Source organism: Rhodoplanes tepidamans (assembly GCF_030813915.1).
GTDB classification, from domain to species: domain Bacteria; phylum Pseudomonadota; class Alphaproteobacteria; order Rhizobiales; family Xanthobacteraceae; genus Rhodoplanes; species Rhodoplanes tepidamans.
In genome coordinates this window covers 55,960-169,817 of the sequence record NZ_JAUSUJ010000007.1, presented here as the reverse complement: position 1 = coordinate 169,817, position 113,858 = coordinate 55,960, and the positions used below count along the sequence as shown (strand labels likewise).

Genomic DNA, 113,858 nt, shown 5'->3' with positions numbered 1-113,858 from the left:
CGTGGTGCTCTTGATCACCGACGGGCTGGAGCGCGACACCGACGCGCGGCTCGCCTTCGAGATGGACCGGCTCCACCGGTCATGCCGGCGACTCGTCTGGCTCAACCCGCTGTTGCGGTTCGACGGCTTCGAGCCCAAGGCCCGCGGCGTCCGGGCGATGCTGCCGCATGTTGACGAATTCCGTCCGATCCACAATCTCGACAGCATGGCGGCCCTGGTGCGGGCCCTGTCGGAGCACGGGGATACCCGCCGGCCGGGCGACGCCCGGCGGCGCGTCCTCGCGGCCTGACCGCGACAACGCCTGATCGCGACAACGACGGAGCACGAGAATGCTGGCGCGCGACGAGGACATCCTGAAGGCCGCCGAGGACTGGCGGGCGGAAGGCAAGGGCGTGGCGATCGCCACCGTGGTGGAGACCTGGGGCTCGGCGCCGCGGCCGGTCGGCTCCAACCTGGTGATCGACGAGGAGGGGCGCTTCCTCGGCTCGGTGTCGGGCGGCTGCGTCGAGGGCGCCGTGGTGTCCGAGGCGCTCGACGTGATCGAGAGCGGCGCGCCGAAGATGCTGGAGTTCGGCGTCGCCGACGAGACCGCCTGGAAGGTCGGCCTCTCCTGCGGCGGCACCATCCGGGTGTTCGTCGAGAGGTTGGAGTAGGGACGGACGTCATGTCGCGACGCAGCGTCGCCCGGAGCGCAGCGCAGTGTTGCGCCAGGGCCCGCGGACAGGGCCGATCGGGACGTTAAGCTGGAAGCTCCGATTGTCTTCCGTCACCCTGAGGTGCCCGGCACCCGGGTCCGCGCTTCGCGCGGCCCGAGTGTAAACTCCACCGGGCCTCGAAGGGCGACGGCCCCGGGCCGTTCATCCTTCGAGGCTCGGGCCGTCGGCGCAAAGGCGCCGCCGACCCGAGCACCTCGGGATGACGGTCGAAGTCCTTTGGTGAGACCGCGCGCGAGAACACGAGCGCAGTCCGAGAGGTGGCCCGTGAAACTCGAGATCCTCAAGAGCCTGAATGCCGAGCGTGCGGCGCGTCGGGCCGTGGTGGTCGTCACCGACGTGGCGAGCGGGGTGCAGCGGCTGGTGCGGGCCGACGAGGCCGCCGCCGATCCGCTCGCCGATGTGCTGGATCAGCATCTGCGCAGCGGCAAGAGCGGCATGGCGGAGACGGCCGACGGCCGCGTCTTCCTCACCGTCCACGTGCCGCCGCCGCGGCTCGTCATCACGGGCGCCGTCCACATCAGCCAGGCGCTGGCGCCGATGGCGAAGCTCGTCGGCTACGACGTCACCATCGTGGATCCGCGCACCGCCTTCGCGAGCCCGGAGCGCTTCCCCGACGTGCCGCTGATCGCCGAGTGGCCCGACACGGCGCTGCCGCCCCTCGCGGTCGACCGCTACACGGCCTTCGTGGCGCTCACCCACGACCCCAAGATCGACGATCCGGCGCTCCTCCACGCGCTCGCCCGCGATTGCTTCTATGTCGGCGCGCTCGGCTCCAAGAAGACCCATGCGCGCCGGGTCGAGCGGCTGACCGTCGCCGGCCTCGACGCGGCGACCATCGCCCGAATCCACGCGCCGATCGGGCTGTCCATCGGGGCGGTGTCGCCGCCCGAGATCGCCGTGTCGATCCTGGCCGAGATCACGGCGCGCCTGCGGCTGCCGGCCGAGGCGCGCCGCGCGGCGGCGCCGGCGGCCGGGACGGCCGCGTCATGAAGTTCGGTCCGTGCCGGCCCGCCGCGGCGGCGGGCGCCGTCCTGGTGCACACCATCCGCCGGGACGGCCTCGTCCTCAAGAAGGGCACGCCGATCGGTGCGGCCGAGATCGCCGCCCTGGAGGCGGCCGGACTCGCCGAGGTGATCGTCGCCCGGGCCGAGCCCGGCGACGTCGGCGAGGACGTCGCGGCGGCCGAGATCGCGGCGGCGGCCGCCGGCCCCGGCATCCGGGTCGACAAGGCCTTCACGGGCCGCGCCAACCTGTTCGCCGACGCGGCCGGCGTCCTGGTGGTCGACCGCGCCGGCGTCGACCGGCTCAACGCGGTCGATCCCGACATCACCTTCGCGACCCTGCCGGCCTACGCGCCCGTGGTGGTCGGCACCATGGTGGCGACCGCCAAGATCATCCCGTTCGCGGTGGCGGGCGCGGCGCGCGACGCGGCGCTCGCCGCCGCCCCGGGGCTGGTGCGGGTCGCGCCCTACCGCATCCGCAAGGTCGCCGTGGTCTCCACGGTGCTGCCCGGGCTCGCCGACAAGGTGATCGAGAAGACCCTCAAGGTGACGGCCGAGCGGCTGGCGCCGGCCGGCGCGACGATCGTCGCCGAGCGCAAGGTGCCGCACGAGACGGCGGCGGTGACGCGCGCCGTCGAGAGCGTGCTGGCCGACGGGGCCGAGCTCGTCGTCGTGTTCGGCGCCTCGGCGATCGCCGACCGCCGCGACGTGATCCCGGCGGCCGTCGAGGAGGCGGGCGGCCGCATCGAGCGGTTCGGCATGCCGGTCGACCCCGGCAACCTGCTGATGATCGGAGAGGTCGGGGGCCGGGCCGTGCTGGGCGCGCCGGGCTGCGCCCGCAGCCCCAAGGAGAACGGTTTCGACTGGGTGCTGGCGCGCCTCCTGTGCGGTCTGCCGGTGACGAGCGGCGACGTCGCCGGCATGGGCGTCGGCGGCCTCCTGATGGAGATCGTCACCCGGCCGCAGCCGCGCGCGGAGACGTCCGAGCCGCGCGCCGCGCCGCGCGGGAAAAAGATCGCCGCCGTGGTGCTGGCGGCCGGGCGCTCCACCCGCATGGGCGGCCCCAACAAGCTGCTCGCCGAGATCGGCGGGCGGCCGCTGGTGCGCATCGCGGTCGAGGAGGTGCTGGGGTCGCAGGCCGGGCCGATCGTCGTCGTCACCGGCCATCAGCGCGACCGCGTGCGCGCCGCGCTCGCCAACCTGCCGGTCAGCTTCGTCCACAATCCCGACTACGCCGACGGCCTCTCCACCTCGGTGAAGGCCGGCATCGCGGCGCTGCCCGAGGACGTCGACGGCGCCGTCGTCTGCCTCGGCGACATGCCGCAGGTCGACCGCGGCCTGATCGACCGGCTGATCGCCGCCTTCGATCCCGAGACGGGCGCCCTGATCGTGATCCCGACCGTCGACGGCAAGCGCGGCAATCCGGTGGTGTGGTCGCGCCGCTTCTTTCCCGAGCTCGGCCGGCTCACCGGCGACGTCGGGGCCCGGAACCTGATCGCCGCGTATCAGGAAGCCGTCGCCGAGGTGCCGGCGGCGGCCGCCGCGGCGACCGACGTCGACACGGCCGAAGCGCTCGCGGCCGTGAAGGCCGAGATCGAGGGCGGGTGAGGGAGAGGAGCGCGGGACGCGGCGGCCGCGGCCGTCAGCGCGCGCACTCGATGGCGACGAAGTCCTCGCAGGCGGCGCCGCGGCAGCCGGAGGTCACCGGCACCGAGCCGGTGATCTCGTCGCGGTCGACCTTGCGGAACGAGACGGCCTGCTTGAAGTCGTGCTGGCGGCACAGCGCCGTCGCCATGGCGTTGCCGCAGCGGGCGCCGGTCGCGAGGCAATGGTCGATGCCGTAGGCGTCGGGATTGTTGGCGAGGATGAAGATCCGCTTCTCGGCCTGGGCGGCCGAAGGCCCGGCCAGAAGGCTCACCACGAACGCGATCGTGAACAGGGGCCGCATCGGCGTGCTCGATCCATCTGGAGGACGGCACCTCGCGCCGCGGACGCATGCCCACGGCGGAAGGCACCTCGCTAAAATGCCGTCGCAACCGTTAAGGCGGCGTTAACTCCCGGGGCGGCCGCGCGGCGCGGCTTTGCGCGGCCGCCGCCGGGCCGCGGCGGCGCCGCGCAGGAGCCACATTTTCACCTCGTGGAAACCATTGCTTCCTACCGTCGCCGAAATCCTGTGGGGGGAGGGCGACATGGCTCGTTTCTTGCGCGGCGCGGCGGCGATCGTGGCGCTCGTCCTGTCGGCCGGGGCCGTACAGGGCGCCGGTGCCATCGCGATCGGGGCCTGCGGCGCCTACGGCTACGCCTACGACCTGAGGACCCTCGCCGAGGCCGAGCGGGCCGCGCTGAAGCGCTGCCACGGCCGGAACTGCCGCGTGGTCGCGACCGTGCGGCGCGGCTGCACCGCCTTCGCGGTCGACGCCAAGGACCTGTGCGGCGCGCACGGCTACGCGGTCGGGAGCCGGCTCGCCGCGGCGCAGAACCGCGCCCTGCAGCAGTGCTACGCCCATGGCGGCAAGACCTGCGTCATCCGCGCCTTCGCCTGCGACGCGAGGAACTGATACCACCGGCCCATGACCTCGACCCTCTCCGTCACGCTGAGGTGCTCGGGAAAAGCCCCGGCCTCGAAGGGCGACGGCCGGGGCCGCATCCTTCGAGGCTCGCCTGCGGCGAGCATCTCAGGATGTCGGGTCGAGGTTCAGGGCCGTTGGGATGAGGGGAGGATCGCCGGACCGGACGAAACCGCCTCGTGAAGAACCTGCGCTACCGCGTGCGGACCTTACGAGAATTCCGACATGCGGCTCGTCGACCTGACGAAGGTGGTGAATGTCTCGCTGTCGCCCGGAGCGAACAGCTCAGGACCAGCACCGAGGTGGCCGCCGATGCGCTCTATGACAGCATCTTCGAGCAGCTCCAACGGCGGGAGAGGGATTCGACCGTTCGACGCCGATCTGTAGCCGGGCGGCCATCCGTCGGGGCCGGTCGATCGCGGCGCGTCGGCGGTGCCCCGGCACCGGGCCGCCAAGCCGGCCCCGGACTGGCTGCCGCCGGTGCCGCCGGCACCGCGGAACGGCAGCCCGCGCAGCGGGCACCGCAAGCTGACCTGACGGCGCATTGCAGGGACGGCGGCTCGCCCCCGGGCCGCCGCCTCACAGCGGCTGCAGCGGCAGCGCGGAATCGCGCAGGCGGGCGGCGTCGCGCAGCGGCGGCAGGCCGAACAGGCGCCGGTACTCGCGGCTGAACTGCGACGGGCTGTCGTAGCCGACCGCGTGGCCGGCACTCGCCGCGTCGGCCGCCTGCGACAGGATCAGCCGCCGCGCCTCCTGCAGGCGGAGCTGCTTCTGGTACTGCAGCGGGCTCATCGCCGTGACGGCCTTGAAGTGCTCGTGCAGGGTCGAGGGGCTCATGCGGGCCTCCTCGGCCAGCCGCTCGATGCGGAACGGCTCGCGGAAATTCCGCTTGATCCAGCCGATGGCGCGGTTGACCTGCTGCAGCCGGCTCTCGCCATGGGCGATCTGGCCGAGCGCCGAGGCCTGCTCGCCGCGCAGCAGCCGGTAGAGCAGCTCGCGCTCGACGAGCGGCGCCAGGATCGGGATCTCGGCCGGGGTCTCCAGGAGTTGCACCAGCCGCACCGCGGCGTCGATCAGCGCGGGCGTGACGGCCGAGACGGCGAGGGCGGGGGCGGGCGGCCCCGCGGCGCGCGCGGCGGCCGTCGCGGCGATCCCGGCGTCGAGCATCAGCCCGCCGAGCGCCGCCGGATCGAGATCGAGCCGGACGCACAGATAGGGCGCCTCCGGCGACGCCTCGGTCACCTGGCCGACGATCGGCACCTCCACCGAGACGGCGAGATAGCGGCCGGGCCCGTAGTGCAGCACGCGGTCGCCGACGATCACCTGCTTGCGGCCCTGCGCCACGATGCAGACGGCCGGCGCGTGCAGGGCGTGCAGCGGCTCGGTCGGCCGCGACGAGCGGATCAGCACCAGGCGCGGCACTGCGGTCGGATGGATGCCGTCCCCGTCGGAGTATCGGTCAATCAGGCCGGCGAGGGACCCGGTCGCGGCGGCGAGGGGGGCGGGTGCCTGCATTCCTATGTCCAGCGGTAATCGAGGGGTCGTGCATGGACAGCCTATGCCGAACCGCGCCGGCTGCCCATCGTCCCGGCCGACGGTCCGGAGGATCGTGCAAGAACCGGGGAGTCCCGGTCTACCGCCGCGGAGACCGTTTCCGGCACCGTCGCGTCACCGGCGGCCGACGGGGCCGCCCCGGCGAAGGAGACGGACCATGGCGAACGACGGCACCCACGGCATCGCGGGCAAGGTGGTGGCTCTGACCGGCGCGAGCAGCGGCATCGGCGAGGCGACGGCGCGCGAGCTGTCGGCCCGCGGGGCGAAGCTGGTGCTCGGCGCCCGGCGCACCGACCGGCTGGAGCGGCTGGTCGCCGAGATCGGCGCGGCCGGCGGGCAGGCGCGCTGCCGCGCCCTCGACGTCACCGACCGGGCCGACACGGCGGCCTTCGCGCGCTTCGCCGAGGCGGCGTTCGGGCCGATCGACGTGTGGATCAACAATGCCGGCGTGATGCCGCTGTCGCGCCTCGCGGCCCTGAAGGTCGACGAGTGGGACCGCATGATCGACGTCAACATCCGCGGCGTGCTCAACGGCATCGCGGCGGTGCTGCCGGGCATGACGGCGCGCGGCGCGGGGCAGATCGTCAACGTCGCCTCGATCGGCGCGCACGCGGTGTCGCCGACCGCCGCCGTCTACTGCGCCACCAAATACGCCGTGTGGGCGATCTCGGACGGCCTGCGCCAGGAGCACACCGACCTGCGCGTCACCGTGATCTCGCCCGGCGTGGTCACCTCGGAGCTCGCCGACACCATCACGGACGCCGAGGCGGCCGGCGTCATGAAGGACTTTCGCAAGGTGGCGATCGGCCCCGACGCGGTCGCCCGGTCCATCGCCTTCGCGATCTCGCAGCCGGCCGACGTCGACGTCAGCGAGATCGTCGTGCGGCCGACCGCGAGCCCGTACTGAGCGAGGGCGCGAACCGCTCACCACCAGCGGTGCGGCCAGGCGTAGCGCCGCACAGCGAGGTGCCAGCCCCAGGCGAACAGGGCGAGCAGCACGGCGCCGGCCCCGACCGGCGCCACGAGATATGTCCAGGACAGGTTGTTGCCGACCACCAGCAGCGGGTCGATGCCGGCCGGCGGGTGGAACGTGCGGGTGAGCTGCATGGCGACGATCGACAGGCCGACCGCCACGGCCGCCGCCCACGGGCCCGGCCCGACCGCGGTCAGCACCAGGAGCCCGACCAGGGTCGAGACGAGGTGGCCGCCGACCAGGGCGCGCGGCTGCGCCGGCTCGGCCTCGGGCGAGCCCATCACCAGCACGATGGAGGTCGCGAACGGCACCGCGAACAGCGGGAACGAGCCGAAGGCGGCGAACACCTCCATCAGGGCGATCGCCACCCCACCGCCGGCGGCGCCGGCCAGCATGGCGAGAACGGTGCGTCTGTCGGTCATCGGCGCGGGGGTGTCGGTTCGGGTGCGGGCTCGGTCCGGGGCGGTCTTCGGTCTGGCCACTCGAGCGGCTCACTTGGAGCGGTTTCCGATGGCGGTGAATCGGTCCCACCTCGCGTTCGTTCCCGCGACGGCGGGGGACCCGGGGGCGGTTCGACGTGTGGCCCCTGGAGTCCCGCTCGCGCGGGCATGAGCGGAGAGTGGATCGAGTTCAACGGAACGGGTCTAGCACGAAGCGTGCCGGCCGCGCAGGCGCCGGGCCGGCAGGGCCCGGCATGCACGTTCCGCAGGCCTTTCGGCCGCCTCTCGCGGCTCTTGACGGGGCGCCCCGGCTCGACCATGGTGCCGCCCCATGAACGGCCATCACGCCCAGATCGGCATTTGCCGGGGGATTATTCGCTAGCGGCTCCCGCTGGCTACGGCCGTCTTGTCCTCTTTCCAGACAAACAGACGCCGGGCCAGCGCGGGCCCGCGACGTGATTCGGCCGCATGGATTTCGCGGGCGGGACGGCCGGGGGCCGACCGCCGGCCCGGCAGAGGACAGGTCATGGAACTGAGGCTGTACGACACGCTCACGCGCGAGAAGCGGACCTTTGCGCCGCTCGATCCGGCGCGGGTGCGCATGTATGTGTGCGGTCCGACCGTCTACGACTTCGCCCATATCGGCAACGCCCGGCCCGTCATCGTCTTCGACGTGCTGTTCCGGCTGCTGCGCCACGTCTACGGCGCCGATCATGTCACCTATGTCCGCAACATCACCGACGTGGACGACAAGATCAACGCGCGGGCGGCGGAGCGCGGCATCACCATCCGCGAGCTGACCGAGACGACCTATGCCGAATTCAAGGCCGACGTGACGGCGCTGGGCTGCCTGCCGCCGACCGTCGAGCCGCGGGCGACCGAGCACGTCGCCGAGATGCGGGCCATCATCGAGAGGCTGGTCGCCTCCGGCCACGCCTATGTGGCCGAGGACCACGTGCTGTTCTCGGTGCCGTCGATGCCGGGCTACGGGGCGCTGTCCAAGCGCCCGCTCGACGAGATGATCGCCGGCGCCCGCGTCGACGTCGCACCCTACAAGCGCGACGCCATGGACTTCGTGCTGTGGAAGCCGTCGAAGCCCGGCGAGCCGGGCTGGCCGTCGCCCGCCGGCATCGCGGTCGAGGGCCGGCCGGGCTGGCACATCGAGTGCTCGGCGATGAGCTGGAAGCATCTCGGCGAGACCTTCGACATCCACGGCGGCGGCATCGACCTCGTGTTCCCGCACCACGAGAACGAGATCGCCCAGTCGTGCTGCGCCTTCGGCACGAGCGTGATGGCGAGCACCTGGATGCACAACGGCTTCCTGCAGGTGGAAGGCGAGAAGATGTCGAAGTCGCTCGGCAACTTCGTCACCATCCGCGAGGTGCTGAAGGACTGGCCGGGCGACGTGGCGCGGCTCGCGATGCTGTCGACGCATTATCGCCAGCCGATCAACTGGACCCTGAAGGGGCTCGAGGAGGCCCACAAGGCGCTCGGCTCGTTCTTCGACGCGGCCTCGGCCGATGCCGAGCCGCGGCCGGCGCCGGCCGTGCTGGAGGCGCTCGCCGACGACCTCAACACCCCGATGGCGCTCGCCGCCATGCACGGGCTGAAGAACGCCGCCGGCCGCAAGGCGCTGGCCGGCACGCTCGCCTTCTTCGGCTTCCGCCCCGAGGCGCTCGCCGCCTGGGAGGCCGCGCATGCGCCGGCGCCGCCGATTCCGGCGGACGAGATCGACGCCAAGGTGGCGGCCCGCATCGCCGCCCGCAAGGAGAAGAACTGGGCCGAATCCGACCGCATCCGCGACGAGCTCCAGGCCCTGGGCATCGTGCTGAAGGACTCCAAGGACGGCACGACGTGGAGCGTGACGCGATGAGCCCCAATGGCGAGCCGCACGCACCGAAACCCTCTCCCCTCGTGGGAGAGGGTGGGTCCGCGCGAAGCGCGGAACCAGGTGAGGGGGCTCTCCTCTTGCTCGGAACTCGTGGCACGCCCCCTCACCCGCCCGAGCTTCGCTCGGGCACCCTCTCCCGCGAGGGGAGAGGGTCGCGCCCTGCTCGCCGCGGACGCTCGCATCGGACAAGGACGTGCCATTCGGGAGCTCTCGCATGACCGACGCCGGGGATCGCGACATGACGGAGGGCGAGCGCCGGCTGTGGCGGGTGCTGCGCACGAAGAAGTTCGGCAGCGCCAGGTTCCGCCGCGGCGTGACGATCGGGCCGTACCGGGTGGCGTTCGCGTGCGACGCCGTGCCCGTGGTGGTCGAGGTCGACGACACGCCGGGCGGCCGCGATCCCGAGCGCGACCAGTGGTTCTTCTGCCACGGCTACCGGGTGCTGCTGTTCCGCCCGGAGGACGTCGCGGCGAGCCTGGACGGCCTGCTGTCGATCGTCGAGACCGAGGTGGCGGCGGCACCGCGCCGGCCCGCGCGCGTCGCCGGCGCGTCGGCGGCCGCCGGCCGGGAGGAGGGCGCGTGATGGCGACCGCCCATCCGGAGCTCGGGCTGCGGCCGGTGCTGCCGGCCGACACGCCGGTGCTCGCCGAGATCTTCCGGGCCAGCATCGAGGAGCTCGCCGCCGACGACTACAGCGAGGCCCAGCTGGCGGCCTGGATGCAGGCCGCCGAGGACGAGGCGGCGTTCGGCGCGCGCATCGCCGAGGCGCTGGCGCTGGTCGTCACCCTCAACGGCACGCCGGTCGGGTTCGTGACGCTCGCCGGCGGCGACACCATCGATCTCCTCTACGTGCATCCGGGCGTCGCCGGCATGGGCGCCGGCGGCATGCTGATCGACGCCGTGGAGAAGCTCGCCGGCGCGCGCGGCGCCGCGAAGCTCGTGGTCGACGCCAGCGACAACGCCCGCGGCTTCTTCGAGAAGCGCGGCTATGTCGCTCAGCGCCGCAACACCGTGCTGCGCGGCGACGAGTGGCTCGCCAACACCACCCTGGAAAAGGCGCTCGCCGGAAAGGCCCCGACGTGAAACGCCCCGACACCCCGTTCCCGCGCCACTGGCTCTATTACATCCTGATCAAGATTCTGGTGCTCGCCGGCGGCGTCGCCTTCGTTCTCAAGTACCTGAACTACTGGTGACCATCGATTGCGGCGTCGTGCGCCCGCGCGACGTCCGGGGGAAGCGCTTTCCGACCTCTCCGCGCGACCGGGGAGGCGACAGGACACGACCATGACGGAACGCCTCTATCTGTTCGATACCACCCTGCGCGACGGCGCGCAGACCAACGGCGTCGACTTCACGCTCGCCGACAAGCTCGTCATCGCCCGCATGCTGGCCGAGCTCGGGATCGACTACATCGAGGGCGGCTATCCGGGCGCCAACCCGACCGACACCGAGCTGTTCGGCGAGGATCGCGGCATCGCGGCGACCTTCACGGCGTTCGGCATGACGCGGCGGCCGGGCCGCTCGGCCTCCAACGACCCCGGCCTCGCGATGCTGCTCGACGCCCATGCCGACGCGATCTGCTTCGTCGCCAAGTCGTGGGACTATCACGTCCGGGTCGCGCTGGAGACGACGCTCGAGGAGAACCTCGCCTCGATCCGCGACAGCGTGCAGGCCGCCCGGGCGCGCGGCCGCGAGGTGCTGGTCGACTGCGAGCATTTCTTCGACGGCTACAAGGCCAATCCCGACTACGCGCTCGCCTGCGCCGAGACGGCCTACAGGGAGGGCGCCCGCTGGGTGGTGCTGTGCGACACCAACGGCGGCACGCTGCCCAACGAGATCGAGCGCATTGTCGCTGAAGTGACGAAGCGGGTGCCGGGGGACCGGCTGGGCATCCACGCCCACAACGACACGGAGCACGGCGTCGCCAACTCGCTGGCCGCGGTGCGGGCCGGGGTGCGCCAGATCCAGGGCACGCTCAACGGGCTCGGCGAGCGCTGCGGCAACGCCAACCTGATGTCGCTGATCCCGACCCTCAGGCTCAAGCGCGAGTTCGCCGACAGGTTCGACGTCGGCGTCTCCGACGCGGCACTGGCGAGCCTCACGCGGGTGTCGCGGAAGCTCGACGAGATGCTCAACCGCTCGCCCGACCGGCACGCGCCCTATGTCGGGCCGAGCGCCTTCGTGACCAAGGCCGGCATCCACGCCTCGGCGATCCTCAAGGATCCGGCGACCTACGAGCACGTCCGTCCCGAGACGGTGGGCAACCGGCGCGACGTGCTGGTCTCCGACCAGGGCGGCCGCTCCAACGTGCTGGCCGAGCTCGCCCGCGTCGGGCTGACGGTCGACAAGGACGATCCGCGCATCGGCGGCCTGCTCGACGTGGTGAAGGAGCGCGAGGCGATCGGCTACGCCTACGAGTCGGCGCCGGCCTCGTTCGAACTGCTGGCGCGCCGCATGCTCGGCACCGTCCCGGACTATGTCGAGGTGATCAAGTTCGACGTGAACGTCGAGCACCGCATCAACGCGCTCGGCCAGCGGGTCACGGCGACCGTCGCGGTCGTCAAGGTGAAGGTCGGCGACGACGAGCCGCTGATCTCGGCGGCCGAGGGCATCGGCCCGGTGCACGCCCTCGACCTCGCGCTGCGCAAGGATCTCGGCCGCTACCAGGACTACATCCGCAGCCTGAGCCTGACCGACTACCGGGTGCGCATCCTCAACGGCGGCACCGAGGCCGTCACCCGCGTGCTGATCGAGAGCACCGATGCCGACACCGGCGACACCTGGACCACGGTCGGCGTCTCGCCCAACATCATCGACGCCTCGTTCCAGGCCCTGATGGACTCGATCGTCTACAAGCTGATCCGCTCCGGCGCGACGGCGTGAGGGGGATGTCATTCCGGGGCGCGGGCGGAGCCCGCGAACCCGGAATCCAGCCCCGATCTCTGCATGCGCGGCTGGATTCCGGGTTCGGCGTTGCGCGCCGCCCCGGAATGACGGGTGTCTCTCCGCTGCTCCTCCTTAAAACCCGTGTAAACCTGCAATAGATCGAAAAGCATCCTTCCACCCTCGACAGTGGAGGGGCGACGACAATACTTGCGGACATCGTCTCGACGAGGAGGTGTCCGTGCTCGATCGCCTGTCACCCGAGGTCCGCGAGGAGGCCGGCCGGTGCAATGCCCGCGCCGCCGGCGCTGCAATGGCGGCGGGCGCCGCGCCCGCCGGGGAGTGCCGGTGATGCGGTCGCCCGAGACCTGGGGGGCGGCGCGGGACGACGCCGAGCTCGACCGCTTCGCCGCGCTCGACGGGCCCGAGCAGCTGGTGGTGTGGGGCTGCCGCACCTGGGTGGTCGCCATGCGGGAGGGCCGCTGCCCGGTCGCGGTGCTGCGGCCGACCTTCCTGCGCGCCGGCGTCGAGGACGCCACGCTGTCGCTCGACGCGCTGCTGCGGGTCACGGCCCGGATGGCGGTGCGCCGCTTCGAGGTGCGCTGCCGGCGCTGCCCGCAGCTCTCCGCCGACGAGCTGCGCCTGGTCGCCGCGGCGGCGGCCGCCCAGCAGGGCGACCTTCCGGCGACCCGGGCCCGGCTCGGCGCCTGGCTCGATGCCGAGGGCGTCGGCTTCGCGCTGCCGCCGATCCGCGGCCTCGCGACCCTGTTCTTCCGCGCCGGCCTGGTGCTGCCGCAGCGCGACGCGGTCGACGCGGTGCTCGCCATGGCGGCGCATGCCGGCGCGGCGCAGTCCTGCACGCTGCACTGAGGCGGGCGAGGGGAGACCGGCATGAGCTGCGAGCCCGAGACGGCGATCCCGCCCGCTGACGGTCTCGGCGAGCCGATCCGCTTCGACTTCGCCCGCGGCGGCGGCGAGTGCCGCGACTGCCGCGCCGTGTGCGGCGACGCCGGCGAGCATCTCGCCCTGGCGCTGGTGCGCTACATCTGCGCCGGCTACATGACGGCGAGCGCCGACTGCTGGGAGGCCGCCTGCGCGCATGCGGACGACGCCTTCGGCCCGGTCGACGGCCCGTCCTTCGTCGGCCGCGCCGGCGCCCTGGTGCGGGCCCTGCGGGCCGAGCGGCGCGGCGGCTTCGCCTTCTTCCCGGCGTCGTGCGCGCGGGTCTCGGGCGACGAGGCCGATCTGCTCGGGCTGGTGCAGGCGGCCCGCGCCGGCGACGTCGCCGGGCTGCACCGGGCGGCCGTGCGGGTCGGCGGCGACGCCGCCGGGCGCCGCCTTCTCACCGCGGCGCGGGCGCTCGCCGTGCTGCTGAACCGCCATGCGCTGCTGCGGGCGGCCGCGCCCGAGCCCGGCCTGGCGGGCCATGCGGGCGTGCCGAACTGATCAGCCCGGGACGTCGCCGCGGCGCCCGTTGCGGCGGCCGCGCGAGCGGGCGGCGGTCGCCGCCCGGGCCGCCCGCGGCCGGTCGTCCCCCGCCGACTCGTCCGCCGCGGGATCGTCCGGTGCCGGGGCCTGCGCCGGCGGCGCGTCCGCGGCGGCCTGAACCGTGCCGAAGATGACGCCGCCGTTCCCGCCGTTCCCGCCGTTGCCGCCGTTCGGGCCGGCCGCGCGCGACCGCTCGGCGGGCGGCTGCAGGCTCTCCACCGGCAGCACCCGGTCGGCCGGAAGCCGCATCGTCACGGTGGTGCCCTTGCCGGGGGTGCTGACGATGTCGAGGGCGCCGCCGAGCGCCTTCATCAGGGCGATGCTGACCGGCAGGCCGAGGCCGCTGCCCTCGCGCTCGCCGCCGCGCACGAAGCCCGACGTCACCGGCTCGGTGCCGATCCGGGCGATGGTCTGCGGCGGGATGCCGATGCCCTGGTCGGCGACCTCCACCATCACCCCGCCGTCCGGGCGCGGCCGCACCGTGACGCGGATCTTGCCGCCGCGGTGGGAGAACTTGATGGCGTTGGAGAGCAGGTTGAGCAGCACCTGGCGGACCCGCAGCTCGTCCGCCCGCAGGCACACGGCGCTGGCCTCGAAGTCGAACACCACCATGACGCCGGCCTTGGCCGCCATCGGCCCGACGAAGCTGACCGCCCCGGAGACCAGCTTGACCAGGTCCATCGGCGCGTCGTGCAGCCGCAGCACGCCGGCCTCGACCTTGGCGATGTCGAAGACGTCGTTGATCAGCCCGAGCAGGTGCACGCCGGAGACGTGGATGTCCTTCACGTAGGAGAGATAGCGCTCGTGCGGCAGCGGGCCGTGGATCTCCGACAGGATCGCGTCCGAGAAGCCCACGATGGCGTTGAGCGGCGTGCGCAGCTCGTGGCTCATGCGGGTGAGGAAGTCGGTCTTGGCGCGGTTCGACTGCTCGGCCGCCTTCTTGGCGCGGGCGAGCGACTCGCGCGTCTCGAAGAGCTCGGTGATCTCGCGCAGCGTCGCCGCGCGGTAGAGGTCGCCGGCCAGCGTGAACTCGTTCAGGACCACGTCGAAATGCCGGACCGTGCCGCGGCGGGACAGGGCGATCTCGAAGCGCTGCGGCTGCTCCGCCCGGCCGGCGCCGAGCAGATGGGCGACCAGCGGCTCGGCATTGGCGTCGCCGGTGACGAACAGGCCGCCGGCCGGCCGGCCCAGGATGGCGGCCTCGCTCACCTCCAGCATGGCGGAGGCGGCCGGGTTGCAGACATGCACCAGGCCGCGCTCGTCGGCGATCACGATCCCGTCCGCCGAGGTCTCGATCAGGATGCGGGCGCGTCGGCCCTGCTCGTCGGCGACCCGCTGGGCGGTGCGCAGCTCGGTGACGTCGGACAGCGTCAGGATGGCGCCGCGGATGCGGCGGTCGATCCGGTGCGGCGAGACCTGCATCAGGCAGAGCCGGTCCTGGATCTGCAGCTCCTCGGCGTGCGGCGTGCCCGACTTGAGCACCGTCTCGATGGCGGAGCGGATCGACGGCACGCCGATCGCGGTGGCGACGTCGAGCAGATGCTGGCGGCCGAGATCGGCCGTGATCCGCAGGATGCGGGCCGCGCGCTCGTTGCTGCGCACCACGTGGAGGGTCGAGTCGATCAGCACGATCCCCTCGGCCGAGTTGGCCATGATGCCTTCCAGCTCGCCGTTCGCCTCGGCGAGGTCGCCGGTCTTCACCGACAGCTCGTCGTTGACCGTGGTGAGCTCCTCGTTGGTCGCCTGCAGCTCCTCGTTGGCGGTCTCGAGCTCCTCGTTGGAGGCCTGCAGCTCCTCGTTCGACGCCTGCAGCTCCTCGTTGGTCGACTGCAGCTCCTCGTTGGAGGTCTCCAGCTCCTCGACGACGGTCTGCAGGTTCTCCTTGGTCGCCTTCAGCTCCTGCTCGAGCGCGGCGATCTGCTGCACGGTGGCGTCGTCGACGCGCTCGGGGGCGAAGCGCGGGCCGTGCTGCGGCAGCGGCTCGCGCTCCTCGAAGCATACGAGATACAGGCGCTCGTCGTGGTGCTGGCGGTCGACCGGGTGGACCGCCATGCGGACGCTGCGGCCGCCCTCCTTGCCGGTGTGGAACTGGCCGTGATGCGAGGCGTGGTCGCGCTGGCAGCGATGCATCAGCACGCGCAGCTCGCCACGCAACGACGGCTCGATGATGCTCATCAGGTTGACGTCGACCTTGCCGCTGGCGCTGCCGATCCGCACGAAGCGGCTGACGTCGCCGAAGAAGTGCAGCGGCTCGCCGTCGTGCGAGACCAGGATGCCGGGCGGGCCGTAGCGATCGACCAGCAGGTCGCGGCCGATGCGGCCGAAGTCCTGGTCCGGCGGCTCGGCCGGCCGCCGCGCCGCGTGGGCGAGGTCCGGCATCGGCAGCGCGCCCTCGACCCGCGGCACGTAGTAGGGGCGGATCGGCACGTCGCGGCGGCGGAACAGCTTGTGGCGGGCGTCGACCGTCGTGTAGATGCCCTTGCAGGTGCCGAGCGACTCCGACTTGCCGAGGAACAGGAATCCGCCCGGCCGCAGGGCGTAGTGGAACATCTTGAAGATGTGCTCCTGCAGGGCCGGCTTGAAGTAGATCAGCATGTTGCGGCAGCTGATCAGGTCGATGTTCTTGAACGGCGGATCCTGCACGACGTCGTGGCGCGAGAACACGACGAGGTCGCGCACCGTCTTGTCGATCCGGAACAGCCGCCCGCTGTTGGAGAAGTGGTTGTGCAGCATGGCGGCGCCGAGATTGACGACGCTGCTCTCGGCGTACTCGCCGCGGCGGGCGTGGCTGGTGGCGAGGCCGTCGATGTCGGTGCCGAAGATCTGCACGCGCAGCGAGCCGAGGCGGGCCGGCGACTTCGACGCCAGCAGCAGCGCGATCGAGTAGGCCTCCTCGCCGGTGGCGCAGCCCGGCACCCAGACGCGCAGCGTGTCGCCGGGCCGCTTGTCCTTGACGATCTTGTCGAGGATCTTGCCGAGCGCCGCGAATGACTCCTTGTCGCGGAAGAACGACGTCACCGAGATGAGGAAGTTCTTGGCGAGGGTGTCGAGCTCGTCGCGGTGGTGGTCGATGTAGCCGACATAGTCCTTGAGGGCGCCGATCTGCAGCGCCGACATGCGCCGCGCGATCTGCCGGCGCAGCGTCGCCTCCTTGTACTTGCCGAAGTCGATGCCGGTGTGGTGGCGGATGTAGCGGATGATGGTCTGGAAGGTGCCGCCGCCGTCGCTCTTCTCGGCGAGCCCGAGATTGAGGTCGTGGCCCTGGGCGATCACGGCGAGCTTGCCGGCGATCTCCTTGGGCGGCAGCACCAGGTCGGCGCCGCCGATCGTGATGGCGGCGCGCGGCATGCTCTCGTACTTGGCGGAGCCCGGCTCCTGGGCGAACGTGATGCCGCCGTGCGCCTTGACGGCGCGCAGCCCGTTGGCGCCGTCGGAGCCGGTGCCCGACAGCACGATGGCGATCGCCCGCGGACCGAGGCCGGCCGCCAGGCTGGTGAAGAAGTGGTCGATCGACGGCTTCGGTCCGACCGCCTCGAGCGGGGCGCGCAGCACCAGCTTGCCGGCCCGGTAGAACACGTCGCTGTTGGGCGGCGCGATGTAGATGGTGTTCGGCTTCACCGTGACGCCGTTGTTGATCCCGAGCACCGGGATCCTGGTCTCGCGGCCGAGCAGCTCGACCATCATGCTGCGGTGCTGCGGCGAGAGATGCTGGGCGACGACGAAGCAGAGATTGGAGGAGTTCGGCAGCGCGGCGACGAACGGCCGCAGCGCCTCGAGCCCGCCGGCCGAGGCGCCGATGCCGACCACGTAGAGGCCGGTCTTGGTGTCGGCCCGGCCGACGCCGTCGGGATCGCGGCCCGAGGCGTCACGGTCCGCGCGGTCGGGCGACGCGGCCTCGTCCGCGTCCTCCGCGGAGAGGGCGCCGGGCGTGAGCTCGTGCGCGGAGTCGTCGTGGGAGGAGTCGTCGGGCGCCCGGTCGCCGGCGGCGCGGCGGCGCCGGGATCCGGGGCGGGTGGAGCTGTCGCGGGGCGACTTTCCGGCCGGCCGTGCACGTCGAACCATCGCACCCTCTCGCCACGCGGGCCTCGACCAGGGGACGCAGGACAGGTACGCACACGCTGGGATTAGTGCGCTTACAAGAACGAACTTTGATCGGGCAGAAAAATACCTTCTGCTAATTTTGGTGTCTTACGTAGGTCCCCGTATCTTAGGTAGCAATGCGTAGGATCGACGCAGGAAATCCTGTGCGATTGCTTCCCCGGCCACGGCTTTACTAGGCCCGCACAGTCTTTGTGGAGCATCCGGGTGATACAACCGGGAGGATGCTTTGGGTGAAGGCGAGTGTTCTTCGTCGACAGCGCGCCCGCCCCAAGACCCCGGCGCCGGGCCGGCGTGTCACGGAGACGGGAACCGGACGGGCGATTCGACGGACGATTCGCACACGCGGCCCGGCCCGCGGCGCGATCGGAGCGGGTTCGGCGCTGACGAATCGTCGCCGCTGCGCTGCCTCGGGGGAGGTCTCGTGTGCCGGGCGCGGCGCGACGCGCCGCGAACCGGGACCCGGGGGCGACCAGGTGCGGTGGCTGCCGGCGCCCCGAACCGCCGCGACGACCAGCTCACATCCGGGCGACGGTGGCGGGATCGCCGGCCTTCTCGGACTCGCTGACCGGCGCGACCGCGGCCACTAGGGTGGGCAGGACGTCGTCGATGCGGGCGCAGACCCGGTAGTTCATCAGCGCGCCGTTGTGGATGAAGCCGGCGGCCCGCATCTTCTCCAGCACGGCGATCAGCGGCTGCCAGAAGCCGCCGATGTCGGCGAGCAGGATCGGCTTCTTGTGGCGGCCGAGCTGCGCCCAGGTGAGCTGCTCGACCAGCTCCTCCAGCGTGCCGATGCCGCCCGGCAGCGCCACGAAGGCATCGGCGTGGTCGAACATGATCTGCTTGCGCTCGTGCATGTCGCGGGTGACGATCAGCTCGGTGGCGCGGTCGAACATGTTCTCCTTGGTGCGCAGGAACTCGGGGATCACCCCGACCACCTCGCCGCCGTGGTCGATCACGGCGGTGGCGACGGCGCCCATCAGGCCGTTCGAGCCGCCGCCGTAGACGAGGCCGATGCGGTGCTCGGCCATCAGCCGGCCGAGCCGGCGCGCGGCCGCGAGCCAGGCCGGGTCGGCCCCCGCGCTCGAGCCGCAGTAGACACAGATCTTTCGGATTTTGCTCATCCTTTTCATCTGGTCTCGGCGGCTGCTCGCGTCAAGCCCGGCGCCCTGTCCGGCCCCGTGCCGGCGCGTGTCGGGTGGGCATCGGATGGCTGCGAGGAGAGCGGCTGCACACCGGTGCGGGAGGGCCTATATGGGGGAGGGCGGACCTGTCCCGCCGTCCTGCCGGTCCGGCCGCGGCGTCGCCGCGCCTCCCGGTCCATCCGCCGACCCGTAGCCGACCTCCGTACCCGGCCGCGCCGTCGCCCCTGCCGGCGATCCCGCAGGGGCCTTCGCCGCCGACCCGAATCGAGACCGCATGCGACGATCCGCGCCCGACTCCCGTGACCAGCCCGCCGACGGCGGGCGGCTGCTCGCCACCCTGGTCGCGCTGTGGCCCTATATCTGGCCGTCCGACCGGGCCGACCTGAAGGCGCGCGTCGTCTGGGCGCTGGTGCTGCTGCTCGGCGCCAAGCTCGCCACCGTCCTGATGCCGTTCACGTTCAAGTGGGCGACCGACGCGCTGACCGAGACCGGCGCCCCGGCCGGCACGGCGACGACGCTCGCCTGGGTGGCGGCGGCGCCGATCGCCCTCACCATCGCCTATGGCGGCAGCCGCATCCTGATGGCGCTGCTCACCCAGGCCCGCGACGGCCTGTTCGCCAAGGTCGCCATGCACGCGGTGCGGCGGCTGGCGATCCTCACCTTCGAGCACATGCACAAGCTGTCGCTGCGCTTCCATCTCGAGCGCAAGACCGGCGGCCTGACCCGGGTGCTGGAGCGCGGCCGCAACGGCATCGAGATCATCGTCCGGATGGTGCTGCTGCAACTCGTCCCGACGATCGTCGAGTTCGCCCTGATCGTCGCGGTGCTGTTCTGGCAGTTCGACTGGCGCTACGTCGCCACCGTCGTGGTCACGGTGGCGCTGTACATGGCCTACACCTATGTCGCGACCGAGTGGCGGATCGGCATTCGCCGCAAGATGAACGACAGCGATACCGACGCCAACACCAAGGCGATCGACTCGCTGCTCAACTACGAGACCGTGAAGTACTTCTCGGCCGAGGAGCGCGAGGCCAGGCGCTACGACCGCTCGATGGCCCGCTACGAGGAGGCGAGCGTCAAGGCCTACACGTCGCTCGCGGTGCTCAATGCCGGGCAGGCGGCGATCTTCTCGATCGGGCTGACCGTGGTGATGGCGATGTGCGTGATCGGGGTGCGCAACGGCACCCACACGATCGGCGACTTCGTCATGATCAACGCGATGATGATCCAGCTCTACCAGCCGCTCAACTTCATGGGCATGGTGTACCGCGAGATCAAGCAGGCGATCATCGACATCGAATCGATGTTCCACATCCTGGAGCGCGAGACCGAGATCGCCGACGCCCCGGGGGCGGCGCCGCTCGCGGTGGCGGCCGGCACCATCCGGTTCGAGGACGTGCGCTTCGCCTACGACCCCGACCGGCCGATCCTGCAGGGCCTCTCCTTCGAGGTGCCGGCCGGCAAGACGGTGGCGATCGTCGGCCCCTCGGGGGCCGGCAAGTCGACCGTCTCGCGGCTCTTGTACCGATTCTACGACGTCACCGGCGGCCGCATCACCATCGACGGGCAGGATCTGCGGGCCGTGACCCAGCGGTCGCTGCGCGAAAGCATCGGCATGGTCCCGCAGGACACGGTGCTGTTCAACGACACCATTCGCTACAACATCCGCTACGGCCGCTGGGAGGCGACCGACGCCGAGGTGGAGGAGGCGGCCCGCCTCGCCCGCATCGACGGCTTCATCCGGATGGCGCCCAAGGGCTACGACACCGAGGTCGGCGAGCGCGGCCTCAAGCTGTCGGGCGGCGAGAAGCAGCGCGTCGCCATCGCCCGGACGATCCTCAAGGGCCCGCCGATCCTGCTGCTCGACGAGGCGACCTCGGCGCTCGACAGCCACACCGAGAAGGAGATCCAGGACGCGCTCCAGCAGGTGTCGAGGAACCGCACGACCCTGGTGATCGCGCATCGGCTGTCGACCATCGTGGCGGCCGACGAGATCATCGTGCTCGACAAGGGCCGCATCGTCGAGCGCGGCACCCACGCGGCGCTGCTGGCCGAGGGCGGCCTCTACGCCTCGATGTGGAACCGCCAGCGCGAGGCCGAGGAGGCGCGCGAGAAGCTCGCCCAGGCCGGCGAGACCGAGGAGGGGGCGCCGGAGGCGCCCAACCGCAACCCGCCCGGCACCGGCGCCGGCGACGACGACGCGCCCGACCGCCCCGACGGCGCGCCGCGCCCGGCCGACCGGGCCGAGGAGGCGGCCTGATCCCGTGACGATGGTTGTGCGCGACCGTCGATGCAGCCGCGCGGCCGCCGCGACGATGTGATACGAACGCCCGACTCAAGCGGACGGCGGCCACTCCTCGGCGCGTCGTTCCGGAAGCCGACCGCCGGTCGGCTGTCCGGAATCCATAATCCCGGTCGGTGAGTATGGATTCCGGGCCCGCGGACCTGCGGTCCGCGTCCCGGAATGACGGACGGAGAGGCAGGGCGCCGATCATTTTCGAGAGCACCCATGTCCATCGTCGATTCGATCCGCTCCCAGCTCGTGCCCATCAATTCCGAGGGCTATCCGTTCGTCGGCGCCTTCGCGCTGGTCAGCCTGGTCCTGTTCTGGCTGTGGTCGCCGCTCGGCTGGCTCGGCGTGGTGGCGACGCTGTGGTGCGCCTACTTCTTCCGCGACCCGCCGCGGGTCACGCCGCTGCGCGAGGGCATCCTGGTGTCGCCGGCGGACGGCCGCGTCGCCCGCGTCACCCCGGCGGTGCCGCCGGCCGAGCTCGGGCTCGGCAGCCAGCCGCTGCCGCGCGTGTCGATCTTCATGAACGTGTTCAACGTGCACGTGAACCGCAGCCCGACCGCCGGCCGCATCGAGCGCATCGCCTACACGCCCGGCCTGTTCCTCAATGCCGAGCTCGACAAGGCGAGCGAGAACAACGAGCGCAACGGCTTCGTCATCGCCACGCCGGCCGGCGTGAAGATCGGCATGGTGCAGATCGCCGGGCTCGTCGCCCGCCGCATCGTCACCTTCGTGCGCGAGGGCGCCAGCGTCGGGGCGGGCGAGCGGGTCGGCATGATCCGGTTCGGATCGCGGGTCGACGTCTACCTGCCCGAGGGGACCCGGCCGCTGGTCGCCGAAGGCCAGACCATGCTGGCGGGCGAGACCGTCATCGCCGACCTCAAGACGGCCGATCCGGGCCGCACCTTCCGGGTCGGGTAGGGCGCCGCGCCGCCGCTGGCGGCGGCGATCCGCCCCGCCGGCCGGCCCGCGGCGGGCCCGGCGATAGCCCGGCGAGAACGGACGGAGTCCGTCGCGGAACGATTCGGCATCGCATCCTGGAATGTCTCTAAACTGGTTCCGGATTCCCGAGTCTGCCCCGGATGCGGTATCAAGGTATGTATTGCCAAGCCGTCCGCCATGACTCAGAACAGAATCGTGAGGCATCGGGGCGACTGCAGTCAGACAATAATCAAGAAGCCGTTTCGTGACGTCGCCGGGGGGCCGGACCGCACGAACGGCCCGTGATCGAGACCAGCCAAAGATCAGCTCGGATTTCGGGCGCATCCATGCGCCCGGGCGGCAGGCATCTGCTGTCCGATCGCAGCGTATTTGCGTATTCCATTGCGAGGCAGCCGCACCGGCACTTCGTCGGATCATGTCCTGTTCGCGAACGGATCGCGTTCGCGGGACGTGCTCCAGGGAGCTGCGTCGACGATCGGCGCAGCGGCGGACGATCTTGCGAGGCGGGGCGATGACGCGATTCAAGTTCGACCACGACAGCCCGGTGGAGGCTCAGGCCCGCCGGCTGATCGAGATCTTCGGGGCACGCGCCTACGGGGTGGCGCGGCGGATGCAGCGGCGCAACTTCCGCAAGCCGGAGCGGGCCCGCTACTGGGCGGCGGTGGCGCGGGCCGTCCGCCACGCCCGCAGCGCCGCGGCCGCGCCGGCCGCCGCGCTGCACGGCCCGGCCTCGCCGGACAACGCGGGGTGACAGGGCTCGGGGTGGAGGACAGAGAGGCGACGGCGTCGGGACGCCGCCGCCGCGGCGGGGGCGGATCTGGGACGGGGACGCCGCCGGCGCGGCGGGTGGAAGCGACCATTCACCGCGCCGTCCTGTTCCGCGACGCGCGGCATGGCGGAACCGCCCGGGCGGATCTATAGTTCGACCGCCATGTCCCTGTTCCCTCCGTTCGATCCCGACCGAGACCGTCGCGAGCCGCGCTTCCGCGGCTTCCGGCCCATCCCGGTCCGCACCCTCGTGCCCAACGTGGTCACGCTGCTGTCGCTCTGCGCCGGCCTGACCGCCATCCGCCTCGCGGCCGAGGGGCGCTTCGAGCTCGCCCTCGGAGCCATCGTGTTCGCCGCCGTCCTCGACGGCGTCGACGGTCGTCTCGCCCGCATGCTGAAAGGCACCTCGCGCTTCGGCGCCGAGCTCGACAGCCTCGCGGACTTCGTCAACTTCGGCGTCGGGCCGGCGCTGATCCTGTGGTTCTGGGGCCTGCACGACCTCAAGAACGTCGGCTGGATCGTCGCCATCGTGTTCGCGATCTGCGGCGGGCTGCGCCTCGCGCGGTTCAACGTCATGATCGACGACCCGAACCGCCCGGCCTGGGCCGGCAACTTCTTCACCGGCATCCCGGCGCCGGCCGGCGCCATCGTGGTGCTGCTGCCGATCTACCTGCAGTTCCTCGGCGTCTCCAAGGCGCTCATCCCGATCCCGCTGGTGCTGCTCTACACCCTGACCATCGGCCTGCTGATGATCTCCAAGCTGCCGGTGTGGTCGGGCAAGAAGCTCGGCACCCGGGTGGCGCCCGAGATGGTGCTGCCGGCCTTCCTGATGGCCGTGCTCTTCTTCGCGCTGCTGATCAGCTATCCGTGGGAGGTCCTCACCCTCGGCACGCTGATCTATCTCGGCTGCCTGCCGCTCGGCTGGAAGTCCTACCGCCGCCAGGCGCAGGCCGATGCCGAGCGGGCCGCGGCCGCGACGGGCGCCGGCACCGCCACGGGCCCGGCGACGGGGCCGTCGGCCGCCGCCCAGCCGGCCCCGCCGGCCTCCCCGGCGCCGCCGGCGGCGGACGCCAAGCGCGACGACCGGCCGAACCGGCTGAACTGAGGCGCCGCACCGCACCACCGACGCAAGGCCCGCGCCGCCCGCGCGGGCCTTTTCCGTCGCGCCGCAGGGTGGGCCGGGCGCGTCACCGTCCGGGCGGGCGCAGCCGCATCTCCATCCGCACCAGCTCGGCGAGATTGCGGGCGCCCATGCGTTCCATCACCCAGGCGCGGTGGATCTCGACGGTGCGCGGGCTGATGCCGAGCCGGGCCGCGATCTCCTTGTTGGACAGGCCGGCGGTGGCGAGTGCGAGCACCTCGTGCTGGCGCTCGCTCAGCGACTCGAAGCGCGCCTGGAGGTCGGCGAGCAGCACCGCGTCCTGCTGGCGGGCGCGGGCCTGCGTCACCGCGGCGCCGATCGTCTCGAACAGGCGGTTCTCGTCGAACGGCTTCTCGATGAAGTCGAAGGCGCCGAGCTTGATCGCCGCCACCGCCATGTCGACGTCGCCGTGACCGGTGATCAGGATCACGGGCGGCGCCGCCGGCGCGTCGGCGTAGTGGCGCACGAGGTCGAGGCCGGACATGCCGGGCATCCGCACGTCGGCGACGATGCAGTCGAAGGGCGGAGCGCGGCCGCCGCTCGCCACCAGCGCGTCGGCCGACTCGAAGCGGGAGATCGCCAGCCCGCGCCGCTCGAGATAGAGGGCGAGGGCATCGAGCACCGCGGCATCGTCCTCGACGAGAGCGACCTCGAGAATCTCAGTCATCGGACACCTTGGCGACGGGGATCGTGAAACGGACCACGGCCCCGCGTGTCGGCTGGTCGACGGTGAGCCGGCCGCGGTGGGCCTCGACGATGGAGCGGCAGAGCGACAGGCCGAAGCCCAGCCCGTCGGCCTTGCTGGACCCGAAGGTGGAGCCCTCCGGCCCCGGGAAGTCGGGCGGAAAGCCGGGGCCCGAGTCGGCCACCGCGATCGCCACCATGTCGCCCTCCGCTGCGGCGGAGACGACGATGCTGCCGTGCGACGCGCCGGTGCCGTCGATCGCCTCGACGGCGTTGCGGATCAGGTTCAGCAGCACCTGCTCGATCTGCAGGATGTCGACCAGCACGGGCGGCAGGTCTTCGGCGAGCCGCGCCGTCACCGTGATGCCGTGGCGGTCGAGCTCGGGATGCATCAGCTCGAGCGTCTCGCGCACGATGCGGGCGACCGGCACGGGCGCGCGGCCGGACTGGTCGAGCCGGATCAGGGCGCGCAGCCGGCGCACCACGTCGGCGGCGCGCTGCACCTGCGCGGCGGCCTTGTCGGCCGTCTCGCTGACGGCGAGATGGTGCGGGTCGTCGCGCAGCGTCTCGGCGACGAGGCGCGTGTAGGTGCCGGCGGCGGTCAGCGGCTGGTTGATCTCGTGGGCGATCGCGGTGGCGAGCTCGCCCATGCTGCCGAGGCGGGCGAGGCGGGCGAGCGAGTCCTGGTGCAGGCGGAGCTGCAGGGCTGTGCGGCGGTTCTGCGTCACCAGCGCGCCGGCGATCAGGCCGGTCATCGCCAGCACCAGCATCAGTGCCTGCAGCCCGGTGACGTCGACCTCGTCGCCCGGCAGCAGGTGGACGCCGGCGATCAGGCCGAGCTGGGTCAGCAGCACGCCGACCGTGACGGCCTCGAGCCCGCCGCGCACCGCCATCCAGATGATCGGCAGGAACAGGACGTAGAACAGCTGCGAGTGGTGCCGCTCGGCGAACACGAAGACCAGGGCGAGGGCGACGAGCGTCGCGGCGACCTGCACGGCGGTCTCGACCGACAGCCGCACGGTGCGGCCGCGGGTCAGCAGGATCAGGCCGAACGGCGCCACGATGGCGATGCCGATCATGTCGCCCACCCAGTACTGCACGGCGGCCGCCGGCAGGTCGGCGAGCGGCAGCAGCCCGGCGTCGACCGTGAGACCCACATAGGCGACCGAGACGACGGCGGCGCTGGCGCCGGCGACGACCAGCAGCAGCACGAGGTCCCGCATCGTGCCGAGGGTCGGGTTGAAGCGCAGCTTCGGCTGCAGGAGACCGATCAGGCCGACCGCGTAGCCGCCGCCGATCACGGCGGCCGTCCTGAACTCGGTCGTCCAGGGCAGGGGCAGGTGCCGCACCAGCAGGTCGGCGAGGATCGGCGCGACGAACAGGAGCGGGATCATGCGCTGCCCGAACAGCAGCACCAGCACGAAGCTGAGCCCGGTCGGCGGATTCCACGGGGTGATGCCGAACGGCGCGAAGGGATGCAGGAAGCTCACCCAGTCGAGCAGCACGTAGCCGGCCAGATACGCCAGCCCCAGGACGGGCCACGGCAGCGAGAGCACCTTGGAGAGCGACATCGGGGTCGGGCGGCGCACGGGTGTGTCGAGCACGGTCGTCATCACGGTCCTACCGCCGTTTCACGCGAAGCGCCGCTAAGGGTGGATACCTAGGGATGTGCCCCTGAGCATAGCACCCTAGGCCACCGTCACGAATTGCCGGGAGGACCCTGGCACCGCATGTCTGGCACGACGGAACATCAATCAGCGGGCCGGACCATGACGCACGAGACCGCAGGCCGAGACGGCGACATCGTGATCCTCTGTGCCGACGAGGGAACGCGCGACACCCTCGCCTTCTGGTTCGGCGGCGCCGGCTGCCGGACCTTCGTCGCCCGCGACGGCCATCAGGCGAACCGGGCGCTGCGCGACGGCCGCTGCCGCCTGCTCGTCACCGACCGGGTGCTGCCGCCGTGGCCCGGGCTCGACACCTTCCTGTCGCTGCGCTCCCGCGATCCCGCGCTCGGCATCGCCGTGATCGAGAGCGGCAGCATCGAGGACCGCATTCTCGCCCGGGTGACCGGCGCGACGGTGCTGCTGCCGCGGCCGCTCACCCGCACCGCGGTGCTGGCGGCGCTGGCCGGGGGGGCGCGGCCGCAGCAGGAGGCGCCGGCCGAGGCGCGGTCCCACGAGCCGCTGTCCTGGTCGGGCCGGCTGGCCCATCGCCTGCGCACCGACAGCTGAGCATCGCGATGGACGGGGTCGCCCCCAGCACGGTCGAGCTGGTCGCGTCCGGCCTGTTCGCGCTCGCGCTGCTGCACACCTTCTCGAGCAGCCGGTTCGAACGCCTCGCCCACGGCAAGTCGGCGCATGCCGGCCTGTGGCACCTGCTCGGCGAGGTCGAGGTCGTGTTCGGCTTCTGGGCCATGGTGCTCCTCGTCTTCATGGCGGTATGGACGACGCCGCACGAGGCGCTGACCTATCTCGAGAGCCGGGTGTTCACCGAGCCGGCCTTCATCTTCGTCATCATGGTGATCGCGGCGAGCCGCCCGGTGCTCGACCTCTCCGGCGCGCTGCTGCTGTGGATCGCCCACAAGCTGCCGCTGCCTCACACCGCCGCCTACTATCTCGCCGTGATGGTGTTCGGGCCGCTGCTCGGCTCCTTCATCACCGAGCCGGCCGCCATGACGCTCTCCGCCATGCTGCTGCGCCAGCGCTACTTCGGCTCACACACCAGCGAGGCGTTCCGCTACGGCACGCTCGGCGTCCTCTTCGTCAACGTCTCGATCGGCGGGACGCTGACCCCGTTCGCGGCCCCGCCCGTGCTGATGGTCGCGGAGCGGTGGGGTTGGGACCTCCCCTTCATGCTCCAGACCTTCGGGTGGAAGGCGGTGATCGCCGTCGTCTGCAACGCGGTCGGGGCCGCGATCTGGTTCCGGGCCGATCTGCGGAGCATGCCGTTCGAGGAGACGGCGCTCGCCAAGCTCGAGGTGCCGCGCACCGTCGTCGCCGTGCACATGGCCTTCCTGCTCGGCGTCATCGTCACGGCGCATCATCCGATCGTCTTCCTCGCGCTGTTCCTGTTCTTCCTCGGCTACACCGAGGCGTATCGCCGGCATCAGAGCCGGCTGATCCTGCGCGAGGGGCTGCTGGTCGGCTTCTTCCTGGCCGGTCTCGTCGTGCTCGGCGGGATGCAGCGCTGGTGGCTGGAGCCGGTGCTCGCGGCCCTCGATTCGACGGCGCTCTACTACGGGGCGACCGTGCTGACCGCCTTCACGGACAACGCCGCGCTCACCTATCTGGGCTCGCTGGTCGACGGTCTCGATGCCGAATCGAAATACGCCCTGGTCGCCGGCGCCGTCACGGGCGGCGGCCTCACCGTGATCGCCAACGCGCCGAACCCGGCCGGCTACTCGCTGCTCAAGGGCAGCTTCCCGGAGGGCGGCATCGGCCCGCTGCGGCTCGCCACGGCGGCGGCGGTGCCGACCCTGGTGGCGATCTCGGCGTTCCGCCTGCTGCCGTGAGGCGGGCGGTCCCGGCCTTGCGGGCCGGGCGGGATGCCGCCACGATCGTGGTCCAGGGTTGCGCTCCCGGGCCGCCGTCGCGGCCCCGCATCCCGAACGGACCCCCATGGCGCTGACCCTCTACCACATCGCTCCGTCCCGCTCGTCGATCGTCCGCTGGATGCTGGAGGAGATCGGCGCGCCGTACGCGCTGCACGTGCTGTCGATGGACAAGGGCGAGAACCGCGCCCCCGACTACCTGGCCGTCAACCCGATGGGCAAGGTGCCGGCGCTCGATCACGACGGCGTGGTGATCACCGAGGTGTCGGCGATCTGCTGCTACCTGGCCGACGCGTTCCCGCAGGCGGGGCTCGCCCCGGCGATCGGCGATCCGCGCCGCGGCCCGTACCTCAAATGGCTGTTCTTCGGGCCGAGCTGCATCGAGCCCGCCATCATCGACCGGGCCTTCGGACGCGCCAAGGAACCGCCGCGCGGCACGCTCGGCTACGGCGAGTTCGACACCGTGATGGACGTCGTCGCCGCGGCGGTGACGCCGGGACCGTATCTGCTCGGCGACGCCTTCACGGCGGCCGACGTGGTGGTCGGCTCGCAGCTGCGCTGGGGCATGATGTTCGGCCTGATTCCGCAGCGGCCGGAGTTCCTGCCCTATGTGGAACGGCTGAACGCCCGGCCGGCCCTGCAGCGCGCCACCGCGCTCGACGCCGCCCTGAAGGACAAGGCCGGTTGAGGCCCGGTCGCCGAGCCGCGCGCCGCCGCGCCGCGAGATCCCGATGGACGCCCTGACGCCGCCCCCGTCTCCGAGCATCCCGCTGGTCGACCTGCGCGCCGGCGGGCCGCCCGCCCATGTGCGGCTCGATCCCGCCCGCGCCCGGGCGCTGCGCGACGACTGCGTCGCCTTCTTTCCGCGCGGCGTCGGGCTCGTGATTCCGGCCTGCGACGGGCTCACCCGGCGCTGGCTGGGCCGTTCCGCCTCGCCCTATGTGGACGAGATCGCCGCCATGGCCGAGACGCTCGGCATCTCCGGCGTGTGGGTGCTCAACGGCTCGTACCAGTGGGCCTGCACGGCGATCGCCCGGGAGGAGGGCGGGGCGCCGTGGCTCGCCCGCACGCTCGACTGGCCGTTCCCGGGGCTCGGGCGGCGGGTCACGGTGGCGCGGCTCGCCGGGCCGGCGGGCGCGTTCTTCAGCGTGACCTGGCCGGGCTTCGCCGGGGTGCTGACCGGGATGGCGCCGGGCCGCTTCGCCGCCTGCATCAACCAGGCGCCGATGCGCCGCCGCACCCTGCATCCGTGGCTGCGCCTGTGGGACATGACGGCGAACGCGGCGGCGGCCTGGCCGGTCCGCCACATGCCGCCCGACCATCTCCTGCGGCACGCCTTCGAGACCTGCGGCGACTTCGTCGCGGCGCGCGACCTGCTGGCGGACACGCCGGTGTCGCGGCCGGTGATCTACACGCTGGCCGGCACGGCGCCGGGCGCGCGCTGCGTGATCGAGCGCACCGAGGAGGGGGCCGTCGTTCGCGGCGACGACACCACGGCCGGCAACGACTGGTGGCCGCCGCGGCCCGCCTGGGAGGCGCGCATGCCGGCCCACGAGATGCTGTCGCGCTCCTTCGACGACGCGGCGGCGATGAGCAAGGTGCGCCAGGAGCAGATCGCCGCCTTCGACGGCGACGTGTCGCGCAGCTTCGACTGGGTGCTGCCGCCGATCCTCAATCCCTACACCCGCATCAGCGTCGCCATGTCGCCGGCGGCCGGCCTGCTGCGCGTGCTCGGCTGGGAGGCCGACGGCCCCGGCCTGCCGCGCCCGGTGACGGCGGTACGGGAGGTGACGGCCGACGCGGCGTGAGGGGGGCCCCTTTCTGCTCGTGGGAGAGGGACGGGCACGTGCCCGACGCCGGCGCGATCTCACGCCACCGCCTGCAAGATGTCCTCCATGCGCTCGAACACCAGGTCGGGCGCCCGCGCGCGGAGAGCGGCGACGTCGGCATAGCCCCAGGCGACGGCGGCGCAGGCGAGGCCGACCGCGCGGGCGGCCTCGATGTCGCGCACCTCGTCGCCGATCGCGATCGCCGCCGCGGGCGGGACGCCGGCGCGCTTCAGCACGGCGCGGAACTTCCTCGGCTTGCCGAACAGCGACGCGCCGCAGGCGAAGTGTGCGACCCGCGCGGCGGTGGCCGGCCCGAGCGAGCGGCGCACATTGGCCTCGCTGTCGGACGACACCACCGCGAGCGTGTGGCCGCGCGCGTTCAGCGCCGCCAGCGTCGCGTCGACGCCCGGGAACAGCGGGATGGCGTCGAGGTCCCGCGTCTTCAGCGCCCGCATGTGGCGGACGATCAGCGGCAGCTTCCAGCGCGGCACGGCGAGGCGGTCGAGGATCTCGCCGGCCGTCGCGTTGCGCATCGCGTCGATCTCGTCGGCGCCGGTGCGCCGGAAGCCGTAGCGGTCGGCGACGCCGTTCAGCACCGAGAGAAACCACGGAAAGCTGTCGACCAGCGTGCCGTCCATGTCGAAGATGATCAGCTCGTAGCGCACCCGGCCCGCCGTTCTCCGCCCCGGTCCTGTAGAGACAGTCTAAAACATCGGGTTTGCATGCGAATAGTCGAGCCGTTACGGTCCGGCCCGTCGGTCCGTCCATGATCCGCCCGGGAAATTCGATGGAGAAGCGCCCCGCCGTCGCGCGGCTTCTGGAGGCGTTCGCGTCGGAGCGCGCGCGCCTGGAGGCGCTCGTCGACCGCCGGTTGCGCAGCGCCGCGACCACGGCCGACGTGATGCAGGAGAGCTGGCTCAAGCTCGCCGGGCTCGCCGGCGACGTGAGCGTCGACAATCCCGGCGCCTTCGTGCGCAGCGTGGCACGCAACGCCGCCACCGACCACCTGCGCAAGGAGCGGCGCCGCTCCGTCATCGACGAGGAGGTGCGCGATCTCCTCTGGGACGGCGCCGACGCGCATTCGCCGGAGCGCATCATGATCGGGCGCCAGGCGCTCGCCGCCTTCGCCGAGGCGCTCGCCGGCCTGCCGCCGCAGAGCCGCCGGATCTTCCTGATGAACCGCTTCGAAGGGAAGTCGCACCGGGAGATCGCGCGCGAGCTCGGCATCTCGGAGCCGGCCGTCTACTACCACGTCCGGCGTGTGCTGGAGCACCTCGCCGTCCTGCGCGAGCATCTGCCCGATTGATCGCCGGGGGAATCGAAGTAGAAGCGCAGGGGGCGAGCGGCCCCGGATCCACCCCCAGTGCGATCGCATGCACGAGCGCGACAGACACGCTGCGGACGATCGCGTCGCCAGGGAGGCGCGCGACTGGGTCGTGCGGCTGGCCTCCGGGACGGTGTCGGACGCCGAGCTCGCCGCCTTCCGGGCCTGGCACGACGCCGCGCCGGCGCACGGCCGCGCCTTTGCGCGCGAGCGCAGCTTCTGGCAGCAGCTCGCCGCCCTCGATGCCCGGCCCGGCGCTCTCGCCGGGACGGAGCGGGGATCCGCCCGGCCGCGCAGCCGGCGCGCCGTGCTGGCCGGGGCGGGCGCGCTCGCGGCGGGCGGCGCCGGCCTGATCGTCGCCCCGAGGCTCGCCCGCCTGTGGCGGGCCGATGTCTCGACCGGCTTCGGCGAGCAGCGGCGGGTGTCGCTGCCCGACGGCACGGCGGCGCTCCTCAACACCGACAGCGCGCTGGCGCTCGGCTTCCGGCCGGGCGTCCGCCGGGTCGCGCTCCTGCAGGGCGAGGCGCTGTTCGAGGTGACGCCCGACGCGGTGCCGTTCCGGGTGGCGGCGCTGGGCGGCGAGGTCGAGGCGCTGGGCACCGGCTTCGCGGTGCGGGCCGTCGCCGGCGAGGCCGCCGTCACGGTGACGGACGGGCGGGTGCGCGTGTCCGCCGGTGGTGGCCCGGATGGCGCCGTCGAGGTGCGCCCGCGCGAGCAGGCCCGCTATCGCGACGCCGGCGGGCCGGTGCGGGTCGCCGCGGTCGATCTCGACGAGGTGCTGTCCTGGCGGGCCGGGCGGATCGTGTTCGAGGGCCGACCGTTCGGCGAGGCGCTGGCCGAGCTCGCCCGCTACGTGCCCGAGACGGTCGTGCTGGCCGACCGCCGCGCCGCCGCCGAGCCGGTGAGCGCGGTGTTCTCGGTCGGTCAGGCGGTCGCCGCCATCGCGGCCCTGGCCGCCACCCAGAACCTGACCATGCGCCGCATCCCGGGCCTGGCGATCCTGATCAGCTAGGAGATGCCTCGTGTCCCGGGCGCGGCGCACGCGCCGCGAACCGGGATCCTGGGGCGATGGGACGAGGCGCTTGCCATGCCGCGCCGCCGCCCCTGGGCCCCGGCTCTGCGGCACATCGCGCCTGCGGCCCGATGCGCCTTGTCCGGGGCACGCAGCCGACATCCGGGACTGCGTCCGAGCCGGGTCGGGCGGTTGCGACGCAATTCCTGGATCTCTTCCAATCTCTGAATCGCTCCGATGTTCGGCCGCGCCGTTTAGGCGCCGCGCCGTCTCGCGCGTCTTCGCCATGAAGGGCCCCGGACCGGTCTCCGGCGTCCTTCGCGTGCCAGGGACGGAGAGACGATGTCGCGGGATCGGGTGTCGGACGGAGCGTGGGGCGGGGCAGTGGGGCGGTCGCGGCGCTCGACAGCGTGGCTGGTGACGACCGCGCTCGGCGCCGGGGTGCTGGCCGGGCTGGTCGGGCCGGTGCCGGCCCGCGCCCAGGGCGTCGCCGTGGAGGCGAGGCCGTTCAGCATCGCCTCGCAGCCGCTCGCCGCGGCGCTGCGGCAGTTCGCCGAGCAGTCCGGCATGCAGCTCGCCTATCGCACCAGCGACCTCCAGGGCCTGTCGTCGCCCGGCTTCCGCGGGACCGCCTCGCGCGGCACGGCGCTCGCCGCGCTGCTCGCCGGCACCGGCGTGTCCTACACGGTGACCGGCACCGACACGGTGACGATCCGCCGGCCCGGCATGGACGGCAACGCCCAGGCCTCCGAAGAGGACGGCATCCCGCTCGATCCGATCCAGGTGTCGGGCACGATCGGCTCGCGCGCCGACAAGCCGTGGGACACGGCCGGCGCCGTCAACTACATCTCGGGCGAGGACCTCCAACGCTTCCCGGGCACCTCGGCCGGCGACATGTTCCGCGGCGTCCCCGGCGTGATCTCGGCCTCCAGCCGCAACGGCGCCTTCGTGGATCCCAACATCCGCGGACTGCAGGGCATGAACCGCGTCGCGACCACGATCGACGGATCCGAGCAGTCGACCTCGACCTGGCGCGGCTATTCGGGCGTCATCAGCCGCACCTACGTGGATCCGGACCTGATCAGCAACGTGCTGATCACCAAGGGGCCCGGCGGCGAGGCCGGTGGCGGCGGCGCGATCGGCGGCGTGATCTCGATGGAGACCCTGCAGGCGGACGACATCCTCAAGCCCGGCGACAAGCAGGGCGTCCGGGTGAAGACCACCATCGGCACCAACGCCGTCACGCCCGTGGAGGGGCTGAGCACGGCGCGCACCGACGAGCCGTCGATCTTCGCGCTGAAGAACGGCTCGGCCAGCGTCGCGGCGGCGAGCCGCGACGAGACCCACGAGCTGGTCGCGGCGGTGGCGAAGCGCAAGACCGGCAACTACTTCGCCGGCAGCGACGGAGACACCACGTATCTCGGCTATGCCGGCTACATGAACCTGAACGTCGTCGAGAAGCCGCTGTCCGCCGTGAAGCACGGCCAGGAGGTCTTCAACACCTCGCAGGACGTCACCTCGCTGCTCCTGAAGGACACGCTGCGGTTCGGCGACGGTCACGAGCTGAAGCTCGGCTACATGCGCTACGACAACATCTTCGGCGAGGTGACGCCGACGATCCTCGGCACTGGGACCAGCATCGGCCGGCAGGTGCCGCTCAGCCAGGTGACGATCGACACGCTGACGGCGCGCTATTCCTACCGGCCCTACGAGCACGGGCCGATCGACTTCAAGCTGAACTCCTGGATCTCCAACACGGACGAGACCTCGGTCTACAATCTCTACACCGACACGTTCTTCCGCCACACCCGCACCAAGAACTACGGGCTGGAGGCGAGCAACACGACGCGGCTCGATCTCGCCGGCACGCCGGTCACGCTGCGCTACGGCGGCTCGACCTCGCTCGAGGACGCCTCGCCGAGCCGGCGCGAGACCGATTCCGGCCTCATCTACCCGGTCGACGGCACGCGGCTGCTGTCGAACCTGTTCGTCGACGGCAAGTGGGAGCCGGTGCCGTGGCTCGCGCTCCAGTCCGGGCTGCGGTACCTGTACTACAAGGTCGATCCGCGCGGCGAGATGCTCTACAGCTACGCGGCGTCGTACCCGCTCTACACGGGCTACGAGGGCACCGGCGCGAGCCCGAGCGTCGGCGTCACGGTGACGCCGATCGACGGCTGGCAGGTATGGGCGACCTACAAGACCGGCATCAGGCCGCCGAGCCTCCGCGAATCCACCTATTCGAACTCCGCCCTGATCTTCAATCCGGCGCTGCAGCCCGAGAAGGCCCGCAACGTCGAGATCGGCACCAACCTGATGCGGAACGACCTGGTCCTGCCGGGCGACAAGGCGCGCCTGAAGGTCGCCTGGTTCGACAACGTCACCGACGGCTACATCGGCCGCCAGTCGAGCCCGAGCTTCCAGCTCAGCATGTTCAACTACGACAAGGTGGAGATGCGCGGCGTCGAGGTGTCGGGCAGCTACGACGCCCGCCGCGCCTTCGTGCAGTTCGGCGTCAACTGGTACACGGACGTGATCTTCTGCCCGACGCCCGGCACCTGCTCCGACTGGGTGATGCAGAGCGACTACCTGGCCAATCAGATCCCGCCCAAGCTGACCGCCACGGCGACGGTCGGGGCGCGCTTCTTCGACGAGCGCCTCACCATCGGCGGCCGCGTCAGCCATGTCGGGGCGCGTGCCGGCCTCGTCTATCCCGACTACTACGCGGCGCTGGGCATCATGACCAAGATGTGGAACCCCTACATGCTGGTCGACGCCTTCGTGCAGTGGAAGATCGACGACAACCTGACGCTCGACATCACCGGCGACAACCTGCTCGACCGCTACTATGTCGACGCGCTCGGCTCGACCGAGCTGCCGGCGCCGGGCCGCACCATCAAGGCGACCCTGACGGGCAAGTTCGGCACCGCCGAGCCGCTCGCCCTGCAGGGGCCGTTCTGGCCGTTCGGCCGGCGCGACCCGCACCGGACCGGCGCCGAGCGCGACTGGTCCGGCCTCTATGTCGGCGGCTTCGCCGGCTACGGCTTCGGCCAGATCAACGGCGAGACGACCACGGCCAAGGGCGTCGCCGGCGGCATCCCGGCCAGCGAGTCGGCCAACCAGAGCCCGCACGGCATGCTGTGGGGCGGGCAGATCGGGTACAACTACCAGCTCCCGAGCCGGCTGGTGCTCGGGCTCGAAGGCGACCTCGCCTTCACCCAGATGACCGACTACGAGGACGTCCGCTCGACCGAGGCGGCCACCCTGGTCCAGCGAAAGCACCTGAACTCCAGGATCGACTACGAGTTCGACTGGCTGTCGACGGTGCGGGGCCGTGTCGGCTGGTCGTTCGGCGACCTGATGATCTACGGCACCGGCGGGCTCGCGCTGATGAAGGAGACCGAGCGGCGCGCCCAGTATCGTTCCACGTCGGCGACCGCGACCCCCGGCTCGACCGAATACTGGTTCACCGAGAAGGCCGCGGAGGTGCGCACCGGCTGGACGGTCGGCGCCGGCGCCGAGTACGCGATCGGCGGCGGCTGGTCGATCAAGGGCGAGTATCTCTACGCCAATTTCGGCGACGAGGAGTTCGTCTTTCCGGATGCGCGCGCCGGCGTCGGCGCGACCTACTCGTACTATGCGACGGTCAACGGAAGGCGCACGCGCGTCACCGTCATCGGCAACCAGACCATCGCGGACGGCCGCACCGCCACCAACACGGCCGACCTCCACGCCCTCAAGCTCGGCGTGAACTACCGGTTCTGAGCGAGGACGGCGAGCAGGCTGTCTCCACCTCTCCCCGCACGCGGGGAGAGATGGACCGAGGCCGGGCCGGGGAGGTGAAGTGCGCCGCCCCGCGCCTACTGCTCCAGGCTCTTGAGGAACTCGCCGGGGGTCTGGCCGAACTGGCGCTTGTAGGCGGCGATGAAGGCGGAGAGCGAATCGTAGCCGCAGTCGAACGCCGTGCGGGTGACGTTGCGGCTCTCCTCCAGCGTCTCGATCGACATCATCAGCTTGAGCCGCACCCGCCAGTCGCGGAACGAGATGCCGGTCTCGCGCAGGAAGACGCGGGCCAGGGTGCGCTCCGACATGCCGATCGCGCGGGCGATGTCGCCGACGGCGCGGTGGTCGTCGGGCCGGCGCAGCAGCTCGGCGCAGGTGTCGAGCAGGGCCGGGGTGGTCGGCATCGGCAGCGAGAAGCCGGCCTCCGGCAGCCGCACCAGCTGGTCGAGGAAGACCTGGGCGAGCCGTCCGTCCGGACCGGCCTCGTCGTACTCGACCGGCAGCGCCGCGACGACCCGGATCAGCTCGCGCATGAACGGCGTCACCTCCAGCACCCGGCAGGCCGGTCCGGCGAAGTCCACGCGTTCGGGCTCGATGAAGAAATTGCGCCGTTCGGTGCGCACCGAGGTGATGACCTCGTGCTCGACGCCGGGCGGGATCCACACGGCCCACTGGGGCGGGGTGAGGAACGTGCCCTGCAGGGTGCGCACCATCAGCACACCCTTGATCGCATAGGTGAGCTGCCCCCACGGATGCGCATGCCATGGCTTGCGCGCCCCGGAGGGCAACGACTTGACCCGGGCGTAGACGGGGCGGGGCAGGCCCTCCACGGAGAACACCTCTATCCGGACGAATACGACGTGGCGGATCGTCGATACCGATTGGCGGGTCGCGGTTAGCTTCGCCTATCGCGCCGGGACTAACGTTGCAAGTGCGGGGCGTCGACGACCGGTCCGTCTCCCGCCTGCCAGAGGAACAAGCAAATGTCACGCAAGTTCAAGGCATTGGTGGTCGGCGACGCGATGATCCGCGGCGCCGCCTTCGAAGCCTCCGCACAGCAGATTCTCGGGCCGCGGCTGAGCGGCCTCGAGGCCGGCGAGTGGGAGAGCGACGCCGGCAAGCTGCAGGCGCGCCGTCTCGCGGTGGAGAAGCAGGGGCCGGAGATCGAGATCGTCGATCCGGTGATCGAAACGAACGGCCGCGACGCCGAGCTCCTGGCGGGCCTGTTCGTGCCGGTCTCCTCCAAGGTGATGGACGCGATGCCGAAGCTGCGCATCGCCGGGGTGGCGCGGGCGGGCGTCGAGAACGTCAACGTCAAGGCGGCGACCGAGCGCGGCATCCTCGTCTTCAACGTGATGGGCCGCAACGCCGAGGCGGTGTCCGACTTCGCGGTCGGCCTGATGCTGGCCGAATGCCGCAACATCGCCCGCTCGCATGCCGGTATCAAGAACGGCGAGTGGCGCAAGAAATTCGTGAATTCCGAATGGACGCCGGAGCTGAAGGGCAAGACCGTCGGCCTGGTCGGCTTCGGCTTCATCGGCAGCCTGGTCGCGCAGAAGCTGTCGGGCTTCGGCGTCAAGCTTCTGGTGCACGACACCTGGATCGATCCGGCCGTCATCACGGCGGCGGGCGGCACGCCGGTCGACAAGGAGACCCTGTTCCGCGAGAGCGACTTCGTCTCCCTCCACGCCCGGCTGCTGCCCGGCGGCGCCAAGCTGGTCGGCCCGGCCGAGTTCGCGATGATGAAGCCGACCGCCTACCTGATCAACACGGCCCGCGCCGGCCTGGTCGACGAGGCCGCGCTGGTCGCGGCGCTGAAGAGCAACCGGATCGCCGGTGCCGGTCTCGACGTCCACTCCTCCGAGCCGATCCTGCCGGGCAGCCCGATCCTCGACCTCGACAACGTGACGTTGACGAGCCACATCGCCGGCACCACGCGGGAGGCGCTGACCCGCTCGCCGGACCTCCTGTTCACCGACATCGCCAAGCTGTTCACCGGCGGCGCCCCGAACGGGATCGCCAATCCCGAGGTGCTGCAGGATCCGCGCTTCACCGCGTGGCTCGCGGAGGTGAAGTCATGATGGTCTCGTTCTCCGAGATGCTGACCGCGGCGCGCCGCCAGCACTACGCGGTCGGCTCCTTCAACGTCTACAACTACGAGACGATCCGCGGCGTCGTCGAGTCCGGCCGCGAGACCGGCACCCCCGTCATCGTCGCCTTCGGGGCCGGCTATCTGCCCAACATGGAGGTGGCCGAGGTCGCCGGCCTGGTTCGCACCATGGGGGCGGCGTCGCCGACCCCGGTGGCGCTGCATCTCGACCACTGCAAGTCCTTCGAGGTGATCGAGACGGCCGTGAAATGCGGCTTCTCCTCGGTGATGTACGACGGCTCGGCGCTGCCCTTCGAGGAGAACATGAAGAACACGGCCCGGGTGGTGGCGCTCGCGCACGCCGCCGGGGTCGGGGTCGAGGCCGAGCTCGGGGCGCTCGCCCGCGGCGAGCACTCCAACGAGGAGGACGCGAGCGAGATCTACACGTCCCCGGCCGAGGCGAGGATCTTCGTCGCCGAGACCAAGGTCGATGCGCTCGCCGTGTCGATCGGCACCGTCCACGGCATGTACAAGGGCGAGCCCAAGGTCGACGTCGGCGTCCTGAAGACGATCGCCGCCGCGGTCGACATCCCGCTGGTGCTGCACGGCGGGTCCGGCACGCCGGAACCGATCATCCGCGCCTGCATCGCCGAGGGAATCGCCAAGATCAACGTCAACACCGAGATCTCGGTCAACGCCGTGGAGAAGATCAGGGCGCTGCTCGCGACCGGCAGGAGCTGGCACCTCTCCGAGATCAGCCGGGAGGAGGTCGGGTTCGTCAAGGAGGTCGTCAAGAAGTACATCGCGCTGTTCCGCCCCGTCTGAGGCGGCGTCCGCCCTCCCAGGGCGGAGCGCATGCCGCCGCGGGACGGCCGATCTCCGTCCCGCCGCGACGACCGCCCCGAGAGGCGGCGTGAAGGCCGCGGCCCCGCGGCCCCGAAGAAGAATGCGGCGAGGCCGCGGGCGAAACGCGGCGGCGCCGGACGGAGGTTTTCGCTCGGGTTCCCCATCATGGAGAACATCCTCGTCGTCGACGTGGGTACGTCCAGCCTCAAGGCGATGCTCTACACGCGGGCCGGACATCTGCTGCATTCCGCCGCGAGCCCCTACGACTCCGAGTTCGGCCGCAAGCCGAACTACGTCGAGCAGGATCCGCAGACCTGGAAGCAGGCGCTGCTCGACACGCTCAAGAGCGCCGGAGACCATCTCGCCACCAAGGGATTCGACGTCGCGGCCATCGCCGTCACGTCGCAGCGCGCCTCGGTGATCCCGGTGGACCGGGACGGCGTGCCGCTGCACAAGGCGCTGATGTGGCAGGACAAGCGGTCGATCCCGCAATGCGAGCGGCTGCTCGGCGAGCTGCCGCTCGAGGAGATGTACAAGCGCACCGGCCTGCTGGTGAATCCCTACTTCTCGGTGCCGAAGATGATGTGGCTGAAGGAGCACCGGCCGCACATCTACGAGCCGGCCCACAAGCTGATCGGCGTGCAGGACTACGTCGTCCATCTGCTCTGCGGCCGCTTCGTGACCGACTCGTCGCAGGCTTGCCGGACCATGCTGATGAACATCGGCACGTTCCAGTGGGACGAGGAGATGCTGGGCGTCTCCGGCATCGACCGCGCGCTGCTGCCGGATCTGGTGCCGCCCGGCACCGCGGTCGGCACGCTCACCCGCGCGATGGCGGAGCACTCGGGCCTGAAGGAGGGCATCCCGGTGATCCTCGGCGGCGGCGACCAGCAATGCGCCGCCCTGTCGCTCGACGTGCTGCGGCCGGGGGCCGCCGAGGCCAACACCGGGACCGGCTCCTTCGTCATCGCCTATTCGGACGAGCCGCGCTTCCATCCCGAGTGCCGCACCCTGTGCAGCGCCGCGGCGGTTCCGGGCAAGTGGATCGTCGAGGCCGGCATCTTCACCACCGGGCTGATCCACCGCTGGTTCAAGGAGCAGTTCTATCCCGAGGGCAAGGACGCCTACGCGCTGATGAACGCCGAGGCGCAGTCGTCGCCGCCCGGCGCCAAGGGCGTCCTGCTGATCCCGCATTTCGAGGGCAGCGCGGCGCCGTACTGGAATCCGCTCGCCCGCGGCCTGTTCTTCAACCTCACCATGGCGACGACGCGGGCCGACATGGCGCGCGCCGTGGTCGAGGGCATCGCCTTCGAGATCGCCAAGAACCTGCAGCTCCTGGAAGGGCTCGGGGTGCCGATCGACTCGGTGCGGGTCGCCGGCGGGCTCACCACGCTCGACCTGTTCAACCAGGTCCAGGCCGACGCCTTCGCCAAGCCGGTGCTGCGCTACGACAACAACGAGGCCTCCTCGCTCGGCGCGCTGATGAGCGCCGCCGTGACGCTCGGCCTCTATCAGGATCACCAGGAGGCCTTCCGGACGATCCTGGACACCGACCCCCGCCGCTACGAGCCGGAGGACGCGGCGACGCGCCGCTACCGGCGCATCCTCGAACGAAAGGACGCGCTCTACGAGGCGCTCAACGCAAACGGCATCTACGACACGTTCAACCAGGTTCTCGAATAACGGCAAACCGGCGGGCGACGGCGTCCCGCGCGGGAGCCGCGCCGCCGTGTGGGGGATAACGCGATGAGCAGTGGATTCGCACTGTCGGTCCTCGGCGTATCGGTCGTTCTCATCATCGTGATGTGCGTCCGATTCAAGATCAGCGCCTTCCTGGCCCTGATGTTCGCCTGCTTCTTCATCGGCCTGTCGACCGGCATGCCGCTGACCAAGATCGGCACCTCGATCGAGTCCGGGATGGGCGGCACGCTCGGCTTCCTGGCGCCGATCCTCGCCTTCGGGGCCGTCATCGGCAAGCTGATGGAGATCTCGGGCGGCGCCGAGCGGCTCGCCCGCACGCTGATCAACATCCTGGGCAAGTCGAAGGCCCACTGGGCCATGCTGATCGTCGGCTATGTCTGCGGCATCCCGGTGTTCTTCCAGGTCGGCGTGGTGCTGCTGATCGCCCTGATGTTCAGCGTCGTGAAGGAATCGAAGCTGCCGGTCCTGCAGGTCGGCCTGTCGATGGTCGCCGCGCTCCTCACCGTGCACTGCATCGTGCCGCCGCATCCGGCCGCCATGGCGATCGCCCTGCAGCTGAAGGCCGATGTCGGCAAGGTGATCTTCTACGGCCTGCTGGTCGGGTTCCCGGCCGCCGCGCTCGCCGGCCCCATCTTCGGCAAGTACATCTCGCGCGTCTACAAGGTGGAGCCGACCGGCGCCTTCGCCGGCACGATGCCGCGCGACGACAAGGATCTGCCGCCGTTCGGCATCACGCTGTTCACCATCCTGTTCCCGCTGCTCCTGATGATCAACAAGACGTTCTTCGACCTGCTGGCCCCGAAGGACGCCGTCTACATGCCGTTCGTCGCCTTCATCGGCAACCCGATCGTCGCCCTGTTCATCTCGTCGATCCTCACCTACGCGGTGCTCGGGCTCGGGCGCGGCTTCACGCTCGAGGACCTCGGCAAGCAGACCGAGGCGAGCTTCGGCCCGATGGCGTCGATCATCCTGGTCATCGGCGCGGCCGGGTCGTTCAACAAGATCATCATGGACTGCGGCATGGGCGACGTGCTCAAGCAGGTCCTGACCGCCATCCACATCAGCCCGCTGATCATGGCCTGGCTGATCGCCATCCTGATGCGCTTCGCCATCGGCAGCGCGACGGTCGCGATGATGACCGGCGTCGGCTTCATCATGCCGGTGCTGGCGAACTATCCGGGGCTCGACCCGGCCCTCGTCGCCGTCGCGGTCGGCGCCGGTGCCATCGGGGCCTCGCACGTCACCGACTCGGGCTTCTGGTTCGTCAAGGAGTGCCTGGGCATCCCGATGAAGGCCATGTACGCGACCTTCACGTTGTCCACCACCATCGCGGCGGTGGTCGGCCTGATCGGGGTGCTGATCCTGGCCCAGTTCGTCTGATCCGCCCCTGATCCGGATCGGACGTCGCGCGAGCGGCCGGAGCCACGGGGCTCCGGCCGTTTCGCGTTCCTCGGAGCGAATTCAGCGGTGTAGAATCGATCCGTCACCCTGAGGCGCTCGCCCCTTTCGGGGCGAGCCTCGGAGGGCGACGGCCCGGGCCGTCCATCCTTCGAGGCCCGGCGGAGTTCACACTCGGGCCGCGCGAAGCGCGGACCCGGGTGCCGGGCACCTCAGGATGACGGGAAAGAGGCGAGTGGGGCAGAAGCCGCCCTGACCGTCGACGTCACTTCGCCTTCAGGAACTCCTCGACCTTCAGCAGCACGAACTCGTTGTCGTCCGCCTTGTTGGGCTCGCGGCTCGACGAGAAGGGCAGGTTGTTGTCGTTGCCGACGACGATGTGGGTGGCGTCGACCCGGTCGACGTTCTCGATGGTGAAGAACGGGAAGGTGAGGACGCCGTTCTCCAGCGGCTTCCGCGCCTTCTTGTCCGGATCCTGGATCTTCATCAGGTCGATCCAGCCGATCTTGCGCACCGGCTTGCCGACATTGGCGTCGGAGAGCTCGATCTTGTAGATGCGCTTGAACTTGGGAAGGTCCGGGAAGCAGTCGGTGCCGCGCTGGCCGGTCGGGCAGGCCTTCGCCGCGACGCCCTCGCCGTCGTCACGCTCGATGACGAGGCCGGCGGTGGGGTCGATCATGTTGAAGTCGCCGATCGCGTTGCCGTTCTGCTCGAACGGATAGTACCAGAAGCGCCCGGTGAACTTCTCCGCCGCGACGTCGAACTCGAGGATGCGGGCGGCCTGCTTGCCGTCGAGGTTCTCCCACTCCTTCTTGCCGGCGTCCCACAGGGGGCCTTCCAGCAGGCCGTAGATGAACTTGCCGTCCGTCGACGCGGCGAAGCCCTCGTAGCCCTTGGAGCGGCGGGCGTTGAAGCTCGCGGTCTGGCTCGGCGCGGCCGGGGAGGCGACGGCCGGGTTGTCGGGCGAGCGCACCGGCTTGCCGTCCGCCATGGTCTCGTAGACGGCGAGGATCCTGCCGGTCTTGTCGGCCTTCAGGACGTAGGGGCCGAACTCGTCGCCGATCCAGATGACGTCGCCGATCGGCTGGAAGCCCTCGGTGTCGAAGTCGGCGCCGGTGAGATAGCGCTTCTCGGTGCCCTCGTGGACGATGCGGAACGGCACCTTCTTGTCGGGGTCGTGCAGGAAGATCGTCTCCAGCCGCTCGAACGTGCCGGCCGCCCAGTCGATCCTGTAGCGATTGAGAAACAGCATGGCGTCCGGCGAGTTGGCCTTGGAGCCGAAGCCGTTGTCGGTGAGCACCAGGAAGGTGCCGTCCGGCATCACCTTGACGCCGGACTGGCCCTGGATCGGCTGGCCCTTGAAGGGCAGCGCGAGGCCGGTCGGGCGCTCCTTCGACTTGCCCATCACGGTGCCGGGCGCCTCGACGCGCGTGCCGGTGGTGAACTTGCCCGAGAGCTTCAGGTCGGCCGGAGCGTCGGCCGGCGCATCGACGAAGGTGGCGGCCGGGAACACGGCGTGGCCGGCCAGCACGGCCGGATATTCCTGCTGCGCGAAGGCCGGCGCGGCGAGGACGAGGACCAGCGCGGCGGCGGCGAGGGGGAGGGTGCGGGTCATGGAGACTCCTCGGTGGATGTCTCCCGGGGTTGTCGGATCCCGCTGCTACGTCGCCTTGACGTGGGGATGACGGTTCGGTGACGCGACGTCGCGACGCTGGTCCGGCGCGGCGACGGCGGCGTCCGCCCTCACAGCCCGCCGGTCGCCTCGAGGATCGCGCCGGTGACGCAGGAGGCCTCGTCGGAGAGCAGCCACAGCACCGGGCCGGCGATCTCCTCGGGCTCGCCGATGCGGCCCATCGGCACCCGCGCCACCACGCGGGCGGGCCGACCGGGCTCGCCCGCCTTGGCGTACGTACTCGTTCGCCGCGCCGAGCTCCGCCGCGATCGACGAGATGTTGACCACGGGACGAGGAGCCTGGCGGCACCGGACCGGGCCGGAAAAGCGACGACGCGTGATGCGCCGCATCAGCGATGCTGATGCGGCGGTCCCTCTCCCGCGAGGGGAGAGGGCAGGAGCCGAGCGGGCCGGCAACCGGTCAGAACGGGTAGTGCCGCGGCTCCGTCGCCACCGTGATCCAGCGCAGCTCGGTGAACTCGGCGACGGCGGCGCGGCCGCCGAAGCGGCCGTAGCCGGAGGCCTTGACGCCGCCGAACGGCATCTGCGCCTCGTCGTGCACGGTCGGGCCGTTGATGTGGCAGATGCCGGACTCGATCCGCCGCGCCACCGCCATGGCGCGCGGGATGTCGCGGCCGAACACCGCGGCCGAGAGGCCGTATTCGGTGTCGTTCGCCACCCGCACCGCCTCGTCGACGCTGCCGACCCGCACCACCGCCACCACGGGCCCGAAGGACTCCTCGCCGTAGAGCCGCATCGCCGGGGTGACGCGGTCCAGCACCGTGGCGTTCATGATGGTGCCGTCGATATTGCCGCCGGCGAGCAGCACGGCGCCCTTCGACACCGCGTCCTGCACGAGGCCGCCGACCCGCTCGGCCGCCTCGCGGCTCACCAGCGAGCCGAGCACGACGTGGCCGGTGCGCGGATCGCCGGCCGGCAGCGACGCCGCCTTCTCGGCGAGCTTCTTCACGAAGGCGTCGGCGACCGCGTCCATCACCACGATGCGCTCGGTCGCCATGCAGATCTGGCCCTGGTTGGCGAACGCCCCGAAGGCGGCGCCGGCGACCGCCGCGTCGAGATCGGCGTCGTCGAGGACGATGCAGGGCGCCTTGCCGCCGAGCTCCAGCAGCACCGGCTTGAGGTGCCGGGCGGCGATCTCGGCGACGATGCGGCCGACCCGGGTCGAGCCCGTGAAGTTGACGCGCCGCACGGCCGGATGCTCGATCAGCGCCTCGACCACGGCCGGCGCGTCCTCGGGCGCGTTGGTGACGACGCCGAGCACGCCGGGCGGCAGGCCGGCGTCGTGCAGCGCCTCGCCGATCAGCCGGTGGGTCGCCGGGCAGATCTCCGAGGCCTTGAGCACCACGGTGTTGCCGCAGGCGAGCGGCATCGCGAGCGCCCGCACGCCGAGGATGACGGGGGCGTTCCACGGCGCGATGCCGAGCACCACGCCGACCGGCTGGCGGTGCCCGAAGGCGACGAGGCCAGGCACGTCGGACGGGATCACCTCGCCGGCGATCTGGGTGGTCATCGCGGCGGCCTCGCGCAGCATGCCGGCGGCGAGGTGGACGTTGAACTGCGCCCACGGGGCGGCGGCGCCGATCTCGGCCGTCATCGCCTCGACGAAGTCGGCGGCGCGGGCCTCAAGCCTGTCGGCGGCGCGGTTGAGGATCGCCCGGCGGGCGCCCGGCCCCATCTCCGACCACGCCGGGAAGGCGGCCGCGGCGGCGTCGGCGGCGGCCCGCGCGTCGGCTACGGTGGCGGCGGCGGCACGGCTCGCCACCTCGCCGGTGATCGGGTTCAGGCGTTCGAAGGTGCGGCCGGCGGTGGCGGGCGTGTCCTTGTCGTTGATCATCATGGTCACGTCGAGCATCGGAGACCTCGTGGGCTGGGGGTGATCCTGGGGGCGATCCGAACCCTCGGGCGAGGGCGTAGCAGGGCTCGGCAGTCCGAGATAGGCCCGGCGCACGGCCGGATCGTCGCGGAGCGCGGCGGCCGTGCCGGCGAGCGTCACGCGGCCGGTCTCGACCACGTAGCCGCGATCGGCGATGGCGAGGCTCGCGGTGGCGTTCTGCTCGACCAGCAGGATGCCGATGCCGCCGGCCTTGATGCGGGCGAGCGCCGCGAACAGCTCGCGGCAGACGCGCGGCGACAGGCCGAGGGACGGCTCGTCGAGCAGCAGGATTTTCGGGGCCGACATCAGGGCGCGGCCGATCGCCAGCATCTGCTGCTCGCCGCCCGACATGGTGCGGGCGGTCTGGCCGAGCCGTTCCGCGAGCCGCGGGAAGAGGGCCAGGATGCGGTCGAGGTTCTGCGCCTCGGCCTGGCGGGCACGGGCCGGATAGGCGCCGAGCTGCAGGTTCTCCCGCACCGTCAGCTCGCCGAACAGGCCGCGGCCCTCGGGAACGAGCGCGATGCCGGCCTCGACGATCGCGTGCGCCGGCAGGCCGATGAGCGCGGTGCCGTCGAGCGCGATGGCGGCACCGGGGTGAGGCGCCAGGAGACCGCCGATGGTCTTCAGCAGCGTCGACTTGCCGGCGCCGTTGGCGCCGAGCACGACGACGATCTCGGCCGCGTCGGCCGTCAGGCCGACGCCGTCGAGCGCGCGGTGGCGGCCGTAGGAGACGGAGAGGTGCTCAATCGTCAGCATCGCCGCCTCCGAGATAGGCCCGCACCACCTCCGGGGCGGCCAGCACCTCGGCCGTGCCGCCGTCGGCGATCGTCCTGCCGGTGTTCATCACCACGCAGCGGTCGCAGAGCGAGCGGATGGCGTCCATCACGTGCTCGACCATCACGATGGTGAGGCCGTCGCGCTTCAGCGAGGCGATCAGCGCGATGCCCTCCTGCAGCTCGGTCGGATTGAGGCCGGCGAGCCATTCGTCGAGCAACAGCAGCTTCGGATCGAGCGCCAGCGCCCGGGCGAGCTCGAGCCGCTTGCTGTCGATGTAGGTGAGGCGGCCGGCCGGCTCCTCGTCGCGGCCGGCGAGACCGACCCGCGCCAGCAGGGTGGCGGCCCGATGGCGCGCCTTCTCGCCCCACGACGGATGCCGGCGGAAGGCGATCGCCGCCATCACGTTGTCGGCGCAGGTGAGCTCGTCCAGCACCCGCACGAGCTGGAAGGTGCGGGCGATGCCGCGATGGACGATGCGGTCGGAGCGCAGCCCGGTGATCTCCGCCCCGTCGAAGCGGATCGCGCCGCCGCGCGGCGGGATCAGGCCGGAGATCAGGTTCAGGGCTGTGGTCTTGCCGGAGCCGTTCGGCCCGATCAGCCCGACGATGCTGCCGCGGGCGACCTGGAAGCTCACCCCGTCCACGGCCCGCACGCCGCCGAAGGACTTGCTCAGATCGACGATCTCCAGAAGGGGCTCGCCGCTCACGTCGAGGCAGGTTTCACGTCTCCCCGCGCGCGGGGAGAGGTCGGATCGCACGCTGGAGGCATGCGATCCGGGTGAGGGGGCGTCTGCGTATCCACGAGACGCCCCCTCACCCGTCTCGCCGCTCCGCGGCGAGCCACCCTCTCCCCGCACGCGGTGAGAGGGAGGACCGGCGCGGTGCTCGATAGAATTTGCGCGCCCCAACAGCCCCGCCACGCCGCGCGGCAGGCCGTAGACCACCACGACGAAGACGAGCCCGAGCAGGATGGAGAAGTGGTTGGGAAAGTTGGCGCCGATCACGTCGAACAGCAGCACCAGCGGCACGGCGCCGAGCAGCGGGCCGTAGAGGACGCCGGCGCCGCCGAGCAGCGCCATCACGACGACCTGGAACGAGACCAGCGGGTTGAACGCGATGGCGGGGTCGATATAGGTCCAGCGCGGCGCCATCACGGCGCCCGTCACGGTGATGAACACCGAGGAGACGGCGAACAGCGCGAGCTTCGCGCGCGTCGTGTCGATGCCGCAGTGGCGCGCCACCGTCTCGTCCTCGCCGATCACCTGCAAGGCGAGCCCGAGGCGCGAGCGGCGGACGAGCCAGCCGACCACGAACACGGCGACGGCGAGGCCGAACAGCTGCCAGAAGATCGCGGTCTGGCCGATGTCGAGGAACACGTAGCGGCCGACCGAGCGGCCGACATTGACCTCGTACCAGGTGACCAGCTGGCGGATCAGCTCGGCGAGCCCGAAGCTGAACACGACGAAGTAGATGCCGGAGAGCCGCAGGGTCGAGAGCCCGACCACCAGCGCCACCACGAGGCCGATCAGGGCGGCGACGAGCAGCACCACGGGCCAGGGCAGGACCTCGCCGAGGACCGCGACCGTGTAGGCGCCGATGCCGAAGAAGGCGACGGTGGCGAGCGACACGTAGCCGGTCGGCCCGGAGAACAGCGCCCAGGCGGTGGCGAGCACGATGTAGCTCAGCACCGCGACGGCGAGCGCGACGTGGTAGTCGGAGCCGAGCAGCGGCACCAGCGCCAGCGCGGCGAGGGTGCCGGAGACCAGCGCGGCCGGCCCGTATCGCAGGATCGCGCTCATCGGGCCGGCCTGCCGAACAGGCCGGTCGGCCGGACCAGCAGAACGCCCAGGAACAGGGCGTAGTTCGCCGCCAGCGTCAGGCCGGGATCGACGAGGCGCGCCACCGCGGTCTCGATCAGGCCGAGCAGCAGGCCGGCGGCGAGCGCGCCGAGCAGGTTGCCGACCCCGCCCATGATCACGACGATCAGCGCCTTCATGGTGAAGAGCACGCCCATGGCGGCGTTGAAGGTGAGGAACATCGAGACCAGCACGCCGCCGGCCGCGCACAGCGCGCCGCCGGCCGCGAAGGCGAGCCCGGCGATGGTCTGCACGTCGATGGCGACGAGGCGGGCGGCGTCCGGATTCACGGCGACGGCCCGGATCGCCGTGCCGGTGCGGGTCCGGGTGAGCAGCCAATAGAGGCCGACCGCCAGAACGGCGGCGAAGCCGAGCGCCACCAGCCGGTTCACGGCGACGGTGGTGCCGAGGATCGAGACCGGCGCGGACAGATAGGCGTAGCCGTAGTACTGGCCGCCGAAGATCACGAAGCCGATCCCCTGCAGCACGAACAGCAGCCCGAAGGTGGCGAGGATCGAATCGGTCTCCAGCGCGGCGCGGGTTCTCGCGCGCCGCACCAGCGGCACCAGCATCACCCGGTAGATCGCCCAGTTGGCCGCGAAGGCGAGCGGCAGCACCAGGAGGAGGCCGAGAAGCGGCACGACTGCGGCGCCGGTGAACAGCACATAGGCCGTGAACGCGGCCGCGACCATCACCTCGCCATAGGCGAGATTCAGGATGCGGGCGACGCCGTACTGCAGCGTCAGCCCCATCGCGGTCAGCGCATACATGCCGCCGAGGATCAGGCCCGACAGGAGGATGTCGACGAGGAGCACGGAACGGTCTTCCGCTTGTTTGCACGAAACTTCACCGTCATCCCGAGGTGCTCGCGCAGCGAGCCTCGAAGGATGCGGCCCCGGAGTCTCCGGCCGTCGCCCTTCCAGGGCCGCGCCCATGGCGCGGCCACCTCAGGGTGACGGAGCAGAGGTCGCGGTGCGCGGGCGCGCGTCGTGTCTACGGCCCCCAGGAGGGCTTGGGCACGATGGCGGCGCGGGCGCCGTCCTTCTTGCTCGGGGCGATGCCGTAGAACTCGCCGTTCTGCCACTGGCCGACGGCCCAGACGTCCTTGAGGAGGCCGCCCTCGAGCTTCACCGTGCCGATGATGGTGTCGAAGGTGCCGCTCTGCAGCTCCTTCACCACCGCGGCGCGGTCGACGCCGACCCGCTCGATCGCCTGCTGCAGGGCCTGAAGGCTGGCGAAGGTGATCGGGTTGGCCCAGCGGTCCGGCTCGCGGCCGACGCCGGCCTTGTGGCGCTCCAGATAGTCCTTCAGCCGCGGCGACTCGGCGTTCCAGCCGCCGATCCCCATCACGCCCTCGGCATTGCCGCCGAAGCGCTGCTTGAACAGCGGGAACGCGGTGCCGACCCCGGTGAAGAACACCTTGGGATTGAAGCTCAGCACCTTGGCGGCGTCGGTGACGGCCAGCGTGTCGGGCGGATAGCTGAACGACACGAACACGTCCGGGCTCGTCGCCATCGCGTCCTTCAGCATCGGCTGCATGTCCTGGGTGCCGGCCGGATAGGACTTGTCGTAGGCGAGCTTGAACCCGGCCTTGCCGAACGCGTCGCGCGCCGCGGTGGAGAGCTCGATGCCGAACTGGTCGGAGACCGCGATCATCGCCACGGTCGGGCCGATCTTGCCCTGGTCGCGCAGCGTCTTCAGCACCGCCACCATCTCGACCGAGATGTCGGAGGGCAGGCCGAGCCAGAACGAGGCGTTGGGCCAGCGCTTGGCCAGCTCGGGCGCCCGGTTGGTGTTGGTCGTCACCGCGAGATGCGGATAGCCGAGCCGGTTGAGGATCGGGCCGACCGCGAGATTGAGCCCGGTGCTCCATGGCGGCAGGATGAAGTCGACCTTGTCCTGGCTGGCGAGCCGCTCGATCGCCTTGATGGCCTCCTCGGAGTTCGAGCGGTCGTCGTACTCGACCACCTCGATCGGTACGCGCCTGTCGCCGATCTTGAGGCCGCCGGCGGCGTTCACCTCCTTCACCCAGAGCTGGTAGACCGGCAGGGTCGTGATGCTGGCGCCGCCCGTGAACGGGCCGGTCTTGGAGATCGCGTACCCGATGCGGACCTTGTCGGGCACGGCCTTGTCGGATGCGGCTTGCGCAGAGGCGGTGCTCGTCAACGCGAAGGCACCGAGCGCGGCGAGGACCGCCGCAGACACGCGTCGCATGGTCTCCTCCCTTCGTGGCGGCCCGACTGACGCGGGCCTGTGGCGGGCAGCGGCCGGGGGACCGCCGAACGCATCGCAGTGACGAGAAGGGAGACATCCAGGCGGCTTTCGCGCCGCTCGCCGGGCCGGCCGGCGCGCCGGCCGAAGGCCGGCACCGGCGGTCGCCGGCTTGGCGCCCCGACAGGGCGCGCCGCTGCGGCGCGAGCCGGCCGCGCGCCTGCGGCCGGTCGCCTCCCTGGATGTCCCATTCCCGCCCGGCGCTGCTTGTTTTCGGGGGTGCAACGTCCGGTACCGGGGAGTTGACCCGAATGCCGGGGCGAGTGGAATATCGTTTTCCGGGCCTTTATTGACGAATTGCCGTGGCCGTGGCCGTCTTTTGAGCGAAATTGGCGCATGCTGAAAGCGAAAGGGGTGGAGCAGGACCTCTCCGGCGTGCTCGGCACGTCGCTGCTGGCGGGCTCGCTCGCCGGGCAGAAGGTCCAACTCCAGGCCATCCGGCCGGCCCTGACCGGGCGCGAATGGACGCTCGGCCGCGGCGAGGCCGGCCGGCTCAACCATGCCGTCCTGGTCGCGGCCGGGCAGGGGCATCTGGTCGGTCCCGAGCCGCGCCTCGACTTCTCCGGGCCGGCGCTGGTGTGGGTGCCGCCGCGCAGCGCCGCGCGGCTGCATCTCGAGGCCGGGGCGGGCGGCTGGCTGCTCGCCATCGCCGACGACCTGATCGCCAGCACGATCAGCGGCAATTCCGAATCGATCGTCCTGGCGGCGATCGCGGCGCGGCTGCTCGCCGTGCCGGTCGGCTCGCCCGCGGCGCTCGACGACCTCGCCCATTCGTTCGCGGCGATCGAGCGCGAGCTCGCGGCGGCGGCGCGCGGCTCGTGGACGGCCGTGACGGCCCATGTGGCGCTGGTGATGGTGGGGCTGTGGCGGGCCTCGGGGATCGAGGCGGTGGCGGGCCGCTCGGGCGGGCCGGCGTCGTCGATCCTGCAGCGCTTCCGGCACCTGGTCGAGCTGCATTTCCGCGAGCACTGGCGCATCCCGCGCTACGCCGCGGCGCTCGCCGTGTCACCCGACCGGCTGCACGCCATCTGCCTGCGCGAGCTCGCCCGCTCGCCGCTCACCCTGGTGCACGAGCGGCTGGTGCGCGAGGCGATGCTGCTGCTGGAGCGCTCGATGCTGACGGTCGAGCAGATCTCCGCCCATCTCGGCTTCAAGGATCCGGCCCACTTCAACCGGTTCTTCAAGGCCAATGCCGGCCTGCCGCCGGGCGCCTTCCGGCACGAGGCGGCGCGCTCGGCCGCCCACCGCAGCCTCGCCCGGACGCACCACTCCTACGCCGACTGGCCGTGAGCCCGGCCCTGGGCGCCGGACTGCGGCGCCCAGCCCGCCGGCCGGCCTCAGCCGACGCGGTTGAGCAGGCGGAGCCGATGGACCAGCACCCGCATGATGGTCAGCGCGAAGAACGGAGTCTCCGCGACCAGGAACAGGAACTGCTTCTCCGACACCGGGATCAGCGTCACGTCGGTGACGGCGAGCGCGGTCGCGCTGCGCGGGGACCGGTCGATCAGGGCCATCTCGCCGAACACCTCGTTGTCGCCGAGCTCGGCGATCAGGTGGTCGTCGGACCGGATGGCGACCGTCCCGCTCTTGATCAGGAACATCTCGGCCGCCGGCTCGCCCTCGCGGAAGATCACCTCGCCGGCCCTCAGGGTGCGCTCCGGCACCTCGGGACGCGCCAGGACGCTGAAGTTGAAGCCGCCGGGGGGCATCGCGAATCCCTTTCTTTCGTAATCGGTTGACGGAAGCTCGGTGGCTCTCGTGACAGTGGTGTGACAGTCCGGCCGGCGGTCCACAGGCCGGCGGACCGGCCCGGAACACGGGTCGGCACGGCGCGTTGGTTCCCGACCCCGCCCCGGACGTTCACGTCCGACAGCCCGGATTCTCGAATGACCCTTCCGCAAGGGCTCGCCTTCGCCATCGTCGGCACCATGATGGTGCTGTTCGTGTGGGGGCGGCTCCGCTACGACCTCGTCGCCGCGCTCGCCCTGATCGCCGCCGTGGTGGCCGGCATCGTGCCGCCCGAGAAGGCCTTCACCGGATTCGGCGACGACGTGGTGATCATCGTCGCCTCGGCGCTCCTGGTCTCCGCCGCGGTCGCCAAGTCGGGCGTCATGGAGGAGGTGGTGCGGCCGCTCGGACCGTGGCTGACCACCCCGCGCCGCCAGGTGTTCGCCCTGGTGCTGGCCGTCATCGTGCTGTCGACCTTCATCAAGAACGTCGGCGCCCTGGCGATCCTGATGCCGGTCGCCTTCCAGCTCGCCAAGCGGACCGGCACGCCGCCGTCCTGGCTGCTGATGCCGCTCGCCTCGGGCTCGCTGATCGGCGGGCTGATCACCCTGGTCGGCACCTCGCCCAACGTGATCGTGGCGCGGCTGCGCGCCGACATCGTCGGCGAGCCGTTCGGCATGTTCGACTACGCGCCGGTGGGGATCGCGGTCGCGGCGGTCGGCCTCGTCTACCTCGCCTTCGCGTACCGGCTGCTGCCGAAGGACCGCCACGGCGGCGCCTCGATGGACGCCGCCATCAACATCGAGAACTACGTGGTCGAGGCGGAGGTGCCCAAGGACTCGCCGCTGGTCGGCAAGCGCGTCACCGAGGTCGGCGAGCTCGACGAGGGAGTGAGCAAGGTCACCACCGTGGTGCGCGACGAGGTCCGGCGCCAGCGGGCGCATGCCGGCCTGCGGATGAAGGAGGGCGACATCCTGCTCATCGAGGGCGAGCCGGACTCGCTCGAACGCGCCGTGGTGCGGGCCGGCCTGCAGCTCGCCGGGCAGCGCGACGGCGAGGAGCCGGCCGTCGAGGGCGACGTCGACGAGGTCGGGACCGTCGAGGCGGTCGTCACGGCGCGCTCGGCCCTGATCGCCGAGACGCACGAGAGCGCCTTCCTGTGCGACCGCTTCGGCCTCAACCTCATCGCCATCAGCCGCTCGGGCGAGCGCGTCACCCAGCGGCTGCGCACGGTGCGGTTCCGCCCCGGCGACGTGGTGGTGCTGCAGGGGCGGCTGGAGCGGCTGCCCGACGCGCTCAAGGAACTCGGCCTGCTGCCGCTCGCCGAGCGCGACCTCGAGCTCGGCCGCGGCCGCCGGCGCTGGATCCCGGTCGCCGTGCTGGCTGCGACCGTCACGGTGATCGTGACCGGACTGCTGCCCGTCGCGGTGGCCTTCTTCGCCGCCGCCGTGGCGCTGGTGCTGACCAAGACGCTGGCGCTGCGCGAGGTCTACGAGGCGATCGACTGGCCGATCGTCGTGCTGCTCGGCGCGCTGATCCCGGTCAGCGAGGCGGTGCAGACGACCGGCGGCACCGACCTGATCGCCGGCTGGCTGTCGGTCGCGACCGACGTGCTGCCGGCGATCGGCGCGCTCGCCCTGATCCTGGTCGTCGCCATGGTGGTGACGCCGTTCCTCAACAACGCCGCCACCGTGCTGGTGATGGCGCCGATCGCGGCGAGCCTCGCGGGGCGGCTGGGGCTCAGCCCCGATCCGTTCCTGATGGCGGTCGCGGTCGGCGCCGCCTGCGACTTCCTCACCCCGTTCGGCCACCAGTCCAACACGCTGGTGATGGGCCCGGGCGGCTACCGCTTCGGCGACTACGCCCGCCTCGGCCTGCCGCTGTCGCTCCTGGTGATCGCCGTCGCCGTCCCGGCGATCGCGTTCGTCTGGCCGATGGCGAAGTGAGGTCGCGGCCGATCAGATCGCCGGCCCGGCGCCGCGTGGAAGCCGCTCCGACGCAGGACCAGCGGCGCGGCCGCCGAACGTGACGACTCTCAAAAAGCCGTGACTCGCTGGAAACTCACCTCCGAGTTGCGTTAGGTTGTCCAGCCCTGACGGTGATGCGACCGGAGGCGGGGTCCGGCGGCGGGCCGACGGCGCGTCTCTCGCGACGAGAGCGCGTGCCCGCGTGATTAGTTCCGCGATGACGAAGCACGACGGCGCGTCGGAAGGCGCGTCGGCCGAAACACGCGTGTCTGTTCCAACCCGAGAACGGTGGGGCCATGGCTGTCGCTGTTCGTGATCCCGGAAGCGAGTACGTCCTCAACCATTGTACCAAGCACCTCAGCCGGAGCGGGCCTCCCCCGGAACCGGGCGACGAGGCTGCCGCGACCGCGTTTCGTGCCCGCATCGCCGAAGCCTGGCGGTTTCCGATCGTCGGTTTCGTCCGCGAGGTCCGTCCGGACGACGCGCCGCCCGTCAATCTCGTGACCTTCGTCTACAAGACGACGCCGGGCGACGGGCGGCCGGTCGCCGTGCTCGGCACCTTCGGCACGCTCTACGAGCCGATCCCGCTGACGCCCGTGCTCTTCGAAGGCGAGGACACCGGCTATCGCGCCGTGTCGGTCGAGGTGCCGGTGGCCGAGCTGCACCTCTACAAGTATCTCGTCGACGGCAGGTTCGTGCTCGACCCGATCAACCCGCAGCGCAAGCGCCTCGCCAACGGCCGCACGTGGTCGCGCTTCTTCACCGACGGCTTCCTGCAGCCGATCATCCTGGAGCCGTGGGAGCTGCGCATCCTCTACCGGCTGATCGACCAGATCCTGCCGTTCCGCAGCGGCGACGCCGAGAACTTCCTCCGGCGCTACTATTTCGGCCTCAACCGCGATCAGCGCAAGGCCGAGATGCCGAAGGCGTTCCGGCTCGACGAGTCGGTCGGCGAGGTGAACGCCATCGACAAGCTCCTGGCGCGCGACGAGGCGCACCGGCTCGCCGACTATCGCATCTGCCTGAAGCAGATCGATCGCGCGCTGAGGCAGCAGAACCCGTTCGTCGAGCCCTACGAGATGCCGGCCGAGGATTTCATCGAGCTCTACGACAAGATGGCGAACGGCGTGACCATCGCGGGCTGGGACTACGGCGCCTACGCCGACCCGAAGTTCTTCCTCTATCTGCTGCGGCGTCACGCGGTCACCACGGCCTTCGCGCACCCGCGCTATGCCGGCAATGTCGGCGCCGCCGGCTGGGCCTATCTCGAGTTCCGCTACGCCGACCGGAACAAGAAGACGCTCTTCGACTGGCGCGCCGCGCTGGAGAAGCCGCTCGGCACCAGCCCGTACTACAGCTGACATCGTTCCGAACGCCGTCGTCGCGGAGGGAGGGCTCGCCATGAGGGACAGCTTCGACGTGGTCGTGATCGGCAGCGGCGCGGGTGGCGCCCCGATCGCCAACCGGCTGGTGCGGCAGGGCAAGTCGGTGCTGGTGTTCGACAAGGGCCCGCTGCTGCGGCCGGACTACGAGGTTCCGGGCCGGCGCAGCGACTATCGCCGCGACGAGCTCTTCTCCTCCGGCGCCGAGAAGATCCTGCGCGTCCCCGGCCTCGCGAATGCCGGCGTGTCCTACTACAGCAGCCATGTCGAGCCGGACATCAACGACGAGCCGCACGTCTATCGCGGACCCGACAATCGGGACTACGGGACGATCGAGGGCTACACGGCCCAGGTGGTCGGCGGCGGAACCCAGCTCTACGGCGGCGTCTCGCTGCGCTTCACGCCGACCGACCTGCGCCTGAAGAGCTTCAACGAGCAGCGCCGCTCCCCCCTCAAGGACGATCCGGCCGGCGACGTGAAGCGGGAGGCGCGCGACTGGCCGTACGACTACGCGACGCTCGAGCCGTACTACGCCATGGCCGAGGAGCTGGTCGGCATCTGCGGCACCAACGACAACCAGCAGAAGCCGTTCACCAGCGGCAACCGCTACCAGCCGCCGCTCCAGCCCAATCCGATCAGCGCCTACGCGAACGACGGGATGGCCGAGCTGGGGCGCCGGCTCGGGTCGAACATCGAGCCGTACCGCACGCCGCTCGCCGTCATCACCCGCGACCACGCGCCGAGCGGACGCAAGATCCCGCGCGACGCCGCCGGCAATCCCGACCCCGAGTCCGCCAAGACCAGCTACGTGAACCGCTACGGCGATCCGCTCGGGCTGAAATCGAACACCTGGGTGTCGCTGCTCGGCCCGGTGGCGCGGGAGGCGGGCTTCGAGATCCGACCGAACTGCGTGGTCACGCATCTGTCCAGCCAGAACGGCCGGGTGACGCAGGTTCACTACCTGGACCCGGGCGGCATCGCGCGCACCGTCAGCGGCCGGATCGTGGTGGTGGCGTGCTCGGCGATCGAATCGGTGCGGCTGCTCAAGCTCTCGGCCGCCCAGGACGACGACTTCGACCGCCGCATCAACCAGAACCCGCTGCTCGGGCGCTACTTCCTCACCCATTGCTTCGGCGGCGCGCGGGCCCTGATGCCCGGCCGGTTCGACAAGTCGAAGGCGCTCGACGCCGACTGGGCGACCGACTGCTGCGCCACCGACGAGTTCCTCGAGGCGAACAATCTCTGGGCCGGCGCCGCGATCTACAACAACACCTCGGACCAGGCGCTGCCACTGTCGCTGTTCCGCACCCACGGCAGCCAGGATCTCGACACCTTGTGGAACGGCTTCATGTCCGACGTCGGCATGCGGGCCGACGGGTTCATCAAGTTCCTCGACGACGAGTTCGGCCGCGGCCTGTCGATCAGCTTCATGGCCAACCAGGTGCCGCAGTTCGACAATAGGATCGAGCTGCATCCGACCGTCAAGGACAAGTGGGGCCGCCCGGTCGCCTATGTGATCAAGACCTGGCATCCGCACGACCGCTACCTGATGGACACGATGGCGCGGCAGTGCGGCAACGTGCTGCGCTACGGCGGCGATCCGGTCGGTCGCAACTACCCGATCCAGGGGCAGGGAGCCATCTACATGGCGGAGAACGCGCTCGCCCGCATGGCGAACCACATCCTCGGCGGCGCCCGCTTCGGCACCGACCCGAAGGACAGCGTGCTCGACCCGCAGAACCGCGCCTGGGAGTTCGACAACCTCTACGTCACCGACGGGGCGTTCATGCCGACCTCCGGCGGTGCCAACCCGACGCTGACGATCCAGGCCAACGCGTTCCGCGTGGCCGACCACCTGCTGACGCGAGTGTGACCATGGATCCGCGCTTTTCAGCCATCGAGAAGGACGAGGTCATCCGGGCCGGCGCCGAGATCGTCAAGGAGCGTCGGGATTCGGAAGGGATGGCGCGGCTCGAGGCGGCGGCCGCGACCAATCCGAACTTCGACGCGCCCTGGAACACGATCTTCAAGGTCGTCTTTTTCCCGGACCGCATCTATCACGCCCAGTACCTCAACGCGACGCGCAGCCCGCGCTACCAGTACAACGTGCTCGAGGTGCGCGGCCGCGCCGACCTGATCGTCCTCAAGGCCGAGGTCTATCTGGACGGCAAGTATCTGTGCAACGCGCTGCGCATCGAGTACCGGGCCGGGCGGCTCGCCGAGCAGGTGCGCGAGCGCGGCCGCTTCCTCGGCGACGAGGTCCTGGCCTGGATCGAGCTGACCCACAGCGATCCGGCGGTCGGGCCCGCGCTCAAGCGCTACGTGAAGCTGTTCTACGACACCTATGTCGACGCCTACCAGGTCGAGATCTGGGAGACGTTGGAGCCGCCGCGGTCGGCCACCCATTCGTTCAAGGTGCTGGACCAGATGGGGCTGCACAAGCCGATCACGACGATTCCCGGGTTCCGGCACGCGCTGAAGGATCTCTACGGCATCGTCGACGTCCGGCTCTCGTTCCGCGAGGCCGACCTCGACCGGCCGTTCAACTATCGGATCAAGGCGGACAACGCCGGCTGGGACAACGACTACGTCCGTTCGCACCAGGAGCCCAACCGGCCGGAGCCCAACTCGCCGCAGAACACCATTGGCGACGGCCTCTATCTGGTGAACTTCCAGCGCGGCTTCGTGCTCGACGCCGAGGCGATCACGCCGGTGTACTACCAGAACGCGATCACGGAGCCGAGCAGCAGCGACTACTTCACCGGGCCGCCGCCGGAGCCGGGCAGGTTCGACGGCGACAAGAACGTCATGGGCATGCGCTGGATCGTCCAGCGCGAGCTCGGCGGCACGATCGTCTACTTCCACCAGGTCGTCGTGCCGCCCGGGGCGGTCGAGGGTACCCACCAGCACATCGGCTCGGAGGAGCTCTACTACTTCATCGAAGGCGAGGGCATCGCCTATTTGGGTGACGGCGACGACCCGGCCGTCGACGCGAAATACCCGCTGGTCGACCCGACGCCGGACATCTACGGGCTCGGGCCGAAGCCGTGCCGGGAGATCCCGGTGCGCCCCGGCATCACGATCTTCACCAAGAGCGGCGGCATCCACGGCGTGCGCAACCCGAAGGGCAATGCGGGGCCGCTGAAGTTCGTCGCCTTCGGCTATCACACCTCCTGAAGAGGCGGATCCACGATGTCGGAGATCGTCACCACCGACCACGTCGTCCGCATCCCGCCCGGCGAGACCCCGGACTACAACAGCGACAATCCGCTGGTCCGGCTGATCGGCTACGCGGAGGCCCAGCACCTCGCCGCGGCACGGCACTACTACCTGACCGACGACCTGCAGGCGCTGGTGCCGTTCAGCGAGCTGACGCTCGCCGGGCCGCAGGGCGCCGACGCCGACATCCTCGACCCGACCCGGCAGGACAGCAAGAACGACTTCCAGAAGCAGAACGTCCGCGACTTCCTGGTCACCGACACCTACATCCTGCGCGGCTGGGTGACCACCAGCGCCTGGCGGGACCTCGAGAACGTCGACCCGCAGCCGGCCCGCATCGTGCCGTTCATCAAGCTCTCCTACCGGGCCGGCCCGGATTCGAAGCTCGCCGAGCTGATGGGCGGGCTGCCCGGAAAGACCATCCGGCTGTTCCTCAAGGTCAACGGGCGGGACGCGGGCGGGCTGATCACGGTGCCTTACGTCGAGGCGACCGACCGCTACGAGATCGAGCTGTGGGGCGACCCCGGGGCGGATCTCCGCCGGGTCTTCGCCGACAACGAGGACGAGAGCGGGCTGCGGGCGCTCGACAGCGGCGAGCTGGTCACCCGGCCGGACATCGTCCGCGGCGAGAAGAGCGCGTTCGATCGCGAGGGCAAGGACGACGTCGACATGCGCAGCGTCGCGCCGGACTGCGCGATGCACCCGATCCTGCCGCTGCGGCTCGAGCTGGCGTGGGTCGACGAGACCGGCCGGGTCTGGGATTCGCAGGACGGGCGGAACTACCATTACGAGTTCGCCATGCCGGTGCGCGGCTGGGACGCCTATCTCAAGGCGGGGATCAGCCCGAGCCCGCACGGCGGCGTCGGGTTCCTGCACTACCGCAACCTGATGTCGAACTACTTCGCGTTCGCCGGCTCGGGCGAGCTCGGCCGCACCATCGAGCCGTGGCAGTTCGACGCCTACGGCCGCAAGGCGGCGGGCGAGCGCACCGAGGGCTTCCTCGCGGTCGACTACATCGACCTCCACATCCTCAAGAACAATTGCGGCATCGGGATCCACCGGCACCGCGACAACCAGGAGATCTTCTTCCTGCTGCGCGGCCAGGCCGTGATGATGGTCGGCGACTGGACCAAGATGCCGACCCGCGAACGCTGCTTCGAGCTCCGCACCCTCAAGGCCGGGCACTTCGCGCTGCTCAAGCCGGGGCAGCTCCACGCGCTGATGAACGCGACCGACGTCGACATCTTCCTGATGATGTTCGGCGGCTACGACTGACGCCTGCTGCGAAGGGGCCATCGGATGACGGCGAGCCAGAGGGGGATCGGCCCGACGACGCGGATGGGGGCCAATGTGTTCCCGGGCGGAAGCACGTTCCGGACCTGGGCGCCGCGCGCGACGGCGGTCCACGTCTCCGGACCGTTCAACGGCTGGAGCAGGGCCGACGAGGCGACCCGGCTGGTCAAGGACGGGCAGGGGTTCTGGACCGGCTTCCTGCCGGGCGTGACCGACGGCACCGAGTACAAGTTCTACGTCGTCGGGCCGACCGGCCGCGAGGGGTTCAAGCGCGATCCGCACGCCCGCGAGCTGAGCGCGCCGAGCTGGAACTGCGTCGTCTGCGATCCCGCCCGCTATCCCTGGCACGACTTGGCCTTCCGGGCGCCGCCGTTCGAGGATCTGATCATCTACCAGTTCCACGTCGGCACGTTCAGTGCGCTCGACGCGGCCGGACGCGACATCCGGCCGGGCCGGGTGGCGAAGTTCCTCGACGTGCTGGACCGGGTCGAGTACCTGGCCGATCTCGGGGTGACCGCGGTCCAGCCGCTGCCGATCGTCGAGTATCCGACCCGGTTCAGCCTCGGCTACAACGGCGTCGACTATTTCTCGCCGGAGTTCGACTACGGCGTGTCGGATGCCGATCTCGGCCGCTATCTGGCGCGCGCCAACGCGCTGCTCGCGGCGCGCGGCCATCCGCCGGTGGCGATGCAGGACGTCACCGGGGCGGCCAACCAGCTGCGGCTCCTCGTCGACATCCTCCACGTCTACGGCATGGCCGTGATCCTCGACGTGGTCTACAACCACGCCGGCGGCGACTTCGGCGACGAGAGCCTCTACTTCTTCGACCGGCTCGATCCCGGCAACCAGAACGACAGCCTCTATTTCACCGACCGCGAATGGGCCGGCGGCCTGGGCTTCGCCTACTGGAACGACGGCGTCCGCCAGTTCCTGATCGACAACGCGCTGTCCTACCTGTCGGAATACCATGTCGACGGCTTCCGCTACGACGAGGTCAGCGTCATCGACAATTTCGGCGGCTGGCGGTTCTGCCAGGATCTCACCGGCACGGTGCGGTTCGTGAAGCCGTCGGCCGTGCAGATCGCCGAGTTCTGGAAGGACGGCAAGGACTGGGCGGTGCGCCCGAGCGCCTTCGGCGGCGCCGGATTCGACCTCGTCTGGCACGACGGCATGCGCGAGGCGGTGCGCGGCGCGGTCGGCCAGGCGGCGGGCGGACGCGACGCCTTCGTCGATCTCGACCGGGTGGCCGGCGCGCTGCGGCCGCCGCCGGGCTTCGACGGCGCGTGGCGCGCCGTGCAGATGCTGGAGAACCACGACGGCCTGCTGATCGATCACGCGCCGCACGACCAGCGGCCGCGGGTCGCCAAGATCGCCCACTGGGACGATCCGCGCTCCTGGTATGCGCGCAGCCGCGCCCGCGTCGCCACCGGCCTGCTGCTGACCGGGCCGGGCGTGCCGATGCTGTTCATGGGGCAGGAGTTCCTCGAGGACAAGATGTGGAGCGACTCGCCGGACCGCAGCGACCTGCGCATCTGGTGGGAGGGGCTCGCGACCGACAGGGCGATGAGCGATCACCTGCGCTTCACCCGCGAGCTGATCGCGCTGCGGCGGCGCCTCGCGGCGCTGCGGCGCGGCGCCATGAACGTGTTCCACGTCCACAACGGCAACCGGGTGATCGCCTTCCACCGCTGGATCGAGGGCTTCGGCGACGATCTCGTCGTGGTGGCGAGCTTCGCCGAGACGACGCACTCCGGCTACCGGCTCGGCTTCCCGCGCGGCGGCCTCTGGCGCGAGGTGTTCAACAGCGACGTCTACGACAACTGGGTCAATCCGATCGTCGCCGGCAACGGCAGCGGCGTGGTCGCCGGCGGTCCGCCGATGCACGGCCTGCCGGCCTCCGCCGAGATCGTCATCCCGGCCAACGGGCTCGTCTGCTTCCAGCCCGGGTGACGGTCCGGATCGTCGCCGGTCCCGGGCGCCGGTGCCCTCACGGCCTGGGCAGGAAGGTCGCCCCTTCCGCCGCCAGGAACGCGCGCAGCGCCTGGGCGGCCGGCATCAGGCGGCGGGACGCGAGCCGCACCACGAACCAGGCGCGCTCGAGCGGCAGGCCGTCGACGTCGAGCACCTTCAGGCGGCCGTCGGCGATCTCCGCCGCGATGGTGTGGGCCGAGATGAAGGCGAGGCCCAGGCCCGCCATCACGGCCTGCTTGATGGTCTCGTTGGAGCCGATCTCCATGCCGATGGTCGGCGCCAGGCCGGCCTTGGCGAAGAAGCTCTCCATCAGGGTGCGGGTGCCCGAGCCCGGCTCGCGCACCAGGAAGGTCTCCTCGGCCAACGCCTGCGGGGCGAGGCGGCGCTTCTTCGCGAGGGGGTGATCGGGCGGGGCGACGACGACGTGCGGGTGCGGGCCGATGCGGTCGCTCTCGATCTCCACCCCCTCGGGCGGGCGGCCCATCACGCAGACGTCGAACAGCCCGGCCTCGAACTGGGCGACGATGTCGCGACGGTTGCCGACGACGAGCTGCAGCTCGACCTTCGGGTGCTTGCGGGCGAAGGCCGCCAGCATGCGGGGCGCGAAATACTTGGCGGTGGAGACCACGCCGACCGTCACCCGGCCGGCATCGAGCGACTTCAGCGAGGCCAGTGCCTCGCGGCACTCGGCGATCGCCGCCTCGACCTTGCGGGCGGCGAGCAGCAGCTCCCGGCCGGCCGCCGTGGGCGTCAGCCCGCGGCCGTCGCGGTCGAACAGCGGCAGGCCGATCTCGTCCTCCAGCTGGCGCATCTGCATGGTCACGGCGGGCGGCGTGACGTGGTTGGCCTCGGCGGCGGCCGCGAAGCTGCCGAGCCGGGCGGCGCTGTCGATCAGGCGGAGCTGCTTCAGGGTGAGGTTGCGCATGGGACGGCCGGGGTCCGGAATGGGTTAAGGCGATCTGAAGTGGAGCTTCAGAACATTAAAATTTACTGATGCATTCGGAAATTGCAATGTCGGCGTCGAGGACAGCCGAGGAGCCCTTTTCGATGACCAGCGTCACTTCGCTCGCCCCGCCCGCCACCGGCAACGCGCCGGCCGGTGCCGCACCGCAAGGCGCCATCACGGACGCCAAGAAGCGCTACGCCGCCGGCGTGCTGAAATACGCGCAGATGGGCTACTGGGACGGCGACTACGAGCCCAAGGAGACCGATCTCCTGGCGGTGTTCCGTATCACCCCGCAGGAGGGCGTCGATCCGGTCGAGGCGGCCGCCGCGGTGGCGGGCGAGAGCTCGACGGCGACCTGGACCGTGGTGTGGACCGACCGGCTGACCGCCTGCGACAGCTACCGCGGCAAGGCCTACAAGGTCGAGCCGGTGCCGGGCCAGCCGGGGCAGTACTTCGTCTACATCGCCTACGACCTGATCCTGTTCGAGGAAGGCTCGATCGCCAACCTCACCGCGTCGATCATCGGCAACGTGTTCTCGTTCAAGCCGCTCAAGGCGGCGCGCCTCGAGGACATGCGGCTGCCGGTCGCCTATGTGAAGACCTTCAAGGGCCCGCCGACCGGCATCGTGGTCGAGCGCGAGCGGCTCAACTCGTTCGGCCGTCCGCTGCTCGGCGCCACCATCAAGCCGAAGCTCGGCCTCTCCGGCAAGAACTACGGCCGTGTCGTCTACGAGGCGCTGCGCGGCGGCCTCGACTTCACCAAGGACGACGAGAACATCAACTCGCAGCCCTTCATGCACTGGCGCGACCGCTTCCTCTACTGCATGGAGGGCGTCAACCAGGCGATGGCGCGCACCGGCGAGGTGAAGGGCCACTATCTCAACATCACGGCCGGCACCATGGAGGAGATGTACCGGCGCGCCGCGTTCGCCAAGGAGCTCGGATCCGTGATCGTGATGGTGGATCTCATCATCGGCTGGACCGCGATCCAGTCGATCTCCGAGTGGGCCCGGGCCAACGACATGATCCTGCACATGCACCGCGCCGGTCACGGCACCTACACGCGGCAGAAGAGCCACGGCATCTCGTTCCGGGTGATCGCCAAGTGGCTGCGGCTGGCCGGCGTCGACCACCTGCATGCCGGCACCGCGGTCGGCAAGCTCGAGGGCGACCCGATGACGGTCCAGGGCTACTACAACGTCTGCCGCGAGCGTCACAACGCGGTGGACCTGCCGCGTGGCCTGTTCTTCGAGCAGGACTGGGCCGACATCCGCCGCGTCATGCCGGTCGCCTCCGGCGGCATCCATGCCGGGCAGATGCACCAGCTGCTGAATCTCTTCGGCGACGACGTGGTGCTGCAGTTCGGCGGCGGCACCATCGGCCACCCGATGGGCATCGAGGCCGGCGCGATCGCCAACCGGGTCGCGCTGGAGGCCATGGTGCTGGCCCGCAACGAGGGCCGCGACATCCTCTCGGAGGGCCCGGAGATCCTGCAGGCGGCGGCGAAGTGGTGCAAGCCGCTGGAGGCGGCGCTGCACACCTGGGGCTCGGTGACGTTCGACTACACCTCGACCGACACCTCGGACTTCGTCCCCACCGCCTCGGTGGCGTGATTCAGCAGCCTCGGTCATTCCGGGGCGCCGCGCAGCGGCGAACCCGGAATCCAGCGGCAGTCTCGGAGTGTTTGGTTGGATTCCGGGTTCGCGCCAGGGGCGCGCCCCGGAATGACGGAAACAGAATTCGCCGCCGCGCGGCAAGGAGCACAGCAATGCGTATCACCCAGGGGGCCTTCTCGTTCCTCCCCGACCTCACCGACGAGCAGATCGCCGCGCAGATCGAGTACGCGCTCGCGCATGGCTGGGCGGTGAGCCTCGAATTCACCGACGACCCGCATCCGCGCCACACCTACTGGGACATGTGGGGCATCCCGATGTTCGACCTGAAGGACGCCGCCGGCGTCATGGGCGAGCTGAAGGCCTGCCGGGCCGCGCATCCGGACAGCTACATCCGCCTCTCCGCCTTCGACTCGACCCGCGGCTGGGAGACGGTGCGGCTCGCCTTCATGGTGCACCGGCCCAAGGAGGAGGTGGCCTATCGCCTCCAGCGCACCGAGGGGCCGGGCCGGGTGCAGCATTATTCGGTGGTGCGGGCCTAGCCTCGCTGGTCATTCCGGGGCGTCGCGCAGCGACGAACCCGGAATCCAGAGCCGGGCTCGGAATTGGTGGCTGGATTCCGGGTTCGCGCCTTCGGCGCGCCCCGGAATGACGGGTGGCAGCGGAGACGGTCATGACCATCGGCACGATCGGAACGGGGCAGGCGGTGCCGGTCGCGGGCGCGGCGGGCGACAACCCGGCGGACGCCCGGGTCGACCTCAAGGCGCTCTACCACGAGACCCAGATCGACGCCGTGCTCGCCGAGCTCGACGCCGCGCTGATCGGCCTGAAGCCGGTGAAGCGGCGCATCCGCGAGATCGCCGCCTATCTGCTGGTCGACAAGGCGCGCCGCACGCTCGGGCTCACCGCGACGCCGCCGACCCTGCACATGGCGTTCACGGGCAATCCCGGCACCGGCAAGACCACGGTGGCGCTGCGCATGGCCAGCATCCTTCACCGCCTGGGCTATGTGCGAAAAGGCCACCTCGTCTCGGTGACACGCGACGATCTCGTCGGTCAGTATATCGGCCACACGGCGCCGAAGACCAAGGAAGTGCTCAAGCGCGCCATGGGCGGCGTCCTGTTCATCGACGAGGCCTACTATCTCTACCGGCCCGAGAACGAGAAGGACTACGGCCAGGAGGCGATCGAGATCCTGCTCCAGGTGATGGAGAACCAGCGCGAGGACCTCGTCGTGATCCTGGCCGGCTACGGCGACCGCATGGAGACCTTCTTCTCGGCGAATCCCGGGTTTCGCTCGCGCATCGCGCACCACATCGACTTTCCCGATTACGAGGACGCCGAGCTGGTGGCCATCACGGAGACGCTCGCGGCCGCCGAGGGCTACCGGTTCGACGACGGGGCGCGGGCCGCGCTGGTCGACTACGTCACGGCGCGGCGGCGGAGGCCGTCCTTCGCGAACGCACGATCCATGCGCAACGCCTTCGACCGGGCGCGGCTGCGCCAGGCGATGCGGCTGTTCGAGGCCGACGGACCGGTCGACCAGGACGCGCTGCGCACCATCACGGCGGCGGAAATCCGCGCCAGCCGGGTTTTTTCGGACTGACAGCTGGTGCCGGCGGCGCGACAGTGCACGCCGGAGCGGGACGGGGAACGATCATGGCGGACACACTCGACGATTATCTGGCACGCTGGGCCGGCGCGGACGAGACCCGGAGCGCCGTGCGAAAAACCCTGGTGGCGATCGCCGGGGCGACCGCGGCGATCTCGGCCATCGTCGCCGACGGGCCGCTCGCCGGGGCGCTGTCGGCCACCCTCGGCAAGGGGGCGGACGGCTACGACGAGCAGAAGGAGCTCGACGTCCGCGCCGACGCCCTGCTGTTCGAGGCCCTGAAGGCGGCGCCGGTCGCCGCCTACGCCTCCGAGGAGGCCGAGCTGCCGGTCTCCGTGACGGCGGGGGCGCCGCTGCTGGTCGCCATCGACCCGCTCGACGGCTCCTCCAACATCGACACCGACGTGACCATCGGCACCATCTTCTCGGTGCTGCCGGCGCCGGCGGGCGTCGACCCGGTGTCGGAGGCAGCGTTCTTCCAGACGGGGCGCTCCCAGCTCGCCGCCGGCTACACGGTCTACGGGCCGCACACGGCGCTGGTGCTCAGCGTCGGCGAGGGCACGGTGCACTTCGTGCTCGACCGCAAGCTCGGCGTCTACCGCCTGGTGGCGGAGCGGGTCACCATCCCGGCCGCGGCGAAGGAGTTCGCCATCAACATGTCGAACCACCGGCACTGGGACGACCGGCTGCGCCTCTACATCGACGATCTGCTGCAGGGCAAGGACGGGCCGCGCGAGGTCGACTACAACATGCGCTGGATCGCCTCGATGGTGGCGGAGGCGCACCGCATCATCATCCGGGGCGGCATCTATCTGTATCCGGCCGACACGCGGGCCGGCTACACGCAGGGGCGGCTGCGCCTCGTCTACGAGGCCTTTCCCATTGCGCTCCTGATGGAGCAGGCGGGTGCCGCGGCGACCGACGGGCGCACGCCGATCCTGGATCTGGTGCCGGAGAAGCTGCACCAGCGCGTGCCCCTGATCTTCGGCTCGCGCGAGAAGGTCGACCGCGTGTCGAACTATCTCACCGGCCCCGGCGAGATCGCCGAGCGCTCGCCGCTGTTCGGCAAGCGGGGGCTGCTGACGGCGTGAGAGCAGCGGCGTCGAGGATTTGAATTGAGCCATTTCCCGGTCATTCCGGGGCGCCGCGGAGCGGCGAACCCGGAATCCAGCCAAGAATGCAGTCGTTGCCGCTGGATTCCGGGTTCGCACCCGCGGTGCGCCCCGGAATGACGGCAGACAGAAGTCCGGGTTCAGGAAAATGTCCGTCAAGCATCCGATCATCTCGGTCACCGGCTCCTCCGGAGCGGGGACCACCACGGTCAAGCACACCTTCGACCAGATCTTCCGCCGCGAGGGCATCACGGCGGTGTCGATCGAGGGCGACGCCTTCCATCGCTACGACCGCGCCACCATGAAGGCCGAGATCGCCCGGCGCGCCGCCGAGGGCGACCAGACCTTCAGCCACTTCAACATCGAAGCCAACGAGCTCGAGGAGCTGGAGCGCGTGTTCCGCGAGTATGGCCTGACCGGCAAGGGGCGCACCCGCCACTACGTGCACAGCGCCGAGGAGGCCGAGCGCTTCGGCGCGCCGCCCGGCACCTTCACGGACTGGGCGCCGTTCGAGGACAAGTCGGACCTCCTGTTCTACGAGGGCCTGCACGGCGCGGTGGCGACCGACACCATCAACGTCGCCCAGTATGCCGACCTCAAGATCGGCGTCGTGCCGGTGATCAACCTCGAATGGATCCAGAAGATCCACCGCGACCGCGCGGCGCGCGGCTACTCGACCGAGGCCGTCACCGACACGATCCTGCGCCGCATGCACGCCTATGTGCACGTGATCTGCCCGCAGTTCACCGAGACCGACATCAACTTCCAGCGGGTGCCCACCGTCGACACCTCGAACCCGCTGGTGGCGCGCTGGATCCCGACGCCGGACGAGTCGATGGTGGTGATCCGCTTCAAGAACCCGCGCGGCATCGACTTCGCCTATCTGCGCACCATGATCGACGGCAGCTTCATGAGCCGGGCCAACTCCATCGTGATCCCGGGCGGCAAGCTCGACCTCGCCATGCAGCTGATCCTGACGCCGATGATCCTCAAGCTCGTCGAGCGCAAGCGCCGCGCGCTGGCGTGAGATTCAGCGCGGTCATTCCGGGGCGCGCCGAAGGCGCGAACCCGGAATCCAGCGAACTATTCCGAAAGTGCGGTTGGATTCCGGGTTCGGCGCTGCGCGCCGCCCCGGAATGACCGCCAGAACGATACCGGGGAGACACCACCATGAGCATGCCGGCGACGATCGAGCGGCAGGACGGCGAGGGGCAGGACACGCAGCAGGGGCTCGCCTGGCCCGTGACGGCGGCGCTGCGGGCGCTCGCCATGGACGCGGTCGAGCAGGCGAAATCCGGTCATCCGGGCGCGCCGATGGGCATGGCCGAGATCGCCGCCGTGCTGTGGCGCGGTGTGATGCGGCACGACCCCGCCGACCCGCGCTGGCCCGACCGCGACCGCTTCGTGCTGTCCAACGGCCACGCCTCGATGCTGCTCTACGGGCTGCTGCACCTCACCGGCTACGACCTGCCGATCGACGAGATCAGGCGCTTCCGCCAGCTCCATTCCAAGACGCCGGGCCATCCCGAATACGGCCTGACGCCGGGCGTCGAGACCACCACCGGGCCGCTGGGGCAGGGGCTCACCAACGCGGTCGGCATGGCGCTGGCCGAGAAGACGCTCGCGGCGCAGTTCAACCGGCCGGGCCACGCCATCGTCGATCACCGCACCTTCGTGTTCCTCGGCGACGGCTGCCTGATGGAGGGCATCAGCCACGAGGCGGCCTCGCTCGCCGGCCGGCTCGGGCTGGGCAAGCTGATCGCCGTGTGGGACGACAACGGCATCTCGATCGACGGCAAGGTGACCGAGTGGTTCGCCGACGACACGCCGGCGCGGTTCCGTGCCTATGGCTGGCAGGTGATCGAGGGCGTCGACGGGCACGACCCGGAGGCGATCGCCCGCGCCTTCGCCGAGGCGCTCGCCGACCAGACGAAGCCGACGCTGATCTGCGCCCGCACCACCATCGGCCGCGGCGCGCCGACCAAGCAGGGCCATCAGGACACCCACGGCGCGCCCCTCGGCGCCGAGGAGATCGCCCGCACCCGCGCCGCGATGGGCTGGACGCATCCGCCCTTCCATGTGCCGGCCGAGGTCTATGCCGAATGGGACGGCCGCGCCCGCGGCGCCGCGCTGTCCGCCGCGTGGCGGGCGCGCTTCTCAGCCTATGCGGCCGCCCATCCCGATCTCGCCGCCGAGTTCGAGCGGCGCCTCGCCGGTGACCTGCCGGCGGGCTTCGCCGAGGCCGCGGCCGCGGCGCTCGCCGCCGAGACCGCGTCCGGTGCGGTCGCGACCCGCAAGGCCGGGCAGATCGCGCTGACCGAATTCGCCAAGGCGCTGCCCGAGCTCCTGGGCGGCTCGGCCGACCTCTCGCACTCCAACCTCACCTTCCATCCGAAGAGCGTGCCGGTGACGCGCGATCCGGCCGGCAACCAGATCCTGTTCGGCGTGCGCGAGTTCGGCATGTCGGCGATCGCCAACGGCATCGCGCTGCACGGCGGCTTCATCCCCTATGTCGCGACCTTCCTGGTGTTCTCCGACTACGCCCGCAACGCGGTGCGGATGTCGGCCCTGATGGGGCTGCGGGTGATCTACGTCTTCACCCACGACTCCATCTCGGTCGGCGAGGACGGGCCGACCCACCAGCCGATCGAGCATGTCGAGAGCCTGCGGCTGATCCCCGGCCTCGACGTCTGGCGCCCCGCCGATGCCGCGGAGACGGCGGTGGCGTGGCAGGCGGCGCTGGAGCGGCGCGACGGGCCCTCGGCCCTGATCCTCACCCGCCAGGCGCTGCCGCCGCAGCCGGCCGACCATCTCGACACGCTGGGCCGAACCGGCGCCCGCGTGCTGGTCGAGGCGCCGCACGCCGCCGCGACCCTGGTCGCCACCGGCTCCGAGGTGCGGCTCGCCATGGACGCGGCGAAGCGGCTGGCCGACGACGGCATCGCGGTGCGGGTGGTGTCGATGCCGTGCGTCGAGCGCGTCGAGGCACTGTCGGACGCGGTGCGCGCCGCCCTGGTGCCGCCGGACCGGCCGGTCGTGGTGGTCGAGGCGGGGGCGACGCGCGGCTGGCGCGGCCTCGCCGGCCGGCGTGGCGCGGTGATCGGGCTCGACCGCTTCGGCGAATCCGGCCCCGAGCGCGATCTGCTGACCCATTTCGGCTTCACGGCCGAGGCGGTCGCCGGCACCGTGCGGGCCGTGCTGGCCGGGTGAGGAGCATCGTCGTCCCGCACGGGCGGAACGGCGCCGCGTCCGGCGCCCCGTGCGCCGCGACAGCGGAACACGGGGCCCGACGAGCGAGGATCGGCGGGCGTCACCCGCAGGCGCGCCGCGCGTCAGCGCACGTAGCGGGACAGTCCGGTCAGCCGCTCCATGACCACCATCAGCACGATGGTGGTGACGATCAGCACGCCCGACGCGGCCGCCGCCCGCACGTCCAGCAGGTTCTCGATCAGGTCCCACAGGCGGATCGGCAGCACCTCCGAATGGGCGTCGGCGAGGAAGAGCGAGATGGCGACGTTGTCGAACGACGCCATGAAGGCGATGAAGGCGCCGGCGCCGATGCCGCCCCGGGCGAGCGGAAAGGTGACGTGAGCGAAGGTGAACAGCGCGCCGGCTCCCAGGCTGGACGAGCACTCGGCGAGCACGCGGTCGATCTGGGCCAGGCTCGCGAGGGTGGTGCGCAGGATGAAGGGACAGCAGATCACCGTATGGCCGATGATCAGGGTGGTCATCGACAGGCGCATGTCCAGCAGGCTGAAGGTGAGGAGCAGGCCGAGCGCCAGCGCCAGCCCGGGCAGCAGCAGCGGCGACATCAGCATGGTGTCGGCCACCCGCGCCCAGCGCGATGCGCTCGCGTCGATGGCGATGGCGGCCGATGTCGCGAGGACGGTCGCGGCCGCGGTCGCGACGGCGGCGACCTGCAGGCTGACCAGCGCCGCGTCGACGATCTCGGGAGAGGCGAGGACCAGGGCGCGGTACCACTGGGTGGAGAAGCCGGGCGGCGGGAAGCGCAGCGTCGCCGCCGATGTGAAGGAGGTGACGAGGACGATCACGGTCGGCAGGGCGAGCAGCACCATCGCCGCGCCGCCGAGCGTCGACAGGACCGCCGCATAGCTCCACGCGTCGAGACGCCGCCACAGCCGGGCCCGGCGCGAGGGCGTCCTTGCGGGCTCAGACATGAAGGTGCCTCGTCGCCAGACGGCCGGCCATGTTCAGCAGCGCCACGACGGCCAGCACCGAGATCAGGAGCATCAGCGAGATGGTCGCGGCGAACGGCCAGTTCTGGCCCTGCATGCCCTGCTGGTAGATGTACATCGGCATGAAAAGCAGGCGCCCGCCGCCGACGATGGACTGGGTGACGAGCGCCCCGCAGGCGGCAGCGAAGACCAGCAGCACGCCGGCGATCACGCCGGGCAGGCTGAGCGGCACGACGACGAGGAGCAGGGTCCGCCAGCGGCCCGCACCGAGCGCCGCCGAGGCTTCCGTCAGGCGCGGATCGATCGCCGACAAGGCGGAGATGATCGGCAGCGTCATCAGCGGCAGCTCGATCTGGGCCAGGGTCAGGATCAGCATGGGCTCGGTGTAGAGCAGGGCAACCGGCCCGCCGACGAGGCCGAGCCCCGTCAGGGTCTCGTTCACGAGCCCCTGGCGGCCGAGGATCACGACCCAGGCGAAGGTGCGAACCACGGCGCTGGTCAGCAGCGGCAGCACGATCAGCAGGATCAGCAGCCGCTGCAGCCGCGGCGACGCGGAGACGAACAGCAGCGCCAGGGGATAGCCGAGCACGAGCGCCACGGCCGCGGTCGCCAGGCCGAGCATCAGCGTGCGCCCCAGCACGGGCAGGCTCAGGCCGTCGGTGAGGAACCGGTGGACATGCACCAGCGTCAAGCCGTCCGGGCCGCTGATGCCGACGGCCACGAGCACGAGGACGGGCAGGGCGACGAACACCAGGAAGAAGGCCAGCAGCGGCAAGGCGAGCCACGGCCTGCCGAGCCGTACGCGAAGCCTCCGGCGCGGCGTCGCGGCCGCCGCTGCGGCGGCCGGTGCGGCGACGGCCGCGGATCCGGAGGGGCCGGGCATCGCCATGCGCTCGGCCGGCGTCAGGTCCGGACCTCCTTGTTGAAGCGCTCGATCAGCGCGCTGCGTTGCGGATTGAGGGCCTTCCAGTCGACCAGGGTCAGGGCGGCGAGATCCTGGTCGTTCCTGGCCACCTTCTGCAGCTCGGAGCCGAAGGCGACCGTCCTGTTGGTCGGAGCCAAGAAGTTCGGCGCGGCGGCCATCTGGCCCTGGACGGCACCGGACAGGGCGGCGTCGATATAGGCGTAGCAGAGATCGAGATTCGCGCTGCCGGCGATGGCGTGCAGCGAGTTTCGTACCAGCACCCAGCCGGAGTCCGGCCGCGCGATGGCGATCTCCACGCCCCGCTGCGCCAAGGGCAGGACGGCGTTGAGATAGTTGAAGCCGATGTCGATCTGGCCCTGCTGGAACAGCGTCGCCAGCGCCCCCGGATTGGGGGCCACGGCGCCGAGATTCGGCAGCAGCGTCTTCAGCGCCGCGAAGCCCGGATCCATGTTGCTCTCGCTGCCGCCGTGCAGCTTCGCGATCTCCACCATCCAGGCGGCCCCGAGGCTGCTGCCGAGCCCGGTGATTCCGACCCGGCCCTTGTATTGGGGCTTCCACAGGTCGAGCCAGGAGGTGGGCGGCGTCTTGATCGCGGTCGGATTGTAGACGATGCCCATGATCTGGGCGGAGATGAAGGCGCCGCGGCCGTTGGGGTCGATGAACCGCTCGGGCAGGTCGGCGAGGTTCTTCACCTTGTCCTTCGGCAAGGGTGCGAAGATCCCGAGATCCAGTGCCGCCAGATACGGGCCCTCGTCCATCAGCACGACGTTGAAGGGCGGGTTCGCCCGGGACGCCGCGATCTTGGCGACCGCGTCGAGCGCGAGGACCGGCTGCAGCGCGACGCTCGCGCCGGTGGCCCTGGTGAAGGCCGGCAGCAGGATCTGGCGCTGGGCCACCTCCCAGGTCCCTGGATAGGTCGTGGCGACGAGGCTGCCGGCGGCCTCGGCCCGGCCCGGGATGCCGGACAGCAGGCCGGGCGCGATCGCCGCGGCGGCACCGGAGGCGAGAAGCTGGCGGCGTGAGACGGTGGCGGACATGGCAGGGGCTCCGATGGCGTCGGTCGGTGGCGTCAGTCGATGTAGACAGGGCAGTGGGTCGGGTCGGCGATCTGCAGGTGGACCTGGGCGCCGGGTGTGGCGCCGGGCGCGGCGCCCCGCATGTGCAGGAGCTTGAGCGGGGTTCCGTCCGCCAGCGCCAGGTCGTAGGCGATGGTGGGGCCGAGCGGCATGACCGCGCGCACGACCGCGGCGAACGCGCTCGCCTCGCCGGACGTCGCGAGACGCAGGTTCTCCGGCCGGATCGCCACCAGCACCCGCCCGGGGCGGCCGCACGGCCTGGCCTGGGGCAGCACCAGCACCGGGCCGGCATCGGTGGCGATCCGCGCCTCGCCCCGGCTGTTCAGGAGCCGGCCGGGCAGCAGGTTGGTGTGGCCGACGAAGCTGCTGACGAAGCGGGTGGCCGGGCGGTCGTAGATCTCCTGCGGGGTGCCGAACTGCTCCAGGCGGCCGGCATCGAACACCGCGATCCTGTCGGCGAGGGCGAGCGCCTCCTCCTGGTCGTGCGTCACCATGATGGTGGTCAGGCCGGCGTCGCGGTGGATGCGCTCGAGCTCGATCTGCATGTCGAGGCGCAGGTTCTTGTCGAGCGCGCCGAACGGCTCGTCGAGCAGCAGGATCGACGGGTCGACCGCCAGCGCGCGGGCCAGCGCGACGCGCTGCTGCTGGCCGCCGGAGAGCTGGCGCGGATAACGGTCGGCGAAGGCCGACATGCGCACGAAGCCGAGCATTTCCCGCACCCGCGCGTCGCGCCGGGCGCGGGGCCATCCGCGGGCGCGCAGCCCGTAGTCGACATTGCGCGCCACGGTCATGTGCGGGAACAGCGCATAGTTCTGGAACACGATGCCGACGCCGCGCTCGGCCGGCCCCAGCCCGCCCACCGCAGCGCCGGACATGCGCACCTCGCCGGAGCTCGGCGTGATGAACCCGGCGACGATCCGCAGCAGGGTGGTCTTGCCGCAGCCCGACGGCCCCAGGAAGGCGATGAACTCGCCGGGCGCGATGGCGAGCGACACGTCGTCGATCACGGTCGCCGGTCCGAACCGATGCGAGACGGACGTCAGCTCCACGGACGCGCTGCGGGCCCGGACCGGAGACGGCGAGGGGAGGGCGGCATCGGCGAGCATGGACGGGTGCCCCGAAGCGTGAATGCATCAGCTGCGACAAGCGTCTCAAATATTGTAGACAATTAAAAGATTATATTGTCGCCACCGTGATGGCATTCTGGGCGGCCGGAGGAGGCCGGGCCGGTCCTCGCCGCCTCAGTCGCGGCGGCGCGCCCCGGGCCTGGCCTTGGGGACGATGCCCAGATCCTGGAAGATGGCCGCGATGTCGGCGTCGCTCTCGCCGCGGCCGTCGAGCTTGAGTCGCGCCTGCATGTCGGCGAGATGGCGATCCATCGCCGCGATCGCCCCGGCCTTGTCGCGCGCCAGGATCCGCTCGGCGATGCCAGGATGCGCCTCCGGGCAGCGGTCCTCCGATCCCGGCATCTCGTATTGGGCGATGATCAGCGACGTGCGCAGCGTCAGCTCTTCCATGAACTTGACCAGCACGGGATTGCCGCTCAGCCGCGCGATCTCGACATGGAAGCTGGCGCTGAGGTCCAGCCCGTCCCAGCGGTCGTTGTGCGAATGCGACTTCTCCAGCGCCACCAGCCGCGACAGGTCCCGCGCCATGTCCGGGGTGAAGTGGTCCAGCGCCGCCGAGATCGCCGCCCGCTCCAGGATCTTCCGGGTGTCGAAGACGGCGCGGGCCTCCTCGGGGGAGCATTGCGAGACGAAGGCGCCGCGGTTCGGGATCAGCGTGACCAGGTCGCGCGAGCCGAGATGCGACAGGACCTGCCGGACGTGCGTCCGGTTGGTGCCGAAGGCCGACGCCAGCTCGATCTCCCCGAGCTTCATTCCGGGCCGCAGGCGCTTGAGGCTGATCGCCTTGAGGATGCCCTGGACCACCGGGTCCTGGTCCAGTGTCGTCCGCCCGCCGGCCGACATCGCCTTCGATTTCCGCATCGCGTTCCGCACGTTGTTGTGGGGTCGAGTGTGACAGCCGGGCGGCTTTCCCGCAACCGTCTGCCCAACATATATGCAACAAAAATGGAATAGTATTGTCGACAATAATGGCGGCATGATCTAGCAACCGGACAGGTGCTTTCGGAGAACGGCATGCGGCAGCGTGATCTGGTCGGCTATGGCGGTCGTCCGCCCGCGATGGTCTGGCCGAACGGCGCCAGGGTCGCGGTCTCCCTGGTGGTCAATTTCGAGGAGGGGGCCGAACTGGCCGTCGGCGACGGCGACGAGGTCAGCGAGCGCATCGGCGAGGTGGTGAGCGTCGTGGCGCCGGGGCGCCGCGATCTCGGCCAGGAGGAGATGTTCGCCTACGGCACGCGGGTCGGCCTCTGGCGGTTCCTCGACGCCTTCGACCGGCACGACCGGCGGGCGACGTTCTACATGTGCGGCCGCGCCGTCGAGCGCCTGCCGGACCTCGCGGCCGAGATCGTGGCGCGGGGACACGAGCCGGCCTGCCACGGCTGGCTGTGGCGCCCGCACGCCGACTTCGCCGATCGTGCCGCGGAGCGCGCGTCGCTGGTCCGCTGCATCGACGTCATCCGCGCGGCCACGGGCGAGCGCCCGCTCGGCTTCTGCTGCCGCGGCAGCCAGAGCGTCCATACGCGGGAGCTCCTGGCGGAGCTCGGCTTCGCCTACGACTCGAACGGCTTCGACGACGACCTGCCGTACATGGCGCCGGCCGGCGCCGGCCGGATTCTCGTGGTGCCCTACGGGTTCGACTGCAACGACATGAAGTTCTTCCATCCCAACGGCTTCGTCGAGCCCGACCAGTTCGTGCGCTATGCCGGCGCCGCCCTGTCGACCTTGCTGGACGAGGCGGAGCGGGGCCGCAGCAGTCTCCTCAACATCGGCCTTCACCTGCGGATATGCGGCCGTCCCGCCCGGTTTGCCGCCGTCGAAGGCATTCTCGGCCTGCTCGCGCGCCTCGGCGACCGCGTGTGGGTCGCCCGGCGCATCGACCTGGCCCGCCACTGGATGGCCGCCACCGGACCGGACACGCCGCAGCCCGCACTCGCCGGCGCGGCGGAGCGGCGGCCGTGACGATCCCGGCCGGCCGGGCGATCGGCATCATCCTGCCGTCCTCGAACCGGGTGGTCGAGCGGGCGGCCAGGCATCTGATCGGCGCGCGGCCCGGGGTGGACGCGTGCTTCGCCCGGGTGCCCTATTTCGGCGACGGGCAGGGGCAGCCGGAGACCGGCTACGATGCCGCCTCCTTTCTCGCCGCGGCCGAGCTTCTCGCCCACGCCCGGGTGGGGGTGATCTGCTGGAACGCCACGCGCGGCTCCGCGATCGGCTTCGACGCCGACAGGGAGCTGTGCGCCCTGGTGGAGAGTCGGGTCGGCATTCCGATGGTGACCACGGCGCTCGCGGCGCTCGACGAGTTCGACCGTCGCGGCATCCGGCGGATCGCCCTGGTGACGCACGGCATCCCCGCGAAGGGGCAGGTCTACAAGCTCCGCTTCGCCGAACGGGGCGTGAGCACCTCCAGCGAGCTGCATCTCGGATTCACCGACAATTTCGCGGCCGCCGGCGCGTCGCCCGAGCCGATCGTCGCGTTTGCACGGGCCGTCGCGGCGCGGCGCGACGCGGACGCCGTGCTCGTCTGGAGCACGAACATTCCGGGCTACGGCTTCGCCGATGCGCTGGAGCGCGAGCTCTCGCTGCCGGTGATCGACTCGGCCGTTCTCGGGCTGCGGGCCGCCCTGCGCATCACGTGAGGCCGGCGGCGCCGGCCGGTGAGCGCCGCGTCTTCGCCGGGGGGGCGATCCCGGGCCCGCCCGGGATCGGCGTCGCAGGAGGTCGGGCGCCGGTCAGGCAGCCGTCGCCGGGCGGGTCTTCGACCGCGCCCAGTAGTCCGGGTCGGCCTTCGACCGCGCCAGCGCCTCGGCGGTCTCGAAGCCGGGCGCCATCGAGCCGTCCTGACCGGCCATCACCTGGTGGTGCTCGATGTTCAGGGTCCGCAGCCAGCGCTGCTGGCCCATGGTGATGGCGACGAAATAGCCGATCTCGACCAGCTCGGGCTCGGAGAAGTGGGCGTGCAGCCGGGCCCAGAAGGCGTCGTCGGTCGGCAGGTCCCAGGTGATCGCCTCGGCGTAGGAGAGGGCGGCCTTCTGCCTCTCGTCGTAGCGCGACGAGGTCTCGAAGTTGATCAGGTCGCGGTAGTCGTCCTCGACCAGCCCGGCCCTGGCCGACTTGATCGAACGCTGGTTGCCGCAGAACTCGCACAGCACCGCGCGCGAGACGTAGACGCGGCACAGCTCCTTGATCGAGTGGTCGGCGACGCCCTGGTGGAACACGGTGCGCCAGGTGTCGGCGAACGACCAGAACACCGCCGGCACGTGCGCCCGCACGGCCTGGCTTTCCGGGCGCGGCGTGCCCTCGCGGGCGCAGCGCTCGAGCTCCTGGATCATCGCCGGATCCGTGATGCTGGCAGGCTCCACGTAGCTGATGCGGGGGGCCATCGGCGTTTCCTCTCGATGCTGGTTTGTGTCAGCAAACGTTTGCAAAACCCATCTCCGCAGATCTCGCAGGTCTTGTCAATCGTGCGCGGCCGCGAGTTCTGGCCGCTTGCTGCAATCGTTTGCCAATGCGATACCGTCCGCCGGAGGGTCCGATGGCCGCGAAGAGACCGACCGTCACGATCAAGGAGGTCGCCGAGGCGGCCGGCGTGCACTTCTCCACGGTGTCGCGGGCGCTCAGCCCGGCGACCCGGGCGCGCGTCAATCCGGCGATCGTGGCGCGCGTCGAGGAGACGGCGCGGCGGCTCGGCTACCGCGCCAACACGGCGGCGTCGAGCCTGCGCACGCGCCGCTCCCACATGGTCGGCCTGGTGGTGCCGGACCTCGCCAGCCTGCTGTTCCCGGCGATCCTCAACGGCATCGAGCACACCCTGCAGGAGCAGGGCTACCTCACCATCGTGGCCGACACGGCCAACGATCCGGAGCGGCATCGCCGCATCCTCTCCGCCATGGTCGAGCGGCAGGTCGACGGCCTGATCCTCGCCTCGGCGATGCTGCACGACGCCGTGCTCGACGAGTGGCTCGACGGGCCCGCGCCGATCGTGCTGATCAACCGCACCGACGACAGCGGCCGGGCGCCCGCCGTGCTGAGCGACGACCTGCGCGGCATCGGCCTCGCGATGGAGCACCTCGCCGGGCTCGGCCACGTCCGCATCGGCCATGTCGCCGGCCCGCAGACGCTGTCCACCGGGGCGACGCGGCGCCGCGGCTTCGCGGCCGCCGGCGCGGCGCTCGGGCGCCGGGCCCTGCCGGTCGCCGAGGCGGCGTCGTTCTCGCGCGAGGCCGGGCGGCTGGCCTGCGCGGCGCTGCTCGACGCGCATCCGGCGACGACCGCCGTCGTCGCCGCCAACGATCTCCTGGCGCTCGGCTGCTACGACGCCCTGACGGCGCGTGGCCTCGCCTGCCCGGGCGACGTGTCGGTCACCGGCTACAACGACCTGCCGCTGATGGACCTCGTCGATCCGCCGCTCACCACGGTGCGGTTCCGCCATCGCGACATGGGGGCGGAGGCGGCGCGCCTGCTGCTCGCCCGCATGGCCGGGCAGGAGACGGCCGGCGACGTGCTGCTGCGGCCCGAGCTGGTGCTGCGCGGCTCGACGGCGCCGCCGTCCGCCGCCGTCGGGCGCGGCGGCGCCGGACCGGCGGCCGGAGGTCGACGCTCACCGCCGCGCGCGCGGCGCTGAGCGCCGGCCCCATGGCCCCATGGCCCCATGGCCCTCCGGGCGCCGCGGGGACCCGGGGGCGCGCCCCGGGAACGACCGGCGGCCCGCCACGCCCGCGTCACCAACTCTTGCCATGCAGGGCCGCCGGGCCGAGGCTCGGCGGGTCCTATCCTTGCGACAACCGGAGAGCCCCGCATGGAGCGTCGCCAGACGGCCTTTCTGTTCGATCTCGACGGCACGCTGGTCGACAGCGTCTACCAGCACGTGCTCGCCTGGCACGAGGCGCTGGAGGCCGAGGGCATCAGCCTCTCGGTGTGGCGCATCCACCGCAAGATCGGCATGAGCGGCGGCCTGTTCACCAACATGCTGCTGCGCGAGACGGGTGCGCTGGCGCTCGATCCCGAACGGGCGGAGCGGCTGCAGAAGCGGCACGCCGAGAGCTACGGCCGCCGCTCGAAGGAGATCCGGCCGCTGCCCGGCGCGAAGGAGCTGCTCGCCTATCTGACCGAGGCCGGCATCCCGTGGACGATCGCCACCTCGGGCCGGATGGCGACGGCGCGGCCGACCCTCGACACGCTCGGCGTCGATCCCGACACCGTGCCGGTGGTCACCCGCGACCTGGTGAAATACGCCAAGCCGGACCCCGACCTGTTCCTCGCCGCCGCGGGGCGGCTCGGCGTCGCCATCGAGGACTCCTACGTGGTCGGCGACAGCGTGTGGGACATGCTGGCGGCGCGCCGCGCCCGCGCGCTCGGCGTCGGCGTCCTGTCCGGCGGCTACGGCGAGGCCGAGCTGGAGCGCGCCGGCGCCTACCGGGTCTACGAGGACCCGCTGGCGCTCCTCAACCACATCGACGAGGTCGGCGGCCGCCGCTAGGGGACGCAGCGGCGGCCGCCGGGGGCGCGGACGGCGTGGGACGCCCGCGTCCAGGCAGGTCCGGCCGGGAGCGCGCTGCGCGGCCCGGCGCCGGATCTCGGCTTCTCTACGGGGCGGACGGCGGGATCCTTCGCGGCGGCGCGGGCGCGAGCCGGGCTCAGCCGGCGGCCGGCGCCGCCTGTGGGGTCGGCTCCGGCTCCGGCGCCAGCGCCTGCCAGTAGCGGTCGGGCAGGTGGTCGCCGAGCGCCGGCGGCAGCAGCCGCGAGGCCTGGCCCTTCAGGTCGGACCGGATCAGCGGGTCGAGCGACAGCGACAGCATGCGCCGCACGCCCTCGCGCAGCGCGCTCTGCAGGCCGGGGACGAACAGCGGATCGTCGCACGGCGGCGGCTTCAGCAGGCGCGCGTCGAACCGCGTGTGGCGGGCGCAGGCGAGGCAGCATCCGACATGGTGGAACCCGAGCACGCTCGGCGGCACCGTCGGCACCAGATCCTCGCCGTGCACCAGGCGGAAGGTGCGCCGGCCGAGCACCGCGTCGTAGTCGCGGGCGAAGGCCTCGTTGCCGACCCGCGGCATGCCGAACGTGTAGACCTCCGGCACCAGCATGTGCTCGATGACGGCGCGCTGGGCGGCGAGCACGGCGAGCGCCCCGCCCAGGCTGTGGCCGGTGATCAGCAGCCGGTCCGTCGCGGCGTGGCCGGCGAGCGTCGCGGCGATGTCGGTCCAGGCGGCGGCGAGCGCCCCGACGAAGCCGCGGTGCAGGCCGTCGTCGTCGAGCATCACCATGAAGTCGGTGAGCCAGTCGGCCAGCACCAGCGGATCGGTGCCCGAGAAGGCGAGGAGGGTCGTGCCGCCGCGCCGCAGCACGACGCCGCGGGTGTGCGGCATCGGCAGCGCCGCCCGGGTCGGCGGATCGAAGGCGACGAGGTCGACGCCCCAGCGCCGCGCGATCGCCGCTCGCTTGTCGGCCTCGTCCTCGTAGGCGAGCTGCGCCGCCCAGGCGGCCGCCCGCGCCGTGCCGAGGTCGAACCCCTCGTGCGCCGCGAGCCCGTCGAGCGCATCGGCCGGATAGAGATCGATCGGAAGCCGAACCAGGAACGTCATGCCGCCACCACGGCGCCGGCCGGACCCTGCCGGCGCGCCTCAGCGATCGCAGCGATGGAGGAGGATTTCAAGCTGGCTGGGGGACTAGGATTCGAACCTAGACTAACGGAGTCAGAGTCCGCTGTTCTACCATTAAACTATCCCCCAAAAATCCGAGCGATCTCAGCCGCTTGACGCTCGAAAATTGTCCAATCTCGAAGAGCGTTCCAAGACCGGGGTCAGCGGCGGCCCTTGTAGCGAGTCTCGGACCCCAGGTCTAGGGGGTCTCGTCGCAGGCTCGTGATGCGGGCCCGGACTGGTCTCCGACAGCAGCCTGGTCCCTGACGCGGCCGTCGCGCCGGATCGTCGGCAGGTTCAGCCCGATGCCGCTCGAGAGCGGTTTCACCGAGCCGCCGCATCCCAGCCGGCTCACCGCAATGGTGGCGTGCAGCTCGTGCAGGGGAGGGAGCGCAGGAGCGTCGTCGGCGACGTCCCTGCCGCGCTTCTCGACCTGCGCGCCCGCACCTTCCTTTTCCTTCGGCGGCGCCGCGTCCCGCCGTCCTCGGTTTCGACTCATATGGTCCACGAGCCCCGGAAAGACGATGGCCGGTCGTCGTCGCCGCGCAGAACGTGCACGTCGAGATCGCCGCTATCCTGCGTGAGCACTCTCAGGAGCGGCAGGTCGTGACTCTCGTCGACGTGCCTGCGAGGCAGGGTGCGTCCCGTTTCCACGCGCCGCGGTGCTCGTCGGCGGCGAGGGAGTCGGAGGCCGACCGAACGAACGCGGTGCGGGTCTGGGTCCCCGGCCGCGGGCGAATCGCGATGACCGTGTGATCGCGGCGGCACGTGCCGCAGGTGATCTCGCCGGCCGGGCTCTCGACCGGCCCCGCAGCCTCAGAACCGGATCGGGCCGTGGCCGATATGGGCTCTTCAGAAGCCCATTTGTCCGTCTGGTCGTTTTTCCGGCGCGATCTCCGACATCGCGACCTAATCCTCCGCACGAGCAGTCGCCGGAGAGCTTCCGAGGAGACCCGAGGGGATCTCCTCGGGGCAAGGCGGTCTGCGTCTGCACCATCGCCGGACTCTGTTCGCGGTCGCATCCGGTGGACCGGTTCCGGCAGGGAAATGACGGGAAGGGATGAAACCTCATGACGCAAATCAACGAAGCTCCGTCTCAGCAACTCGTCGCGGCCGCTCCCAAGCTGGGCAATCCGGCTGCCGTCGGGCTCGCCGCTTTCGGCATGACCACGCTGTTGCTGCAGCTGCATGCCCTGGGGATCGTCGGCATGGGTCCGGTGCTCTGGCTGGGCGTGTTCTACGGCGGCGCCGCCCAGGTCATGGTCGGCCTTCACGAGCACAAGAACGGCAACAACTTCGGCTACACGGTGTTCACCAGCTTCGGCTGCTTCTGGCTGTCCTTCTGCGGCATCGTCGTCGCCGGCAAGTACGGCCTGTTTCCGGCCAGCAAGACCGATGTCGGCTGGTTCCTGGTCGGCTGGACGCTCTACAGCGGGATCATGACGATCGCCTCGATGCGCACCAGCAAGGTGCTGTTCGGCGCCTTCGCCACCCTGATGGTCGGGCTCGTGGCGCTGGTCGCCGAGCACTTCGGCGGCGGCGCGGCGCTGACGACCCTGTCCGCCGTCTCCCTGCTCGGGACCGTCGCCTGCGTCTGGTACGTGATGGCGCACATCGTCTTCGCCGACATGTTCGGGCGCGACGTTCTGCCCGTGGGCAAGCCTCTTCTCTGAGTTCGGTGACGCCTCGGCGCGGTCACGCGCCGGCGACGGTGCGGGCTCGTGACCGCGTTGCGGCCCGCCGACGGCTCCATTTCGACAAGGATGACATCTCATGAGCAAAGTCAGGCAACTCGACGACATCATCGCCGGCATAAAGGACGGCGCGACCATCATGTTCGGGGGATTCCTGGGCGTCGGCTCTCCCCTCAAGTCGATCGAAAAGATCGTCGACAGCGGCGTGAAGGATCTGACCGTCGCCTCGGTGGTCAATTCCTATCCCGGCGGCGGCTTCGATCTGGCGCCGCTGTTCAAGAACCGCCAGGTCCGGAAGTTCATCACCGCCCACACCGGCACGTGCCCGGAAGCCGTCGAGGCGTTGAAGGCCGGCGACCTCGAGATCGAATTCTACCCGATGGGAACCTGGATCGAGAAGGTTCGCGCCGCCGGCGCCGGTCTGGGCGGGGTGCTGACGCCGATCGGTCTCGGGACCCTGGTGGAGGACGGCAAGCAGCGGCTCGAGCTCGACGGCAAGTCCTATCTGGTCGAGATGCCGCTCCGCGCCGACTACGGCTTCATCGCCGGCTATCGCGCCGACACCATGGGCAACGTCGAGTATCGCGGCGTCAGTCTCAACAGCAATCCGGTGATCGCGACCGCCGCGGATTTCACGGTGGCCGAAGTCAACGAGATCGTCGACGTGGGCGAGATCGATCCGTCGCGCGTCGGCACGCCCTGCCTGTTCGTCGATGCCGTCGTGCAAGGCCACTCGCTCGCCGAGCATCAGGCGGTCTTCGAACGCCTCTGGGTGAGCACCGGCCGCCTCGCGGCACGCGCGACGGCAGCGTAGAAGAAAGGAGTCCCGGTCATGGAAACCAAGGATGCCATTGCTCAACGCGCAGCCCTCGAGCTGGCGGACGGCGAGGTCGTCAATCTCGGCTTCGGCATGCCGACCGCTGTCGCCAACCACATTCCCGACGGCGTGAACGTCATTCTGCAGTCCGAGAACGGCTGCCTGATGTTCGGGCCGACGCCGTCGCTCGGCGAGCAGGACGGCGACGTCGCCAATGCCGGCGGGCAGCCGATCACCCTGCTGCCGGGGGCGTCGATCTTCGATCTCGCCACGTCGTTCGGCATCATTCGCGGCGGACACGTCGACACCACCATTCTCGGCGCGCTGGAGGTGGATCAGGACGGCTGCATCGCCAACTGGGCCATGCCCGTCGCTCCGGGAAAGTACTCGCCCGGCATGGGCGGCGCCATGGATCTGGTCGGGGGCGCCCGCAAGGTGGTCGCGGTGCTCCAGCACACCGACAAGAAGGGACGCTCCAAGGTCCTGAAGAAGTGCACGCTGCCGATCACGGGCAAAGGGGTTCTGAAGACCATCATCACGGAGAAGGCGGTCTTCGAGGTGACGCCGACGGGGCTCGTCCTGAAGGAGATCGCCCGGGGCCTGACGGTCGACGAACTGAAGGCGATCACCGACGCCGACTTCGTCGTCTCGCAGGACCTCTGCGAGTATCGGTTGCACTCCTGAGACGTATCCCGCCCGCCGCCGGCGCGGCCGTCCGCACACACGCGGAGGACCGGTCGAGCCACCCGGAGCACGGCGCTGCGTGCGTCGTCCGCTCTGCTCGGGCGCCGGCTCGCCGCGTCGTGGTGCGGTGACGTCGAAGGTCGGTTCCGCACCTGCTCGACCGGTGCGGAACCGGTCTTTGCCGTATTGCGATCGATTCGAACGAATGCACAATGGCTTGCCGGAATACGCCAAGCTCTCCCTCTCTTCCGTTGGCGAGGAACAAGGTTCGAGTGACCAGGTGAACTGGCCCGGGAAGGAAGACCTCCATGTTTCAAGTGCTGCCAGATCGTGACACGCGCTCCCATGCGAACGATTTGAACCTCGCCAAGAGCATGGCAGACGCCTCCTATCAGGTCGTCATCAACGCCGCGGAAATCACCGGTCACGTCGAGGACATCACCAACCGGATCGTCGAGCAGACCGAGCTGCTCGGCGCGGTGGCGTCGTCGATCAAGGACATGACCGACATCAACACCTGCATCGCCACCTCGGCGCACGAGCTCCTCGTCGGGGCCAACATCGTCACCGACCGCATGAGCGAAGTCCAGGCGGCGGCCACGCGCTCCATCGGCGAAGCGATCGGCCTGATCGAGGACACCGCGACGATCGTGGACCGTCTGCCGGCGATCAAGGGGGCCCTGGACGAGATCGCGCGGGCGGTGGACGGCTTCGGCGAGGTCGCCAAGCTGCGTGACCGGGTGGTGCGGCGTGCCGCGTCCATCGCCGAATCGACCGCCCGAAACCGCGAGCATTGCGAGGAGATCCTCGAGGACGTCGCCCAGCTGAACGACGCCGAGCTGGCGACGAAGGAGGATTCGAAGAACGTCTCCAACCAGTGCCTTCAGCTCTCCGATCTCGGAGCCGAGCTCTACTACACCATTCTCGCGAGCGGGGTGGAAACCGCCGACACGCCGTTCATCGAGGTGGTCATCGAGACCGCGAAGACGATCACGGCGGCGCTGGAGGAGGCTCTCGACAACGAAGAGATCGACCTCGAGACGCTGTTCGACGAAGACTACGTGCAAATGCCCGACATCGAGCCGCCGAAATACACGACGCGCTGGCTCCCGCTGATCGAGAAGCTGATCCCGCCGATCTGCGAGCCCCTCTCGACCATGGCTCCGGACGTGGTCCTCTGCACGATCACCGACCGCAACGCCTACATGCCGGTCAACAATCTCAAGTTCTCGCACCCGCCGACCAACGATCCGGCGTGGAACGCCACCCATTCCCGGTATCGCATCCGCCACCGCGACCGCATCTCGGCGCGCATCGCCAGGTCGACCAAGCCCTTCCTGGTCACGGTCTTCCGCCGCAGGCTGGGCGACTGCACCCAGATTCTGAAAGACGTCTCTTCACCGATCTTCATCAAGGGACGCCTCTGGGGCAACGTCCGGATGCTGATCCTGATCAAGGTCGAGAACGTCGACTACATCCTGAAGCAGATGGACATCCATCGCGCCGTCGAGAAGATGCGGGGTGGCGACGCGGCCGGCATCGGCAAGCGCACGCTCGACCTCGGCACCGAGCGGCCGGAGCAGCGCCGCGACTATCCCAAGAAGTTCTGCTTCCATCACGCCGGCCGGCTGAAGGTCATCGACAATCAGGACATTCAGCTCTTCTTCGCCAAGGATCGGCTCGTCTTCGTCCAGACCGAGGACGGACGGCAGCATTCCATCCGCTCGACCCTCAGCGAGCTGGAGGAAAAGCTCGACGGCAGTCAGTTCATGCGATGTCATCGAAACTACATCGTGAACATGAACAAGATCGAATATCTCACGAACTGGTTCAATCGAGGATACCTGTTGACCCTGAAGAGTGCGACGAAGACGGAAATCCCCGTGAGCAGGGTCTTCGTGAAGCATCTGAAGAAGTATTTCGAGTTCGACTGACGAGTAGGATGAGCAGCGGAGGCAGTCACATGGTCGTCGTCGAGAACAAGACGTTCGACGAAATCAGTGTCGGACAATCGGCGAAGCTCACGCGGACGCTGACCGTCGAGGACATCTATCTGTTCGGGGTCTTGACCGGTGATGCCAACCCCACCCATTACGACGATCTCGGGCGGGACTCCCGAGGCCAGCGGGTGAGGGGCCACGGGATGTGGGGCGCCGCACTGGTCTCGGCGCTTCTCGGCAACGAGTTGCCGGGCCCCGGCACCGTCTACAAGAAGCAGATGATCGAATTCGCCGCTCCGGTGATGCTGGGCGACACGTTGACGGTCACGATCACGGTCGTCGGGCTCGACGCCGCCGACAGGATGGTGACCTTCGACTGCAACGGCATCAACCAGAAGGGCGACACCGCCTTCACCGGGATCGCGGTCGTCGAGGCGCCGGCCGAGAAACGGCGCGAGGAACGCGTGGCGGGCCTGTACGTCCAGTTCTGATCGCACGCCCATAGGCGTGCCGGACACGAGCTGCGGTCGCGGACGTGATCGGATCCGGATGGCGCGGTCACCCGGCATCCGACGGTCGCGTCGGGCGGCGAGAACGCCGTGCCGCGCGGTGGTGTGCACGGCCGGGAAACGGCAGCGCCGCGACAGCATGACGGTGATGCGGCCGGGGGCCGCTCACGATGTCCGGGCTCTCCGCGCCAGCGAGCAGCGTCGCCGTCGCCCGTCGAATCCGCAGCATTTCGGTGCCGGCGAGATGGTCGTGGCGCAGATGGCGGCGCCGGTGGGCATTTTCGTGCCGTCTGCCGTTCGATGTCGCGCCGCCTCGCAGCCCGGGCCTTTGCTCGCTTCGTCTCGCGTTCTGCCGAAAGCCGACGTCCGTCGTGGCGGCTGCTGTACGCCGGTTGGCGATATTCGCCGCTTCAGGCGCGAATATGGACGTCCGGTCGTTTTCGCCACCTGAGACTCACGCGGCGGTCCGACACTCCGCCATCAGAGAGTACGGGTCACCGCGATCGAGCCCCCGAATCGACGATGGTACCGGCTCGTCGCTGCGACTCTGCCGGACAGCAGGCGCGGCGACGGTCCGTTTCCTCCCGAATTCTCACCCGACCCGATCGAAACCGAGTTCAGGAGAGGAAGACATGCCAATCAATCGCGTCTTGGTCATCGGCGCCGGCCAGATGGGAAGCGGAATCGCCCAGGTCATCGCCCAGGCGGGAATTCCGGTCGTTCTGCGCGACATCGAAGACGGGTTCGTGAAGAAGGGCCTGGCCGGCATCGACAAGGCCCTCGGCCGCAATGTCGACAAGGGCAAGATGACGGCGGACGAGAAGGCGGCGGTGCTGGGGCGCATCACCGGCGTGGTCGAGCTCGATGCCGAAGCTGCGGCGGTCGATCTGGTGATCGAGGCGGCGAGCGAGAACCCGGCGATCAAGAAGGAGATCTTCACGGCTCTCGACGGGCTGTGCCCGGCGCACACCATCCTGTCCAGCAACACGTCTTCGTTGCCGATCACCACTCTGGCCGCCTTCACCAGACGGCCCGCGCAGTTCATCGGCATGCATTTCTTCAATCCGGCGCCGGTGATGAAGCTGGTCGAGGTGATCAGCGGGCTGGCGACGTCGCCGCAGACCTTCGCGGTGGTGGACGAGCTGGTCACCCGCCTCGGCAAGACGACGGTGAAGGTCAGCGATGCATCCGGATTCTGCGGCAACCGCATCATGATCCCGATGATCAACGAAGCCGTCTACGCGCTGTCGGAGGGCGTGGCGAGCGTCGAGGACATCGACAACGTCGCCAGGCTCGGATTCAACCACCCGATGGGTCCGCTCGCCTTGTCCGACCTGATCGGCAACGACACCGTCCTCGCCATCATGAACACCCTCTACGAGGGCTTCGGCGATCCCAAGTATCGGCCCTGTCCGCTGTTGAAGAAGTACGTCGCCGCCGGGTGGCTCGGCCGCAAGTCCGGCAAGGGCTTCTACGACTACGCCACCAAGTGATCCCCTTCCGAAGAGCGTTCCCATGAACACCTACGAGAATCTCCTGGTCGAGCACCGGGACGGCATCGCCATCGTCACGATCGACCGGCCGAAGGCCCTCAATGCGCTGAACGCCGCCACCCTCGCCGAGCTGTCGAAGGTGGTCGGCACCCTCGCCGAAGACACGTCGGTTCAGGTGGTGATATTCACCGGCCGCGGGGAGAAGGCCTTCGTCGCCGGTGCCGACATCACCGAGATGCAGGCGATGTCGGCGACCGAAGCCCGCAACTGGGGAAAGTTCGGCCAGAAGGTCTTCGCCGCCATCGAGGCCTTGCCGCAGCCGGTGATCGCCGCCGTCAACGGCTTCGCTCTCGGCGGCGGTTGCGAGCTGGCGATGGCCTGCGACATCCGCATCGCCGCCGAGAACGCCCGCTTCGGGCAGCCGGAAAGCAGTCTCGGCATCACCCCGGGCTTCGGCGGGTCCCAGAGGCTGCCGCGTCTCGTCGGGACGGGGCGCGCCAAGGAGCTGCTCTTCACGGCCGATGTCATCGACGCCGCAGAAGCCTTCAGGATCGGTCTCGTCAACAAGGTGGTGCCGGTCGGTCGGGCGCTCGAGGAGGCGCTCGCCATGGCCGGGAAGATCGCCTCGCGCAGCCCGGTCGCCGTGGGCTACTGCAAGGCCGCGGCCAACGAGGGGATGAACGTCGATCTCGGATCCGCCATCGCCTACGAGGCCGAGCTGTTCGGGCTGTGCTTCGCGGCTCCCGACCAGAAGGAAGGCATGACCGCCTTCGTCGAGAAGCGAAAGCCCGTCTACGGCACCCGCTGATACGGCACCCGCTGACACCCCGTTTCTCCCGTGCCCCCGGAGCGAGGGCGCATGCAGCGACCGGTCCCGACGACACGTCGCGTCCGGGAGCATCAATCGATCGAGGACTTCTCCAAATGACAGACGACATCGTCATCGTATCGGCCGCGCGCACGCCCATCGGCGCGTTCAACGGGGCCTTCGCCGGCCTTCCGGCGCACGAGCTCGGCAGGGTCGCCATGGCGGCCGCGCTCGCGCGCGCCGGCGTCGCGCCTGCCGAGGTGTCCGAAGTGATCTTCGGCCAGGTGCTCACCGCAGGGCAGGGGCAGAACCCGCCGCGCCAGGCCGCCATCGCCGCGGGCATTCCGGTCGAGAGCCCGGCGATGTGCATCAATCAGGTGTGCGGCTCGGGCCTGCGCTCGGTCGCGCTGGCCTGTCAGGCCATCAAGGTCGGCGATTCGGACATCGTGATCGCCGGCGGCCAGGAATCGATGAGCCTCGCGCCGCACTGCGCCCACCTGCGCGCCGGAACGAAGATGGGCGATCTCGCGATGCTCGACACCATGGTCCGGGACGGGCTGTGGGAGATCTTCAACGGCTATCACATGGGAAACACCGCCGAGAACGTCGCCAGGCAGTGGGAGATTTCGCGCCAGATGCAGGACGAGTTCGCCTGCGCGTCGCAAGCCAAGGCGGAGGCCGCACAGAAGGCCGGCAGGTTCAAGGACGAGATCGTTCCGGTCACGGTGAAGTCGCGCAAGGGCGACATCGTGGTCGACACCGACGAGTACCCGAAGCACGGCACGACCCTCGAGGCGCTCGCCAAGCTGCGCCCGGCGTTCGCCAAGGACGGCACCGTGACCGCCGGCAACGCGTCCGGCATCAACGACGGCGCCGCTGCGCTGGTGCTGATGCGGGCGGACCGGGCGGCGAAGGAGGGCAAGACCCCGCTCGCCCGCATCGCCTCCTGGGGGCATGCCGGTGTCGATCCCAGCATCATGGGCACCGGCCCGATCCCGGCCTCGCGTCTGGCCCTGAAACGCGCCGGCTGGACCGCAGGCGATCTCGACCTGGTCGAGGCCAACGAGGCGTTCGCGGCCCAGGCCTGCGCGGTCAACCGGGATCTCGGCTTCGACGTCGACAAGGTGAACGTCAACGGCGGCGCCATCGCCCTCGGTCATCCGATCGGCGCCTCCGGCGCCCGCATCCTCGTCACGCTGCTCCACGAGATGCGCCGGCGCGACGCGAAGAAGGGGCTCGCCACGCTGTGCATCGGCGGCGGCATGGGCGTCGCCATGTGTCTCGAGCGCTGACGCGCCGATTTCGAGAGGTGGCCGGTACGCCGCGCGCCTCTCTCTCCTCTCCCGAGAGTTCGAAGACGAAGGAACGAATCATGACGAATGCGACGAGACCGGTCGACCCGCTGCCGAAGGTCTGGAACCCCGACACCCCGATCGGCGAGATGCTGGCCGGGAAGCGCGGCCTGGTGGTCGGGGTCGCGAACGAGCAGAGCATCGCCTTCGGCTGCGCCGCCAAGCTGCGGGCATTCGGCGGCGAGGTCGCCCTGACCTATCTGAACGAGAAGGCCGAGAAGTACGTCCGGCCGCTCGCCGAGCAGATCGGGGCGAGCCTGCTGATGCCGCTCGACGTCGAGCGTCCGGGCGAGATGGAGGCGGTCTTCGAGCGCATTCGCCGAGAGTGGGGCCGACTCGATTTCCTCGTCCACTCGATCGCCTTCGCGCCGCGCGACGACCTGCACGGGCGAGTGGTCGATTGCTCTCTCGCCGGCTTCCAGCAGGCGATGCGGGTGTCGTGCTATTCCTTCATCGAGATGGCGCGCTTCGCGGAGCCGCTGATGAGCGACGGCGGCGTCATGGTGACGATGAGCTATTACGGGGCCGACAAGGTCGTCAGCAACTACAACTTGATGGGGCCGGTGAAGTCGGCCCTGCAGTCGACCACGCGCTATCTCGCCGCCGAGCTCGGCGAGGCCGGCATCCGCGTCTATGCGGTTTCGCCCGGGCCGCTGAAGACCCGTGCGGCGAGCGGAATCGCCGCCTTCGACGATCTCGTCGCCGACGCCGTCGCGAGGAGTCCGGCCGGACGCCTCGTCGACATCGCCGAGGTCGGCCGCACCGTCGCCTTCCTGGTCGGCGGCGGCGCGTCCGGCATGACCGGTGACACGATCTTCGTCGACGCCGGCCGTCACAACGTCGCCTGATCGGCCGTCCGAGCGGGACGCTCCGCCGGTCGGCAGATCGGCGGGGCGCCCCCTCCGGCAGCTTCCCGTCTCCAACCTACGGCGTCGACGGCGGTCACGGAGAACGGGTCCGGAGAACGAGCCGCGCCGACCGGCCGCAGCGACCTGTGGTCTGGCTCGAGGGCTCGCCGTCCGAGCCCAGGACATGCCGAGCCGGTACGGCCGGATCGGCGCGCCGCTCCGTCCGGAGCCGCGGCTGACGCGGGCCGGCTCCGTCAGGAATAGGCGCTCGCCACCATGTGGGCCGTGACGGCCGCATAGGCGCGCTGCCAGGCGGCGGCGGTCTCGGGCGTCCAGCCGGCGCCGAGGCAGCGCTCCAGGCTCCACAGCAGCGCCTCGCCGACCACCGGATAGTGCCCGGGCTCCACCCCGTAGCCGACATGCTGGCGGGCGAGGCTGGCGGCCGCCGGCATCAGCACGGCCGCGTTCTCCAGGCTGCCGACGATCACGGCGAGCGTCCCGAGAAACTTCTGCTTCTGCTCGTCGAGGTCGCCGCGGAACAGCGGCCGCACCTCGGGCGCGGTCTCGAACAGCCGGGCATAGAACAGGTCCGACAGCCGTCGCGACTCCGCCCAGACGCGGTCGAAGGAGCCGCGCACGTGTTCGACCTCGATCTGAGACAACGGTTCCATGATCCTGTCGTACATGGCGTTTTGACGAATGTCGGCGCGGCGCCTCCGGAGTCGTGGTGTCTGCCGTGATGCACCATGTCCGGAATTTATCCAGCCAGGAATACCATTCTCGTGTGGCGTTGCGAAGAGAGGCGCCGCCGGAACGCGGTCAGGGGCCGCCGCCCGTGCGGGCGGACCGATTGACGGACGATATAACGTCACAGTAAATCGCACCGCACCCGGTCCTGCCGACCGGGCGGCGGGCCAGCGATGCCCGCCGGGGTCGAAGGACGAGTCATGAGTCGTGGCGACGGCAATGCGCCCAGCCCGGGGCCGCCGCGCTTTGCCGCTGCGCAGGCCCTGGTGGCGGAGGCGATCACGGCGGCCGAAGCGGCCGGCATCGGCACCGAGACGGTGGTCTCGGTGCTGCTGTGCGAGGCCCTGGCCCGCATGGTGGCCACCGGCGGCGAAGGCTGGACCGCCGATCTGCTCGGCCGGATCGCCGTCGATCTGCGCTACGGACGGGTGCCCGGCTCGCCGGTCCAGTGAGGCGCCGGCGGCCCGGCGTCACGGGCCGGTCTCACGGGCCGGCGTCACGGCGCGCCGTCACGCCCCGCCGATCAGATCCTGCAGGTTCTCGGCGCCGCCGAACCGCCAGCGGTGCAGCGCGGTGCGGTCGTAGAGCGAGGCGGCCGGATCGGCGGCGAGCAGCCACTCGGCGGCGGCGCGGTCGGGCGCCTCGAGCAGCACCGCTGTGCCACGCCAGCGGCCGCTCTCGGGATCGCGCAGCGGCCCGGCGACGATGACGGCGCGGGCCGCCTCCGGCCGGGCCAGCAGCGTGCGCTGCGCCGCCACGATCCCGTCCGCCTGCACGTCCGGCACCGCGTCCGCCTCGCCGACGAACAGGAAGCGCGGGTTCGCCGGATCGCCGGCGAACTGCCACATGGTGCGGCCGGTGAGGTTCTCGAAGCCGCGGACCACGATCTCCTCGAACACGCCGCCCCTGGCCAGCGGATCCGCCTCGGCGAACACCCGCACGGCGTCCTCATCGGCGAGGTCGACGATGTGCAGGCTGCCGGTCGGCAGGCGGCCGTCCTCCGACATGGTCGGGCCGCGCGCGACCATGCGGTCGATATAGGGGGTCATGAAGGCCCAGTGGTCCTTCAGGAGCGCCCGCCGGGTCGGCCCGGCGCCGGCGCGGTCGCGGCCGTAGACGAAATGCAGCATGGCGGTCCCCCGGCAGAGCAGAACGGCGCATCGTGGCACGGCACCGGCGCCCCGGCCATGGGCCGACATGCCCGGCAGGGGCCGCGCCTCGGCGGGGCAGCCGCGCGCCGGCCGCCGCGCCGGTTCCGGATCGCCCGCGACCCGGTGCAGACCGGTTTCGGCGCCGGATCCGGGGCGGTGGTCCAATGTTGCCGGCGCCGCCCCCGGCGCCCGAAAGTGTTCAGAATAGTTCGATACAACAATAGTTTGGAGGATTTCTACGTTGGCAAGCCCGGTGCTGCGGACTTATTTTGGCGGAGCCGGGAAGAGCTTCGGCGCGACGCGCGTTCGACGCGGCGACGACGACACGGCGATGACGCGGTGCGGGGCCGCGGCAGGCGGGGGCGAGGGGTGCGCAGCGCACTGGACAGTCTGTTTCTGGCGCAGCGGAGCGCGCTCGTCGGCGCGCTCACCCGCATCGTGCGCTGCGAGGCGACGGCCGAGGACCTCGTTCAGGAATCCTATCTGCGGGTGGCGCGCGCCATGGCGCAGCGCCCGGTCGAGCACGTCCAGGCCTTTCTCTACCAGACCGCCCGCAATCTCGCGCTCGACCATCTGCGCAGCACCGGGGTGAAGCGACGGGTCGAGGTCGAGCCGGTCGACGAGGAGGCGTTCCTGGACGTGCCGTCCGAGCATCCCTCGCCCGAGGTCGAGATCATCGACCGGCAGCGCCTGGCGTTGTTCGAGAGCGTGCTGGCGGACCTGCCGGCGCGCACCCGCGAGGTGCTGTTCCTCAGCCGCATCCACGGCTGGCCCTATCCGCGCATCGCGGCGCATCTCGGCGTCTCGCCCAACACGGTCTACAACGACATCCGTCTGGCCATGGCGCACTGCCTCGACGCCATGGCGCGCGCCGAGCGGCGCTGAACTTCAGCGCGGCGCCCCCCGGGGGGCGGTTCATTTGACAGATGCCGTCGGATCGACGATTCGCGTGAGCGCATGACCTCCCAGTCCGACGCGCCGAACCACCGCAGCCCGGGCGGACCGCCGCGCCTCGATCCGGTCGACGACGACGCGCTCGCCTGGCTCCTGCGGCTCGACGCGGCGAAGGCCGATCCGCGCGTGCGCGCCGAGTTCGAGGCCTGGCGGGCCGGCGATCCGCGCCATGCCGCGGCCTTCGCCCGGGTGGCGGGGCTGTGGGGCTCGGCCGAGCTGGCGTCGGCGGCGGGCCGGCAGGGCGGGGCGCGCGGCCACGGCCCGGTCGGGCTCGGCACGGTCCGCCGCGGCGTCGGGCCGGCGGTGCGGCTCGACGGAACCCCGGTGCGCCGGGCCGGCGTCTGGCGGCGCCGGCTCGCGGCCGTGGCGGCGGCGCTGGCGATCGCAGTCGCGGCGCCCGAGCTGGTGCGGGTCGTGCGCGACCTCGGCGCCGACCACGTCACCGCGACCGGCCGGCAGGACCGCGTGGTGCTGCCCGACGGCTCGACCCTGGTCCTCAACAGCGACACTGCGGTCGGCCTCGACTTCGCCGCCGACCGGCGGACCGTCCGGCTGATCCGCGGCGAGGCCTTTCTCGACGTCGTCCGCGATCCCGACCGGCCGTTCCACGTCACCGGCCATTTCGCCGATGTCGAGGTGGTCGGCACCGCCTTCGCGGTGCGGGCCGGCGACACGGCCGACGACGTGGTGCTGCAGCGCGGGCGGCTCGCGGTGCGGCCGCTCGCCGCCGCGCCGGCGGCCGCCGCTTCCGTCACGCTGGCGCCGCTGCAGGCCGTCTCGGTCGGGGCGGCCGGTGCCGGCCGGGTCGCGGCGGTCGACGGCGACACCGCCTTCGCCTGGCTGGACGGCCGCCTGCGCTTCCGCGACCGGCCGCTCGGCCGCGTCCTCGACGAGCTGCGGCGCTATCACCGCGGCGTCATCATCGTCGCCGACCGCCGCCTCGAAGCCCTGCGGGTGAGCGGCAACTACCGAATCGACGACCCCGCCCTGGTGGTCGCCTCGCTGGCCGACGCGGTCGGCGCCCGCCTGACCCGCCTGTCCGACCACGTGCTGATCCTGCGCTGACCGTCCGGACGGCGAGGCGCCCCCCAAACCTCGTTTGTGAGATCGCCGGCCCTCGATCGTCTCGGGAGTCGGGGAGCATGGCCGCCGCGGGCGGCCGTGCCGAGTGGGGGACCGTCATGGCACCGAAGCCCGTCGCCGGCCCGGCCGGCGCTGATCGTCGCGTCGTCGCAGGACCGCGCCAAGAGCTGCGCAGCCGAGCGTTGCGCAGCCAGGCGTTGCACAGCACGGTCGCGCGCCGACCCCTGGCGGGATGGCCGCGGATCGCGGCGCCGCTGGCGGCGCTGCTCGGGCTCGCCGCGGCCGATCCGGCGCTCGCCCAGGCGCGGGACACTGCCCGGCCGGCGGCGGCCGAGGCGGGCACGCCGACCAGCTTCTCCATTCCGCGCCAGCCGCTGGCGGGCGCCATCGACGCCTTCGTCCGGGTCACCGGCTGGCAGGTCGGCTTCTCGTCCGCCGCGGCGGGTGATTTCGTTTCGCCGGCCGTCGAGGGCACCATGACGCCGGGCGCCGCCCTGCAGCGGCTCCTGCACGGCAGCGGCCTCGTCTACCGGATGACCGGCCCGACCACGGCCACCATCGTCAGCGCCTTCGCCCAGGCGCCGGACGGCGGCGGCGAGGCGGGCGTCGTGCTGCTCGACGCCATCACGGTGCAGGGCGAGAAGGTCGCCCGCGACTATTTCCGCACCTACACCAGCATCGGCGTCGTCACCGGCCAGGAGATCCAGGAGCTCGGCATCCCCGACCTGAAGCGCTCCTTCGAGCTGCTCGCCAATGTGCGCTCGGCGCCGGCCAACCGCGGCAACAACGGCTTCGTCATCCGCGGCCTCAACTCCGAGGGCGTCACCCAGCCGACCAACTCGGCGCCGATCATCTCGGTGGTGATCGACGGCGCCATCCAGAACGGCGAGGCGACGCGGCGCGGCGCCCGCGGCGTCTGGGACGTCGAGCAGATCGAGGTGCTGCGCGGCCCGCAGTCCACCCTGCAGGGCCGCAACTCGCTGGGCGGGGCCGTGCTGGTGAAGACCAAGGACCCGACCTTCACGCCGGAGGCGATCGTCGAGGGGCAGGTCGGCACGGACGAGTGGAAATCCGGCGCCTTCGCGGTGTCGGGCGCCGTGGTGCCGAACCAGGTGGCGGTGCGCATCGCCGGCCAGACCTTCCGCGAGGAGAAGGCGATCACCTACACGGACCCGAGCGTCGCCTCGCTGGGGCGCGACGAGTTCGACCAGATCCGCGGCAAGGTGCTGGTGACGCCCGAGTGGGCGCCCGGCCTCACCGGCCTGTTCACGGTGAGCCACACCCGCGACAAGCCGGCCGTGACGGCGGTCACCGGCCCGGACTTCTTCGCCCGCCGCTTCGACTCGACCAACTCCTCGGTCGAGTTCCGCGAGACCAAGGTGAACAACTACGTCGCCGATCTCAGCTACGAGGTGGCGCCGGGCTGGACCGTGAAGTCGCTCACCGCCTATGTCGACACCGCGGCGGCGATCTCGACCCCGAACGGCGCCTCCTTCCAGCGTGCCGAGGTCCGCGACGGCGGCGACTTCTCGCAGGATCTGCGCCTCGTCTTCGATCCGGCCGGCTGGGCGGTGAGCGGCGTGTTCGGCCTGTTCGGCGGCCGCTTCACCAACGACACGAAATCCCGGATCGACACCACGGCGTTCGGCTTCCCGCTGCTGATCCAGGACCTGACGCTCGCCAACCGCACCGAGTCGGTCGCCGGCTACGCCGACCTGCGCTTCCGCTTCGCCGAGCGCTGGACCCTCATCGCCGGCGGCCGCATCCTGCGCGACAAGGTCTCGAACAGCACCGACGGCGTCGCGCTCGACTTCGACACCTTCATGAACGTCGCGCTGAACCAGAGCGGCACCACCGAGAACACCGTGTTCCTGCCCAAGGGCGGGCTCGCCTACGACCTCACTCCGGACCAGACGCTCGCCGCCACCATCAACCGCGGCTACCGGGCGGGCTTCGCCGAGGCGGTCGCCGGCACCGGCAGCGTCAACACGGTGGCGCCGGAGTTCCTGTGGTCCTACGAGCTGGCCTGGCGGTCGCGCTGGCTCGACAACCGCCTGCAGCTCAACGCCAACGTCTTCTGGTACGACTACACGGACCAGCAGATCGTCGTCGACAATCCGCTGGTGCGCGGCACCAGCATCACCCAGAACGCCGGCAAGTCGCATGTCTACGGCGCCGAGATCGAGGGCCGCGCCCGCGTCACCGACGAGCTGACCATGTTCGGCTCGCTCGGCCTGCTGCGCACCCGCTTCGACGAGGCCGTCACGTTCTCGGGCGACTTCAGCGGCAACCAGTTCCCGGAGTCGCCGACCGTCACGGCGGCGATCGGCGGCATCTGGAAGCACCACACCGGCTTCTTCGTCGCCGGCGACGTCTCCTACACGCACGGCTACTACAGCGCCGGCGATCCCGGCAACGACCCGATGCGCTGGGTCGGCTCCTTCACGGTCGCCAATGCGCGGGTCGGCTGGGAGACGAAGCACGCCACCGTCTCGGTGTTCGTCCGCAACCTGTTCGACGAGCAGTACCTGACCAGCATCTCGGCGCCGAGCGGCGGCGTCTACAACGAGGCGACCATCGGCGACGGACGGCTGGTCGGCATCCGGCTGACGGGACGGCTGTGACGCGCCGAGGTCCGGCGAGTCGGGGCAGGGCAGGCGGGGGCGCGCGGCCGTGACGGCGTCGCGCCTCGCCTTCCTGGTGCATTCCTGGCTCGGCCTGAAGCTCTTCCTGGTGCTGACGCTGGTGATGCTCACCGGCACGCTGGCGGTGCTGCGCGACGAGATCGACTGGCTGGTCTATCCGCAGCTCCGCGTCGTGCCGGGCGCGGAGCGCGCCGGCATCGACGCGATCGTCGCCGCCGCGCAGGCGCACGATCCCGCCGCTGGCCTGCTCGGCGAGGTGCCGGTGGTCGGCGCCGGGCCGCGCACCGCGCTCGGCATCGTCACGGTGTCGCCGGACAGCGGCGTGCGGCGCGTCTGGGTCGATCCGTATCGCGGCGTCGTCACGGGCACGACCCCGCTGCTGACGCCCGGCTACTTTCTCGCCCAGCTCCACGCCTATCTGCTCATCCCGGTGTGGGGCTACGCGGTCGTCTGCAGCTTCGCCGTCGTGCTGCTGATCGCCCTGGTGACCGGCCTCGTCACCTACAAGAGGTTCTGGCGCGGATTCTTCCGCGTGCCGCGGGCGCGCTCGCGCCGCACCCTGACGGGCGACCTGCACCGGCTCGGCGGCGTCTGGTCGCTGTGGTTCCTCGCCATCATGGTGCTGACCGGCTTGTGGTACTTCTGGACCTTCGTCGGCGAGCCGTTCCTCGGCTTTCCGCATGCGACGCCGCACCACGATCCGCCGCGGCTCTCGGAGGCCGATCTCGACCGGCTGGGACCGGCGCCGCCGGCCCGCCACAGCCTCGACGCCATGGCGGCGACGGTGCGCCGCGAGATCCCCGGCTTCGCGATCCGCCACGTGACGCTGCCGGGCGCGGCCGAGGCGCCGGTGACGTTCCTCGGCAACCGCGGCGAGCTGTTCGCCGACCTCCTGTCCAAGGTCCATGTCGATCCCTATTCGGGCGCGATCGTCGGCCGGGAGCTCGCGCCTCAGGCGCCGCTGCTGTCCTGGCTCGACGTGCTGGCCGACCGCTTCCACTACGGCGACTTCGGCGGGCTGGTCACCAAGCTCGTCTGGGTGCTGTTCGGCCTGATCACCACCGCGATGGCGGTGACCGGCCTGATCGTCCATGCCGACCGCACGCGTCGCGCCACCGCCGCGCACCGGCCGGCGATGCTGCGCCGGCTGCGGTGGCTGCGGCCGTGGGGCGGCGGCATGGGTCTGTTCAAGCCCGTGAACCTCGCGGTGCTGGGGCTGTCGGCCTGGGGCGCCAGCGTGGCGATAGGCTATTACGGCGGCGGAGCGGGGCTCGCGACGACACGGTTCGCGCCGCAGGCGGTCGGGCCATGGCGGCTCGGCGCCACGGCGGTCGCCAGCATCGGCGACACGGCGCCGCCGGTCCGGCCGGGCGGCCGCGCCATCCTGTTCGTCGATGTCTGCCCCGGCTGCTGGCCCGCCATCCGGCGGCTGTGGGCGAGCGTCGGCGACGCGCCGACCGAGGCCGAGCGGACCCGGGTCGGCGGCCGGCCCGGCTATGCGACGACGTTTCTCCGGCTGCCGGCGCGGCTCGATCCCGGCACCCGCCTGTGGATCGTCGCCGAGGGCTGGGACGGCGCCCGGCACGCGGCGTCGTGGCCACTCGCAGCGGACGGCCCGGCCGGCGCGCCGTGAGCCCGGCGTCAGGCGTCAGGCCGGATCGAAGCCGACGAAGCGGCAGACCTCGTCGACGCCGGCGCGGGCGGTGCGGAAGCGGTTCACCGGCGCGCTCTCGTCGGCGAAGCCGACCGCGACGCCGCAGAACAGCATCTCGGTGTCGGGCAGGCCGATCAGCGGCCGCACCAGGCCGGCGACGCGGCTCCACGATTCCTGCGCGCAGGTCGAGAGCCCCCAGCCGCGGGCCAGCAGCATCAGGGTGGCGAGGAAGCCGCCGACATCGGTCCACTGGCCGGGGCCGCAGCGCCGGTCGAGCGAGAGGAACAGCCCGACCGGGGCGCCGAAGAAGGCGTAGTTGTCCTTGTAGTGGGCGAGCCGGCCGGCGTCGTCGTCGCGGGCGACGCCGAGCGCGCGATAGAGCGCCACGCCGTTCTCGAAGCGGCGCGACCGGAACGGCTCGAACAGCGGCTCGGGATAGACCGGGAACTCGTCGTTCAGGCCGCGCGGGTCGACCGTCTCGAGCGCGGCGCGGACCTTCGCGACCAGATCGGCGAGCGGCGCGCCGGTGAGCGCCGTCACCGACCACGGCTGCAGGTTGCCGCCGGAGGCGGCGCGCGTCGCCCGCGTGATCAGCTCGCGCACGACGGCGCCGTCGACCGGCGTCGGCAGAAAGGCGCGGCAGCTTTTTCGCGAGTCGACGGCCTCGAACACGTGCATGGGGAATGCTCTCGACGATGCGCGGCCGCGACTCGCGACCGCCGCGCCGGCGAGCATCCGCCGATGCGGCGGCGCGTCAACGCCTCAGCGCGGCACGGCCGATGCGCGTCCGCCGAACACCGTGGCGATCGACAGGAGGCAGGCGCCGGCCACCACCAGGAACACGCCGCCCGGCATCCCGTGGTCCATCAGCAGGCCGAAGATCAGCGGGCCGGCGACGCCGGCGAGGTTGAAGCCGGTGGTGACGAAGCCGAACACCTTGCCGAAGGCGCCGGGCGGCGTCACGGCGCGGACGATCATGTCGCGGGCCGGCATCGCCATGCCGCCGGCGAGCCCGGCGAGGCCGAGCAGCAGCACGGCGCCCACGGTGCCGAGCGACGCGAGACCGAGCGCCGCCGTGCAGACGGCGACCACCAGCATGCCGGCGACCGTGATCAGCGTCGGGCTGACGCGGTCGACCGGCAGGCCGCCGAGCAGCACGCCGATCGCGCTGAGCAGCAGATAGGCGGTGAGGGCGAGGCTCGCCGCCGACAGCGGCAGGCCGTGCGCCGCCGTCAGCGCCACCGCGGAATAGCTCTGCAGGCCGAGCTGGAACACCGCGAACAGGGCGAAGAAGACGAAGTTGAGGAGGATCACGGGCGAGGTGAGCAGCCGCACCGAGCCGCTCGCCGAGCCGCTCGCCGAACCGCTCGGCGAGACGCTCGGCGAGACGCTCCCTGGGCCGCCCGGCGCCGCGGCCGGGGGGGCGGCGGGGCGGTGCCGTGCCTCGGGCAGGAGGCCGCGGCCGGCGACCGCCAGCCAGAGGGCGAGCGCGAGGCCGGGCAGGGCGGAGGCCAGGAACGCGCCGCGCCAGCCGATCTGGCTCTCCAGCAGCAGCATCGCGGGCGGCGCGACGGCGCCGCCCATCATGCCGGCGAAGGTGTGGATCGAGTAGGCGCGGCCGATCCGCTCGGAGGAGACGCGCTCCGACAGCGCCGCGTAGTCGGCCGGGTGGTAGACGGAGTTGGCCAGCCCGCCGAGGCCGAACAGCACGACGAACAGCCAGAACGAGCCGACGAGCCCGGCCCCCGCGAGGGCGAGGCCGCCGGCCGCCAGCCCGAACACCAGCACGCGGCGCGCCCCGATGCGGTCGGCCAGGATCCCGGCCGGGGTCTGGAAGGCGGCGCACATCAGGTTGAAGACGACGAGGGCGAGGCCGAGCTCGGTGTAGCTGACCGCGAAGCTCGCCCGCACCATCTCGAACACCGGCGGCAAGGCGAGGATGTAGTAGTGCGAGACGAAATGCGCCGCGCTCACCGCCATCACGACCCGCAGGTCGGCGGCCCGCGCCTGGACCAGGGTCGCATCGGCGAGCGGCAGGCGGGTCTCGGTCATGGTCGGCCTCGGTCTGGCTGCGGCGTCGGCGCTCGGGCGAACACCGACGGATGCTCCTGTATCAGGTCGGAGCCGGGATCTTCACCTCTCCCCGCTGGCGGGGAGAGGGGCCCGGCGTCCCTCACGCCGCGGCGTCGGCGCCGTGGATGATGCGCCACAGCGTCTCCGAGGTCAGCGGCATGTCGACGTGGCGGACGCCGTGCTCGGCCAGCGCGTCGATGGTCGCGTTGGTCACGGCGACCAGCGCGCCGGCGCAGCCGGCCTCGCCGCAGCCCTTGACGCCGAGCGGATTGCTGGCGGTCGGCACCGGGTGATAGGCGGTGTCGAAGGCCGGCACGTCGGCGGCGTGGGGCAGGGCGTAGTCGGCGAGCGAGCCGGTGAGGAGCTGGCCGTCGGCGTCGTAGACGACCCGCTCCCAGAACGCCTGGCCGATGCCCTGGACGACGCCGCCGTGGATCTGGCCGTCGACGATCATCGGGTTGAGCACGGTGCCGAAGTCGTTGACCGAGACGTAGCGCACCACCGACGGCACGCCGGTGTCGATGTCGATCTCCACCTCGGCGACGTGGCAGCCGTTCGGGAAGGTCGACGGCGCGCCCGGGCTCACCAGTGCGACGTCGAGGGTTTGCGGAACGCCGTCAGGAACTTGGAAGCCGTCGCTGAGACGCTGCGCGATCTCGATCAGGCCGATGCCGAGGTCGGTGCCGGCGACCGTGAAGCGCCCGTGCGCGAACTCGATATCGGCGGCGCCGGCCTCCAGCATCGCGGCCGCGATGGCGCGGCCCTGCTCGATCACCCGGGCACAGGCCTCGACGGCGGCGGTGCCGCTCGCCGCGCTGGAGCGCGAGCCGCCGGTGCCGCCGCCGGCGATCAGCGCGTCGCTGTCGCCCTGGCGCAGCCGGATGCGCTCGAACGGAATCCCCAGCCGCTCGGCGATCACCTGGGCGAACGGGGTGGCATGGCCCTGGCCGTAGTCGAGCGTGCCGGTCGTGAACGTCACGGTGCCGTCCGGCGCGAAGGTCAGCCCGCCCATCTCGGGGCTCGCCGGCGCCGTCACCTCGAGATAGCTGCCGATGCCGATGCCGCGCAGCCGGCCGGCCTTGCGGCTCGCCCGCCGGCGGGCCGCGAAGCCCGCCCAGTCGGCGGCCGCCAGCGCCCGCTCGAACACGGCCGGGAAGTCGCCCGAGTCGTAGGTCATCTGCGAGGCGGCCACGTAGGGCAGGTCCTTGGGGCGGACATGGTTGCGCCGGCGGAGCGTCAGCCGGTCGATGCCGGTCTGCCGCGCGGCGACGTCGATCAGCCGCTCCATGATGTAGTTGCCCTCGGGCCGCCCGGCGCCCCGGTAGGCCGCGACCGGCGTCGTGTTGGTGAACACGCACAGGGTCCGCACCTCGATCAGCGGGGTGCGGTAGACGCTGGCGACGTTCTTCAGCGCGTTGACGGTCGGCGGCAGCGGCGCCACGAGACCCAGATAGGCCCCCATGTCGGCATGGCCGGTGAGCCGCAGGGCGAGGAACCGGCCGCGGGCGTCGAGGGCGAGCTCGGCGGTGCGCTCCTGGTCGCGGCCGTGGGTGTCGGACAGGAAGCTCGCGCTGCGCTCCTCGGTCCATTTCACCGGCCGGCCGAGCGCCCGGGCGGCGTGCAGCACGCAGGCGTATTCCGGGAACGCCGCCGACTTCATGCCGAACGAGCCGCCGACATGGCCGGTGAGGATGTGCACCCTGTCGACCGGCACCTGCATCAGGTCGGCGATCTGGCCGCGCATGCCGAAGGCGCCCTGGCAGCCGAGATGCAGGGTGAAGCGGCCGCTCTCCGGGTCGAAGGCGGCGACCGCGGCGCGCGGCTCCAGCGGCGCCACGACGACGCGGCTCACCGTGAGGTCGAGCCGCACCACATGGGCGGCGCCGGCGAAGGCGGCCGCGACCTTCTCGCTGTCGCCGGTGCGCCAGTCGAGCGCGACGTTGCGCGGCGCCTCCGGATAGAGCACCGGCGCGCCTTCGGCGATCGCGGCGCTCGTGGTGGTGACGGCCGGCAGCGGCGCGATGTCGAGCGTCACGGCCTCGGCGGCGTCGCGCGCCTGCACGGCGGTCTCGGCGACCACCACGGCGACCGGATCGCCGACGAAGCGCACCCGGTCGGTGGCGAGGGGCGGGCGCGCCGGCTTCACCATCGCGGTGCCGTCGTGGCTCTTCAGCGGCGGCACGCATTTCAGCGTGCCGCAGCCGGCGAGGTCGGCCGCCGTGTAGACGGCGAGCACGCCCGGCATGGCCCGGGCCGCCGCCGTGTCGATGCCACGGACGAGCCCGTGCGGATGCGGGCTGCGCACCATCACGGCATGGGCCTGGCCGGGCAGGCCGATGTCGTCGGTGTAGCGGCCGGCGCCGCGCACCAGCACCGGGTCCTCGGTGCGGGGCACCGGCTGGCCGACCGCGAAGCGGGCTGTCGACCAGTCGGCCCGGCCGTCGGTCAAGGCGTCAGGCCGGGCGTCGGGCCGGGCGTCGGGCAGGGTCGCGCGCGACCCGGGAAGGCGGGCGTCGTCGGGTGAGGTCATGGGGTGCTGCGGGTCGGGGGCATGGGGAGGTCGCAGATCTAGACCATTCGGGGGGCCGCGACAAACCGTCCCCATGAACCGAGAAGCAGGTTCACTTCTTCGGTTGTCGTCGCCGCGAAGCACAAGCGTCGCCACGGCGTGGCAATTGCGTCCTTTGAAAGGCCTGTTACACTTCGAGTCGAAGAAACGACACATCGTGATGACGTCTGGCGCCTTCGCGGCGGCCGGCGCGAAGGCGATTGATGGATCAAGAGGCCCCCACCACCGGCCTCCTCGGATCGGCGCGTCTGGGGAGGGAGGGGGCGTCCGAGCCGCCCGGACGGAGCTGGCCGCAGGCGGCCGGCGCCGGGAGCGAGTCTCGGCCGGCCCCTGCCGCCGCGTCGGCGCCGCACTGGCCGACCTATGCGGCCCTCGACCTCGGCACCAACAACTGCCGGCTCCTGGTGGCGCGCCCGACCGGCAGCGCCTTCCGGGTGGTCGATGCCTTCTCGCGCATCATCCGGCTCGGCGAGGGCGTGTCGCTCACCGGCCGCATCGGCGACGCCGCCATCGCCCGGGCCGTCGACGCGCTCGCCGTGTGCCGGGACAAGATGCGGGCCCGCGGCGTCAGCCGGGCCCGGCTGATCGCCACCGAGGCCTGCCGGGCGGCCGAGAACGGCGCCGACTTCCAGGCCCGCATCAGCGAGGTGGTCGGGCTCGACCTGGAGATCGTCGACCAGCGCACCGAGGCCGAGCTCGCCGCCACCGGCTGCACGCCGCTGATGGACCCGGACGCGCGCGGCGCCATCCTGTTCGACATCGGCGGCGGCTCGTCCGAGCTGGTCCGGCTCTCCCGCTCCGAGGCGGCCGGGCGCGGCCCGCCCCGGCCGGTCATCCAGGGCTGGGTGTCGCTGCCGCTCGGCGTCGTCACGCTGGCCGAGCGGTTCGGCGGCGTCGCCGTCGACCGGCCGACCTTCGACGCCATGGTGACCCATGTCGGCCAGGCGCTGACCGACTTCGTGCGGACGCATGGCGGCGACCTCGGCGGCCTGCACCTGCTCGGCACCTCCGGCACCGTGACCACCATCGCGGGCGTGCATCTCGACCTGCCGCGCTACGACCGCCGCCGGGTCGACGGCTGCTGGCTGCGCGGCCACGAGATCACCGCCGTGATCGACCGGCTGATGGCGATGGGCTACGAGCAACGGGTGGCGAACCCCTGCATCGGCGCCGAGCGGGCCGACCTGGTGCTGGCCGGCTGCGCCATCCTGGAGGCGATCCGCCGCGCCTTCCCGTGCCCGCGCCTGCGCGTCGCCGACCGCGGCCTTCGCGAAGGCATGCTGGTCAAGATGATGCGCGCCGACGGCGTGTGGGAGCGGGGGTGAGTTGCCCGGGAGGGATCGGGCGGGGCAGGCCGGTTCCGCACCGTCGTCGTCGCCGGGCTTGACCCGGCGACCCATCCCTCTACGAAGAGCACTCGACGCAGAAAACCGTCTTGCGCAGGGATGGATGCGCGGGTCGAGCCCGCGCATGACGCCGCTCATGCGAGAGCGCCCGACCTCGATTGCGCGCGCCACCGACCCCGAGATCGCCACCCGATGACCACCGACCGCAGCCGCCCCCTCAAAGTCCAGGTCAAGAAGCGCAAGGGCCGCACCCTGGCCCAAAAACTGTGGCTCGACCGGCAGCTCAACGACCCCTATGTGGCGCGGGCGAAGCGCGAGGGGTACCGCTCGCGCGCCGCCTACAAGCTGATCGAGCTCGACGACCGCTTCAAGCTGTTCCGGCCGGGCGGCCGCGTCGTCGACCTCGGCGCCGCGCCGGGCGGCTGGAGCCAGGTGGCGGCCAAGCGGGTCGGCGCCGAGGCCGGCAAAGGCCGGGTCGTGGCGATCGACATCCTCGACATGCCGCCGATCGTCGGGGTCGACGTGCTGCATCTCGACTTCCTCGACCCCGCCGCCCCCGACCGGCTGAAGGCGCTGCTCGGCGGCCCCGCCGACGTCGTCCTCTCCGATATGGCGGCCAACGCCACCGGCCACCGCCAGACCGACCACCTCAAGATCATGGCGCTCGCCGAAGCCGCCGCGATGTTCGCCCGCGAGGTGCTCGACCCCGGCGGATCGTTCCTCTGCAAGGTTCTTCGCGGGGGCACCGAGGGCGACCTCTTGGCCGACCTCAAGCGCGACTTCGCCAAGGTCAAGCACGTCAAGCCCGCCGCCAGCCGCGCCGACTCGGCCGAGCTTTATGTTCTGGCGATGGGGTTCCGGCAGGTCTCCGACGCGTAGGGTGGGCAAAGGTGCGCCAAAGGCGCGCCGTGCCCACGCGGTCGGGGGCGGCGAGGGTGGACGGCGTGGGCACGCCGCTGCGCGGCTTTGCCCACCCTACGCTCTGCTGCTACCGAGGCTTGGCGTCATTAATCGCTTGGGTTGGCGGGAAAACACGATAGCGAATATCAAGCATATCGTCTATGCCGCCATGCAAGCGATGCCAAGTTTCCTTCGATCTTAACTCAAATCTGACATCCATTTGAATTCCAACATGTTTGGGCTCGATCGCGATGATTGCAACCTTTCCATTACCGCGGTCGCCGTTGAATGAAAACCATTCTATTGTGAAATCAGAGAAGCTCTCGTCTACCTCAACCTCGATTACAAGGCATTCTCCAATATAGAGATCTCCCTTGCCGCGCGTCCAGCGATCAACGAATTGACCTTGTTCTTTTTCGATATCCAGGCTGAAATCATTTCCTTTGTTGTCGATAGCGTGAATGAATCTTGGAACGTTAAATATTTGCTCCATCTTCAGTTCCCGAAAGTGTGCCTTGAGTGAGTCGATCACATCGTTCGAATAGCAAATACATTGCTCAAGGCAGCGCTGGCTGCAGATGCCGCCGTGGGCGAGTTGGTCGCGGTGCGATTTTAGGCGTGAAAGAAATGTGCGCGCTTCCGCTGATCCGTCGGAGAAGGCGGCGCTAAGTGCAGGTCGAAAGTATTCCGGAAAAGGCCGTTGATGCAGTACTATGTCAATAGCATCATCGAACGTGATTGCTTCCAGGGGCCGTTTGAAGCGGTCGGGTTCTGCCGCCTGCCTTTTCGTAACACGGTCCCGGACTCTCGGCGGAATTATTGCCTGCTGATCGGCAGAAAACCTCGCATTCCAATAGTCCTGCCCAAAAAACCTCGTTAATTATTGGTTTATGATTCGGCGCAGCCAAATTTCCACCGCATCCAAGTGCAGTCGTGCCAACTCACGCCGTTCTTGCTCATTTTGCATGGACGCTTCCGCGGGGAAGTGCTCACTCGGCGAGCCTCGAATCGACTTCGTTTCAGTATTGCCTAAGCAAGCGTACCCCGGTTCCTCGTAGGGCGGAACAGCGAAGCGTATTCCGCCGTCTCGGCATCGCCGCCGGCGCAGACGTTTCGGCGCAATGCGCTTCGCTGTCGCGCCCGGCGGACCCGCAAAGCGGGGCTATGCCTTCTTGAGGAACTCCGTTTTCAGCACGAGGCCTTTGACCTGCTTGGTGTTGCATTCGACCTTGCCGGGATTGCCGGTCAGCCGGATGTTCTTGACGAGCGTGCCGCGCTTGATCGTCTCCGACGTGCCCTTGACCTTCAGATCCTTGATCACGGTCACCGAATCGCCGTCGCCGAGCGGGTTGCCGTTGCTGTCCTTGGTGATTGCGTCGCCCATCGCTGGTCCTTCTCTCGATTCGATGCTCGGCCACCGTAGCTGGCGCTGTGAGATTCAAGAATACGCTTCCCCGCCCTGGACTTCAGCGAGCGTCGCCGGATCGTCGTAGGGTGGGCAAAGGTGCGCCGAAGGCGCGCCGTGCCCACGCGGTCCGCAGCGGCAAAGGGGACGGCGTGGGCACGCCGCTGCGCGGCTTTGCCCACCCTACGAGTTCCAAAAACTCACTTCCGCTGCGCCATCTCGGCCCCGGCGTCCTTCGGCATCATCGCGAACAGGATCGCGGCGGAGGCCGAGATCAGGGCGATGGTGGCGAAGGCGGGCGGGAAGGTCGCGGCCGTGAGCGCCGTGTCGCCGCGCGCCGCCATGGCGATCTCCAGCGCCAGCGCCCCGATGGTGACGCCGGTCGACACCGAGAGCTGCTGCGACACGCTGGCGAGCGACGTCGCCCGGCTCATCCGGCGCGGCTCCACCTCGGCGAAGGCGATGGTGTTGACGCTGGTGAACTGCAGCGAGCGGAACAGGCCGCCGACCAGCAGCACGGCGATCATGATCCACACCGGGGTGCCGGGCGAGAACAGCGCCGGCGCCCCGATCGTCACGGCGGCGAGCAGGGCGTTGACCGTCATGGCGAGGCGGAAGCCGAAGCGGCGCAGGATGCGCGGCACCAGGGTCTTCATCACCATGGCGCCGAACGCGGTGGCGAACGTCACCATGCCGGACTCGAACGGCGTCATGCCGAATCCGACCTGCAGCATCAGCGGCAGCAGGAACGGCAGCGCGCCGGCGCCGACCCGGAACACGAAGCCGCCGGCGACCCCGGCCCGGAAGGTCGGCAGCGCGAACAGCGACAGGTCCATCACCGGGTTGGCGACGCGGCGCGCATACACGACATAGGTCGCGGTCGCGGCGGCGCCGAGCGCCAGCAGGGCGGCGGCGACCCAGGCCGGCACGAACGCCACCGTGCTCACCGTCGAGCCGAAGGCGAGCCCGCCGATGCCGAGCGCCACCAGCGCCATGCCGGGGACGTCGAACGGCTCCGGCACCTCGCTCCTCACGTTCTCGACGAAGGCCGTCACCATCAGGAAGCCGACCACGCCGATCGGCACGTTGATGATGAAGATCCAGTGCCAGCTCGCGAAGGTGGTGATGAAGCCGCCGAGCGGCGGCCCGAGCAGCGGGCCGATCAGCGCCGGCAGGGTGACCAGCGCCATGGCGTCGACCAGCCGGCTCCTGTCGACGGCGCGGATCAGCACCAGCCGGCCGACCGGGCTCATCATGGCGCCGCCGATGCCCTGGAGGAACCGGGCCAGCACGAAGTGCCACAGCTCCTGCGACACGGCGCAGGCGAGGGAGCCGGCGACGAACACCACGATGGCGCTGCGGAAGATGGTCCTCGCGCCGAACCGGTCGGCCATCCAGCCGCTGGTCGGGATGAAGATGGCGAGCGCCAGCAGGTAGGACGTGATGGCGAGCTTCAGCTCGATCGGCGAGGTGCCGATGTCGGCCGCGATCGCCGGCAGCGCGGTGGCGATCACGGTCGAGTCCATGTTCTCCATGAACAGCGCGACCGCGACGACGAAGGGAACGATGCGCTCGCGGGAGAGGGGCATGGGGAGGAGGACACCGGGCGGGCAGGGGACGGGCGGAGGGCGGCAGGACCGCGGGCCCCGCCTATGCGCCGGGACGCGCCGGCCGGCAAGCGCGCAGATCGGCGGCGCGGCCGCCGCGGCGCAGGATTACCGGCGGGGCGACGCCGCGGCATATCCTGCCGCACCGGATTGCACCCGGGTCGGGAGCCCCCACATATCCGCCGACGGCGCCCCGTGCGCCACCTCGCGCTTGGGAGCGATGCGGCGATGATCTACATCCTGGCGGTCTTCCTGCCTCCCCTCGGCCTGCTCGTGAACGGGCAGCCTTTCGCGGCGCTGTTCAACGTGGCCCTGCTGGCGGTCAGCATCGTGCTCACGGTTCTGACCATCTTCACGTTTCCGGTGCTCATGCTGCTGCCCTCGGCGCACGCCGTGATCAGCATCTACATGACGCGCGAGAACCGCCGGCACCGCGAGATCGTCGAGGCGATCGAGCGCCACGGCCCCCCGCCGCCCGGCTGGCGGCGCTGACCTCCCGGCCGACCCGAAGACAAAGCGCCCCGGCGCCGCAGCCGTACGCCGGGGCACGCAGCCGACAAACAACCCGCTCGACGAGCGCGCCGCCGCCGGCGGCTACCCGGCGGCGCGCTTGCCCATCAGGGCGAGGTATTCCCAGGCGACCGTGGCGGCGGCGAGCGCCGTGATCTCGGCGACGTCGTAGGCCGGCGCCACCTCGACCACGTCCATGCCGACGAAGCCGACCTCGCCGAGCCGGCGCAGGATGGCGAGCAGCTGCCAGCTGGCGAGCCCGCCGATCTCCGGCGTGCCGGTGCCGGGCGCGAAGGCGGGATCGAGCACGTCGACGTCGACCGAGAGATAGGCCGGCGCGTCGCCGACCACGGCGCGGATCTGCTCCGCCACGGCGGCCGGCCCGGCCTCGTGCACGGCCTCGGCCGGCACGATCCGCACGCCACGTTCCACCGTCCAGTCGTGCACGTCGATGCCCATCGGCGAGCGGATGCCGACCTGCACGGCCCTGCGCGCATCGACCAGCCCCTCCTCGATGGCGTGGAAGAACACCGAGCCGTGGGCGTAGCGCTGGCCGAAATTGTCCGGCCAGGTGTCGACATGGGCGTCGAAATGGACGAGCGCGAGCGGGCCGGTGCGCTTCGCCAGCGCGCGCAGCAGCGGCAGCGTGATGCCGTGCTCGCCGCCGAGCGCGATCAGGTGGCCGATGCCGGCCGCCTGCCGCTCGATCAGGGCGAGGCTCTTCTCGATGTCGCCGAGCGCGATGGCGAAGTCGCCGATGTCGGCGACCGACAGCAGCGCCGGCTCGATGCGGTGCACCGGGTGGGCGCCGTCGACCAGCATGCGGCTCGCCCGCCGGATCGCCGCCGGGCCGTCGCGGGCGCCCGAGCGGTTGGTGGTGCCGACGTCGAGCGGGATGCCGGCGATGCACCAGGACGCGTCGCGCCCGTGCGCGGCCAGCCCGAGAAAGGTGGCCGGCAGCGCGAAGGTGGCCGGGGAGACGCTCATGCCGGCGCCCCGCCGGGCTGCGCTGCGCCCGCCTGCGCGTCGACGGGCGAGAAGCGGAACACCGCGCAGGCGACAGCGCAGGTCCAGTCGCCGCTGTCGGCCCCGGTGGCGGCGGCCGTCATCGACAGCGTGTCGACGATCAGGTCGGTGGTGGCGTAGAGCTTGCGCCGCTCGTCCCAGGCGGCGTTGGGGTCGAACTCGATGCCGAGCGTCGAGGCCAGCATGGTGGCGGCCAGATCCTCGGCGTAGTCGCCGGCCTCGCGCTCGGTCATGCCGTAGCCGTGGTGCTCGGAGATGTAGCCGTACACGGTCGGGTCCTTCGGCCGGGCGAGGCCGATCGAGGCGGCGATGCGGCGGCCCGGCTCGTTGGTCTCGGCCCGCGCCATCACGCAGAAGGTGATCTCGCCGGGCGCGAGCGTCGGCACGCCCTCCTCGCGGCCGATCAGCCGGCAGCGCGGCGGCAGGATCGACGACACCGTGACGAGGTTCTGCTGCTCGATGTCGGCGTCGCGCAGGGCGTACTCGAACGCCGTCAGCGGCTGCTTGTGGACGCCGACCCCGCGGGTGAGGAAGACCTGGGTGGGAACCGGAAACATCGTACCTCCTTGGCCCGGAAGCGCCGGGTGCCCCGGGCGCGCCCCGGGCTCGGCGCGGCGGGTCCGGGCGCGTGGTGGGACAATGCCATCATCTAGGAGATCACGATGACGGCGGTCCGACAACGCAGGAGGAGCCGGATTCGACGGGGTCTGCGCGCCGTCCGCTCATCCCTCGCTCGCCGAGAACGCCTCGTGGAACTCGACCGTGCCGGTCGGCGGGGGGGCGTCGCCGAACAGCACCGCCATCACGTAACGGTCCGGGATGCCGGGGACGTGCAGGTTGGCGGCGCGGCGGAAGCCGTGGCGGCCGTAATAGGCGGGGTCGCCGACCACGATGCAGCCGCTCGCCCCGCGCGCCTCCAGGCGGGCGAAGCCGGCGCGGATCAGCGCGGTGCCGACCCCCTGGCGCTGGCGGTCGGGCCGCACCGAGAGGGGGCCGAGGCCGAACCAGCCGCCGGCCGGCGCCTTGCCGTTCGGCCGGGTGCCGGGGCCGAAGATCTCCACGGCCGAGAAGGCCGCCTGGCCGACCAGGCCGGACGAATCCTCGGCGAGGAGCGCCACCGCGGCGGCGCCGCTCCGCCACAGCGCCTCCATGATGGCCGGCTCGGTGCCGGAGGCGTGCGGCAGGCCGCGATAGGCGGCGGTGACGAGGGCGCGGACGGCGTCGGCGTCGGCGTCGGTCTGGTCGCGGAGACGGAGCGAGTCGGGCATGATCCGGTCGTCATAGCATCGACTGCGGCGATCGGAAGCGGCAGGTGCGCACGACCGGGTCGTGTCGCGGGAAGACCGGCGGAACCGTCGTATTCCGCCGATTCCGCCCGAGTTTTCCGGCCGCGCGACACCGCCTCGCCGGCCCGGGCGCCCGGCTCCGCCGGCGCCGGTCCTCAGTGGCCGCCGCGCACGAACAGCTCGTAGAACGTCACCAGCACCTCGACGACGATCAGGAGGATGATGGTCATCTCCAGGCGCACGCCGCGCTCGGTGTCGATGATCTCGGTGAGGGCGTGCGCCGTGTCGTCGATCACGGCGAGCTTGCGGGCGAGCGAGGTGGCGCGCTCCTTGAGCTCGTACTCGTCGGCCAGCCGCAGCCACAGCCGCTCGAACTCCGGCTGGTCCCACAGGATGTCGGGCTTGTCCTCGATCTCGACGCGGCCGGCGAGGCGGTGCTGCACCTGCAGGGCCTGGCCGATGGTCTTGAGCATCTGCCGCCGGTTCGACGGCGTCTTGCCGGTGCGGGCGAGCGCCGCAGCGAACGGCTCCATCACCTCCAGGACCTTGCCGACCTCGCGCTCGTCGCGCGACAGCGCGGCGTTCTTGGCGAGCACGTCGGCGATCACCAGGAGGCGGGGCGGGGTGAGGGCGCGGACCGCCACCGGTCCGCCCGGCACCACCTGGTCGTCCTGGTCGGGGGTGATCTCGACGACGGTCGATTCGTCCTCGATGGGGGCGTAGCGGCCGGCGAGGCGCGGCCCGAGCGCCCGCACCACCTCGTCCTCCTCGACCGGCGACAGGCCGACCAGCACGGCGACGCCGTAGCGGAACAGCACCGCGTAGCCGGTCGCGCCGGACCGGAAGGCGAGCGGCGTCGTCGCGATCAGGTCGCTGCGCTCGAGGCCGGCCGTGTCGATGCGGTCGCCGAGCAGCAGGGTGCGGGCGGTGAGACGGAGCTTCGCCGCGGGCATCGGGACCGGGGCCCCGGCCGGGGCGGAGACGGGAAGGGGAGCGCGTTCGGGCATGGCTGCAGTATAGCAGGCCGAACGTGACGAGCATGGTCATTCCGGGGCGCGGACCGCAGGTCCGCGAGCCCGGAATCCCCGGCCCCGGTGCGGGTGGCCCACGACGGACAGCGGCTGGGTCCCGGGCTCGGTGCCGTCGCGCCGCCGCTACGCCGGACCGGCGCGGTCGCGCTCGGTCGACCAGCGGACGCGCACGTCGTAGGCGCCCGCCATGCCGTAGCCGGCCGGGCCGCCGTCGCCGTCCGCGCCGGTCCGCCGGCCGAGCGGGCGGCGCGCGCCGATCCAGGCGGCCTCCGCCACGCTCCACAGGCCGTGCGGCGCCGGCGCGCGGCCCGACAGCGGCCGCCGGCCGCCCGCCGTACCGGT

Annotated in this window: 97 protein-coding genes, 1 tRNA gene and 2 pseudogenes (2 of these 100 only partly in view); 61 read left to right on the top strand and 39 right to left on the bottom strand. The window is 71.0% G+C overall.

Annotated elements, in window-relative coordinates; genetic code table 11:
• The 4 genes from J2S22_RS10800 to J2S22_RS10785 form a co-directional block, all read left to right on the top strand.
• On the top strand, positions 1–289 hold the 3' end of the coding sequence (locus tag J2S22_RS10800; RefSeq protein WP_272779869.1) for a vWA domain-containing protein. 884 nt of this gene lie to the left of the window's left edge; only the last 289 of its 1,173 coding nucleotides appear in the window; its start codon lies beyond the left edge, outside the window; it ends in the stop codon at positions 287–289.
• 40 nt (positions 290–329) lie between these two features.
• Complete coding sequence (locus J2S22_RS10795) at positions 330–653, top strand: XdhC family protein (protein ID WP_272779870.1); 324 nt, start codon at positions 330–332, stop codon at positions 651–653.
• Positions 654–980: 327 nt separating this feature from the next.
• On the top strand, positions 981–1,706 hold the full coding sequence (locus J2S22_RS10790; RefSeq protein ID WP_272778515.1) for an XdhC family protein: 726 nt from the start codon (positions 981–983) through the stop codon (positions 1,704–1,706).
• Positions 1,703–3,325 carry an NTP transferase domain-containing protein gene (locus J2S22_RS10785; protein WP_272778514.1) on the top strand — a complete coding sequence of 541 codons (1,623 nt, stop codon included), beginning with the start codon at positions 1,703–1,705 and terminating at the stop codon, positions 3,323–3,325. The genes J2S22_RS10790 and J2S22_RS10785 overlap by 4 nt, the downstream gene beginning before the upstream one ends.
• 34 nt (positions 3,326–3,359) lie before the next feature.
• Here J2S22_RS10785 and J2S22_RS10780 read toward each other — a convergent pair whose 3' ends face one another.
• Positions 3,360–3,665: a hypothetical protein gene (locus tag J2S22_RS10780; RefSeq protein WP_272778513.1), complete on the bottom strand. Its 306-nt coding sequence runs from the start codon at positions 3,663–3,665 to the stop codon at positions 3,360–3,362.
• 241 nt (positions 3,666–3,906) lie between these two features.
• On the opposite strand from J2S22_RS10780, the gene J2S22_RS10775 reads away from it, so the two are divergent.
• Positions 3,907–4,275: a DUF4189 domain-containing protein gene (locus tag J2S22_RS10775; protein WP_272778512.1), complete on the top strand. Its 369-nt coding sequence runs from the start codon at positions 3,907–3,909 to the stop codon at positions 4,273–4,275.
• Positions 4,276–4,863: 588 nt separating this feature from the next.
• Here the strand turns inward: J2S22_RS10775 and J2S22_RS10770 are convergent.
• Positions 4,864–5,799: an AraC family transcriptional regulator gene (locus J2S22_RS10770; protein ID WP_272778511.1), complete on the bottom strand. Its 936-nt coding sequence runs from the start codon at positions 5,797–5,799 to the stop codon at positions 4,864–4,866.
• 196 nt (positions 5,800–5,995) lie between these two features.
• Here J2S22_RS10770 and J2S22_RS10765 point away from each other — a divergent pair, with 196 nt between their 5' ends.
• On the top strand, positions 5,996–6,745 hold the full coding sequence (locus tag J2S22_RS10765) for an SDR family oxidoreductase (protein WP_272778510.1): 750 nt from the start codon (positions 5,996–5,998) through the stop codon (positions 6,743–6,745).
• A gap of 17 nt (positions 6,746–6,762) precedes the next feature.
• Here J2S22_RS10765 and J2S22_RS10760 read toward each other — a convergent pair whose 3' ends face one another.
• A complete protein-coding gene (locus tag J2S22_RS10760) occupies positions 6,763–7,233 on the bottom strand; it encodes an HPP family protein (protein WP_272778509.1) in 471 nt (156 codons plus the stop codon).
• 544 nt (positions 7,234–7,777) lie between these two features.
• On the opposite strand from J2S22_RS10760, the gene cysS reads away from it, so the two are divergent.
• From cysS to J2S22_RS10730, 6 genes are all read left to right on the top strand, one after another.
• Complete coding sequence (gene cysS, locus J2S22_RS10755) at positions 7,778–9,124, top strand: cysteine--tRNA ligase (protein WP_272778508.1); 1,347 nt, start codon at positions 7,778–7,780, stop codon at positions 9,122–9,124.
• A 232-nt stretch (positions 9,125–9,356) separates the two neighbouring features.
• On the top strand, positions 9,357–9,725 hold the full coding sequence (locus tag J2S22_RS10750) for an endonuclease domain-containing protein (RefSeq protein ID WP_272778507.1): 369 nt from the start codon (positions 9,357–9,359) through the stop codon (positions 9,723–9,725).
• Positions 9,725–10,225 (top strand): GNAT family N-acetyltransferase, encoded by a 501-nt coding sequence (locus J2S22_RS10745; protein WP_272778506.1) that lies wholly within the window; start codon positions 9,725–9,727, stop codon positions 10,223–10,225. Before J2S22_RS10750 ends, J2S22_RS10745 begins: the two co-directional genes overlap by 1 nt.
• Before the next feature lie 201 nt (positions 10,226–10,426).
• The gene (gene cimA / locus J2S22_RS10740; protein WP_272778505.1) at positions 10,427–12,025 is read left to right on the top strand and encodes a citramalate synthase; all 1,599 of its coding nucleotides are present in this window, start codon (positions 10,427–10,429) and stop codon (positions 12,023–12,025) included.
• A 351-nt stretch (positions 12,026–12,376) separates the two neighbouring features.
• The gene (locus J2S22_RS10735) at positions 12,377–12,895 is read left to right on the top strand and encodes a hypothetical protein (protein ID WP_272778504.1); all 519 of its coding nucleotides are present in this window, start codon (positions 12,377–12,379) and stop codon (positions 12,893–12,895) included.
• 21 nt (positions 12,896–12,916) lie between these two features.
• Positions 12,917–13,471: a hypothetical protein gene (locus tag J2S22_RS10730; protein WP_272778503.1), complete on the top strand. Its 555-nt coding sequence runs from the start codon at positions 12,917–12,919 to the stop codon at positions 13,469–13,471.
• Here J2S22_RS10730 and J2S22_RS10725 read toward each other — a convergent pair whose 3' ends face one another.
• Together J2S22_RS10725 and J2S22_RS10720 are read right to left on the bottom strand one after the other, a co-directional pair.
• Positions 13,472–17,575, bottom strand: a complete 4,104-nt coding sequence (locus tag J2S22_RS10725) for a chemotaxis protein CheB (protein WP_272778502.1) — start codon at positions 17,573–17,575, stop codon at positions 13,472–13,474.
• A gap of 554 nt (positions 17,576–18,129) precedes the next feature.
• Positions 18,130–18,735: a TIGR00730 family Rossman fold protein gene (locus tag J2S22_RS10720; RefSeq protein ID WP_496198540.1), complete on the bottom strand. Its 606-nt coding sequence runs from the start codon at positions 18,733–18,735 to the stop codon at positions 18,130–18,132.
• 295 nt (positions 18,736–19,030) lie between these two features.
• Between J2S22_RS10720 and J2S22_RS10715 the strand changes: the two genes are divergently transcribed.
• From J2S22_RS10715 to pssA, 4 genes are all read left to right on the top strand, one after another.
• Positions 19,031–21,016: an ABCB family ABC transporter ATP-binding protein/permease gene (locus J2S22_RS10715; RefSeq protein ID WP_272778500.1), complete on the top strand. Its 1,986-nt coding sequence runs from the start codon at positions 19,031–19,033 to the stop codon at positions 21,014–21,016.
• 204 nt (positions 21,017–21,220) lie between these two features.
• On the top strand, positions 21,221–21,967 hold the full coding sequence (locus J2S22_RS10710; protein WP_272778499.1) for a phosphatidylserine decarboxylase: 747 nt from the start codon (positions 21,221–21,223) through the stop codon (positions 21,965–21,967).
• A 532-nt stretch (positions 21,968–22,499) separates the two neighbouring features.
• Positions 22,500–22,739, top strand: coding sequence for a hypothetical protein (locus tag J2S22_RS10705; RefSeq protein ID WP_272778498.1), 240 nt, complete (start codon positions 22,500–22,502; stop codon positions 22,737–22,739).
• A gap of 180 nt (positions 22,740–22,919) precedes the next feature.
• Positions 22,920–23,861, top strand: a complete 942-nt coding sequence (gene pssA, locus J2S22_RS10700) for a CDP-diacylglycerol--serine O-phosphatidyltransferase (protein ID WP_272778497.1) — start codon at positions 22,920–22,922, stop codon at positions 23,859–23,861.
• Positions 23,862–23,943: 82 nt separating this feature from the next.
• Here pssA and J2S22_RS10695 read toward each other — a convergent pair whose 3' ends face one another.
• Entirely contained in the window at positions 23,944–24,564 is a 621-nt protein-coding gene (locus J2S22_RS10695; protein ID WP_272778496.1) for a response regulator transcription factor, read from the bottom strand.
• Complete coding sequence (locus J2S22_RS10690) at positions 24,557–26,194, bottom strand: MASE1 domain-containing protein (RefSeq protein WP_272778495.1); 1,638 nt, start codon at positions 26,192–26,194, stop codon at positions 24,557–24,559. The genes J2S22_RS10695 and J2S22_RS10690 overlap by 8 nt, the downstream gene beginning before the upstream one ends.
• 192 nt (positions 26,195–26,386) lie before the next feature.
• Here J2S22_RS10690 and J2S22_RS10685 point away from each other — a divergent pair, with 192 nt between their 5' ends.
• From J2S22_RS10685 to J2S22_RS10670, 4 genes are all read left to right on the top strand, one after another.
• Positions 26,387–26,815: a DNA-binding transcriptional response regulator gene (locus tag J2S22_RS10685; RefSeq protein ID WP_272778494.1), complete on the top strand. Its 429-nt coding sequence runs from the start codon at positions 26,387–26,389 to the stop codon at positions 26,813–26,815.
• A gap of 8 nt (positions 26,816–26,823) precedes the next feature.
• Entirely contained in the window at positions 26,824–28,095 is a 1,272-nt protein-coding gene (locus J2S22_RS10680; RefSeq protein ID WP_272778493.1) for a putative Na+/H+ antiporter, read from the top strand.
• A 106-nt stretch (positions 28,096–28,201) separates the two neighbouring features.
• Entirely contained in the window at positions 28,202–28,822 is a 621-nt protein-coding gene (locus tag J2S22_RS10675; protein ID WP_272778492.1) for a glutathione S-transferase family protein, read from the top strand.
• Between the two features lie 43 nt (positions 28,823–28,865).
• Positions 28,866–29,942: an Ntn hydrolase family protein gene (locus tag J2S22_RS10670; RefSeq protein ID WP_272778491.1), complete on the top strand. Its 1,077-nt coding sequence runs from the start codon at positions 28,866–28,868 to the stop codon at positions 29,940–29,942.
• Positions 29,943–30,001: 59 nt separating this feature from the next.
• Here the strand turns inward: J2S22_RS10670 and J2S22_RS10665 are convergent, their stop codons facing one another.
• Positions 30,002–30,628 (bottom strand): HAD hydrolase-like protein, encoded by a 627-nt coding sequence (locus tag J2S22_RS10665; protein WP_272778490.1) that lies wholly within the window; start codon positions 30,626–30,628, stop codon positions 30,002–30,004.
• 122 nt (positions 30,629–30,750) lie between these two features.
• On the opposite strand from J2S22_RS10665, the gene J2S22_RS10660 reads away from it, so the two are divergent.
• From J2S22_RS10660 to J2S22_RS10650, 3 genes are all read left to right on the top strand, one after another.
• Positions 30,751–31,269: an RNA polymerase sigma factor gene (locus J2S22_RS10660; protein WP_272778489.1), complete on the top strand. Its 519-nt coding sequence runs from the start codon at positions 30,751–30,753 to the stop codon at positions 31,267–31,269.
• Positions 31,270–31,336: 67 nt separating this feature from the next.
• Positions 31,337–32,299 (top strand): FecR family protein, encoded by a 963-nt coding sequence (locus J2S22_RS10655; protein WP_272778488.1) that lies wholly within the window; start codon positions 31,337–31,339, stop codon positions 32,297–32,299.
• 342 nt (positions 32,300–32,641) lie between these two features.
• A complete protein-coding gene (locus tag J2S22_RS10650; protein WP_272778487.1) occupies positions 32,642–36,061 on the top strand; it encodes a TonB-dependent receptor domain-containing protein in 3,420 nt (1,139 codons plus the stop codon).
• Positions 36,062–36,156: 95 nt separating this feature from the next.
• Here J2S22_RS10650 and J2S22_RS10645 read toward each other — a convergent pair whose 3' ends face one another.
• Complete coding sequence (locus J2S22_RS10645) at positions 36,157–36,909, bottom strand: AraC family transcriptional regulator (RefSeq protein WP_272778486.1); 753 nt, start codon at positions 36,907–36,909, stop codon at positions 36,157–36,159.
• Between the two features lie 153 nt (positions 36,910–37,062).
• On the opposite strand from J2S22_RS10645, the gene J2S22_RS10640 reads away from it, so the two are divergent.
• The 4 genes from J2S22_RS10640 (at position 37,063) to J2S22_RS10625 (ending at position 42,095) form a co-directional block, all read left to right on the top strand.
• Positions 37,063–38,160: a 2-hydroxyacid dehydrogenase gene (locus tag J2S22_RS10640; protein WP_272778485.1), complete on the top strand. Its 1,098-nt coding sequence runs from the start codon at positions 37,063–37,065 to the stop codon at positions 38,158–38,160.
• A complete protein-coding gene (locus J2S22_RS10635; protein ID WP_272778484.1) occupies positions 38,157–38,993 on the top strand; it encodes a class II fructose-bisphosphate aldolase in 837 nt (278 codons plus the stop codon). Before J2S22_RS10640 ends, J2S22_RS10635 begins: the two co-directional genes overlap by 4 nt.
• A gap of 186 nt (positions 38,994–39,179) precedes the next feature.
• Positions 39,180–40,697: an FGGY-family carbohydrate kinase gene (locus J2S22_RS10630; RefSeq protein ID WP_272778483.1), complete on the top strand. Its 1,518-nt coding sequence runs from the start codon at positions 39,180–39,182 to the stop codon at positions 40,695–40,697.
• A 63-nt stretch (positions 40,698–40,760) separates the two neighbouring features.
• Positions 40,761–42,095 carry a GntT/GntP/DsdX family permease gene (locus J2S22_RS10625; protein WP_272778482.1) on the top strand — a complete coding sequence of 445 codons (1,335 nt, stop codon included), beginning with the start codon at positions 40,761–40,763 and terminating at the stop codon, positions 42,093–42,095.
• A gap of 283 nt (positions 42,096–42,378) precedes the next feature.
• On the opposite strand, the gene J2S22_RS10620 is transcribed toward J2S22_RS10625, so the two are convergent.
• The 7 genes and pseudogenes from J2S22_RS10620 to J2S22_RS10590 form a co-directional block, all read right to left on the bottom strand.
• Positions 42,379–43,728, bottom strand: a complete 1,350-nt coding sequence (locus J2S22_RS10620; RefSeq protein WP_272778481.1) for an esterase-like activity of phytase family protein — start codon at positions 43,726–43,728, stop codon at positions 42,379–42,381.
• A 128-nt stretch (positions 43,729–43,856) separates the two neighbouring features.
• Positions 43,857–43,988 (bottom strand): annotated as a pseudogene (locus J2S22_RS10615) (SDR family oxidoreductase); the annotation flags it as partial.
• Positions 43,989–44,206: 218 nt separating this feature from the next.
• Positions 44,207–45,658: an aldehyde dehydrogenase gene (locus tag J2S22_RS10610; RefSeq protein ID WP_272778516.1), complete on the bottom strand. Its 1,452-nt coding sequence runs from the start codon at positions 45,656–45,658 to the stop codon at positions 44,207–44,209.
• Between the two features lie 300 nt (positions 45,659–45,958).
• Positions 45,959–46,435, bottom strand: a pseudogene (locus J2S22_RS10605) (ABC transporter ATP-binding protein); the annotation flags it as partial.
• Entirely contained in the window at positions 46,422–48,254 is a 1,833-nt protein-coding gene (locus J2S22_RS10600) for a branched-chain amino acid ABC transporter ATP-binding protein/permease (protein ID WP_272778480.1), read from the bottom strand. The pseudogene J2S22_RS10605 and the gene J2S22_RS10600, both read right to left, overlap by 14 nt.
• Positions 48,251–49,126: a branched-chain amino acid ABC transporter permease gene (locus J2S22_RS10595; RefSeq protein WP_272778479.1), complete on the bottom strand. Its 876-nt coding sequence runs from the start codon at positions 49,124–49,126 to the stop codon at positions 48,251–48,253. The genes J2S22_RS10600 and J2S22_RS10595 overlap by 4 nt, the downstream gene beginning before the upstream one ends.
• A gap of 178 nt (positions 49,127–49,304) precedes the next feature.
• Positions 49,305–50,525, bottom strand: coding sequence for an amino acid ABC transporter substrate-binding protein (locus J2S22_RS10590; protein ID WP_272778478.1), 1,221 nt, complete (start codon positions 50,523–50,525; stop codon positions 49,305–49,307).
• A 393-nt stretch (positions 50,526–50,918) separates the two neighbouring features.
• On the opposite strand from J2S22_RS10590, the gene J2S22_RS10585 reads away from it, so the two are divergent.
• Complete coding sequence (locus tag J2S22_RS10585) at positions 50,919–51,872, top strand: helix-turn-helix domain-containing protein (RefSeq protein ID WP_272778477.1); 954 nt, start codon at positions 50,919–50,921, stop codon at positions 51,870–51,872.
• A gap of 47 nt (positions 51,873–51,919) precedes the next feature.
• Here the strand turns inward: J2S22_RS10585 and J2S22_RS10580 are convergent, their stop codons facing one another.
• The gene (locus J2S22_RS10580; protein ID WP_272778476.1) at positions 51,920–52,291 is read right to left on the bottom strand and encodes a Crp/Fnr family transcriptional regulator; all 372 of its coding nucleotides are present in this window, start codon (positions 52,289–52,291) and stop codon (positions 51,920–51,922) included.
• Positions 52,292–52,468: 177 nt separating this feature from the next.
• On the opposite strand from J2S22_RS10580, the gene J2S22_RS10575 reads away from it, so the two are divergent.
• From J2S22_RS10575 to J2S22_RS10550, 6 genes are all read left to right on the top strand, one after another.
• Positions 52,469–54,256 carry an SLC13 family permease gene (locus J2S22_RS10575; protein WP_272778475.1) on the top strand — a complete coding sequence of 596 codons (1,788 nt, stop codon included), beginning with the start codon at positions 52,469–52,471 and terminating at the stop codon, positions 54,254–54,256.
• A gap of 317 nt (positions 54,257–54,573) precedes the next feature.
• Complete coding sequence (locus tag J2S22_RS10570) at positions 54,574–55,638, top strand: gluconate 2-dehydrogenase subunit 3 family protein (protein ID WP_272778474.1); 1,065 nt, start codon at positions 54,574–54,576, stop codon at positions 55,636–55,638.
• Between the two features lie 40 nt (positions 55,639–55,678).
• Positions 55,679–57,532, top strand: a complete 1,854-nt coding sequence (locus tag J2S22_RS10565) for a GMC oxidoreductase (RefSeq protein WP_272778473.1) — start codon at positions 55,679–55,681, stop codon at positions 57,530–57,532.
• Between the two features lie 2 nt (positions 57,533–57,534).
• Positions 57,535–58,836: a cupin domain-containing protein gene (locus J2S22_RS10560; RefSeq protein WP_272778472.1), complete on the top strand. Its 1,302-nt coding sequence runs from the start codon at positions 57,535–57,537 to the stop codon at positions 58,834–58,836.
• 15 nt (positions 58,837–58,851) lie between these two features.
• Entirely contained in the window at positions 58,852–60,153 is a 1,302-nt protein-coding gene (locus J2S22_RS10555; RefSeq protein WP_272778471.1) for a cupin domain-containing protein, read from the top strand.
• A 24-nt stretch (positions 60,154–60,177) separates the two neighbouring features.
• Entirely contained in the window at positions 60,178–62,121 is a 1,944-nt protein-coding gene (locus tag J2S22_RS10550) for an alpha amylase C-terminal domain-containing protein (protein WP_272778470.1), read from the top strand.
• Between the two features lie 37 nt (positions 62,122–62,158).
• Here the strand turns inward: J2S22_RS10550 and J2S22_RS10545 are convergent, their stop codons facing one another.
• Complete coding sequence (locus tag J2S22_RS10545) at positions 62,159–63,067, bottom strand: LysR family transcriptional regulator (protein ID WP_272778469.1); 909 nt, start codon at positions 63,065–63,067, stop codon at positions 62,159–62,161.
• Positions 63,068–63,189: 122 nt separating this feature from the next.
• On the opposite strand from J2S22_RS10545, the gene J2S22_RS10540 reads away from it, so the two are divergent.
• The 6 genes from J2S22_RS10540 to tkt all read left to right on the top strand — a co-directional run bounded on the left by J2S22_RS10540 (position 63,190) and on the right by tkt (position 70,635).
• On the top strand, positions 63,190–64,701 hold the full coding sequence (locus tag J2S22_RS10540; protein WP_272778468.1) for a form I ribulose bisphosphate carboxylase large subunit: 1,512 nt from the start codon (positions 63,190–63,192) through the stop codon (positions 64,699–64,701).
• A 155-nt stretch (positions 64,702–64,856) separates the two neighbouring features.
• Positions 64,857–65,243, top strand: a complete 387-nt coding sequence (locus tag J2S22_RS10535) for a ribulose bisphosphate carboxylase small subunit (RefSeq protein ID WP_272778467.1) — start codon at positions 64,857–64,859, stop codon at positions 65,241–65,243.
• Positions 65,244–65,374: 131 nt separating this feature from the next.
• Positions 65,375–66,307: a CbbX protein gene (gene cbbX / locus J2S22_RS10530; protein WP_272778466.1), complete on the top strand. Its 933-nt coding sequence runs from the start codon at positions 65,375–65,377 to the stop codon at positions 66,305–66,307.
• Between the two features lie 53 nt (positions 66,308–66,360).
• Positions 66,361–67,404 carry a class 1 fructose-bisphosphatase gene (locus J2S22_RS10525; protein ID WP_272778465.1) on the top strand — a complete coding sequence of 348 codons (1,044 nt, stop codon included), beginning with the start codon at positions 66,361–66,363 and terminating at the stop codon, positions 67,402–67,404.
• 169 nt (positions 67,405–67,573) lie between these two features.
• On the top strand, positions 67,574–68,452 hold the full coding sequence (locus J2S22_RS10520) for a phosphoribulokinase (protein WP_272778464.1): 879 nt from the start codon (positions 67,574–67,576) through the stop codon (positions 68,450–68,452).
• Between the two features lie 242 nt (positions 68,453–68,694).
• Positions 68,695–70,635, top strand: coding sequence for a transketolase (tkt, locus tag J2S22_RS10515; RefSeq protein WP_370878198.1), 1,941 nt, complete (start codon positions 68,695–68,697; stop codon positions 70,633–70,635).
• Positions 70,636–70,757: 122 nt separating this feature from the next.
• On the opposite strand, the gene J2S22_RS10510 is transcribed toward tkt, so the two are convergent.
• The 5 genes from J2S22_RS10510 to J2S22_RS10490 all read right to left on the bottom strand — a co-directional run bounded on the left by J2S22_RS10510 (position 70,758) and on the right by J2S22_RS10490 (position 75,610).
• Positions 70,758–71,603 carry an ABC transporter permease gene (locus tag J2S22_RS10510; protein ID WP_272778462.1) on the bottom strand — a complete coding sequence of 282 codons (846 nt, stop codon included), beginning with the start codon at positions 71,601–71,603 and terminating at the stop codon, positions 70,758–70,760.
• A complete protein-coding gene (locus J2S22_RS10505; protein WP_307155825.1) occupies positions 71,596–72,396 on the bottom strand; it encodes an ABC transporter permease in 801 nt (266 codons plus the stop codon). The genes J2S22_RS10510 and J2S22_RS10505 overlap by 8 nt, the downstream gene beginning before the upstream one ends.
• A 128-nt stretch (positions 72,397–72,524) precedes the next feature.
• The gene (locus tag J2S22_RS10500; protein WP_272778460.1) at positions 72,525–73,583 is read right to left on the bottom strand and encodes an extracellular solute-binding protein; all 1,059 of its coding nucleotides are present in this window, start codon (positions 73,581–73,583) and stop codon (positions 72,525–72,527) included.
• Between the two features lie 32 nt (positions 73,584–73,615).
• Positions 73,616–74,728, bottom strand: coding sequence for an ABC transporter ATP-binding protein (locus tag J2S22_RS10495; protein ID WP_284701185.1), 1,113 nt, complete (start codon positions 74,726–74,728; stop codon positions 73,616–73,618).
• A 135-nt stretch (positions 74,729–74,863) separates the two neighbouring features.
• Positions 74,864–75,610, bottom strand: a complete 747-nt coding sequence (locus J2S22_RS10490; protein WP_272778458.1) for a GntR family transcriptional regulator — start codon at positions 75,608–75,610, stop codon at positions 74,864–74,866.
• A 153-nt stretch (positions 75,611–75,763) separates the two neighbouring features.
• On the opposite strand from J2S22_RS10490, the gene J2S22_RS10485 reads away from it, so the two are divergent.
• A complete protein-coding gene (locus J2S22_RS10485) occupies positions 75,764–76,708 on the top strand; it encodes a polysaccharide deacetylase family protein (RefSeq protein WP_272778457.1) in 945 nt (314 codons plus the stop codon).
• Positions 76,705–77,385 (top strand): aspartate/glutamate racemase family protein, encoded by a 681-nt coding sequence (locus J2S22_RS10480; protein WP_272778456.1) that lies wholly within the window; start codon positions 76,705–76,707, stop codon positions 77,383–77,385. The genes J2S22_RS10485 and J2S22_RS10480 overlap by 4 nt, the downstream gene beginning before the upstream one ends.
• A 93-nt stretch (positions 77,386–77,478) precedes the next feature.
• Here J2S22_RS10480 and J2S22_RS10475 read toward each other — a convergent pair whose 3' ends face one another.
• Positions 77,479–78,129 (bottom strand): carboxymuconolactone decarboxylase family protein, encoded by a 651-nt coding sequence (locus J2S22_RS10475; RefSeq protein WP_272778455.1) that lies wholly within the window; start codon positions 78,127–78,129, stop codon positions 77,479–77,481.
• A gap of 152 nt (positions 78,130–78,281) precedes the next feature.
• Between J2S22_RS10475 and J2S22_RS10470 the strand changes: the two genes are divergently transcribed.
• Together J2S22_RS10470 and J2S22_RS10465 are read left to right on the top strand one after the other, a co-directional pair.
• Positions 78,282–79,370 (top strand): LacI family DNA-binding transcriptional regulator, encoded by a 1,089-nt coding sequence (locus J2S22_RS10470; RefSeq protein WP_272778454.1) that lies wholly within the window; start codon positions 78,282–78,284, stop codon positions 79,368–79,370.
• Between the two features lie 174 nt (positions 79,371–79,544).
• Positions 79,545–80,225: an HAD family hydrolase gene (locus J2S22_RS10465; protein WP_272840385.1), complete on the top strand. Its 681-nt coding sequence runs from the start codon at positions 79,545–79,547 to the stop codon at positions 80,223–80,225.
• Positions 80,226–80,382: 157 nt separating this feature from the next.
• Here J2S22_RS10465 and J2S22_RS10460 read toward each other — a convergent pair whose 3' ends face one another.
• Both J2S22_RS10460 and J2S22_RS10455 read right to left on the bottom strand, forming a co-directional pair.
• Positions 80,383–81,327 carry a lipase family protein gene (locus tag J2S22_RS10460; RefSeq protein ID WP_272778967.1) on the bottom strand — a complete coding sequence of 315 codons (945 nt, stop codon included), beginning with the start codon at positions 81,325–81,327 and terminating at the stop codon, positions 80,383–80,385.
• A 73-nt stretch (positions 81,328–81,400) separates the two neighbouring features.
• Positions 81,401–81,474 (bottom strand) — tRNA-Gln (locus tag J2S22_RS10455).
• Positions 81,475–82,454: 980 nt separating this feature from the next.
• On the opposite strand from J2S22_RS10455, the gene J2S22_RS10450 reads away from it, so the two are divergent.
• The 9 genes from J2S22_RS10450 (at position 82,455) to fabI (ending at position 91,529) form a co-directional block, all read left to right on the top strand.
• Entirely contained in the window at positions 82,455–83,057 is a 603-nt protein-coding gene (locus J2S22_RS10450) for an acetate uptake transporter (protein WP_272778968.1), read from the top strand.
• A 100-nt stretch (positions 83,058–83,157) separates the two neighbouring features.
• Complete coding sequence (locus J2S22_RS10445; RefSeq protein WP_272778969.1) at positions 83,158–83,892, top strand: CoA transferase subunit A; 735 nt, start codon at positions 83,158–83,160, stop codon at positions 83,890–83,892.
• Between the two features lie 18 nt (positions 83,893–83,910).
• Positions 83,911–84,579 (top strand): 3-oxoacid CoA-transferase subunit B, encoded by a 669-nt coding sequence (locus tag J2S22_RS10440; RefSeq protein ID WP_272778970.1) that lies wholly within the window; start codon positions 83,911–83,913, stop codon positions 84,577–84,579.
• Between the two features lie 308 nt (positions 84,580–84,887).
• On the top strand, positions 84,888–86,513 hold the full coding sequence (locus tag J2S22_RS10435) for a LytTR family transcriptional regulator DNA-binding domain-containing protein (RefSeq protein WP_272778971.1): 1,626 nt from the start codon (positions 84,888–84,890) through the stop codon (positions 86,511–86,513).
• 29 nt (positions 86,514–86,542) lie between these two features.
• On the top strand, positions 86,543–87,010 hold the full coding sequence (locus J2S22_RS10430; RefSeq protein ID WP_272778972.1) for a MaoC/PaaZ C-terminal domain-containing protein: 468 nt from the start codon (positions 86,543–86,545) through the stop codon (positions 87,008–87,010).
• A gap of 650 nt (positions 87,011–87,660) precedes the next feature.
• The gene (locus J2S22_RS10425) at positions 87,661–88,521 is read left to right on the top strand and encodes a 3-hydroxybutyryl-CoA dehydrogenase (protein ID WP_272778973.1); all 861 of its coding nucleotides are present in this window, start codon (positions 87,661–87,663) and stop codon (positions 88,519–88,521) included.
• 22 nt (positions 88,522–88,543) lie between these two features.
• Positions 88,544–89,329 (top strand): enoyl-CoA hydratase-related protein, encoded by a 786-nt coding sequence (locus J2S22_RS10420; protein WP_272778974.1) that lies wholly within the window; start codon positions 88,544–88,546, stop codon positions 89,327–89,329.
• A 116-nt stretch (positions 89,330–89,445) separates the two neighbouring features.
• On the top strand, positions 89,446–90,621 hold the full coding sequence (locus tag J2S22_RS10415) for an acetyl-CoA C-acetyltransferase (RefSeq protein WP_272778975.1): 1,176 nt from the start codon (positions 89,446–89,448) through the stop codon (positions 90,619–90,621).
• A gap of 80 nt (positions 90,622–90,701) precedes the next feature.
• Positions 90,702–91,529 carry an enoyl-ACP reductase FabI gene (gene fabI, locus J2S22_RS10410; RefSeq protein ID WP_272778976.1) on the top strand — a complete coding sequence of 276 codons (828 nt, stop codon included), beginning with the start codon at positions 90,702–90,704 and terminating at the stop codon, positions 91,527–91,529.
• A gap of 254 nt (positions 91,530–91,783) precedes the next feature.
• Here fabI and J2S22_RS10405 read toward each other — a convergent pair whose 3' ends face one another.
• On the bottom strand, positions 91,784–92,200 hold the full coding sequence (locus J2S22_RS10405; RefSeq protein WP_272778977.1) for a globin domain-containing protein: 417 nt from the start codon (positions 92,198–92,200) through the stop codon (positions 91,784–91,786).
• 276 nt (positions 92,201–92,476) lie between these two features.
• On the opposite strand from J2S22_RS10405, the gene J2S22_RS10400 reads away from it, so the two are divergent.
• A complete protein-coding gene (locus J2S22_RS10400; RefSeq protein ID WP_272778978.1) occupies positions 92,477–92,728 on the top strand; it encodes a hypothetical protein in 252 nt (83 codons plus the stop codon).
• A gap of 57 nt (positions 92,729–92,785) precedes the next feature.
• Here J2S22_RS10400 and J2S22_RS10395 read toward each other — a convergent pair whose 3' ends face one another.
• Entirely contained in the window at positions 92,786–93,406 is a 621-nt protein-coding gene (locus tag J2S22_RS10395; RefSeq protein WP_272778979.1) for a YciI family protein, read from the bottom strand.
• Positions 93,407–93,796: 390 nt separating this feature from the next.
• Here J2S22_RS10395 and J2S22_RS10390 point away from each other — a divergent pair, with 390 nt between their 5' ends.
• From J2S22_RS10390 to J2S22_RS10375, 4 genes are all read left to right on the top strand, one after another.
• Positions 93,797–94,312: an RNA polymerase sigma factor gene (locus J2S22_RS10390; RefSeq protein ID WP_272778980.1), complete on the top strand. Its 516-nt coding sequence runs from the start codon at positions 93,797–93,799 to the stop codon at positions 94,310–94,312.
• Between the two features lie 72 nt (positions 94,313–94,384).
• Entirely contained in the window at positions 94,385–95,446 is a 1,062-nt protein-coding gene (locus J2S22_RS10385) for a FecR family protein (protein WP_272778981.1), read from the top strand.
• Positions 95,447–95,562: 116 nt separating this feature from the next.
• Positions 95,563–98,088 carry a TonB-dependent receptor gene (locus tag J2S22_RS10380; protein WP_272778982.1) on the top strand — a complete coding sequence of 842 codons (2,526 nt, stop codon included), beginning with the start codon at positions 95,563–95,565 and terminating at the stop codon, positions 98,086–98,088.
• Between the two features lie 49 nt (positions 98,089–98,137).
• A complete protein-coding gene (locus tag J2S22_RS10375; protein ID WP_272778983.1) occupies positions 98,138–99,742 on the top strand; it encodes a PepSY-associated TM helix domain-containing protein in 1,605 nt (534 codons plus the stop codon).
• A gap of 15 nt (positions 99,743–99,757) precedes the next feature.
• Here the strand turns inward: J2S22_RS10375 and J2S22_RS10370 are convergent, their stop codons facing one another.
• From J2S22_RS10370 to J2S22_RS10360, 3 genes are all read right to left on the bottom strand, one after another.
• Positions 99,758–100,441 carry a nitroreductase gene (locus J2S22_RS10370; protein WP_272778984.1) on the bottom strand — a complete coding sequence of 228 codons (684 nt, stop codon included), beginning with the start codon at positions 100,439–100,441 and terminating at the stop codon, positions 99,758–99,760.
• Positions 100,442–100,525: 84 nt separating this feature from the next.
• Positions 100,526–101,815, bottom strand: a complete 1,290-nt coding sequence (locus J2S22_RS10365; protein ID WP_272778985.1) for an MFS transporter — start codon at positions 101,813–101,815, stop codon at positions 100,526–100,528.
• A gap of 121 nt (positions 101,816–101,936) precedes the next feature.
• The gene (locus J2S22_RS10360) at positions 101,937–104,366 is read right to left on the bottom strand and encodes a xanthine dehydrogenase family protein molybdopterin-binding subunit (protein WP_272778986.1); all 2,430 of its coding nucleotides are present in this window, start codon (positions 104,364–104,366) and stop codon (positions 101,937–101,939) included.
• Between the two features lie 242 nt (positions 104,367–104,608).
• On the opposite strand from J2S22_RS10360, the gene J2S22_RS10355 reads away from it, so the two are divergent.
• Both J2S22_RS10355 and J2S22_RS10350 read left to right on the top strand, forming a co-directional pair.
• Positions 104,609–105,730 (top strand): Ppx/GppA phosphatase family protein, encoded by a 1,122-nt coding sequence (locus J2S22_RS10355; protein ID WP_272778987.1) that lies wholly within the window; start codon positions 104,609–104,611, stop codon positions 105,728–105,730.
• A gap of 213 nt (positions 105,731–105,943) precedes the next feature.
• Positions 105,944–106,630 (top strand): RlmE family RNA methyltransferase, encoded by a 687-nt coding sequence (locus tag J2S22_RS10350; protein ID WP_272778988.1) that lies wholly within the window; start codon positions 105,944–105,946, stop codon positions 106,628–106,630.
• Between the two features lie 109 nt (positions 106,631–106,739).
• On the opposite strand, the gene J2S22_RS10345 is transcribed toward J2S22_RS10350, so the two are convergent.
• From J2S22_RS10345 to J2S22_RS10335, 3 genes are all read right to left on the bottom strand, one after another.
• Positions 106,740–107,183, bottom strand: coding sequence for a hypothetical protein (locus J2S22_RS10345; protein WP_272778989.1), 444 nt, complete (start codon positions 107,181–107,183; stop codon positions 106,740–106,742).
• 630 nt (positions 107,184–107,813) lie between these two features.
• On the bottom strand, positions 107,814–108,035 hold the full coding sequence (locus tag J2S22_RS10340) for an alkylphosphonate utilization protein (protein ID WP_272778990.1): 222 nt from the start codon (positions 108,033–108,035) through the stop codon (positions 107,814–107,816).
• 221 nt (positions 108,036–108,256) lie between these two features.
• Positions 108,257–109,645: a DHA2 family efflux MFS transporter permease subunit gene (locus J2S22_RS10335; protein ID WP_272778991.1), complete on the bottom strand. Its 1,389-nt coding sequence runs from the start codon at positions 109,643–109,645 to the stop codon at positions 108,257–108,259.
• 246 nt (positions 109,646–109,891) lie between these two features.
• Here J2S22_RS10335 and J2S22_RS10330 point away from each other — a divergent pair, with 246 nt between their 5' ends.
• Complete coding sequence (locus J2S22_RS10330; RefSeq protein ID WP_272778992.1) at positions 109,892–110,155, top strand: hypothetical protein; 264 nt, start codon at positions 109,892–109,894, stop codon at positions 110,153–110,155.
• Positions 110,156–110,257: 102 nt separating this feature from the next.
• Here the strand turns inward: J2S22_RS10330 and speB are convergent, their stop codons facing one another.
• The 5 genes from speB to J2S22_RS10305 all read right to left on the bottom strand — a co-directional run.
• On the bottom strand, positions 110,258–111,160 hold the full coding sequence (gene speB / locus J2S22_RS10325) for an agmatinase (RefSeq protein ID WP_272778993.1): 903 nt from the start codon (positions 111,158–111,160) through the stop codon (positions 110,258–110,260).
• A complete protein-coding gene (locus J2S22_RS10320) occupies positions 111,157–111,756 on the bottom strand; it encodes a pyruvoyl-dependent arginine decarboxylase (RefSeq protein WP_272778994.1) in 600 nt (199 codons plus the stop codon). The genes speB and J2S22_RS10320 overlap by 4 nt, the downstream gene beginning before the upstream one ends.
• A 165-nt stretch (positions 111,757–111,921) precedes the next feature.
• Positions 111,922–112,467 (bottom strand): GNAT family N-acetyltransferase, encoded by a 546-nt coding sequence (locus J2S22_RS10315; RefSeq protein ID WP_272778995.1) that lies wholly within the window; start codon positions 112,465–112,467, stop codon positions 111,922–111,924.
• Between the two features lie 173 nt (positions 112,468–112,640).
• Complete coding sequence (locus J2S22_RS10310) at positions 112,641–113,438, bottom strand: RMD1 family protein (protein WP_272778996.1); 798 nt, start codon at positions 113,436–113,438, stop codon at positions 112,641–112,643.
• A gap of 201 nt (positions 113,439–113,639) precedes the next feature.
• On the bottom strand, positions 113,640–113,858 hold the 3' portion of the coding sequence (locus J2S22_RS10305) for a hypothetical protein (protein WP_272778997.1). Its footprint extends 87 nt past the window's final position; 219 of the gene's 306 nt are visible here — the last part of the coding sequence; its start codon lies off the right edge, out of view; its stop codon occupies positions 113,640–113,642.

Bases quoted from the DNA above. Each gene is read 5' to 3' on its own strand.
- J2S22_RS10680 (WP_272778493.1), top strand. From the start codon at position 26,824: ATGGACGGGGTCGCCCCCAGCACGGTCGAGCTGGTCGCGTCCGGCCTG.
- J2S22_RS10395 (WP_272778979.1), bottom strand. From the start codon at position 93,406: ATGCTGCATTTCGTCTACGGCCGCGACCGCGCCGGCGCCGGGCCGACC.
- J2S22_RS10465 (WP_272840385.1), top strand. From the start codon at position 79,545: ATGGAGCGTCGCCAGACGGCCTTTCTGTTCGATCTCGACGGCACGCTG.
- J2S22_RS10450 (WP_272778968.1), top strand. From the start codon at position 82,455: ATGACGCAAATCAACGAAGCTCCGTCTCAGCAACTCGTCGCGGCCGCT.
- J2S22_RS10710 (WP_272778499.1), top strand. From the start codon at position 21,221: ATGACGGACGGAGAGGCAGGGCGCCGATCATTTTCGAGAGCACCCATG.
- J2S22_RS10590 (WP_272778478.1), bottom strand. From the start codon at position 50,525: ATGCGACGCGTGTCTGCGGCGGTCCTCGCCGCGCTCGGTGCCTTCGCG.
- fabI (WP_272778976.1), top strand. From the start codon at position 90,702: ATGACGAATGCGACGAGACCGGTCGACCCGCTGCCGAAGGTCTGGAAC.
- J2S22_RS10340 (WP_272778990.1), bottom strand. From the start codon at position 108,035: ATGGGCGACGCAATCACCAAGGACAGCAACGGCAACCCGCTCGGCGAC.
- J2S22_RS10580 (WP_272778476.1), bottom strand. From the start codon at position 52,291: ATGCCCCCCGGCGGCTTCAACTTCAGCGTCCTGGCGCGTCCCGAGGTG.
- J2S22_RS10720 (WP_496198540.1), bottom strand. From the start codon at position 18,735: ATGAGCAAAATCCGAAAGATCTGTGTCTACTGCGGCTCGAGCGCGGGG.
- J2S22_RS10730 (WP_272778503.1), top strand. From the start codon at position 12,917: ATGAGCTGCGAGCCCGAGACGGCGATCCCGCCCGCTGACGGTCTCGGC.
- J2S22_RS10660 (WP_272778489.1), top strand. From the start codon at position 30,751: ATGGAGAAGCGCCCCGCCGTCGCGCGGCTTCTGGAGGCGTTCGCGTCG.
- J2S22_RS10360 (WP_272778986.1), bottom strand. From the start codon at position 104,366: ATGACCTCACCCGACGACGCCCGCCTTCCCGGGTCGCGCGCGACCCTG.
- J2S22_RS10600 (WP_272778480.1), bottom strand. From the start codon at position 48,254: ATGAGCGCGATCCTGCGATACGGGCCGGCCGCGCTGGTCTCCGGCACC.
- J2S22_RS10520 (WP_272778464.1), top strand. From the start codon at position 67,574: ATGTCCGTCAAGCATCCGATCATCTCGGTCACCGGCTCCTCCGGAGCG.
- J2S22_RS10635 (WP_272778484.1), top strand. From the start codon at position 38,157: ATGATGGTCTCGTTCTCCGAGATGCTGACCGCGGCGCGCCGCCAGCAC.
- J2S22_RS10570 (WP_272778474.1), top strand. From the start codon at position 54,574: ATGGCTGTCGCTGTTCGTGATCCCGGAAGCGAGTACGTCCTCAACCAT.
- J2S22_RS10750 (WP_272778507.1), top strand. From the start codon at position 9,357: ATGACCGACGCCGGGGATCGCGACATGACGGAGGGCGAGCGCCGGCTG.
- J2S22_RS10765 (WP_272778510.1), top strand. From the start codon at position 5,996: ATGGCGAACGACGGCACCCACGGCATCGCGGGCAAGGTGGTGGCTCTG.
- J2S22_RS10575 (WP_272778475.1), top strand. From the start codon at position 52,469: ATGACCCTTCCGCAAGGGCTCGCCTTCGCCATCGTCGGCACCATGATG.
- J2S22_RS10315 (WP_272778995.1), bottom strand. From the start codon at position 112,467: ATGCCCGACTCGCTCCGTCTCCGCGACCAGACCGACGCCGACGCCGAC.
- speB (WP_272778993.1), bottom strand. From the start codon at position 111,160: ATGAGCGTCTCCCCGGCCACCTTCGCGCTGCCGGCCACCTTTCTCGGG.
- J2S22_RS10640 (WP_272778485.1), top strand. From the start codon at position 37,063: ATGTCACGCAAGTTCAAGGCATTGGTGGTCGGCGACGCGATGATCCGC.
- J2S22_RS10485 (WP_272778457.1), top strand. From the start codon at position 75,764: ATGCGGCAGCGTGATCTGGTCGGCTATGGCGGTCGTCCGCCCGCGATG.
- J2S22_RS10690 (WP_272778495.1), bottom strand. From the start codon at position 26,194: ATGACGACCGTGCTCGACACACCCGTGCGCCGCCCGACCCCGATGTCG.
- J2S22_RS10545 (WP_272778469.1), bottom strand. From the start codon at position 63,067: ATGCGCAACCTCACCCTGAAGCAGCTCCGCCTGATCGACAGCGCCGCC.
- J2S22_RS10725 (WP_272778502.1), bottom strand. From the start codon at position 17,575: ATGGTTCGACGTGCACGGCCGGCCGGAAAGTCGCCCCGCGACAGCTCC.
- J2S22_RS10705 (WP_272778498.1), top strand. From the start codon at position 22,500: ATGACGCGATTCAAGTTCGACCACGACAGCCCGGTGGAGGCTCAGGCC.
- J2S22_RS10365 (WP_272778985.1), bottom strand. From the start codon at position 101,815: ATGACCGAGACCCGCCTGCCGCTCGCCGATGCGACCCTGGTCCAGGCG.
- J2S22_RS10415 (WP_272778975.1), top strand. From the start codon at position 89,446: ATGACAGACGACATCGTCATCGTATCGGCCGCGCGCACGCCCATCGGC.
- J2S22_RS10565 (WP_272778473.1), top strand. From the start codon at position 55,679: ATGAGGGACAGCTTCGACGTGGTCGTGATCGGCAGCGGCGCGGGTGGC.
- J2S22_RS10535 (WP_272778467.1), top strand. From the start codon at position 64,857: ATGCGTATCACCCAGGGGGCCTTCTCGTTCCTCCCCGACCTCACCGAC.
- J2S22_RS10500 (WP_272778460.1), bottom strand. From the start codon at position 73,583: ATGTCCGCCACCGTCTCACGCCGCCAGCTTCTCGCCTCCGGTGCCGCC.
- J2S22_RS10675 (WP_272778492.1), top strand. From the start codon at position 28,202: ATGGCGCTGACCCTCTACCACATCGCTCCGTCCCGCTCGTCGATCGTC.
- J2S22_RS10785 (WP_272778514.1), top strand. From the start codon at position 1,703: ATGAAGTTCGGTCCGTGCCGGCCCGCCGCGGCGGCGGGCGCCGTCCTG.
- J2S22_RS10380 (WP_272778982.1), top strand. From the start codon at position 95,563: ATGGCACCGAAGCCCGTCGCCGGCCCGGCCGGCGCTGATCGTCGCGTC.
- J2S22_RS10550 (WP_272778470.1), top strand. From the start codon at position 60,178: ATGACGGCGAGCCAGAGGGGGATCGGCCCGACGACGCGGATGGGGGCC.
- J2S22_RS10780 (WP_272778513.1), bottom strand. From the start codon at position 3,665: ATGCGGCCCCTGTTCACGATCGCGTTCGTGGTGAGCCTTCTGGCCGGG.
- J2S22_RS10630 (WP_272778483.1), top strand. From the start codon at position 39,180: ATGGAGAACATCCTCGTCGTCGACGTGGGTACGTCCAGCCTCAAGGCG.
- J2S22_RS10445 (WP_272778969.1), top strand. From the start codon at position 83,158: ATGAGCAAAGTCAGGCAACTCGACGACATCATCGCCGGCATAAAGGAC.
- J2S22_RS10405 (WP_272778977.1), bottom strand. From the start codon at position 92,200: ATGGAACCGTTGTCTCAGATCGAGGTCGAACACGTGCGCGGCTCCTTC.
- J2S22_RS10610 (WP_272778516.1), bottom strand. From the start codon at position 45,658: ATGCTCGACGTGACCATGATGATCAACGACAAGGACACGCCCGCCACC.
- cysS (WP_272778508.1), top strand. From the start codon at position 7,778: ATGGAACTGAGGCTGTACGACACGCTCACGCGCGAGAAGCGGACCTTT.
- J2S22_RS10695 (WP_272778496.1), bottom strand. From the start codon at position 24,564: ATGACTGAGATTCTCGAGGTCGCTCTCGTCGAGGACGATGCCGCGGTG.
- J2S22_RS10355 (WP_272778987.1), top strand. From the start codon at position 104,609: ATGGATCAAGAGGCCCCCACCACCGGCCTCCTCGGATCGGCGCGTCTG.
- cimA (WP_272778505.1), top strand. From the start codon at position 10,427: ATGACGGAACGCCTCTATCTGTTCGATACCACCCTGCGCGACGGCGCG.
- J2S22_RS10335 (WP_272778991.1), bottom strand. From the start codon at position 109,645: ATGCCCCTCTCCCGCGAGCGCATCGTTCCCTTCGTCGTCGCGGTCGCG.
- J2S22_RS10470 (WP_272778454.1), top strand. From the start codon at position 78,282: ATGGCCGCGAAGAGACCGACCGTCACGATCAAGGAGGTCGCCGAGGCG.
- J2S22_RS10475 (WP_272778455.1), bottom strand. From the start codon at position 78,129: ATGGCCCCCCGCATCAGCTACGTGGAGCCTGCCAGCATCACGGATCCG.
- J2S22_RS10715 (WP_272778500.1), top strand. From the start codon at position 19,031: ATGCGACGATCCGCGCCCGACTCCCGTGACCAGCCCGCCGACGGCGGG.
- J2S22_RS10330 (WP_272778992.1), top strand. From the start codon at position 109,892: ATGATCTACATCCTGGCGGTCTTCCTGCCTCCCCTCGGCCTGCTCGTG.
- J2S22_RS10540 (WP_272778468.1), top strand. From the start codon at position 63,190: ATGACCAGCGTCACTTCGCTCGCCCCGCCCGCCACCGGCAACGCGCCG.
- J2S22_RS10425 (WP_272778973.1), top strand. From the start codon at position 87,661: ATGCCAATCAATCGCGTCTTGGTCATCGGCGCCGGCCAGATGGGAAGC.
- J2S22_RS10420 (WP_272778974.1), top strand. From the start codon at position 88,544: ATGAACACCTACGAGAATCTCCTGGTCGAGCACCGGGACGGCATCGCC.
- J2S22_RS10735 (WP_272778504.1), top strand. From the start codon at position 12,377: ATGCGGTCGCCCGAGACCTGGGGGGCGGCGCGGGACGACGCCGAGCTC.
- J2S22_RS10745 (WP_272778506.1), top strand. From the start codon at position 9,725: ATGGCGACCGCCCATCCGGAGCTCGGGCTGCGGCCGGTGCTGCCGGCC.
- J2S22_RS10620 (WP_272778481.1), bottom strand. From the start codon at position 43,728: ATGACCCGCACCCTCCCCCTCGCCGCCGCCGCGCTGGTCCTCGTCCTC.
- J2S22_RS10310 (WP_272778996.1), bottom strand. From the start codon at position 113,438: ATGCCCGCGGCGAAGCTCCGTCTCACCGCCCGCACCCTGCTGCTCGGC.
- J2S22_RS10370 (WP_272778984.1), bottom strand. From the start codon at position 100,441: ATGCACGTGTTCGAGGCCGTCGACTCGCGAAAAAGCTGCCGCGCCTTT.
- J2S22_RS10510 (WP_272778462.1), bottom strand. From the start codon at position 71,603: ATGTCTGAGCCCGCAAGGACGCCCTCGCGCCGGGCCCGGCTGTGGCGG.
- J2S22_RS10490 (WP_272778458.1), bottom strand. From the start codon at position 75,610: ATGCGGAAATCGAAGGCGATGTCGGCCGGCGGGCGGACGACACTGGAC.
- J2S22_RS10585 (WP_272778477.1), top strand. From the start codon at position 50,919: ATGCTGAAAGCGAAAGGGGTGGAGCAGGACCTCTCCGGCGTGCTCGGC.
- J2S22_RS10525 (WP_272778465.1), top strand. From the start codon at position 66,361: ATGGCGGACACACTCGACGATTATCTGGCACGCTGGGCCGGCGCGGAC.
- J2S22_RS10770 (WP_272778511.1), bottom strand. From the start codon at position 5,799: ATGCAGGCACCCGCCCCCCTCGCCGCCGCGACCGGGTCCCTCGCCGGC.
- J2S22_RS10555 (WP_272778471.1), top strand. From the start codon at position 58,852: ATGTCGGAGATCGTCACCACCGACCACGTCGTCCGCATCCCGCCCGGC.
- pssA (WP_272778497.1), top strand. From the start codon at position 22,920: ATGTCCCTGTTCCCTCCGTTCGATCCCGACCGAGACCGTCGCGAGCCG.
- cbbX (WP_272778466.1), top strand. From the start codon at position 65,375: ATGACCATCGGCACGATCGGAACGGGGCAGGCGGTGCCGGTCGCGGGC.
- tkt (WP_370878198.1), top strand. From the start codon at position 68,695: ATGGACGCGGTCGAGCAGGCGAAATCCGGTCATCCGGGCGCGCCGATG.
- J2S22_RS10400 (WP_272778978.1), top strand. From the start codon at position 92,477: ATGAGTCGTGGCGACGGCAATGCGCCCAGCCCGGGGCCGCCGCGCTTT.
- J2S22_RS10795 (WP_272779870.1), top strand. From the start codon at position 330: ATGCTGGCGCGCGACGAGGACATCCTGAAGGCCGCCGAGGACTGGCGG.
- J2S22_RS10460 (WP_272778967.1), bottom strand. From the start codon at position 81,327: ATGACGTTCCTGGTTCGGCTTCCGATCGATCTCTATCCGGCCGATGCG.
- J2S22_RS10320 (WP_272778994.1), bottom strand. From the start codon at position 111,756: ATGTTTCCGGTTCCCACCCAGGTCTTCCTCACCCGCGGGGTCGGCGTC.
- J2S22_RS10435 (WP_272778971.1), top strand. From the start codon at position 84,888: ATGTTTCAAGTGCTGCCAGATCGTGACACGCGCTCCCATGCGAACGAT.
- J2S22_RS10625 (WP_272778482.1), top strand. From the start codon at position 40,761: ATGAGCAGTGGATTCGCACTGTCGGTCCTCGGCGTATCGGTCGTTCTC.
- J2S22_RS10385 (WP_272778981.1), top strand. From the start codon at position 94,385: ATGACCTCCCAGTCCGACGCGCCGAACCACCGCAGCCCGGGCGGACCG.
- J2S22_RS10560 (WP_272778472.1), top strand. From the start codon at position 57,535: ATGGATCCGCGCTTTTCAGCCATCGAGAAGGACGAGGTCATCCGGGCC.
- J2S22_RS10650 (WP_272778487.1), top strand. From the start codon at position 32,642: ATGTCGCGGGATCGGGTGTCGGACGGAGCGTGGGGCGGGGCAGTGGGG.
- J2S22_RS10655 (WP_272778488.1), top strand. From the start codon at position 31,337: ATGCACGAGCGCGACAGACACGCTGCGGACGATCGCGTCGCCAGGGAG.
- J2S22_RS10760 (WP_272778509.1), bottom strand. From the start codon at position 7,233: ATGACCGACAGACGCACCGTTCTCGCCATGCTGGCCGGCGCCGCCGGC.
- J2S22_RS10495 (WP_284701185.1), bottom strand. From the start codon at position 74,728: ATGCTCGCCGATGCCGCCCTCCCCTCGCCGTCTCCGGTCCGGGCCCGC.
- J2S22_RS10430 (WP_272778972.1), top strand. From the start codon at position 86,543: ATGGTCGTCGTCGAGAACAAGACGTTCGACGAAATCAGTGTCGGACAA.
- J2S22_RS10440 (WP_272778970.1), top strand. From the start codon at position 83,911: ATGGAAACCAAGGATGCCATTGCTCAACGCGCAGCCCTCGAGCTGGCG.
- J2S22_RS10670 (WP_272778491.1), top strand. From the start codon at position 28,866: ATGGACGCCCTGACGCCGCCCCCGTCTCCGAGCATCCCGCTGGTCGAC.
- J2S22_RS10775 (WP_272778512.1), top strand. From the start codon at position 3,907: ATGGCTCGTTTCTTGCGCGGCGCGGCGGCGATCGTGGCGCTCGTCCTG.
- J2S22_RS10350 (WP_272778988.1), top strand. From the start codon at position 105,944: ATGACCACCGACCGCAGCCGCCCCCTCAAAGTCCAGGTCAAGAAGCGC.